We start from the raw sequence: 113,933 nt of genomic DNA on the forward strand, positions 1-113,933 counted from the left end.
AGTGCTGCCTCCACCGTGACGGCGCCCCGCTCAGCGCTGACGGCGACCTCCTCGCGCGGGGTGCGCGCGACAGGTCGTTCACGGGCCGCTGCCATCAGAAGCCCACGGAGAGGGCGCGTTGGACCAACGAGGCGAGTGCGGAGGCCACGGAGTCACCGGTGACCAGCGTGTACAGCACCGCCGCGAGCGCGGCGGCAGCCACTGTCCCGATCGCGTACTCGGCGGTGCTCATCCCCTCCTCGCCGGTCGTGGCGGACGCGGGGAGCACCTGGGCCGGTCCTCGTGAGGGGGACACCGAACGATGACGCCCGGGCGCCGCTCGTGTCCGGGACCGGGCCACCCACCTGGCGGCGTGCCACGACGGCCAGGACGGTCGCGGCTGGTCGGGTCGCCGAAGACGGCGGTAGAGACGGGCCAGGGGCGATGGCCCCTGGAACGACGGGCGGGACATCGGCTGCTCCTCAGGGAAGGGGGTGGGTGGAGGCGGTGTGGACGGTGGAGGGTGGTCGAGTCACCAGGTCGAGAGGACGTCGGCGGCCAGTCCGACGAGCACGGGCACGACTCCGAGCAGGAGGAATGCGGGAAGGAAGCACAGGGCGAGTGGCGCGGCCACCAGCACGCCCGCCCGTTGCGCGTCGGCCTCGGCGGTGTCGAGGGCGGCCGCTCGCGATTCGCGCGCCAGCCGTTCCGCTGTCTCCGCCAGCGCCGACCCAGCGCTCGCGCTGCGCCGCACGGCGGTGGCCAGCTCCCGCAGCTCCGGTTGGGCGCGGGCGGGTCTCCAGGCGGTCGCGGCGTCCTCCCCCCGCACGAGGAGGTCGGCGACCAACCGCAGGGGGCGGGCCACGACGCGGCAGTCCGAGTGGTCGAGCTCGTCGGACGCCAGCCGAACGGCGGCGGGTGGTGACATCCCCGAACGCAGGCAGGCCGCGAGCAGGTCCCAGGTGGCGGCGAGGGTCGCGGGGTCCGGCGGCCGGCTCCGCCGCCGGCCGGCGTGCCAACGGTCCACGAGGACGGTGAGCACCGCAGCGGCCACTCCGACCGGCAGGGCGGCTGGCCCCTCCGCGAGGAGGAACCCGACAACCGCCGCCGCCCCCGCTCGGACCGCCGGCCCGTTGGTCAGGATCTTCACCCGGCGCTCGTGGACTGGGCTGGTGGTCCGAAGGCGACGCCGTGCCACCCGCCAACCGAGTGGCGCGACCACGACCGCCACCGCCCAGACCATGATGGTGACGGCCGTCATCGGATCGTCCTGGTCGTCAGGTGGTGGATCCACCAGGAACCGGTGGTGACGAGCAACGACCCGGCGACGAGCAGGGCTCCGCCGGCGCTCGTACCCAGCAGGACCGCGACCGGCCCCGCCCCGACCGCCTCCCCCAGCCCGAGCGCGAGGAGGGGGAGTCCGGCCAGCAGTGTTCCCGTGGCCCGGGGGCCGGCCATCCTCGCCCGCACGTTGTCGGCGAACCGAAGCCGGTGCGCCACGTCGGAGCGCACGGCGTCCAGGACGAGTGCCAGCGGCAGCCCGTGGGTGGTCGCCAACGACCAGGCGCGACCGAGCCGGGCGGGGACGTCGGAGGAGAGCCCGGTGGCGACTGGCCGCGCCAGTTGGCGTTCGACGTCGCCTCCCAGGTGAACCGTGGCCGCCACCCGATCCAGCAGAGCCGACACCTCCGACCCGCTGTCGGCGGCGGCACGCCGCACCGCCGCTTCCGGGTGGGCGCCGGATCTGAGGTCGGCGACCAGCCGGCCCAGGCTGGCGCACCAATCCCTGGTCACGTCGAGCGTTCGGGCGATGCGACGAGACGCGCCTCGGCGCGCCCACCACCCCAGCAGCACCACGAAGCTGGAGACCCCGAGCGCCCAGCCGCCGACCAGACCCGCGATGGCGGGACCGAGGAGGACGATGGCTCCGGTCGCGTGGCGCGTTGCCCGTCCTCCCAGCCCGCGCTCGGGCCCCGCGGCGCCGCGCCTCAGCCGACGAACAGCGCCGCCCCCGGGCAGCGGAAGCAGGGCCGTGCCGATGGCCAGCGTGATCAGGCCGAACACGAAGCCCACCCCCCTCGGTGGCGCACCAGCTCCGCCAGGTCCTCCCACGCCGGCCCCCGCCCAGCTCCCCGCCGCCATGCTGGCGTGACCACGACCCGGTCGGTCTCCTTCGCCAGGACGCTGATCGAGTCGAGGACCCGGTCGCCGCCGGGTAGGCGGACCATGTGCAGCACGAGCCGGACAGCCGCTCCCAGCTGGCTGTGCAGAGCGGCCCGCCCCAGCCCTCCCAGGGCGGCCAGCGCCTCCACCCGGGCTGGCACCTCGGCGGGCGAGTTGGCGTGCAGGGTCCCGGCTCCGCCCTCGTGGCCGGTGTTCAGGGCGGCCAACAACTCGCACACCTCCTCACCGCGCACCTCGCCGACGACCAACCGGTCAGGTCGCATGCGCAGCGCCTGGCGGACGAGGTCGCGGGTGCTGATGCGACCGGCTCCCTCGACGTTGGGGGGACGGACGACGAGTCGTACGAAGTGCGGGTGGTCCGGGCGCAGTTCGTGCGCGTCCTCGACGCAGACGACGCGTTCCCCTGGCGGGACCGCACCGAGCATCGCCGCGAGCAGGGTGGTCTTCCCCGAACCGGTCCCGCCCACCACGAGGAAGGAGAGGCGGGCGAGCACCACCTGGCGCAGCAGCACCGCGATGCTCTCGTCGAACGTGCCGCTGGCCCGGAGTCCGGCCAAGGTGTGCGCGGCGGGCCGGAGAACCCGGAGCGACAGGCTGGTGGACCGCACGATGGGTGGCAGCACCGCGTGCAGGCGGACCTCGCCGTGCGACGTGGTCTCGGGAAGCCAGGCGTCGACGAAGGGAGACGCCTCGTCGAGACGCCTCCCGACCGCCGCCGCGAGCCGTTGGGCGAGCCGGCGGACCGCGTCCTCGGTATCGAAGGAAACGTCGGCTCTCACGAGGCCGCCGCCCCGGTCGACCCACACCTCGTCCGGGCTGGTGACCAGCACATCGGTCACAGTGGTGTCCCGAACGAGTTCGGCCAGCGGGCCCAGGCCCGCGAACTCCTGGTGCAGGACGCGGAGGGCGTGCAGGACGTCGGCATGTCCCACCACACCGGCCTCGGCGCGAACCGCGCGAGCGATGGCGGTGGGGGTCGTGGGCGACGCCGATTCGGCCAGTCTGCGGCGAGTGCGGGCGACGAGCGCTCCGGAGCGCACCCGCTCACCGGCGGTCGTGCTCGTCGAGGGATTCACGCCGCGCTCCCCTGCGCCGCCGACGGACCCGCCGCGCCGAGCACCCGTTCCGCCGCCGTGGCGAGAGGGCCGCGTGGACGGCCTCGGAAGGCTCCCCGGTCCAGGCGCCCCGCCAGACCTGGCTCCGGTCTCATCGTCGTCAGCACCGGGACTCCGACGGCTGTCGAGACGTCCCGTGCGGTGAGTCCTCCCGGAGCCGGGCCACGGACGACCAGTCGGGGTTCGCAACCGTGGTGGGTGAGCCGACGGACGAGCGCACCGGCCGCGGCGCAGGCCCGGACCTCCGCGGGAACGACGAGCACGCAGAGCGTGAGCCGCCACAGGCACGCCACGACGGCGGGAGGCAGCTCCCGGGGCAGGTCGAGGACCACGGGTTCTCCGGCTCGGTGCCCGGCGTCGAGGACGGCGAGCAGTGCTTCCGGGCTGGGCGGCTCGGTCGGCGCTCCTCCGGCGCTCGGACGGTCGCAGGACAGCACCGTGAGCCGTCCCGCCCCCTCGTCCACCGCGGGGAGAGCCGAGCGCAACGTGCTCGCGGTAAGCCGCCCGGTGGCGGTCGAGCAGCCCGACCACCGCAGGCCCGACACCTTCTCCATGCCCAGCGCCAGGTCGAAGCCCCCTCCGAGGGGATCGCAGTCGACCAGCAGCGGATGGCCGCCCCGCCTGGCCGAGGCCCAGGCCACCGAGGCGGCGAACGTGGATGCTCCCGCCCCGCCCCGGCCACCGAGGACACCGACGACGGGGGCGGCGCGGGTGGCGGGGGGCTCGGTGGCGTCGGCCAGCGCGGTGACCAGGAGTTCGTCGTCTCCGGGGAGTGTGACGACCCGGTCCACGCCCAGCAGCACCGCCGCGCGCCAGTTCCCTTCGGGCAGCGGACTGGTCGAAACCGCGAGAACTCCCCGTCTCCGCCCGAGGCCGGCCTCGGGCAACCGGGGCAGGGTGTCCGCGCCGACCAGCACCAGGGGTGCGGCCGCCCACCGCCGTCGCGCCTCGGCGATGTCCCACACCCGATCGACTTCGCACCCGGCCGCGGCCGCGACCCGCAGCACCTCGTCAGCGAGCTCGTCGTCCTCGACGAGCACCAGCGTTCGCGTCTCCACCGCGCACCTCCTGTCCGGACGGCTGCCGGGACGACGTCCCGAACTCGCGTCTCCACAGTGGCCCGGTCTCCGGATTCCGACGAGGGGCTGGACACCGCCCTGTGGACAACCGTCGGTTGTGGACAACTCGGCCGCCGAGCCGCGTCCCGGGCCGACCGAGGAGTACGTCTCCCCACCGGCCACTGCCAGGTGTCACGCCGGTGTCACGCTGCCGACCGCACGGCTCCGAGCCGGCTGGTGTCCGCGCCCCCCGGGGGGCGAGGGACCCCTTCCGCGCAGGGGTGGGGTGACGGGGAGTCCCCGGGCCAGCGGGGTCCCTCCCGCCGCGCGAACGGCGATGCGACGAGCCCCCGCGTCGGACGGAGCGGGGGTCGCCGCTTCCGGTGGGCGGCGCGGGGCACGTCCGCGCGGCGACCTCGGCGCTCCAGGCCCCGCTCGCGTCGGGCGGGGTCCCTCGGCTCGGCTCCGGGCGCGCCCCGAAGCCGCTCGCCGCACCGGGAAGCGGGAACACCGCGAGCTTGCCGGCGTCCAGGTCGCTGATCGGCACCGTTCCCCGAGGCGGGCGTCCGGACGGCCCACCGAGGAGGCGGGAGGAACGGGATGGCCTCGGCCGGCGCGGGTCAGGAGCGCGGAACCCACGGCGCGCGTGGAGGGGCCTGGGCGGGTCGCGTGCTGGCGGGTGACCGACCCCGGAGATGGGACGACCCCCGCCAGGGGGGAGGGACGGGGGTCGTCAGGGGTTCAGCCCCGGGGGGTCGAGCTGAACCCGTCCGGCGCTGCCGGACGTCTCTACTGTATCCCGCTCGGAGGCTCCGATGCGCCGAGTCCGCGCGAGCGCTCACCCACTATGACCTACCGGCACCTATGCTGTCGACGTGACGGCCACGAAGAGCGCCGAGCAGACGACGCGGCCCCCCAGGGTGGCCGCGTTCTTCGACCTCGACAAGACAGTCATCGCGAAGTCGAGCACCCTCGCGTTCAGCAGGCCCTTCTTCCAGGAAGGGCTCATCAACCGCCGCGCGGTGCTCAAGAGCGCGTACGCGCAGTTCGTCTTCATGCTCGCCGGGGCCGACGCGGACCAGACCGACCGGATGCGCGCGCACATCACCTCGCTCTGCGCCGGGTGGGATGTGGAACAGGTCCGGTCCATCGTGGAGGAGACCCTGCACGACATCGTCGATCCCCTGGTCTACAAGGAGGCGACCCAGCTCATCGCCGACCACCGCGAGCAGGGGCACGACGTGGTCGTGGTGTCGGCGTCCGGGGAGGAGGTGGTGGCCCCGATCGCGCGGATGATCGGCGCCGACCACAGCATCGGCACGCGAATGGTGGTCACGGAGGGCCGCTACACCGGGGAGATCGACTTCTACTGCTACGGGGAGAACAAGGCCGTCGCCGTGGCGGAGCTCGCGGAGACGCGCGGGTACGACCTCGGCTCGAGCCACGCCTACTCGGACTCGGTGACCGATCTCCCCCTGTTGGGCGCGGTCGGCCATCCCACCGTGGTCAACCCCGACCGCGCGCTGCGCAAGGAAGCCGCGCAGCGGGGGTGGCCGTCGTTGACCTTCGACCACCCGGTCTCGCTCCGCAACAAGATCCCCACCCCGTCCGGGACGGCCGTGGCGGCGGCGGCCGTGGGCCTCGGGGCGGTCGCGGCGGCCGGTGTCGCCTGGTTCGGGGTTCGCCGTCGTCGGAACCGCGGCTGAGACGAGGCCACCCCTAGCCGGCCTTTCCACTCGAACGGGCACCTTGCCGGGGGCGGTGAGTCGAGCTACAAAGGAGTTGAGGAGCCCGTACGGCCAGGGATGACGCGGAGGAGAAGCGTCATCCACCCCGGAAGGGCGCCTGGCTCGAACGGCGGGCACCCACGCTCAGCACGCCGCGGGAGGCTTTCGTCGGCAAGGGACTGCGTACGGGACGCCGGACGCCGAGTCCTGAAAGTACGACACAGTTGAACGCCTGGGGCCGCGCTCAGTTCCTGTCGGATGGCGCGCTCCCCTCCACCCGAGGGGAGCGCGCCATCGTCCGTCTCCACCGCCGCGCCCCCACCGCCGCCGTGGAACGGTCGCACGGGACCCTCGCCCACCCGTGCCTCCCTCTCGTCGAGCGCGCGGCGGGCTCGGACCGGCTCCCGCTCGGCCCTCCTCCTGCCCCCGCGCCGGGTGCGGCCACCACCTGAACGGGTCAGCTCGCCACCGCTCGTAGGGTCGCTCTCCTGGCCTTCCCGAGCGCCGCCGGCGGGGCCCCTGCCTGACGGCGGCACCCCCGCCCCCTCCTCGCTCCGGCACCACTCCATCGAGTAATAACCTGGCTCAAGATCCATCCGTTCGGGCCCGGGAGCACCAAAGCGCCACGCCCTGGCAACACGCTGCGTGGTGTGACGTTGACCCTCCATCACCAGGTGGGTAGCTTCCAGAGCGGGACCCCAGTCGGTCAGGCGTTGACGTGACGACTGGGCCGCCACCACCGTGAGCTCCGGCCCACCGCTGCTTCCAGGAGGTTTGATGGGCACGACACGCAGGTCCCGGCAGCTCCTCGCACTGGGGGTGGGAGCGGCCCTGCTGGCCGGGTGCGCCGGAGGCGGCACATCTGACGGTTCCGAGTCGGCGGCGCCGGGCGGCGGGGAGGCCGCCGACGCGATGACCGAGTGGATCGACGAGACCATCGCCGGCATGAGCCTGGAGGAGAAGGTCGGCCAGCTCTTCGTCACCTACGTCTACGGCACCAGCGCCGACACGGCCCACGACAGCAACCTGGAGGAGTTCGGCCTGGCCACCCCCGCGGAGATCATCCAGCGGTACCACCTGGGCGGCATCATCCACTTCTCCTGGACCGACTCGCTGGAGAGCCCTCGGCAGGTGGCCGAGCTGTCGAACGGAGTGCAGGACGCCGCGCTCTCCTCGGGAGCCGGTGTCCCGCTCACCATCTCCATCGACCAGGAGCAGGGCGCCGTCCTCCGGTTCGGCGCCCCGGCCACGGAGTTCCCCGGCAGCATGGCGTTGGGAGCGGGCCGCAGCGTGGAGGACGCCCGTGCGGCGGCCGCCATCACCGGACAGGAGCTGCGGGCGGTCGGCATCACCCAGAACTTCGCGCCCGTCGCGGACGTGAACGTCAATCCGGCGAACCCCGTGATCGGGGTGCGTTCCTTCTCCTCCGACCCGGAGCTCGCGGCCGACTTCGTCACCGCCCAGGTCGAGGGTTACCAGGACTCCGATGCGCCGGAACGAACCGTGTCGAGCTCGATCAAGCACTTCCCCGGGCACGGCGACACCAACGTGGACAGCCACCACGACCTCCCGGTCATCGAACACACCCGGGAGGAGTGGGAGGAGTTGGACGCTCCTCCGTTCCGAGCCGCGATCGAGGCGGGCGCGGACTCGGTGATGAGCGGCCACCTCATGGTGCCCGGTCTCGACGACTCGGGGATGCCGGCGACGCTCTCACCGACGATCCTCACCGGCATGCTCCGGGAGGAGCTGGGCTTCGACGGCCTGATCTACACCGACTCGCTGCAGATGGAGGGGGTCCGCTCGCAGTACCCGGATGACCGCATCCCGGTGCTCGCGTTGCTCGCGGGCGCCGACCAGCTGCTGATGCCGCAGCACCTGGACGTGGCGGTCCAGGGCGTGCTGGACGCCGTCGGGTCCGGCGAACTCACCGAGGAACGGATCGAGGAGAGCGTGCGGCGGGTGCTGCGCGCCAAGTGGGACCGGGGCATCGTCGCCGAGCCGCACGTGGACCCGGACCACGCCGAGGCGTTCGTGGGTTCCGAGGAACACCTCGCCACGGCGCGGGAGATCACCGACCGCACCGTGACGGTGCTCCGGAACGACGCCGACCTGCTGCCGCTCGACTCGGCACCGGGCAGCGTGCTGGTGGCCGGGTGGGACGAGGCGACGACCGCCGCGTTGGCGGAGGGCTTCGGCGAGCGCGGCGCGACCACGACGACGCTGCCCAACGACTTCCAACCCAGCCGGGAGCAGATCGGCCGGGCGACGGCGGCCGCCGGGGAGCACGACCTCACCGTGGTGCTCACCAACGGCGCGTGGCAGGACGCGCGCTCGGGGCAGCGGGACCTGGTGCGCGAGCTCGTTGCCACGGGGCAACCGGTGGTGGCGGTGGCCGTGCGGGACCCCTACGACGCCGCGTACGTGGAGGAGGCCGGGACCTGGGTGGCGACCCACTCCTTCAACCGGGTGACCATGGGATCGCTGGCCCGGGTGCTGCTGGGGGAGACGAGTCCTCGGGGTTCCCTGCCCGTCTCGGTGCCCGAGCCGGCCGGTTCCGGCGACCGGTTCCCCTTCGGCCACGGTTTGAGCTGGTGACCGGCGATGGCGGGACGAACGGGCGAGAGCGGGACGGCTGGCCGGTCCTCCCGGGGGCTGAGCAGGCGCGGCTTCCTGACGGCCACGGCCGTGACACCGGTCCTGGCGGCGGGTGCGGGTACCGCGCTTGGCTCGACGGTTGAGGAGGGCTCCGGCGCCGCCCTCGCACGCCAGGGCGGACCGGTGCGCACCGGAGCCGACCAGCTGGCGGCGCGGGCCTGGGCACCGCTGGCGGGACGTCGGTTGGGGGTGTTGAGCAACCCCACGGCGGTGCTCGCCGACCTGGAGCATGTCGTGGACTCGATGCACGCGGCCGAGGGAGTGGACGTTGTCGCCGCGTTCGGCCCGGAGCACGGGTTCCGGGGCACCTCGCAGGCGGGCGGTTCGGAGGGCGACTACGTCGACCCGAGGACCGGCATCCCCGTGTACGACGCCTACGGGGTCGACGCGGGGGCTCTGGCGGCGATGTACCGGAAGGCCGGGGTGGACACGGTGGTGTTCGACATCGCCGACGTGGGTGCCCGCTTCTACACCTACATCTGGTCGATGTACACCGCGATGCACGCCGCCGCGCTGGCCGGGGTCTCGTTCGTGGTACTCGACCGTCCGAACCCGATCGGTGGCCGGGCGGACGGACCCCAGCTCGACCCGGCGTTCGCCTCGGGGGTCGGCCGGAAGCCAGTGGTGTTGCGGCACGGCATGACGGCCGGGGAGCTGGCCGGCCTGTTCGACGCCGAGTTCCTTCCCGAGGACGCGGGCTCCGGAGTGCCCTCCCTTGAGGTGGTGCGCCTGGAGGGCTGGGACAGGGGGCAGGTGTTCGTCGACACCGGACTTCCGTGGGTCCCACCGAGCCCGAACATGCCCACTCCCGACACCGCGACCCTGTACCCGGGCACCTGCCTGTTCGAGGGGACGGTGCTCTCGGAGGGCCGGGGCACGACACGTCCGTTCGAGACGGTGGGCGCGCCGGGCCTGGACTGGCGGTGGGCGGGGTGGCTCAACGATCGGGGCTTGCCGGGCGTCCGGTTCCGGGAGACCTACTTCGTGCCCACCTTCGGCAAGCACGAGGGGGTCCAGTGCGGCGGCGTGACCGCGCACGTGACGGATCCGGCGGCCGTGGACCCGATCGAGGTCGGGGTGAGCATGCTGGTGTCGGCGCGCCAGCTCTACCCGGACGAGTGGGGCTGGCGTCCCGACCACTTCATCGACAAGCTGGCCGGGTCGGCCACGCTGCGCACGATGGTGGACGCGGGTGCCCCGGTCGAGGAGATCACCGGGTCCTGGGCCGCCGAGCTGGCCGAGTTCGAGGAGCGGCGGGCTCCCCACCTCACTTACCCGGGGAGGTGACCGTGCGCGCCACCCTGTCCACCCTGTGCGTGACGGCGGTGTTCCTGGCGAGTGGTCTTGGCTGGGGGGTCGGGGAGACGTCGGCGAGTTCCTCGTGGTCGGCGGAGTCGTGTCCGACGTTGCGCGAGGGGTCCCCGGAGGAGCTCGGCCTGGACTCCACGCCGCTCGTCGAGACGGCGGACCGGCTGCGGCGCTGGGCGGAACCCGCCACGGGCCGTCCCCTCTTCGCCGGGGCCGCGGTGTTGTACGCCCACCAGAACGTGGTGCTGCGGCGGGACTCCGCGGGGTACGCGCTCCGGTACGCGGACGGCGAGGGCCGTGAGCTGCCAGGCGAGGAGCAGCGCCCTGCCGGGACGGGCACGGTGTTCGACATCGCCTCGCTGTCGAAGCTCTTCACGTCGGTGCTCGTCATGCGGCAGGTGGAGGAGGGCGCCCTGCTGTTGGACGCCCCGGTGTCCCGGTACGTCCCCGAGTTCGGTGACAACGGCAAGGAGCGGGTGACCCTTCGCCAGCTGTTGACGCACACCTCCGGGCTCGAGCCGTTCCTGCCGCTGTGGCGGGACTGGCCGGATCGGGAGTCCCGGCTCCGGGCCGTCCTCGCGGTACGCCCGCAGGTGCCCCCGGGAAGCGCCTACGTCTACTCCGATCTGAACATGATCGCGTTGATGGTCGTGCTGGAGCGGGTGACGGGCCTGCCACTGGACGAACTGTTGCGGCGGGACGTCACCGAACCGCTCGGGCTGGCTGGCACCGGGTTCCGGAACGCGGACGACCCGGTGGGTGACGTCGCGGCCACCGAGTACCAGGTCGTGCCGGCCAGGGGGATGGTGCACGGCGAGGTGCACGACGAGAACGCCTGGTCGCTCGGCGGGGTCTCCGGCCACGCCGGGATGTTCTCCACCATCGACGACCTCGCGGTGTTCGGTCAGACGATGCTCAACGGCGGGTGCTACGGCGGGGCCAGGATCCTCCGGCCGAGCACGGTTCGCCAGATGCTCACCAACCACAACGACGCCTTCCCGAGCAACCCCCGGGGGCTGGGCTTCGAGTTGGACCAGCCCTTCTACATGGGAGGGCTGAGTGGTCCCCTCACCGCCGGGCACACCGGCTACACGGGTACCTCGTTGGTTCTCGACCCGCTCTCGAACTCGGTCGTCGTGTTGCTCACGAACCGGGTGCACCCCTCTCGGGACTGGGGCTCGATCAACCCAGCACGGGCGGCGGTGTCCGATGCGCTGGCCTCCGTGGTCGGCCGCGGCGACGGGAACTCTCCGTAGCCCTGTCGCCCCCGCCGGACCTCGGCCCGTGATCACGCTTCGTGGTCACGGGCCGATCGCGTTCGGCCGCCCCCGACGCGGCCCGTCCCATCCCGGCCCTTTTCCCACCACCATCCGTTGCGGTGAGCGCGCAACCACTAACGGGTGGCTTTGACACGTTTCGTAAACAAGCGGGCAACGGTGATAACGCGGGTGGCCCGTTCGGCGATAGGCCGTTCCGCAACGGCGTTTCTCGGGTTTTCGCGACGTTCCTGGTGGTGGAACGGCCTTCGAGGCGATCGAGATAACCGAGTGATGACGAGATGGATACGAGGATTGACCAATCAAAATGATTGTTAGTAAGTTTCCGACGTGACGAAGCGTATCGGGCAGAGCGCGGCGCAGACCGAGGGCAGCCCTCTTGTTCGGATCCGCTCACTGCTACCTGGCCTGGCCCGAGCGGAGCAGCGAGTAGCCAACGTCGTACTGGAGGACCCGGCGGCGGTCACGCACCGCAGCATCACCGAGGTGGCGGAGGCCGCCGGGACGAGCGAGACGACGGTGACCCGGTTCTGCAAGGCGATCGGCATCCGCGGCTACCCGGAACTGCGGCTCGCCCTCGCCGCGGACACCGCCCGGAACGCCGTCCGCGACGAGCAGAAGCTCGGCGGCGAGATCGGCCCCGGCGACGACCTGCACGACGTGATCGGCAAGGTCGCCTACGCCGACGCCCGGGCGGTCGAGGAAACCGCCGAACAGCTCGACCCCATCGCCCTCCGCAAGGTCGTGGACCGCGTCTCCGCCGCTCGCCGGGTGGACGTGTACGGCGTGGGGGCCAGCGCCTTCGTCGCGATGGACCTCCAGCAGAAACTGCACCGGATCGGGCGAGTCTCGTTCGCCTGGAACGACAAGCACATCGCGCTGACCTCGGCCGCGGTGCTCTCCGAGGACGATGTCGCGGTGGGCATCTCGCACACCGGCTCGACGGCCGACGTCATCGAGGCGCTGCGGGTGGCCAGGGCGAGGGGAGCCACCACGGTGGCCATCACCAACTTCCCCCGCGCGCCCATCACCGAGGTGGCGGACCATGTGCTCACCACCGCCGCCCGGGAGACCACCTTCCGCAGCGGCGCGATGGCGAGCCGAATCGCACAGCTCACGTTGATCGACTGCCTGTTCATCGGGGTCGCCCAGCAGCACTACGAAACGGCTCAGGAGGCGCTGGAGGTCACCTACGCCGCGGTCGTGGGACAGCGCCTGGGAAGTCGCCCGGATGGCAGGCGCAAGGCGAGGGACGGCATCTGATGAACATGCGGACGGGCCAGACGGTGGTACGCGTCAACTCCCCCACGGAGACGCGCAACCCGAGAACGACGGACATCGACCTGCTCCCCAGCGCCGACATCCTCAGGATGATCAACTCCGAGGACCGGCTGGTGCCCGACGCCGTCCGCGAGGTGCTCCCGCAGCTCGCGATCGCGGTGGACCTGGCGGTCCACGCGCTGCGTTCCGGCGGCCGGGTGCACTACGTGGGAGCGGGCACCTCCGGCCGGCTCGCGGTCCTCGACGCGGCCGAACTGATGCCCACCTACAACGTTCCACCGGACCTGTTCGTGGTCCACCAGGCCGGTGGTGAGGCCGCCTTCGCCCACGCCCTGGAGGGCGCGGAGGACGACGCCGACGCCGGTGCCTCCGCGATCGAACGGGCGGCGGGTGCCCGCGACTTCGTGCTCGGGCTCACCGCGTCCGGGCGGACCCCCTACGTGATCGGGGCGCTGACCGCCGCCCGGCGGTTGGGAGCCACGACGGCGCTGGTGAGCGCGAACCCCTCCAACCTGGAGACCTGCCGGCAGCAGGCCGACGTGGCACTGGCCGTGGACACCGGCCCCGAGGTCATCGCCGGTTCGACCAGGATGAAGGCGGGAAGCGCCCAGAAGCTGGTGCTGAACGCCTTTTCCACCGCGGTGATGGTCCGGCTCGGCCGCACCTACTCCAACCTGATGGTCAGCATGCAGGCGAGCAACGCGAAGCTGCGCGGACGGACGGTGACGATCCTTCGCGAGGCCACGGGTGCCGACGACGTCACCTGCGAACGGGCGTTGACCGAAGCCGAGGGCGAGGTCAAGACCGCGCTGGTGACCCTGCTCGCCGGCGTCGACGCCGACCGGGCGCGACAGGCACTCGACGAGGCGGACGGGCACGTCCGGGCCGCCCTGACCGAGCTGACGCACGCCTGAGGCGCCACGGGCCCGGCGGTGCCCGGCAGTCGGAGGAGACCGCCGGGCACCGGTCCGAACGACGCGGGCGTCAGTCGTCGGCGGGTTTGCCCAGACCCGAGGAGATCAACTCCATGACCGAGGAGTCCTGCAACGTCGTGACGTCACCGAGTTCGCGCTTCTCGGCGACGTCCCGCAGCAGGCGGCGCATGATCTTGCCCGACCTGGTCTTGGGAAGCTCGGGGACGACCATGATCTGCCGGGGTTTGGCGATGGGACCGATGACCGTCGCCACGTGCTGGCGCAGCTCGGCCACGAGCTCGTCGCCGCCCGCGTGTTCGGTGGCGTCCCCGCGGAGGATCACGAACGCGACGATCCCCTGGCCGGTCGCCGGGTCGCTGGCGCCGACGACCGCCGCCTCGGCCACGGCGGCGTGGGAGACCAGCGCCGACTCGACCTCGGTGGTGGAGATGCGGTGGCCGGAGACGTTCATGACGTCGTCCACCCTGCCGAGCAGCCACAACGCGCCGTCCTCGTCGTACTTCGCCCCGTCGCCCGCGAAGTAGTAGCCGCGATCGGCGAACCGCGACCAGTAGGTGTCCCGGAAGCGCTCGTCGTCACCCCAGATGCCGCGGAGCATCGCCGGCCACGGCTCGGTCAACACCAGGTACCCACCCCCGCCGGGGCCGACCGGCTCACCCGTCTCGTCGACGATCTCCGCCGAGATCCCGGGCAACGTCCGCATGGCGGAACCGGGCTTCGTCGCCGTCACCCCGGGCAGCGGGGAGATCATGATGGCGCCCGTCTCGGTCTGCCACCAGGTGTCCACGACCGGGGTCGCCCCGCCGCCGATGTGTTGGCGGTACCAGATCCACGCCTCCGGGTTGATCGGCTCACCGACGCTGCCCAGCAGGCGCAACGAGGACAGGTCGTAGTTGGCCGGGATGTCGCTGCCCCACTTCATGAACATCCGGATCGTCGTGGGAGCGGTGTACAGGATCGACACCCGGTAGCGCTGCACGATCTCCCACCAGCGGCCCTCGTGCGGGGTGTTGGGCGTGCCCTCGTACATGACGGAGGTGGCGCCGTTGGCGAGCGGACCGTAGACGATGTACGAGTGCCCGGTGACCCAGCCGATGTCGGCGGCGCACCAGTACACGTCGGTCTCGGGTTTGAGGTCGAAGACGGCGTGGTGGGTGTAGGCGGCCTGGGTCAGGTAGCCACCCGAGGTGTGCAGGATCCCCTTCGGCTTCCCCGTCGTGCCGGAGGTGTAGAGGATGAAGAGCGGGTGTTCCGAGTCGAAGTCCTCCGGGGTGTGCTCGGGGGACTGCCGGTCGACGGTCTCGTGCCACCAGAGGTCCCGGTCCGCCGTCCACTCCACGTCGGCGCCGGTCCGGTTGACCACGAGGACGTGGCGGACGCTGGGCGCGTCCCGCAGCGCCAGGTCGACGTTGGACTTCAGGGGTAGCGCCTTGCCGCGCCGGTACTGCCCGTCGCTGGTGATGACCAGCTTCGCCTCGGCGTCCTGGATGCGGGCGCGCAACGCCTCCGCCGAGAACCCGCCGAACACGACGCTGTGGGTGAGCCCGAGTCGCGCACAGGCCAGGAGGGCGACCACCGCCTCCGGGATCATCGGCAGGTACACGGCGACGCGGTCACCGGACCGCAGACCCAGTTCCGTCAGCGCGTTCGCCGCGCGCGACACCTCGGCGCGGAGGTCCGCGTAGGTGATGGTCCTCGTGTCACCGGGTTCGCCCTCCCAGTGGATGGCCACGCGGTCGCCGTGGCCGGCCTCCACGTGCCGGTCCACGCAGTTCACCGCGACGTTCAGCCGGCCCCCGACGAACCAGCGGGCGAAGGGCGCGTCCGACCAGTCCAACACCTCGTCCCACCGGGTCTCCCAGCGCAGGCGGTCGGCCTGGTCGGCCCAGAACGCCAGGCGGTCCCGGTCGGCCACCCGGTAGAGGTCCGGCGTGGCGTTGGCCTGGGACGCGAACCGCTCGCTCGGTGGGAACTCCCTGCTCTCGCGAAGCAGGTTGTCCAGGGTGACGGCGTCGTGCTCGGCCTCGGAGTGACCGGTGTCGTTGGTCATCGCGAAGGACCTCCCCTGCGTGGTCTACATCATCATGTGAGGGTGACCGTAGACGTCGGGCGGCCTTCTGGGTAGCAGCCCGAGGTCCGAGCCGGGGAGTCCGCGCGAGCTCCGCGGCGGCGCCAGGACGCCCCCACCTCCCCCGTCCGGGTGGCGACCCGGATGTCCGCCCGGACGGTGGTGGTCGCCAACCGGGGGCGGCGCCGGCTGGTGTCGCGGTGCCCACCGGTTGGGTACTGTCCGCCTCATGACCGACCCCCTCGCCCCGCTGCTCGGCCTTCCCGGCGTGGAGGAGGCCGTGCGGCGTGCTCGCGCCGACGTCGACGCGGTGCACCGCCACCCCGCGAACCGGCGCGGCTGGGCCACCACGGGCGCGGAGGCCTCCGTGCGGGCTGCCCGCGCCTCGGCGGGGATCGAGGGAGCCGCCGTCACGCTTCCCGACTCCGGTGCGGTCAGCGATCCGGTGCTGGCGGGCTCCCTCCGGCTGGCCGAGGCGCTGGGAGGCCTCCTCCCCACGTGGCAGCGGGCGCCAGGCCAGGTGCTGGCGCGGATGCACGTGCTCGCGGCCGCCGACCTCGTCGACGACGCTGGCCGCGCGGGACTTGGCCGGCCGCGCGCCGACGCTGGTGCCACGGACCGGCTGACGCTGCTCGCCGAGCTGGTGGCCGGTGGCACGCGGGCGCCAGCTCCGGTCCTGGTCGCGGTCGTGCACGGCGAGCTGCTGGCGCTGCGACCGTTCGGTTCGGCGGACGGCCTGGTGGCCAGGGCGGCGGCTCGGCTCACCGCCATCGCGACCGGCCTGGACCCGAAGGGCCTGGTCGTGCCCGAGGTGGCGTTCCTCCGCCGGCGCGACGACTACCGTTCGGCGGCCGAGGGGTTCGCCAGCGGCGACCCGGAGGCGGTCGGCCGGTGGATCCAGCACTGCTGTGCGGCGCTCACCACCGGGGCCACCGAGGCGAACGCGATCGCGGACGCGCTCGCGGGCTGACCCGGGTCAGCGGTCCGAGCGCGGGGGGCGCCGCCGCAGGAGCGCCCGCAGGTCCCCCCAGACGGTCTTGAGGGCCACGAAGACCAACAGCGCGGCGAAGAGCCGGTCGGACAGCCGTTGGTCCATCACCACCGACCACTGGCTGGCGGCGACGGTGGCCAACACCCCGGAGCAGCCGATCCACAACGACGCGCGCAGCGATCCGTTCCCCTTGCGCAGGGCGCGCGCCCCGCCCAGGATCGAGGTCGGGGTGATCACGAGCAGCGAGGTCCCCTTGGCCATCGCCGCGGGCGCGGCGAACCCCAGCTGCATCACCGGAACCATGATGGCCCCGCCCCCGATACCGGTCAGTGCCGAGAGCACGCCGATGGCCAGCCCGATCGGCAGCAGCCACAGCAGCGGCCACCCGGGCCCGACGTCCGAGGACACCTGGGGCGCCGGCCCGACCAACAGGTAGACGGCGGTGCAGATGGACACGACCGCGTAGGCCCACCTCAGCAGGGCGAGCGGCGCCCGGTTCAACAGCGAGGCGCCCAACCAGGCGCCGGTCATGCACCCGACCGCCAGCGGCACGGCCATCCACAGGTTGACCTGGCCGTGCCACGCGTAGGACGCGGCCCCGGCGACCGACAGCGGGGCCAGCGCGAGCAACGAGGTGGCCACGGCCTGCCGCTGGTCGAATCCGACCAGGGTGACCAGCAGCGGAACGATCGCCACGCCACCGCCGAGTCCGAACAGCCCCGACAGCGCGCCCGCGACCAGTCCGATGATCACCAGCTTCGCCCAGGGCACCCCGTCCAGCGTTCTCTCGTCAGCGGCGTTCTCAGACACCCGAGCAACATACGCCGGCCGCCCCGCTCTCCGGGGGCAACGATTACCTAGCTCACCTCGGCGGTTCCGCTTCGGCCGTCCGGCGGAGCGCCACCGGGCCCAGGTGGAGATCACCCGTGTCGCGCGTGCGGGTGTCCGGCGACATGGCACCATGACGCGGTGAGCAGCGCCGGACACCACAGCAACGGACGCTGGGACGGAGAGGGGACACCACCCATCCCCTCGATCCCGCTGTCCGAGGACGACCGCACCGACGGAGCCGCCGGGGAGAAGTCGATCGGCAACCTGGTCCGCCAGGCCACCGTTCACATGTCCACCCTGATCAGGGCCGAAGTCGAGCTGGCGAAACAGGAGATCACGGCCGAGGTCAAGAAGGGCCTGCGGGGCAGCGTCTACTTCGTGCTGGCCCTCACCGTCCTCGCCTTCAGCTCCTTCTTCCTGTTCTTCACGTTCGCCGAGCTGCTGGCGGTGTGGCTGCCCCGGTGGGCGGGTTTCGGAATCGTCTTCCTGCTGATGCTGTTGGTCGCCGGCTTCCTCGCCTACAAGGGATACCGCCGGGTCCGCAGCATCCGCAAGCCCGAACGAACCATCAGCACGGTGCGGGAGACAGCCGCTGGTTTCAGCGGCCACCGGGACCGCCTCGACGGCGGCGACCCGGACCGGACCGGCTGAGCAACCGCCACGGTGAGCCTGCCACCCGACCCGTCCACCGCCCGGCTCGCCGGCCCGTGGGCGCACCACGACGTCTCGGCCAACGGGATCCGCCTGCACGTCGCCGAGCTCGGTGAGGGGCCCCTGGTCCTCCTGCTGCACGGTTTCCCCGAGTTCTGGTGGGCCTGGCGAGGGCAACTCACCGCGCTCGCCGAGGCCGGTTACCGGGCGGTCGCCGTCGACCTGCGCGGCTACGGCGACTCCGACAAGCCCCCCAGGGGGTATGACGGCTGGACGCTGGCCGGTGACGTCGCCGGGTTGGTCAAGGCGCTGGGTGAGCAGCGAGCGCACCTGGTGGGGCACGCCTGGGGCGGCATGTTGGCGTGGACGCTCTCGGCCCTGCACCCGAGGCTGGTCAACTCGATCACGGTCCTCGGTGGCGCGCATCCCCTGGCGTTGCGGCGGGCGATCTGGCTCGGGCTGACCCGACCGTTGCGGCGAACCGCCCGCGCCCAGGCCCGGAGTGCGCGGCACCTCTTCGCCGCGCAACTGCCCCGCCTCCCCGAGACGCGGCTGACCAGGAACGCCGCGAGCCAGGTCGAGGCACTGCTGCGGGGGTGGTCGGGGCCGGACTGGCGGCAGACGTCGGACTTCGCGGAGGTGGCGCGCACGCACCGGACCGCGATGCTCATCCCCGGGGTGGCGCACTCGGCGATGGAGTACTACCGCTGGAGCGTGCGTTCCCAGTTCCGATCCGACGGGCGGCACTTCGCCGAGGCCGTCGACCGGCGGGCCACGGTTCCGGTCCTCCAGGTGCACGGGCGGCTCGACCCGTGTTTCCTCCCCGCGACGGCCGCCAGGTCCAGCCCCTGGACGGGGCCGAGATCGCAGCGCGTGGAACTGCCCGGCGTCGGCCACTTCCCCCACCACGAGTCCCCGGACCGGGTCAACGACCTGCTCGTCCGCTTCCTCACGCGGGTGACGGCCTGATCCGTCACGGGCGGGTTCGGTCCTGACCTCGCCGAGGGTGGCCGGGGCGGATCACCTAGGCGGAGCACTCACCTGTCGGGACCTCGTCGGTCAGACCGGTGGCCGTCCGGACGTCCTCGTCGATCTCGGCGTTGGTGAGCACGTACCCGGTCTCGCTCTGGTCGGCCGCGGCTCCGAACACGACGCCCAGGACCCGTCCGTCCGGGTCGACGAGCGGTCCTCCCGAGTTCCCGCTGCGCACGGCTGACCTGACCGTGTAGATCTCCCGTTCGACCGTGTTCTGGTCGTAGATGTCCGGGCCGGTCAGGGTCATCCGCTGCCGGATCCGGGCTGCGCTCGCCGTGTAGGGGCCGCCCAACGGGTAGCCGAGCACGATCCCCCCGTCGCCGGTCGCCGCGGGGTCCGGGGCGAAGTCGAGTGGTTCGGCGTACAGGTCGGGGACATCGAGCACCGCCACGTCCCGGCTCGGGTCGTACAGGACGACGGTGGCCCGCAGGCTCGCCCGCTCCACCTCCACCGTCACCTGGTCCGCGCCGGCGACCACGTGCGCGTTGGTCATCACGCGGTGCGGTGCGACCACGAACCCGCTGCCGTTGAGCAGGCGCTGGCAGCTCCTCGCCTGGCCGTGCACGCGAACCACGCTCTCCCTGACCCGTCGCACCGTGGCGCTCGCCTGGAGTTCCGGGTCGGGTGGGTCGACCTCCGCCGCCGGGGTTCGGGAGAACGGGTCGAGGACGTGCGGGAACCCGGAGAAGGCGAAGAGCCGTCCGAGTTCGTTGGGGAGCCCCTTCGCCTCGGGTGGCATCACGTCGTCGACGGTCCCGAGCACCCGGGACTCCTTGACCGCGGCCGCCAGCCAGGGCACGGACGCCGCCGAGGTGATCGGGAGGGCGACGAGCCAGGCCACCAGGACGACCATCAGGCCCTGGACGACGCCACCGAGGAAGTTGTCGACGCGGCTCAGCCGGGAGTGCCCCAACCTCCGCTTGATGCTCCTGCCCACGTACACGCCGGCGAGCTGCCCGATGACGACCAGGCTGAACAGGATGCTCAGGGCCACCGCGAGCTGGACGGACGGCCCCTCCAACTGGTCGGCGACCCAGGGCGCCAGCATGAGGCCCCCGACGGCGCCTCCGGCGACACCGAGGCCAGCGCAGATCGCCACCGCCATGCCGTGCCGGACCCCCGAGATGGCGCCGAGCACGACGGCGACCAGGACGGCCGCGTCGACCCAGTTCACTCGCCGACCGTCCCGCCAGCCCCGGCCGGGGCCTCCACCGCCTGCCAGGCATCCGCCAGATCCCGGATGTCAGTGGCGTCCCACGGCTCCGCCCACTCACCGACGGAGAGCAGGCTGGAGATCAGCCCAGCGGTGAACCCCCAGACCAACATCCCCGGCACGGCGAAGGCGGGGCCCACGTACCCCGAGGGGTGCCGGACCTGGAAGCGGTTGCCCGGGTCGGCCAGGTAGCGGACGGGGACCCGGGCGACGGCGGAGGTCTCCGCGAGGTCGACCGGCCGCACCGGCGAGGGCTGCCGCCAGTGCGCGATCACCGGTGTCACCCTGAACTTCGACCGTTGGATGTAGAGCTCCGGCAACAACGCCACCGGACGCACCCCGGCGCGGTGGAGACCGACCTCCTCCTCCGCCTCCCGAATGGCCACCGCCACGGGTCCGTCGTCGCCGTCCTCGGCGACTCCACCGGGGAAACCGACCTGGCCGGGGTGATGGGTCAGTCCGTCAGCCCTGCGCAACAACAGCAGGTCCGGACCCGGGCCCAGCGGGCTGCCGTCCTCCCCGAACAGCACCAGCACCGCGGCGGGTCGGACGCTCTCCGCGACGCCACCACCCGCCGTCGGCGACGGTGACTCCATGTGGTCGCTGGCCGCGACCAGTGGGCCGAGCCAGGGTGGCGTGCTGCGCGGATCGACCAACGCTCCGCCCCGCCCCAGATCGCCGTGAGCGCTCGCTCGCTCGGTCATCGGCCTCCCCCCAGATAGCTCCGCACCGCCTGCTCCACCTCGTCGACGCTGGCGAACGCGCGGGGTGGCTCGACCCGGTGGATGTCGCCGGCAGCATCCACCACGAAGCTGGTCGGCATGACGGGGGCCCGGACCAGGCGTCGGAGCTGGTCCCCGTCCTCGTGCACCGTCGGGAAGCCCACCCCGAGTTCGTCGAGCATCCGCCTACCCGCGTCCCGGTCGCTCTGCACCTGCACCCCGAACACGGGGACGGCGTCCTGGCCCGCCGCGTACTCGTCGAGGACCGGTAGCTCGTCCACGCAGGGCCCGCACCAGGTGGCCCAGAGGTTGACCAGCGCGGGTCCCTCCCCCACCACGGCGGCGAGGTCACCCCGCTCACCCCCGTCGTGCGGGGTCACCGGAACCACGTCGAGCGCGTTGAGCGTGGTCGCCACGGCGGGGTCGGTGGCGTCGTCGGAGGCCGTCGGGGGGAGGGTGTCCCCCTCCCTCGGCCAGAGCGCGACGATGCCCGCGACCGCGAGGACCACCACGACGACGGTCCACCTGACGCTGGACCTCACGTCCGTCCCCCCTGGGCCGGCGGCGTGGGTCCAGCGGCACCGGGACCCGACTCGCCGCTGGTTCCCTCCGGCTCGTCGGGAGTGCCCTCGTGTCCCGGGACGCCGGCCAGCCGGAGCAGTCGGGGGGCTTCGGGGCCCCGGACCAGCCGCTCAGCCAGCAGGGGGTCCGTCGGTCCGGCCCCGAACGAGGGGCAGTCCCTGGCCAGGAGGCAGGCTCCGCAGGCGGGCGTCCTGGAGTGGCACACGCGGCGACCGTGGAAGATCACCCGGTGGGACAGCATGGTCCAGTCCCGCCTGGGGATGAGCTCTCCGACCTCGTGTTCGACCTTGACCGGGTCGTTCTGGTTCGTCCAGCCCCACCGGCGGGTGAGCCGGCCGAAGTGGGTGTCGACCGTGATCCCCGGGATCCCGAAGGCGTCCCCGAGGATGACGTTGGCGGTCTTCCGGCCGATGCCGGGCAGTGCGACGAGGTCCGGCAGGGTGCGCGGCACCTCGCCCCCGTGCCGCTCGACCACGGAGGCGCCCAGCCCCATCAACGCCGACGCCTTGTTCCGGAAGAAGCCGGTCGGACGGATCAACTCCTCCAGCTCGGTCCGGTCCGCCGCCGCGTAGTCAGCAGCCGACCGGTAGCGGCGGAAGAGCGCCGGCGTCACCTCGTTGACCCGCCGGTCGGTGCACTGGGCCGACAGGATCGTGGCGACCGCGAGTTCGAGCGGGGTGGTGAAGTCCAGTTCGCAGTGCGCGTCCGGATAGGCCGTCCGCAGGGTGCGGTCCATGCGCCTCGCCCGGCGGACCAGGGCGAGCCGGGTCTCACCGGCACGGCCGGGGGGCGCGGAGGACTTCGCGGGGGACGGCACTCCCACAGGGTACGGGCGGCGGCCGCCGGGGACGGCGGTTCCCCGCAGAGAGGCGGGTCGGTGGTCGGTCGCGTCGGTACCAGCGGCGGCGGCCCGCTCCGCTGATCGGTTCGCCTGCCCACCTCCTCACCCCTAGCCTGGACGGGGAGAGGTCCAGGGTATTCCGAAAGGGCTACCGGGGTCACCCATGACCCCGGGCGCCGCCACCCACCGTGATGCGCCACCATCGGACACATCATGACTGCCTGGTTCGTCATCGCCGTCCCCGTTGTGATCATGCTCTTCGCGCTCTTCATGGAGCGCGTCGAGAAGGGAATCCGCCACGGGGTCGTTCAGGAGAACGACGTCGAGGAGTTGCTGGAGAACGCTCGCCCGGACGAGGTGCGGGCGCTGTTCAAGCAGGGCATCGGGCGGGCGCTCGAACTCTTCCGGCTGCGCCGCTCGGGGCGCGCGGGAAGGCTGCGTCCACGCAGATCACGCCGCCCGTCTTAGACTGCAAGGAGCGATCGGCGGCACCCATCAGGTATTCGTAACGAGGGGTACCCAGTCACGGGCTGCCGCCGCCTCTCAACAGGAGGGATGAGGTGGACGAGACCCTGGCACGCGCTGGGATCTTCCAGGGTGTCGAGCCGGCGGCCATCGAGGCGCTGACTCAGACACTGGAGCCCGTGGACTTCCCACGCGGCCATGTGATCTTCACAGAAGGTGAGCCCGGCGACCGGCTCTACATAATCCAGTCCGGCAAGGTCAAGGTCGGGCGCAAGTCCCCGGACGGCAGGGAGAACCTGCTGGCCATCATGGGGCCGTCCGACATGTTCGGTGAGTTGTCGATCTTCGACCCGGGGCCGAGGACGTCGACGGCGACCACGGTCACCGAGGTCAGAGCGCTCAGCATGGACCGCCCCGCGCTCCGGGAGTGGATCAGCAAGCGTCCGGAGATCGCCGAGCAGCTCCTGCGGGTGCTGGCGAGGCGACTGCGGCGCACGAACAACATGCTGGCCGACCTGATCTTCACCGACGTACCCGGCCGGGTCGCCAAGGCGCTGCTCCAGCTGGCGCAGCGCTTCGGCAGCCAGGAGGCGGGCCTGCTCCGGGTGACGCACGACCTCACCCAGGAGGAGATCGCCCAACTGGTCGGAGCTTCCCGCGAGACGGTGAACAAGGCCCTGGCCGACTTCGCCCACCGCGGCTGGCTGCGGTTGGAGGGCAAGAGCGTGCTGATCCTGGACCCGGAGCGGCTGGCTCGACGGGCCCGCTGACCCAGGACGCGACCGTCACCCGTGGGACGTGTGGCTCCGCACGTTCCAGGCCCGGGACTCCCAGTGGTGGCGTGCCCCGGCACGCCCATCGGAGGCTCGGCGCCGCCGGTCTGACGCCGGCACCAGATCCGGTTCCTTCGAAACACGCATCGAAGGGTTTCGCCATGACCGTGGGTGCCCAGTACGTGAGAGACGACGGAAGGGTCGGGCGCCGCCCCCGACGCGGCGCTCCGACCCTTCCGTCGTTGGCGTAGCACGTCCCCCGACGGGCCACACCTTCCCACCCTCCGGCCACGGCCCCGATCCGCATCTCCGGAGGAGTCAGTTCACGTGACGGGGGGATTTCGCCTCACTCGGCACGGTCACGGCCCCGACCGCTTCCGTCAACATCCCACCGTCACCAACACTGTACTCAGTGTCGCTGCCCTCCACGGATGGCGTCCGTGGAGAACGGAACATCTACGAGGTAGACGGATACGGGGTTCCCCGCGTTGCCTACCCCTCCACGATTCGCTCGGCAGTGTTACCAAGCTGAAACCTAACTCACACTCCCGTAGCCAAGAGTAACGCTGAACTCGCCCGCGCCGATTACCGGCCACGAAGAGAGCAAGCACTTCGATACCAAGAGTGATGATCCGCCTGGTGAACCGGGACCACCCGCGTCCGACGAGTGGGCGGTGACGGCTCGACCACACTCAGTCTAGGCCGTCCTGGTGACACAACACACCCGAAAAACGGATTGGTACTCCCGTACCAAAGAGCGCAGACTGGGCCCGTGTCGCACTCGGCCTCCCTCGCGGACTACCGCGCGGCCCTCAGCACCCCCGCGGCCAGATGGCCGGTCATCACCTCGCTCGTCGGACGGCTGCCGATCGCCATGATCGGCATGTCCATCCTGTTCTACGTCCGCGACCGGACCGGTTCCTTCGCCATCGCCGGGCTCGTGTCCGCGGCCACCCTGTTCGGCGTCGCGTTCGGCTCGGTGGTCCAGGGCCGGGTCGTCGACCGGTTGGGGCCGACCCGGCCCCTGTTGACGATCAGCTCGGTGTTCGTCGTCCTCGTCTGCGGGCAGATCGCCCTGGTCGAGTCCTCGGCGCCGGTGCCGGCCCTGGTGGCGCTGGCCCTGTGCATCGGACTGTCCGAACCCCAGCTCGGAACGGCGTCCCGCGCCCTCTGGCGCAGGCTCCTGCCGCCGGGCCCCGCCCGCACGGCGGCGCTCTCCTACGAGGCCATCAGCGTGGAGGTGTTCTTCATCCTCGGCCCGGGCCTGGCGGGGCTGCTCGCGGCATCACCCTGGCCGGGGACCGGTCTCGTCGTGGGAACGGTGGCGATGGTCGGGGGCAGCACCGGGTTCGCCCTCACCACCACCGTCCGCTCCTGGCGCCCGGAGCCCCGGGCGAAGCGCACCTCGGCCCGGACTGACGGCGGGTCCCGGCTCGCCCACCTGCTGGGAGCCTTCGCCGTCCCGGGCATGCGGACGGTGGCGCTCGCCGTCCTCGGCTTCGGTGTGGTCATCGGGTTCGTCGAGGTCGCCGTCCCCGCCGCCGCCACCGAGGCCGGTCACCCCGCCATCGGCGGGCTCCTGTTGAGCCTCTGGTCCGTCAGCTCCGTGGTGTTCGGCCTCCTGTACGGGCTCCGCCCGTGGCCACGCCCCCTCCACTTCCGCCTGCCGGTGCTCCTCGGCGGGTTCGCCGTGCTGACGACCATGCTGGCCGTTCCGGTGACGTTGGCGGGGCTGGCCGCCGTGATGTTCGTCGTCGGTGCGCTGGTCACTCCGCAGTCGATGGCCCACTCGCTCGCGGTCGAGGCGGTCGCGCCGTCGGACAAGGCCGCCGAGGCGTTCGGATGGGTGATCACCTCGGTGACCGTCGGCATCGGGCTCGGGCAGTCGATCAGCGGCCAGCTGGTCGAGAACGTGGGCGTGCCCCAGGCCTTCCTCGCGGCGGCCGGTTGCGGAGTCGTGATCGCGGGCCTGGTGTTCCTGTTCCGCGGCACCGTCGCCGCCGAGGAGAGGGAGCCGGACGACGACGGGAGGACGCCCCGCCCCACCGCCGACTCCCACGCGGCCAGCTCGGCCACCTGAACCCACACGGCTACGTGCGCCGGAACTGTCGGAGGAGACCACTAGGTTGCCGGCATGACCGCCCACCTGGGTCTCGACGCCACAGTGCCAACCACACCGCTGGCGACTCGCCTGGCCGAGCTGGTCCGGCTCCTGCCCGGGCGCCTGACCGATCCCGTGCTCGGTGGCGTGGTGGTCGTGGCCTCCGCGACCGGGGTACGGGTCGCCTCCTCCGACCACGAGCGCGGGTTCCAGGCGGACCTGGACGGCCTGGTGGGTTCCGAGGGTTCGGTCCTGGTACCCGCCCGTCCCCTGGCCGAGACGTTGCGGTCCCTGGCCGAACCGGAGGTCCGCCTGGTCGTCGAGGGGTCCCGCCTCGCGGTCCGCGCTGGTCGGGCGCGGTTCGCCCTTCCCATGATGGATCTCGCGGCGCACCCGGGGCTGGCGCCCTCACCTCCGCACCGGCTGTCCGTGCCCTCGGCCGCGCTGCGCGGGCCGCTGGCGGTCGTCGCGGCGGCGGCGTCGCGTGACGACGCGCTGCCCGTCTTCACCGGCGTGCGGCTCTCGGTCGAGGACGGCGTCCTCGCGCTGCTCGCCAGCGACCGGTTCCGACTCGCGAAGGCGGAGATCCCCCTCCCCGGCCCGGCGGAGGACGCTGCCGACCTGGACGTCCTGGTCCCCGCCGCCCTCCTGGCGGAGTTGTCCAGGCAGCTCCCCCGGTCGGGCGAGGTCGATCTGCGAGCCGACACCGACCGCTTCGCGCTGTCGTGGGAGGGCACCCTCGTCACCACGGCGCTGCTCGCCACACCGTTCCCCAACTCGGACCGGCTGTTCCCGTCCGATGTCGACTGCGTGCTGCGGGCGGACGCGGACGAGTTGACCGCGGCGGTGCGGCGCGCGGCCACCTTCGGTGGAGGGCGCGGGCTCCTCACCCTCGTCGCCGAGGACGGCGGTGTCCGAGTCCTGGGCAGCGATCCGACCATCGGCGAGTCGGAGGAGACCGTGAAGGCCGACGTGGCCGGCAACCGGATCTCCCGCACCTACCAGGCCCGGCACCTGGTGGACGCGCTGCGCGGCTTCACGGGCCGCGTCGTCGAACTGCGCGTCCCCGCCCACGAACGGCGGGGATCCGTGCTCACGGCGGCCCCTGGCGATGACGGTGTGGCGGTGACCCACCTCGTCGCCCCCACCCGACCACCATCCCCCCGGGGCTGAGGACGGCGACCGCGCCGGGGTGGTCAGCCCTCCTCGTCCAGGTACGCGAGCTGCGCCCGGACGGACTGCTCCGCGGCGAACGACAGCGCCGGGTCGAGGTCGGGGTAGACGGCGGCCACCACCTCCACGGGGGTGGCCGTCGCGCCCAGCCGAGCGCGGGCGGCGCGCACCTGGTCCAGCCGACGTTCGCGGTGCGCGAGGTAGTCGCGGGCCGTCGCGGCCGCATCGGGCAACTCCGCACCGTGCCCTGGCAGCAGACGGGTTCCGGCGGGGACCCGGGCCAGCCCTCGGAGGGTGGTGAGGTAGTCACGGAGGCTCCCCGTCAGCACCGTCGTCCCCCGCCCCAGCACCGTGTCCCCGGTGAGCACCACCGGACCCGCTCCGCCTTGGACGAGGAAGCACGCCGAGTCGTCGGTGTGGCCCGGGGTGTGGAGCACCTCCAGCCGCAGGCCGGCCACGTCGAGCACCGCGCCGTCGACGAGTGGTTCTCCGGACGACCAGCGCGGGTCGATCGCGGCCGAGGGCGCGCCGACCAGGTCGGCGAACCGGGCCAGCCCCGCGCTGTGGTCGTGGTGCCCGTGGGTGAGCAGGACGAGTTCGACGGGGCCTTCCTCACCGACCCGGCGGAGGTGCTCCTCGTCGTCCGGTCCCGGGTCGACGACGACCCGACCCGTCGCGCCAGGGGCCCGGAGGACCCAGGTGTTGGTGCCCTCCAGGGTCATGGCCGAGGGGTTGTTCGCGAGCCACACCGAGGCCACGTCCGCCACGTCCCGCCGTCTCCCGTACGCCGGGTGCGCGACGCTCGGGAGGTCACCACCACGCGGTTCGGTCACGACGGCCCCCCATCCGCTCGCTCGTCCCGGACCGTGGGGGCCCGCCCCGCCTCGTGACGGCCCGGCCCCCCTTCGGACGGTTCCGGCACCACCACTCGCAGCCGGCCGCCCTCACGGATGATGCGGGGAACGGTGCGGCCGATCACGCGGGGGGTCCGACGTGCCGAGGACACGCTGTCCTGGTCGGCGAGTTCGGACAGGGTCACCCAGGTAGGGGGGAGCAGGGCGCGGTCGCCCTGACGCCACTCCTCCAACGCGGCCGCCGGGGTCAGCCACCTCGCCTGGACGGCCTCCGAGGTCCTGCCGTCAGCTCGTTGTCCGGGTGGTAGTTCGGCGAGGAAGAACCGGGTGTCGTGGCGACGCGCCTCCACCTCGGGCGTCACCCAGTTCGCCCAGGGAGTGAGGAGGTCGGCGCGCAGCACGAGCTCGTTGGCCGCGAGGAACTCCCCGAGGGAGAGGGCGCCGCTCTCGAGGAGCGGCCTCGCCGACGAGTACCGGCCCGCGTCCCTGACGACATCGCGGTCGTCGGCTCCCGCGAGCAGCACACCGGTTTCCTCGAAGGTCTCGCGGACCGCCGCGCTGACCAGTGCGGCGGCGAGGTCGGGCGCGCAGCCGAAGCGCTCGGCCCACCACTCCGGCGCGGGGCCCGCCCAATGTGCCCGGACCGCGCCCCCGACCCGGTCCCTGCCGTCGACGGATCCGCCGGGGAAGACGGTCATGCCCGGGGCGAAGGCCATGGTGGCTGCCCTGCGCATCAGGAACACCTCGACACCGCCCGCTGGGTGGTCGCGCACGAGCACGACGCTCGCCGAGTCCCTCGGCGTGGCGGGTGGGCGCCCCGGGACGGCGGAGAGCGAGTCGACCAGCTCCGGCGGCAGGTCGAACGGTTCTGGCAGCGGGGGCACGGTGCCACCCTAGGCGCCAGGCCCTCGTGGGGGAACCACGCGAGAATGAGCTGGTGCGTCACGAGGAGGAACGGGTGGAGCCAGCTGTGGACGGACGGCGGGTCCGGGGGTGCCTGGTGCCGCTGTTGACCCTGGTGCTCGGGGTCATCGCCGGGACGGTCGGCACCGGGGTGCTCCTCCTGCTGCTGGCGGTACCCCACGGCGGGCGCACACCCGCCTCCGACACCGCCCCGCCCGAGGTCGCCGCGGCCACCGGGCGGTCATCACTCGTGGTCGAGCTGCGGGAGCGACCGGCGACCCTGTTCTCGTCCGAGGAAGCGGAGGTGGTGCTCGTGGACCGGCACGACGGGGAGGACACCGTCCTGCGCGCCGTGCCGGTGCCCTCGAGCTCGGTGGCGGCGGGTCCGTGGCGGGTGGCGTGGAACGAGGGCTCGGTGCTCGTCGGCCTCGCCGACGGTGTGGAGATCCGGGTTCCCCTGATCTTGGAGTGATGATCCTTCCGACTGAACCGGGCCTCGGATCAGTCGGATCATGGTTGGCGTCCGGGGTGGAGCGGGAAAGATGGTGTCGTGCCTACTTCTCCAGCCCACGACGACGGACCACTGGACGCCGAGGCCCCGGCACCAGTGGTGGAGGATCAACTGCGGGTCGGTCTGGTCGGGGCCGGCCGGTGGGCCAGGACGACGCACGCCCCGGGGATCGACGACCACCCGGGGACCCGTCTCGTCGCGGTGTGGTCCCGACGGCCCGACGCCGCCGCCGAGCTGGCCGCGCCGTACTCCGCCGAGGTGATGTCCAGCCCAGAGGAACTCGTGGCCAGCGTCGACGTGGTCGCCTTCGCGGTACCCCCGTCCGTCCAGGCCGGGCTCGCGACCAGTGCCGCGTCGGCCGGCAGGCACGTCATCCTGGAGAAACCGCTCGCCGCCGATCTGGCGTCCGCCTCGCGTCTCGCGGAGGAGGTCCGCCGTCGCGAGGTGTGCTCCCTGGTGATGCTGACCCGCCGGTTCGCCCCGGAGACCCGCGAGTGGCTCGCCGGCCTCCAGGACGGTGGCGGGTGGGCCGGTGGCTCGGTCACCTGGCTGTCCGGCGCGCTCCTGGACGACGGCAACACGGGATCCTCGTGGCGTCACGAGGACGGCGGGCTGCTCGATGTGGGGCCGCACGCCGTGGACCTCGTGGACGCGGCGCTCGGCCCGGTGGTGGAGGTCCTCGCCGCCCACCGCTCCCCCGACGACCTCTGGCAGCTCGTGCTCGGCCACGAGGGCGGCGTGACGAGCACGCTGTCGCTGTCGCTGCGCTTCCCCGCGAGGCCGACCGTCACCGACGTGTCGGTCTTCGGCGGTGGTGGCCTCCGGGCGCTGGGAGCGCCGGAGACCTCCCGGGCGGACTGCTACGCCTCGATGCTCGACGACTTCGTGGCCATGGTGCACAGCGGAGCCCGGGAGCACCCCTGCGACGTGGCCCGAGGACTGCACCTGCAACGCGTGCTCGCCGCCGCCACCTCGCTGGCCGGCTCACCGTCCGGGGTACGGCTCGGCACCCCGGCCTGACGGCCGCTCCGCCGGCTGCTCAGGCGGTCGGCGGGAACGGCGGATGCCCGTTGGTGTAGGGCCGTTGTGGCCCAGAGGTGGGGTGGCCACCAGCACTGGCGGAAAGGCGGCTGATGGGCCCGGTCTGTTCGACGTTGCTCGGCGCGGACACCGCGCGCCTGGGCGCGGGGGTTCGCGCGGCCTCCGAACTCGGCTGGCCCGTCGCCGTGCCCTCGTGGTCCCGTTCGGCCAGTTCCTCGTGCAGCTGCCGGAGGAGGTCCCGTTCCCTGCCGTTCAGCTTGCCCTCGTCCCCCGGAGGCCGTTCCGGGCCCGGCACCGCCCGGTCGGCGGTCGGCGCACCGGCGGCGGCGCGGGGCTGGCCGCTGGACACGGGAGTCGCGGCCTGCGCCTGCCCGTGGTCGGGGGCTGGGTCGGTATCGGGGCGGACCGGGCCGACGTCCTCCGGCCGGGGCGCGGGCCGGCTCGCCCGCTCGGGGCGGCGAGCGGGCTGCTCCGGGGCCGGCGTCCTCTCGTTCGCGGCCGTGGAGCCCTCCTGGTCGGTGGCCTCGTCCCCGGGGCGACCTCCCCGGCCCCTGGACGGCGTTCGCCCGGAGCCGTCCCTGGCCGGTCGGAGCACCCGGACGTTCTCGGCGAGCCTCGGGGCGGCCCGTTCCGGGGTGTCCGCCTCTCCCGGAACGTCCTCGTCGGACAGTTCCGGTGTCGCCTCGGGGGCCGTGGTGGCCGGGTAGCGACGCCCTCGGGGTGGGCGGGGCGGGCGACGGTCCTCCGCGACCACCTCGCCCACGGGCTCGGTGACCTGCTGGTCCGCGCCGGACGGCGCGGTGTCCGGGCCGCGTCGCGGAGACCGGGGCGCGGAAGGGGCCGCCTCCGGTTGTGGTGGCTCACCCGCGACGCCCTGGTCGTCCTTCCGGCCAGCAGGGGCCGCCTCCTCGGAGTCCGGTCGCCGTCGACGACCGGCGTGCGCCTCGGCGGGGGCCGGCTCCTCGTCGGTGGTGGTGCGGGTGCCGCCGGCCTCGCGCTCCGCCGGGGGCCGCTCGCGGTCGGGGCCCGGCGGAGCGCCCCGCTCGGGTTCGCGCCCACCGTCGGGGCCGGGACGCGCGTGACCGTTCAGGTCGACGAGGACCCCGGCGTCCGAGGCGGCCCGCTGGTACTCGGGGACCGGCCTTCCTGGTAACAGGACCTCGACGGTCGCGGGCAGGTCCGCCGCGTCGAGTGCCCGCGCGACCTGGAACGCGGTGGCGGGGGCGACCGCCGCGTCGGTGGACTCGACGACCACGACCCGTTGCGGAGTACCCATCGGCGCGGCCCCGGCCGGTGTGACCCGCCAGGCGCATCGCAGGGAACTCACCGCCGACAACCGACGGCCGAGGCCGGCGACGGCCTGCCCGACCCCGCGTTCCGGGGCGTTGTCCTGGACGAACCGGTGGGCACCGACCCCTTCGTCGCCCAGCTCCCGCACCCTGTCGGCCAGCGCGGCGTCCGACCGCACCTCGACCAGCAGGTCCGCCAGCTCGGCCCTGGTCGCGGCTGGCAGTGCGACGTCACCGGCGACCAGGGCGCCGACGACCAGTTCCGCGGCCTGGTCCGGTTCGGCGAGCGCCAGGAACTCCCTGGCGTCCGTCAGCGACTCGTCGTCGATCCTCCCCGCGAGCCCCAGCAGCAGGTCGTGCAGTCGAGTCGGGACGCGACGGTCCTGGTCGTCGCCGTTCCGCGTGGCCTCCGCCATGCCGTTCTCTCCTTCCGACCCGCCGCCGGCGGACGGGCGTCAAGCAAGCTCAGACGTGGGCTAACTGCCCGTGGTTCAGGCCGGTGACCACCGGTTCTGACCCGACCCAGGCGGCCCGGTGGTAGGCGGTCAGGGTCATCGACGGAGGGACGACCTCGACACGCGGTTCGCGTTCGCCGAGTGCCCGCAACACGCGCTGCAACTCGGCGGTCAGGCCGATCCGTCCGGTCTCGGCGCTCACGAGGAGCACTCGCCGGGGTGGGCCGCCCGTGACGGGTGCCCGCCAGGCGAACCGGACCTCGCGGACGCCGGGGCGGCCGCGGAGCATGGCTCCGAGAACCACCGGCGTCGAGTCCGCTCCGTGGGGGACCTCCACCGGCACGTCGCTGACGGCCGCCGGGGAGACCCCGAAGACGTGCGCGGGTTCTGGCTCCTCGGCGAGGGCCGGGATGGCGGCCACGAGCACGGGGTCGGCACCGGCGGGCAGGAAACCCTCGGCGAGGAGCTCGTGCTCGTGGTCGGTCAGTCCCAGCCTGCCGTGCGCCAGCGCGCGGGGCAGCGTCCTGGCGAGTACCGCGTCGGCGTCACCGGCCAGCCAGTCGCGGAACCGCCAGAGCTGTCGGTCGGGCAGTCGCCCGGCCAACCTGAGCAGCAGTTCGTGGCGGAGATCCCGCATGTCGCGCCCCATCGTGCAACCCCGTTCAGTCGACCTCGACGATGATCTCGACCTCGACCGGGGCGCCCAGCGGCAGCTCGGACACCCCGACGGCCGACCTGGCGTGCTGGCCGGCCTCGCCGAAGATCTCGCCGAACAGCTCGGAGGCACCGTTGATCACGGCGGGCTGGCCGGTGAACCCGTCAGCGGAGGCGACGAAGCCGACGACCTTGACGATCCGGACCACCGAGTCCAGCCCGACGAGGGCGTCGACCGCCGCGAGGGCGTTGAGGGCGCAGGTTCTGGCGTGCTGCTTGGCTTCCTCCGGGCTGACGTCGCCCCCGACCTTCCCGGTGGCGGCGAGCGCCCCGTCGACGATCGGTACCTGACCGGAGGTGTAGACGAGGGAGCCGGTGCGGATCGCTGGCACGTAGGCGGCCACCGGCGCGGCGACCGCGGGCAGCGACACCCCGATCTCTTGGATTCGCTGGGTCCAGGAAGGCCTCATGTCCTCACTCATCTCTCCGCGCTCAGCCCTTGGGACGCTTGAGGTAGGCGACCAGCTGCTCACCGGTCGGCCCCGGCAGCACCGTGACCAACTCCCAACCGTCCTCGCCCCACTGGTCGAGGATCTGCTTGGTGGCATGGATCAACAACGGCACCGTGGCGTACTCCCACTTGGTCATGTGTCGGAGGGTAGTCGTAACGGAAGGGCCACCGTCCGCGTCCCACGGATGGGGACTCCCCGACCACCGTTCGGCGGGACCGAGTGATGGGATCGAGTCGGTAATGTGGCTGGGTGGAGATCTGGCGGATGGCGGCCACCGCCCTGCTGGTGCTGTTCGGCGGCATCCTGGTGCTCGTGGTGATGGCGCAGGCCAGGGACCGCAAGGGACGGTCGCGCGGGGACGTGGTCCGCAACGGCGCCATCGCCTCGGCGGTGCTGGTGGTGGCGATCCTCTGCGTGGCGTTGTGGCTTCCCTCGACCGTGGCCTGGGGGCTGGTGGCGGCCGCGGGCATCGCCGTGGCCGTGCTGACGATGGTGGACTGACCCGTGTCCCGGCTCGCCCGGTACCCGGGTGGGAGGAGTGGTGGCACTGCACGGGAGCCGGACCGTGTCGTGGCGTTTAGGCTGACCGTGTGAGGGCCTCAAGCTCCGGATGGACCGAGCAGCTCGCGCGGGTCCGGCTGCACGTGGTCACGGGTAAGGGTGGCACCGGGAAGTCGACGGTCGCCGCCGCGGTGGCGCTCGCGCTGGCCAACGGGGGCCGTCGGGTACTGCTCGTGGAGGTCGAGGGGCGGCAGGGGATCGCCCAGCTCTTCGACACCGCGCCGCTCCCCTACTCCGAGGAGCGGCTCGCGCTCGCACCGGGCGGTGGTGAGGTCCGCGCGTTGGCCGTGGACGCCGAGGCCGCGCTGCTGGAGTACCTCGACATGTTCTACAACCTCGGCTTCGCCGGGCGGACGCTGCGCCGGATGGGAGCGATCGAGTTCGCCACCACCCTCGCTCCCGGTCTGCGGGACGTGCTGCTGACAGGCAAGATCAAGGAGTGCGTCGGCCGCACCGACCAGCGGGGACGGCACGTCTACGACGCGGTCGTGGTGGACGCGCCACCCACCGGCCGCATCGTGCGGTTCCTCGACGTCACGCGGGCGATGGTCGACCTCGCGAAGGTCGGTCCGATCCGGGCCCAGAGCGAGGGGGTGGTGCGGCTCCTGCACTCGGGCGACACCGCGGTGCACCTGGTGACCACCTTGGAGGAGCTGCCGGCGCAGGAGGCGGTCGAGGCCGTGGAGGAACTGGATGCCGCCGACCTGCGCCCCGGCGCCGTCGTGGTGAACCGGATCAGCCCGAACCGGCTGCCGGCCCGGTCGGTGGCCGCGGCGGCGGACGGCCGTCTCGACGAGGCCCGCGTTCGGGCCGGGCTGGAGTCGGCCGGTCTCGCCCTCACCGACGACCAGTTGGACGGGCTCGTCGGTGAGACGGTGGAGCACGCCCTGCGGGTGCGGTCCGAACAGGAGGCGTGGCGGCACCTCCGCCAGCTCGACCTGCCGTTGCTGGAACTGCCGGAGCTGACCGAGGGCGTCGACCTCGCCTCGCTGTACGAGCTCGCCGAGACCATGCGCGACCAGGGCCTGCGATGACGGCACCGGGACCAGCGGCCGGGAGCCGTCGTCGGCCGGCCGCGCTCGACGTCGACGGGTTGTTGGCCAGCCCGAGGACCGAGATCGTGGTGTGCTGCGGTTCGGGTGGCGTCGGCAAGACGACGACCGCGGCCGCGCTCGGGTTGCGTGCCGCGCGCCTCGGCAGGAGGACGGTCGTGCTGACGATCGACCCGGCCCGACGCCTGGCACAGGCGCTGGGGCTCCGGGAGCTGGGCAACCAGCCTCGTCGGGTCGAGTTCGCCGAGGAGGAACCGGCCGGCGAGCTGCACGCGATGATGCTCGACATGCGCCGGACCTTCGACGACATGGTGTTGGCCCACGCGGGGGACGAACGCGCCGAGCAGATCCTGGCCAACCCCTTCTACCAGACCATCTCCTCGTCCTTCTCCGGCACGCAGGAGTACATGGCGATGGAGAAGCTCGGGCAGCTGGCCGCGGAGGGGGACTGGGACCTGATCGTGGTGGACACTCCGCCGAGCAGGTCCGCACTGGACTTCCTCGATGCGCCGCAGCGGTTGTCGACGGTCCTCGACGGCACGTTGATCCGGTTGCTGGCCGGCCCGGCCAGGGCTGGCGGGCGGGGCATCCGGCGGGTCGTCGGCGCGGGGTTCGGCCTGTTCAGCAAGGCGGTCTCGACGATCGTCGGTGGCCAGTTGCTCGCGGACGCCTCCGCGTTCGTGCAGGCCTTCGACAGCATGTTCGGGGGTTTCCGCGAGCGGGCGGAGCACACCTACCGGATGCTGCGCTCCCCGGGCACGGCGTTCCTGGTGGTGGCCGCCCCGGAACCGGATGCCCTGCGGGAGGCCTCCTACTTCGTCGACCGGCTCGCCACCGAGCGGATGCCGTTGGCGGGTCTCGTCGCCAACCGCACCCACCCGGTGCTCACCGACCTGCCGGCCGCCAGCGCCCTCGCGGCGGCGGACCAGCTCGGTGGAGGTGCCCCGCTCGCCGCCGCCGTGCTCCGCCTGCACGCCGACCGGGTGTCGGTCGCGGACCGCGAACTCCGGTTGCTGTCACGCTTCACCAGGGCTCATCCGGGAGTGCCGATCATCGGTGTCCCAGCACTCGCGAAAGATGTTCACGATATGCGGGGTCTCCGTGAGATCGGCGAACGACTCGCGAGTAGGCCCGACGCCGGTTAGCCCCACGCGCTCCCGCGCTAATGGCGAAAGCGATCGGGAATCGCCTGGAATTTGGCCGGACGGCCGGCCAATGGGCGGACAACTGGTTGATCACGCAATTCGGCGGGGCCGCCGGGCCGACGCCCTCGTCGCGCCGGCCCGGCGTCACCGTGTCCCGTCAGGACACCTGGTACTCGATGTCGGTGTGGCGGCGGCGCGCGGCCTCCAACAGCTCGCGCCAGGACTCGACGTCCGGCCTGCGACGGAGCAGCGCGCGCCGCTCCCGCTCGGTCATCCCGCCCCAGACACCGAACTCGATGCGGTTGTCCAGCGCCTCGGCCAGACACTCGGTACGAACCGGACAGCCAATGCAGACCACCTTGGCCTTGCGCTGTTCCGCTCCTCGGACGAACAACTGCTCAGGGTCCTCGTCACGGCAGGCCGCTCGAACCCGCCAATCCCCCTGGATGAACATCATGTCCCCCAGCTCCTTGTGTCTTCCGACTCACCAGGTGCCCCCCCGGCACCCGCGGTCAGTGACATTCCGTTCCGATGGAACGCCCTGTCTTACCTTGTCGTGAGACCTTGACGGACTGTAGAGCAGATTGGTTCCATCAATTTCACCGGGTATGACAAACATTACGGTCTGTCACCCGTTTCGCAACCCTTAGTCATCATTTCGAGTGGTGCTACCTCACTTCGTCGTTATACGGGCGCCACCCCGGACGTACGCTGAGCGGGTGCGGTTTCGGGCTGGCGTACTCAAGCTCTTCGGACTCTGCGTGCTCGCGGGGGTACTGGCCGCCGGGGTGTTGTTCCCCGCCGTCGGCGGTCTCGGCGTGGCGTCCAACCAGGCGAGTGACACTGTGGACAGCCTCTCGGCCGACCTCGTGACCACGGACCCTCCCCTGGTCAGCACGATCACCGACTCCGAGGGCGACCCCATCGCCTACCTGTTCGACCAGTACCGGGTGCTGGTGGAGCCGCACGAGATCGCCGACAGCATGAAGGCGGCCATCATCGCGGTGGAGGACCAGCGCTTCTACCAGCACGAGGGCGTCGACTGGCGGGGCACGTTCCGCGCGGCGGTGACGAACCAGATGTCCGGCAGCATCGCGCAGGGCGGTTCCACCCTCACCCAGCAGTACGTCAAGAACTACCTGGTGCACGTGGTCGCCGCCGACAGCCCCGCGGAACAGGCCAAGGCGATCGAGCAGACCCCCGCCAGGAAGCTGCGCGAGATCCGGATCGCCCTCCAACTGGAGCAGAACCTCGACAAGGAGGAGATCCTCGCCGGCTACCTGAACATCGTGCCCTTCGGCAACCAGACCTACGGCGTCGGCGCCGCCGCGCGCACCTACTTCAACACGACGGCGGACCAGTTGACCGTTCCGCAGGCCGCCCTGCTCGCGGGGATCGTCAACAGCCCCGGCTCGTTGAACCCCGAACGCAACCCGGAGGAGGCGAAGCGGCGGCGCAACATCGTCATCGGGTTGATGGCGGAGCAGGGGCACATCTCCGAGGAGGCCGCCGAGGAGGCGAAACGGGAACCCCTCGGGCTCGCGCAGCCGTTGGGGCGCCCCCCGAACGACTGCGTGGGCGCCGGGCCGAGCGACGGCTTCTTCTGCGAGTACGTCATCGACTACCTCGCGAGCGCCGGCTTCTCCAAGGACCAGCTCAAGCGCGGCGGCTACACGATCCGGACCACGCTGGACCACTCGATCACCGAGATGGCGAAGCGCGCGGCCGAGGACCAGGTGCCCAAGACGACCGAGGGCATCGCGAACGCGATGGCGGTCGTGGAGCCTGGGCACGACGGCCACAAGGTCCGTGCGCTGGTGGCCAACCGGGACTACGGGCTGGACCCCGAGGCCGGTCAGACGATGTACCCGCTGCCCAGCGGCATGACGATGTTCGGTGCGGGGTCGATCTACAAGACCTTCACGGCGGCGGCCGCCCTCGAGGCGGGCATGGGCATCCAGAACGAGGTCGACGTGCCCACCACCCACGTGTCCTCGGTGTACTTCAACAACGGGGCGCCCTACCAGGTCAGCAACGACAACGACGGGTACCCGGCCCGGATGACCCTCCAGGACGCCCTGGCGAAGTCCCCCAACACCTCCTTCGTGGCGTTGCAGGAGCGGGTTGGGCTCGACGCGGTGGTGGACATGGCGGAGCGCCTCGGCCTCCGGCAGGGCATGACCGGCATCAACCACCAGGGCGGCCAGATCGACCCCACCGCCGAGCGCGAGGAGCAGCGACTCCCGCAGGCGGAGTTCCTCAAGGAACGGGGCATCGGCGCCTTCACCCTCGGCTTCACCCCGACGAGCGTGCTGGAGCTGTCCAACGTCGCCGCGACGATCGCCAGCAACGGGGTGTGGTGCCCGCCCTCCCCGATCGAGGAGGTCCTCGACCGGCACGGCAACCCGGTGGCGATCACCGAGGCCGACTGCGAGCAGGCGGTCGAGAAGGAGGTCGCGGACGCGCTCTTCGTGGGGATGAGCAAGGACGACACGGAGGGCACCGCGCGGGCCGCAGCCCAGCAGGTGAGCTGGGACAGGCCGATGCTCGGCAAGACCGGCACCACCCAGAACCACATGTCCGCCGGGTTCATCGGCGCGACCCCGCAGATGGCCGGCGCGGTGCTCACCTTCAGCGACGGGACCTCGGTGCAGGGGATCTGCGACGGCGACCCGCCGATGCTGTGCGGGGACAACGGCAACATCTACGGAGGGCGCATCCCCGCCCGAACGTGGTTCGCGACGATGACCGGGGTGCACGAGGGCCTGCCGGTGGCTCCGCTGCCCGCGCTGGACCCCAAGTTCGAGTTCGGCGGTGAGGACCACCAGGTTCCCAACGTGGTCGGGATGGGCGCCGCCCAGGCCCGCACGGTCCTCCAGGAGGCCGGTTACCAGGTGTCCGAGGCGCAGACCAACAGCAGCGAGCCGCGCGGCACCGTGGTGACCCAGTCCCCCCGGGGCTTCGCCCTCCCCGGGGACACGATCACGATCTCGGTCAGCACCGGGTACGTGCCGCCGGCGGAGACCGAGCAACCCGGTCCGACGGATCAGCCGCCCGGCGAGGGCGGCACCCCGGCTCCCCCGCCCGAGGAGGGTGGGCCCAGCGTGCCGCCGGTCCCTCCGCCCGCACCCGAGCCAACCCAGCCCGAGCTACCGGAACCCCCGGACGACGGCGGTGACCAACCGCCCACCGATCCACCGGTGGGCGAGGGCAACTGACTCCGTTACCCGCGGGCCGGCCTCCTGCTCAAGCCTGGAGGCCGGCCCGCACGAGTTCCACCACCCGGCTCCCGTCGGCGCGGCCGGCCACCCTGGCGGTGGCCGCCTTCATCACCTGTCCCAGGTCGGCCGGGCCCGGTCGCCGGCCCAACCGCGCTCCGACCTCCTCGATGGCGGCGCCGACGAGCTCGGTGAGCTCGTCCTCCCCCAACTGACGGGGGAGGTAGGCGCGGAGGATGTCCGCCTCGGCCCGCTCCGCCTCGGCCGTGTCCGCCCGACCGGCCGACCCGAAGGCCTCGGCCGCCTCGTCCCGCTTCCTGGCCTCCTTGGCTACGGTCTGGGTCACCTCCGCCTCGGTCAGCGGGCGGCCCGTCCGCCCTTCGGCGTTGCCGATGGCACCCAGCACCGTGCGGAGGGTTCCGACCACGCGGGTGTCCCTGCTCTTCATCGCCGCCACCAGATCGGCGCGCAGCCGTTCCTCGAGATCGCTCACGCTCGGAACGTACGCCGTGGCCGGCTGGCTCGGGTGATCGCGGTGGTCGGAGCGGCCCGGTCCGTCCCGCACCCATCGCCGGGCGGGCGGATCAGACCCGAGGCCGTAAGCTGAATCGGGTGAACACTCTCGGGCGCACCTTGATCGGAACCGCCGCCCTCGGGGTCGCGGCCGTCGGCTATGCCGCCGGGATCGAACGACGGCACTGGACGCTTCGGAACGTCACGCTGCCCGTGCTCGCGCCCGGAAGCCGGCCGATCCGTGTCCTCCACGTCTCCGACCTGCACATGACGCCGAACCAGCGCTCCAAGCAGGAATGGGTGGCCGCGTTGGACGCGCTCGAACCGGACCTGGTGGTGAACACCGGGGACAACCTCGCGCACCACCAGGCTGTTCCCGCCGCACTGCGGGCACTGGGCCCCCTGCTCGATCGACCCGGGGTCTTCGTCTTCGGCAGCAACGACTACTACGCGCCCAAACCCAAGAACCCGGCGCGGTACCTGCTGCCGGTCCGCCGGACCAAGCGTATCCACGGCGTGCCGCTGCCCTGGCGGGATCTGCGGGCGGCGTTGACCGAGCGAGGTTGGCTCGACCTGACCCACCAGCGGCGGAGCTTCCGGGTGGGGGGCCAGCTGGTCGTGGCCGCCGGCGTCGACGACCCCCACCTCCGCCGGGACCGCTACGACGACATCGAGGGCCGCCCGGACCCCCGGGCCAGGTTGTCCCTGGGTGTGACGCACTCCCCGGAACCGCGGGTCCTGGACCGCTTCGCCGACGACGGTTACGACCTGGTGCTCGCCGGCCACACCCACGGTGGCCAGTTGCGGGTCCCCTTCTACGGTGCCCTGGTGACCAACTGCGAACTGGACCGTTCGCGGGCACGCGGGACCTCGCGGTGGGGAGCGCACACCTGGCTCCACGTCTCCGCGGGCCTCGGGACGTCGCCCTACGCGCCGGTCCGCTTCGCCTGCCCGCCGGAGGCCAGCCTGTTGACCCTGGTGCCACGACCTCGCGAGGCTGGTTCCGGGCCGGTGCCGGCGAAACCGACGGCCGGTTTCCGGGCGGGTGGGGGCATGGGCTAGACTCTGTTCCGTCAGGCGGTGAGGCCCCTGCGGGGCTGGTCGCAAGACGATCGGGGTGTGGCGCAGCTTGGGAGCGCGCTTCGTTCGGGTCGAAGAGGTCGTGGGTTCAAATCCCGCCACCCCGACAGACCGGAGGCCCAGGTCAGGGAAACGTCGTGTGTTCCCCGACCTGGGCCTTCGTCATGTGTGGAGGCGGCCCGGCCCAGCCGAGCGCGGCCGGCGGGACCTCCTCGATCGGGTGATCATGGTGCGGTCGCCGTTCACCTGTCCGATCCATGCTGCGAGAGTGGGGTCGCCAGCTCGTCTCCGGGAAGGTGCCTCCAGCCTCATGGACTCCCGTCCTGCCCTCGGTGCCGTCGTGTTCGCGCTCGCCCTCATGGGCGGTGCGCCGCCGTGGCCTCCGACCGACTCCCAGCCCAACCTGCTCCCCTCGGTACCGGTACGCGGCTGCGTCGAGGCTGGGGGAACGCTGACGTTCCACCCCCACGGCCCCGAGTGCGCGGGCGGCGGGTACGACCGCCACCCCATCGCCCTCCCCTGACCTGCCTCCGGCGGGACACCTGCCCGGCCGGTTGGGCTACCCACGGGGGTCGCGGCGCGCCCGTGGAGCCAGCCGAGGCAGGACGCGGCACTCCCCCGCCGGCACCCTGCCGGGTCGGACCGTCCGTGGTGGTCGCGTGCGAACGTTTCGCCCGCTGCGGGTATCGGGCAGGATCGAGGGGGTGAGCAAGCATCCCAGCGCCGAAATCCCGGAGACCCTGTTCGACGACCCGGCCGAGGAGGAGCGGTGGCGCGCCCGGTTCAGCGCGCCTCGGAACTCACTCCCCGACTGGGCGCTGGACGCCCCCGACCGCAACCTGTACGTGTCCAACTCCAGCGGTGTCTGGGAGGTCTACGCCTGGGACCGGGCGACCGAGACGCACCGTCAGGTCACGGACCGGCCGAACGGGACCACCTACGCCACCATCAGCCCCGACGGCGAGACGATCTGGTGGTTCTCGGACACGGACGGCAACGAGTTCGGGCGTTGGGTGACCGAGCCGTTCGCCGGCCTGCCGGTGGACGCCAGCGTCGCGGCGGCACCACCCGGGGTGCACGAGGGGTACCCGGCTGGTCTCGCCCTGGGCGCGGAGGTCGTCGTCTGCGGGGCCTCCACCGACGAGGGCACCACGATCTGGGCGAGCAGGGCCGCCGAGGACGGCGGCTACCACCCCGCTCGGGTGATCTACCAGCACGAACAGGACGCGGATGTCGCGGCCCTTTCCCACGACGAGTCGCTGCTGGTGCTGGCCCACTCCGAACACGGTGACTCCCGCCACCCGGCGCTCCGCGTGCTGCGGGTGCGCGGTGACGAGGTCGACGACGCGCCGGTAGCGGAGAAGTGGGACGGGACGGGCAAGTCGCTGTCCGCGCTCGGGTTCCCGCTCATCGCGGGTGACCCGAGGCTGTTGGTCAGCCACGAACGCCGAGGCCGGTCCGAGCTGCTGATCTGGGACGTGGAGAACGACACGGAGACCGAACTCCTGATCGACCTGCCCGGGGAGTTGTCGGCGAGCTGGTACCCGAACGGCACGGCCCTGCTGGTCACCCACGAGCACGAGGCCCGCTGCGTCCTGTACCACTACGATCTCGCCTCCGGCGCCCTGACCAGGTTGCCCACCGCGACCGGGACGGTCACGGGAGCGGACGTCCGGCCGGACGGCACGGTGGAGTACTCGTTGTCCTCCGCCGAGCGCCCCGCCGCCGTCCGGGCCCTCTACACCGACGGATCCGACGCGGTGATCCTCCAGCCGGGCGGCACGCCAGCGCCGCCGTCCCAACCGCTGCGGGACGCGTTCGTGGAGGGCCCCGGCGGGCGGGTGCACGCGCTGTACGCCCGTCCGGAGCACGCACCGGACGGACCGCTGCCCACCGTGTTCAGCCTCCACGGCGGACCGCACGCGGCCGACGAGGACCGGTTCTCCGCCTACCGCGCGTTGTGGCTCGACGCCGGGTTCGCCGTGGTGCACGTGAACTACCGGGGCTCCACCGGGTACGGCTCGCGGTGGCGGGACGCCATCGAGGGGCGGCCGGGGCTCACCGAGTTGGAGGATGTCGCCGCCGTTCACGACTGGGCGGTGGCCAGCGGCCTCACCGACCCGGACCGCAGCGTCGTGGAGGGGGCGTCCTGGGGCGGTTACCTGACGCTCATGGCGCTGGGCACCCAGCCGGACAGGTGGGCGGCCGGCATCGCGGGTGTCCCGGTCGCGGACTACCTGGCCGCCTACGAGGACGAGATGGAACCGCTCCGGGCCTTCGACCGCGCGTTGTTCGGTGGGTCACCGGACGAGGTCCCCGAGCGGTACCGGGACTGTTCCCCGCTGACCTACGTGGACAAGGTGCGGGCGCCGGTCCTGGTGCTGGCGGGGGAGAACGACCCGCGTTGCCCGATCCGGCAGATCGACAACTACCTCGACCGGTTGGCGGCGCTGGGCGCGACCTACGAGGTGTACCGCTACGACGCGGGGCACGGGTCGCTGGTGGTCGCCGAGTCGCTGCGCCAGCGGGCCGCCGAGGTGCACTTCGCCCGGCGCGCTCTCGCGGCCGGCTGAGGCTCGCCGCGCCCGCCGCGTCCGACGGTCCGTGCCGCTGACCGCGCTCCGGGGCTCCCACCGCGGTGGGAGCCCCGGAGGGCGACCGTCACCGACCGGCCAGCTGGGCCTGCCACATCCAGCGGGCCTCCTCCAGCTTGTCGGTCAACGCGATCAGCAGGTCCTGCGTCACCTGGTCGGTCTTGTCCGTCTCGTCGATCCTCGCGCGCACACGGTGCACCAGGTCGTCCAGGATGCCGACCACGTCCCGCACGACGTCGCCGTCCTGGCGCCAACCGTCCGGGTAGTTCGGCAGGCCCGAGCCCTCGGCCACGGACTTGGCCCTGCCGTCCGGCGAGACACCGAGTGCTGCGGCCCGCTCCGCGACCTTGTCGGAGTACTTCCGCGCCATCGACACGAGGTCGTCGAGCTGCAGGTGCACGCTGCGGAAGAACGGGCCCACGACGTTCCAGTGCGCCTGCTTGCCGATCAGGGACAGGTCCACCAGCTCCAGAAGCGTGGCTCGCAGCGCCCGCCCGGTGACGTCCCGTTCGGAGTCGCCGAGGGTGCTGGTGATGGGGCTGTTGCTGCTCATGGCTGTCACACCTCTTCCGTGGATGACGAGTCCGGTCGGTGGGCCGCGCCCACCCTCGGTGGGCGGCTGGCGCTCAGACGGTCGCGCTGACCCTCACGGGGACGTTCCCCCGGGTCGCCTTGGAGTAGGGGCACATATGGTGCGCCGCCTCCACGAGCTCGTCGGCCTGCGGTTGGTTCAGGCCGGGCAGGTGGGCGCGGAGGCTGACGGCGAGGCGGTAGCCGGTGTCGGCCTCGTCGACCTCGATGGCGACCTGGGTCGCGACCTGGCTGTCGGCGACCTTGATGCCGGAGAGCCTCGCGGCCTGGAGCACCGCGCTGTGGAAGCACGCCGAGTAACCCGCCGCGAACAGCTGTTCGGGGTTGGTGGCGGGGCCGCCCCGGCCGCCGAGTTCGGCGGGGACGGCGAGTTTCTCGTCGATCACCCCGTCGTCGCTGCGGACCTCTCCGTCCCGTCCGTCGCCGACGGACACCGCCGCCGCCGTGTACCGCGCGCTCATACCCTCCGCCTCCCGTGTGGTGCTGGTCCGGCCCCGGCCGGGGCCGGCCGGCCGACCGACGTGGCGGCTGTCCGCCACTCTTGCCGGGTACCCGGGAGTGCGGTGATTATGCTCGGTGGCCTTGGAGCTCAGGCGGCCCGCGCTCGTCCTCGGGACCGGTGCCCCGGCCCGGCTCGGACCGGGCACCGCCGGTTCGAACGGAGTTGGCCGGGCCTGGGCGGAGGTCGTCGACGCGCGTCAGCGCCGGTACTGCTCGGCGAAGTCCACGACCTGCTCCCCGATCGTGCGCAGGGTGTCGGCGACACCGTCGTCGGAACAGCCACCGATGTCGTCGAACCGGACCTGTCCTGAGTGCAACGAGGCTCCGAGCGGGGTCGGCCAGCCCCGGAGGGCGTGCACGATGGACCGGAGGGCGTTCAGGGTGCTGACCCCGGCCTGCCACCCGCTGGCGGTCGCGACACAGCCGACGGCCCGGCCGTGCAGGTAGGGCCGGTCGTCCGTGCGCAGGTCCTCGACGTAGTCGAGCGCGTTCTTCACCAGACCGGAGACCGTGCCGTGGTAGCCCGGGGACACCAGCACCACTCCGTCGGCGTCCCGCAGCTCGGCCACCAGGCGCTCCGCGCGGGCGGTGCGCTCGCTGATCGCCGGGTCGTAGAAGGGGAGGAGGAGATCCGAGCCGGTCAGGATGGAGGTCTTCGCGCCGCGTTCGGCCACGCCGGCCAGCACCGTCCTCAGCACCCGCTCGGACTGGGAATCGTCGCGTATCGAACCGCCCAGGCCCACCACCGTGATCGTCATGATTCCCCATCCTGCCATTCGCATCGGCTCCTGTGACCCGCCGAAACGGCTGTTCCCACACCGTGCGACCCGGCGGGTGGCCGAGCCTAGGACCTCAAGCCAACTCGAGGTCAAGTCACCGCGCCCGCCTGGGTGGGGTGAGCCAGGAGGAGGCGATCTGGCGCTGGTCAGCTGGTCATCCGAGCGGAAACCCGGCGGACGATCCGTTCGGCCTCGGACGCGCGGTCCGGCCCGAGGACGGCGAGGACGTCCTCCCGGAGCAGGTCGAGGAAGGACCGCCGCGGGCTCGCCGTGATCCCGGGCCCCGGGGCGCCCGCGTGGGCCGGGGGTGGCGGGGGCTCGTCGACGTGGCTGGACTGGCGGAACAGCGCGTACAGGCTCGCCGTCATCATGTTCACCGGCAGGACGGCGGGCGCCTCCTCGGCCGTGGTGGCCCCGACCGGGACCGCGGCCGTGTTGGCGGCCGCGAGACCCGCGTACTTGCTCGCCTCGGAGAGCATCTGCCAGGCCGGTGCGCCGCGACCGGTGCCGTGGAAGTTGATGAAGGCGTTCCACACCGCGCTGGCGATCTCCTCGGCGGTGGGTGGGGGTACGGCGGTCATCGGTCACGCTCCCAGGTGGCCGGCCACGGTGTCCCGGAAGGCACGCATGTCGCCTGGCCAGTGCGCGGGGTCGTTCTTCCGCCCCGGGGCCCACTCCTTGTGCGCGATGGTGCGTTCCACCCCGAGGCCGACGTGGGTGAGCAGGGCCGCCACACCGCGCGGGTAGGAGTCCAGCTGGGCCTCGGTCCAGTCACGCCTGGTGCCCACCGACTCGGCCTCGACTCCGAGCAGGTGCTCGTTCCCGGTGTCGACGGGGACATCGCGCCAGGGCCCTCCCCGCCCCGCGTGGTAGGCGAGCCCGGCGGCGATCACGATCCACGTGCCGTCGCGCGCCAGGCCGAGCTGGGCCAACGGTCCGGTGAGAGCCGAGGTGCCGTCCCGGACCACGGCGAGCGAGGGGTAGTTGCCTTCCGCCGGCCCGGCCGTGTGGTGCAGCATCACGCCGCGGATCTCGCCGAGGCCGCCGTGCCCGCGTTCCTTCCAACCGGCCTCCTCGTGGACCCGCAGCCCTCGTTCCCGCAGGACGTCGGCCAGCCAGGTCGCGTGCGCCATCGTTGCTCGCCCCCTTCATGTCACCGAACAACCCACCAATTCCCTTGGTGGTGAATTTCACACCAGAAGATCGTCCCGCCAATTGGCCCACACGGGTACCGCCAAGAAGGGGGACGAAGTGACGCGAGCGAGTGATCGGGCGGGGCAGGTTGGTCACGGAGGAGGAGACTTCGGCGCCCGGGACACGGCGCGGCCCGGCCAGCTCCACGTGCTGGCCGGGCAGCGCGAACGCCACGGGGAGGGTGGAGGGTGGGCCCGCCCCCGTGGACGCGTCAGCTCTCGAAGGACTCGGCCACCTTGTCGCCCAGTCCCTTGTCGACGTTGCGCCAGTACTGGAGCGCGCGCTCCAGGATTGGCTTCGACACCCCGTTGCTCAGGTGCCCCACGATGTTGCCGACCAGCCGAGCGCGCTGGTCGTCGTTGAGGACCTCCCGAACGAGGGTGCCGGGCTGGCCGAAGTCGTCGTCCTCGGAGTGCAGCTGGTAGGCGGACCGAACGATCTCGTCCCGCACCCCGAAACCTGCCGCCGTCTCACCCGCCACCGCGGCGCTGGCGTGCGCGCCACCGAAGGAGTTGGGCGCGTACACCGGGTCACCCGGGTTCGAGTAGCGCATGGCCCCGTCCTTGGAGTAGCTGTTGACGGGGGCCTTCGGCTGGTTCACCGGCAGCTGCGCGTAGTTCGCGCCGATCCGGTACCGGTGGGCGTCCGGGTAGGAGAACATGCGGCCGAGCAGCATCTTGTCCGGGGACGGCCCGATGCCGGGCACCAGGTTCGTCGGCTCGAAGGCCGACTGCTCGATCTGCGCGAAGTAGTTGTCCGGGTTCCGGTCGAGGACCATCCGGCCGACCTTGATCAGGGGGTAGTCGCCGTGCGGCCACACCTTGGTCAGGTCGAACGGGTTGAACCGGTAGTCCGCCGCGTCCTCGTAGGGCATGACCTGCACGTACAGCGTCCAGGACGGGTGCTCGCCCGCCTTGATGCTGTTGAACAGATCGCGGATGTGGTAGTCCGCGTCCTGCCCCGCGAGCTGGTCGGCCTCGCTCTGCGTCAGGTACTCGATGCCCTGGTCGGTCTTGAAGTGGTACTTGACCCAGAACTTCTCGCCGCCAGCGTTCTCCCACAGGAAGGTGTGCGAGCCGTAGCCGTTCTGGTGCCGCCACGTCCGGGGCAGACCCCGGTCGCCCATCAGCCAGGTGACCTGGTGGGCCGACTCGGGCTGGAGGGTCCAGAAGTCCCACTGCATGTCGTGGTCGCGCAGGTGGTTGTCCGCACGGCGCTTCTGCGAGCGGATGAAGTCGGGGAACTTGATGGGGTCCCTGATGAAGAAGATGGGCGTGTTGTTCCCGACGATGTCGTAGTTGCCCTCGGACGTGTAGAACTTGATCGCGAACCCGCGCGGGTCGCGCCAGGTGTCCGGCGAGCCGAGCTCACCGGCGACCGTGGAGAACCGGACCAGGCTCTCGGTCCGAGTCCCCGGCTGGAAGACGGCGGCCTTCGTGTACTGGCTGACGTCCTCGGTGACCTCGAAGAACCCGAAGGCGCCCCCGCCCTTGGCGTGCACCACGCGCTCGGGCACCCGCTCGCGGTTGAACTGAGCGTTCTTCTCGATCAGGTAGTGATCCTGCAACAGGATCGGCCCGTTCGGGCCCGCGGTCAGCGAGTGGTCGTCACTCGCGACCGGGATCCCGACGTTGTTCGTGGTGTAGCGCGCCTCGGCCACGCGTCCTCCTCGTCGTTCCATCCGTGGTGGGAACTGCCCGTTCTCAACCCGCGCACTCGGCGCACAGGCCCCAGAACACGACCTCCGCCTCGTCCACCGTGAAACCGGCGACGTCCGACGGGTGCAGGCAGGGCGCCGCGCCGCGAACGCAGTCGACATCGGTGGTACGTCCGCACCGCCGACAGACCAGATGGTGGTGGTTGTCCCCGGTCCGTGTCTCGAACCGCGCCGGATGCCCGGCCGGCTCGATCCGGCGAAGCAACCCGGCGGAGGTGCAGGCGTGCAGCACGTCGTAGACGGCCTGCGTGGAGACCGTCCCCAAGCGCGCGCGCACCGCGACCGCCACCTGGTCCGCCGTCTGGTGCGGGTTCTCGGCGAGCCATTCGAGCGCCGCCAGACGTGGGGCGGTCACTCGCAGCCCAGCGGCCCGCAGGGCGGCCCGGGTGTCCGGGACGGCCGGCGGGGCCGGTGACAGGGCGTTGGCGTCGTTCATGGTGTCCCCAGTTCAGCACTTAATCTGGAATCAGTCAAGTAACCGATGTGGTCAACATTGACCGCCCGTCGAGGAGACGGAACGCCCACTGTCCCCCGACCAGCACCGCCCCGGTAGCGCTCGGTGCCCGACGCCACGGCTACTCGTCCCGCCGGCGCGCCCCAACCCGGTCCAGAGCCGGGTCCGGTGACCGAGGAGGCGCGCGTGGGCCCGCGAGCGGTGCTCTCCCCCGCTCGCTGGTCCGGACGGCGAGCGGGGGGAGGGTGGGAGCCGCACCGCCCGACCACGTTCGCGCTCCTCGGAGGGGACGGCGGCCTCAGCGCGATGCGGTGTCCACCGCCACCTGCTCGCCGACGTGCTCCTGCCGTTGCACGACGACGCGGGAGGCGAGCAGGTTTGCGGTGTTCGCCACTCCCCACTCCAGGAGCACCTCCTCGGTGTGCTCACCGCGCAGCGCGGGACGCCCGGGCATGGCGGCGGGGGTCCCCGCGAAGCGGGGCGCCGGGGCGGGCTGCTGCACCCCGTCCACCGTGACGAAGGTGCGCCGCGCGGCCAGCTGCTGGTGAGCGGCCGCTTCCCGCAACGACAGCACCGGGGCCACGCAGGCATCGCTGTCCGCGAAGACGGTCGCCCACGCGTCCCTCGTCCTGGTCCTGAAGGCGGCCGCCAACGTCTCCCGCAGCTCGGGCCACCGGTCCGGCTCACGCGCACCCACCTCGGGGGGCACCCCCAGCAGCCGGAGGAACTCCGCGTAGAACTTCGGCTCCAACGCACCCACCGCCAGGTAGCCGCCGTCCGACGCCTCGTAGACCTCGTAGTAGGGCGCGCCGGAGTCGAGCAGGTTGGCACCCCGCTCGTCGCGCCACCGCCCGGCCGCGAGCATCGCGTGGACGAAGGTGGCGAGATGCGTGGTCCCGTCGACGATGGCGGCGTCGACCACCTGCCCCGCGCCCCCTCGGGCGACCCGCAGCAACGCGGCGAGCACGCCGACGGCCAGGTACATCCCGCCGCCCCCGAAGTCGCCGAGCAGGTTCAGCGGGATGCTCGGTGGGGACCCCGCCCGGCCGATGGAGTGCAACACCCCGGTGACGGCGATGTAGCCGATGTCGTGCCCCGCGGTGTGCGCGAGTGGCCCGTCCTGGCCCCAGCCGGTCATCCGCCCGTACACCAGGGCCGGGTTCCTGGCCGCGCAGTCGGCGGGGCCGACACCCAGCCGCTCGGCGACCCCGGGCCGGAACCCCTCGATCAGCACGTCGGCGGTGGCCGCGAGGTCACGGACCGCCGCGGCGCCCCTGGGGTCCTTCAGGTCGATCGCCACCGAACGCTTGCCGCGCCCCAACAGGTCGTGCCGGCCGTCGTCGATGAGGTGCGCGCCATCGGGCCGGTCCACCCGGACGACCTCCGCGCCCAGGTCGGCGAGCAGCATCCCGCAGAACGGCGCGGGCCCGATCCCCGCCAGCTCCACGACCCGGACGCCCGCCAGCGGGCCGGTGCCCGTCGGGTTCCCGCCGCCACCCGGGACCGCCGCTCCGCCGTCCCCGCGTCCTTCCCGTCCGAAGTTGGTCTCCCCGACCACAGTGCTCTCCCGTCTCTCGCCCCGCGCGATGTGCTAACCACAACGGCGCTTCGTCAACCCAACTTTTCGGCGATTCTCCGCGCGACCGGGTGATATGCGTCGAGTGAACGGTGACAAGCGACGAGCGGCCCGCCGGTGTCGACGAGCCGCTCGTTCGATCGGGTGAGGCGCGGGATCAGGACGTGGCGACCTTCTCCGCGATCTCGTAGGTGTTCAGGGCCGCTCCCTTGCGCAGGTTGTCCCCGCACACGAAGAAGTCCAGCGTGTTCGGGAAGTCCAACGCCTGGCGGATGCGGCCCACGTAGGTCGGGTCACCACCCACGACCTCGGCCGGCGTCGGGAAGACGCCCCGCTCCGGGTCGTCCCGGAGTACGACGGACTCCTGGCGGGCGAAGACCTCACGAGCGGCCGCCACCGTCACCTGCCGGCCGAACGTGGCGTGCACGGCGAGCGAGTGCGTGGTGACGACCGGGACGCGCACGCAGGTCGCGGACACCTTCAGCCCCGGGATCCCGAGGATCTTGCGGGACTCGTTGCGCACCTTCAACTCCTCGGAGGCCCACCCGTCCTCCTTGAGGGAGCCGGCCCACGGCACGACGTTCAGCGCCAGCGGGGCTGGGAACGGGGACTCGGCGGGCAACCCGGCCGCCGCGAGCGCCTCGGCGACGTCACCAGCCCGACTGCCGACGTCCTTGCCCGCGACCGCAGCCACCTCGGCGTGGAGCCGGTCGACGCCGGCCTGGCCGGCGCCGGACGCCGCCTGGTAGGACGCCACGACGAGCTCGGTCAGGCCGAACTCGTGGTGCAACGCCCCGAGGGCCGCCATCATCGACAGCGTCGTGCAGTTGGGGTTGGCGATGATCCCCTTGGGCCGGCGGTGCACCTGCTCCGCGTTGACCTCCGGCACCACCAGGGGGACCTCCGGGTCGAGCCGGAAGGCACCGGAGTTGTCCACCACGACGGCGCCCCTGGCGGCCGCGACCGGGGCCCACTCGGCGGAGACCTCGTCGGGGACGTCGAAGCAGGCCACGTCGACGCCGTCGAACGCCTCCGGGGTCAGTTCGACCACCGTCAGCTCGGTGCCGCGCACGGTCATCCGCTTCCCGGCCGACCGGGCGGAGGCGATCAGGCGGATCTCACCCCAGGGCACGGTCTCCCTGGAGTTGAGGATGTCGATCATCACGGTGCCCACGGCCCCGGTGGCACCGACGACGGCGATCGTCGGGCGGGTCCGGCCGGTGGTGTCGTTCATGTTCTGGTTCTTCCTCTCGACTACTGGTCGGCCGCCGTCAGCGCCCGGTCCCCGCGTACACCACGGCTTCCTCGTCGCCGCCGAGCCCGAAGGCGTCGTGGATCGCGCGGACCGCCACGTCGAGGTCGTCGTCCCGGATCAGCACCGAGATCCGGATCTCGGAGGTGTTGATGATCTCGATGTTCACCCCGGCCGTGGCCAACGCCTCGCAGAAGGAGGCCGTGACACCGGGGTGTGAGCGCATCCCCGCTCCCACCAGCGAGACCTTGCCGACGTGGTCGTCGTAGAGGACCTGGTCGAAGCCCACCTCGTCCTTGATCCGCTCCAGTTCCGCCACCGCGGTCGGGCCGTTGGTCTTGGACAGGGTGAAGGTGATGTCGGTACGGCCGGACACCGTGCCGGACACGTTCTGCAGCACCATGTCGATGTCGATCTCGGCGTCGGCGACGACCCGGAAGATCCGCCCGGCGACGCCGGGGTTGTCCGGCACGCCGGTCACCGTCACCTTCGCCTCGGAACGGTCGTGCGCGACTCCGGTGATCATGGCTTGTTCCACGGAAAGGTCCTCCACTGACCCGGTGACGATGGTTCCCGGCTTCTTGCTGTACGACGAGCGGACGTGGACCGGCACCCCGTACCGGCGGGCGTACTCGACGCACCGCAGCATGAGCACCTTCGCCCCGGACGCGGCCAGCTCGAGCATCTCCTCGTACGGGACCATGCTCAGGTGACGGGCGTCGGGGACGATCCGGGGATCCGCGCTGTACACGCCGTCCACGTCGGTGTAGATCTCGCAGACGTCGGCCTTCAGCGCCGCGGCGAGGGCCACCGCGGTGGTGTCCGAACCGCCACGGCCGAGGGTCGTGATGTCCCTGGTGTCCTGGGCCACCCCCTGGAAACCGGCGACCAGGACGATGTAGCCCTCGTCGAGCGCCTGGCGCACCCGGCCGGGGGTGACGTCGATGATCCGCGCCTTCTGGTGGGCGCCGGTGGTGATCACGCCGGCCTGGGATCCGGAGAACGAGAGCGCCTCGGCGCCCAGCGAGTGGATCGCCATCGCGACCAGGGCGTTGGACATCCGCTCGCCGGCGGTCAACAGCATGTCGAGTTCGCGTTCGGGCGGCGAGGGCGAGACCTGCTTGGCGAGCTCGAGCAGCTCGTCGGTCGTGTCACCCATCGCGGAGCAGACGACGACCACGTCGTTCCCCGCTTTGCGGGTCTCGACGATGCGCTCGGCGACCCGTTTGATGCGGTCCGCGCTCTGCACGGAGGAACCGCCGTACTTCTGGACGACGAGCGCCACGTGTCCAAACCTCCTCAGGTCAGTCCGTCTGGCAGTGCGGGACGGCCCGACCCGAAGCAGCTCGGCAGCAGTTGGACAGCCCCGCCGCCAAGTCAGCGTACAGAGAACTAACGCCGGACCCGAGTACCAATGGCCCGAAGTAGCCTGGGCGACCGAGTTGACGAGTGGTGCGGAGGAGCGCGTTGCGCGTAGATGCGGAGGCCCAGTCGGCCCACGCGAACACACCCCGGAAAGACGACCCTGACCTGGGTGGGGATGCCGGTTCGACGGACCGTCGGTGGCGGCTCCCGGCGGGCTGGACCCGACACCCCGCCGTCCACCTGTTGGCTCCCGGTGTGGTCTACCTCGCACTCGTGCGAATCGGGCTCCTCGTGCTGGGGTGGATGGCCGATGCCAACGACGTGTCGACCACGGACGCGCGCACGGTGTGGGACGGCCAGTGGTTCCTCGGCATCGCCGAGTACGGCTACGCGGGGGTACCGCCGACCCTGGTCGACGCCTTCGGGAACCGCTCCGCCGAGACCCCGCTGGCCTTCTTCCCCGGCTACCCGTTGCTCGTGCGGTGGGTGTCGGAGCTGCCGGGGGCGGGCCTGGTCGGTGCCGCCTTCGCGGTGAGCACCGTTTCCGGGGTCGCGTGCGCCTACGCCCTGGCGCGGCTGGGGGAGCACGTCGGGGGTTCCCGCCGGGCGGGACTGCTGACGGTGGCGCTGTTCGCCGCCTCGCCGATGGCGGTGGTGCTGTCCATGGCCTACTCCGAGGCCCTGTTCTGCGCGTTGGCCGCCTGGGCGCTGGTCGGCGTCGTCGAACGGCGGTGGCTGGTCGCCGGCCTGTGCGCCGCCGCGGCCGGTCTGGTGCGCCCCACCGCCGGGGCTCTGGTGATGGCCGTCGGGCTGGCGGCGCTGGTCGCGGTCCTCTCCCGCCGCGACGGGTGGCGGCCCTGGGTGGCTGGTCTGCTCGCCCCGCTGGGGCTGCTCGCCTACCTGGGTTGGGTCGCCACGAGCACGGGTTCCTTGACGGGCTGGTTCGACCTCCAGGAGCGGGGGTGGGACTCCCGCTTCGACGGCGGGGCGGCGACGCTCCGCTTCACCCTCGACGTGCTGGCCTCGGCTCCCTCGGTGCTGGAGGTCGCCACCGTGGCGATCCTGGTGGGAGCGGTGGTGTTGCTGCTCGTGGGGATCCGCATGGGCGTCTCCTGGCCGCTCATGGTGTACGCGGCCGGTGTGCTGATGATGGACGTCGGGTCCAACGGGCTGATGAACTCCAAGGCACGTCTGCTGTTGCCCGCGTTCACCCTCCTGCTGCCCGCCGCCGTCGCGCTGTCCCGCCGTCGTCCCGGCACGGTGGCCGCCGTGCTGGGCGGTGTCGTCGTCACGGGATCGTGGTTCGGGGCGTACGCGCTGACCGCCTGGCCCTACGCGATCTGATCCGGAGCGGGGGCGGAAGTACCCGGCACGGGGACTGCCCCGGTACCCGCCCCCTCGGTAGGGTGGCGCCGAAGCCGGAGGGCCGGGAGGTGCCGTGTGACGGAGACCGAAGCACCGGACGAGCGGCGGGGCGGGTGGGCCGAGACCAGTGCTCCCGTGCACCCGCTGATCGCGGGCCGCTGGAGCCCGCGGTCGCTGGACCCGACGGCGACCGTGAGCGAGGAGGCGCTTCGCGCCCTCTTCGAGGCCGCCAGGTGGGCGCCGTCGTGGGGGAACACCCAACCAGCTCGCTACCTGCTCGGCCGGCGGGGGGACGACACGTTCGACCGGATCCTCCAGACCCTGAACCGGGGGAACCGGGGATGGGCCCAGTCGGCCGGAGCGCTCGTCGTCGGCGTCGCGACCGTGTTGGACGGCACCGGTCAACCCCTGCCCTACGCCGAGTACGGCCTCGGGTTGGCTACCCAGAACCTGGTCCTCCAGGCGGTCGCCGAGGGCTTGGTCGCCCACCAGATGGCGGGTTTCGACAGCGACGCCGTCGCCGAGCTGTTCGACGTCCCCGACAGTCACGAGGCCCGGGTGGTCATCGCCGTGGGCCACCTGGCGGCCCCGGGAACCGGTGACCCGGTGACGAGGGAGCGGGACGCGCGTCCCCGGGTCCGCCGCGACCTGTCCGAACTCGTCTTCCACGGCGACTGGGCGCACCCGGCGTACCCGGGCGCCGACTGATCGCCAGTCCCGCGACCGCCTCGGGACCGGGTGGCTCAGCCGAAGATCTTCGCGGCGACGCCCATCACCAGCACCCAGAACGCGGCGGCGAGCCCGTAGTCGGCCAGCAGTTGGAGAGTGGGGTTCCCCGCGTCGAGGAGGCCGGGGAAGAACAACGAGAGGAAGTCGGCCGCGTCGGCGACCGTCGAGACCAACTCCTGGTTCTCCCCCCAGCCGAACAGGGTGAAGACGATGTGCCCTACCAGGATGGCGGCCAGCGCGAAGCCGACGAGGTTGATCAGTGTCGCCACGGTCGAGGGACCGCGCTGTCTCCGTGCCGCCATGCCCACGAGTGTGCCGGGTGACGGGCTGCGAGGGAAGATCCGCCTCCCGCCGGCAGCGCCCTGTCCGGTGCCGGACGAGCGAGGGGGCCGTCCCCCGGCGAGCGGGCCGACGGGTCCGACCCGTCGGGGTGGCCGGGACGGACCGAGGAGGGGCTGGCCGGGTGGCGCCAGGGCCGAGGACGTCACCGGGTGGCGATGGGCTCGCCGGACCGACCCGCCACCCACTTCGAGGGGAGGCGCGAGCTCCCGTGTCGGACGCCGAGGACGGGAGGTCCCGCACCGCACCGGTGGGGACATCGGCTGGTGTGCTCTCCGCCACCCTCCCGCCCGGGCGAGGGGTTCCGCCGGCACCCTGAAGGCTGGTGGACGACGTGGCGGACAGCCTGGACGACCGTCCCCCCCAGGTCAACGAGGTGAACGCCCAGATCGTGGACAGCCGGCTTCCGATCGGGTCCCGGTCGGGGTTAGGCTCGGGCCGTGGCTCGTGGCCTGCTGCTTCTCCGCCGCGACGGGGTCTGACCAGACCGGCTCCCCGGCGCGGAGGTTTGCCGACGCCGGTCGTCGCACACAGCACAGGCAGACAGAGGAGACCACGTGAGCATCCCCAGTTCCGACGCGTTGACGGCCGCCGCCAGCAGGCTCCGGACCCCGTCCCGCCCGGCCCCCGTCGGACAGCCGCACTGGAACCGCCAGCTCGGAAGCGCCATGCCCTTCCACCGGTACCGGCCCTTCGCCGAGCAGGTCGAGCCGATCTCGCTGCCCGACAGGACCTGGCCGGACCGGACGATCACCGAGGCACCGCTGTGGTGCGCCGTCGACCTGAGGGACGGCAACCAGGCGCTGGTCGACCCGATGTCCCCCGCCAGGAAGCGGCGGATGTTCGACCTCCTGGTGCGCATGGGGTTCAAGGAGATCGAGGTCGGGTTCCCGGCCGCCAGCCAGACGGACTTCGACTTCGTCCGGGAGATCATCGAGGACGAGGCCGTTCCCGAGGACGTCAGCATCCAGGTGCTGACCCAGGCCCGTCCCGAGCTCATCGAACGCACCTTCGAGGCCGTGGCCGGTGCGCCGAGGGCGATCGTGCACCTCTACAACTCGACGTCCATCCTGCAACGCGAGGTGGTGTTCCGGAAGGACCGCGCCGGGATCAAGAAGATCGCGACGGACGGGGCGGAGACCGTGCTGGCCGTCTCCAGGAAGTACCCGGACACCCGGTTCCGCTTCCAGTACTCACCGGAGTCCTACACCGGCACGGAGCTCTCCTACGCCGTGGAGGTCTGCGACGCGGTCACCGAGATCTGGAACGCCACCCCGGAGAACCCGGTGATCATCAACCTGCCGGCCACGGTGGAGATGGCCACCCCGAACGTCTACGCGGACTCGATCGAGTGGATGCACCGGAACCTGGCCCGCCGGGACTCCATCGTGCTCTCGCTGCACCCGCACAACGACCGGGGAACCGGGGTCGCGGCCGCCGAACTGGGTTACCAGGCGGGCGCGGACCGGATCGAGGGTTGCCTGTTCGGCAACGGTGAGCGCACCGGGAACGTCTGCCTGGTCACGCTGGCCATGAACCTGTTCAGCCAGGGTGTCGACCCCCAGCTCGACCTCTCGGACATCGACGAGGTCCGGCGGACGGTGGAGTACTGCAACCAGCTCGCGGTGCCCGAGCGCCACCCCTACGGCGGTGACCTGGTGTACACGGCGTTCTCCGGCAGCCACCAGGACGCCATCAACAAGGGCTTCGACGCACTGCGCGCGGAGGCCGCCGCGGCCGGTTCCGAGGTGGACCAGTACCGGTGGGCGGTCCCCTACCTGCCCATCGACCCCAAGGACGTCGGCAGGAGCTACGAGGCGGTCATCCGGGTCAACTCCCAGTCCGGCAAGGGCGGGGTCGCCTACGTGATGAAGACCGAGCACCAGCTCGACCTGCCCCGGCGGTTGCAGATGGAGTTCTCCAAGCTCGTCCAGCGGGTCACCGACTCCGAGGGCGGCGAGGTCGACCCGAAGGCCATGTGGGACGTCTTCGCGACCGAGTACCTGGACGCGGTGACGCCGCTCCGGCTCGGGGGGTACCAGGTCCAGGGCGGCGGGACGAGCAAGATCGTCGCGGACGTGGTGGTCGAGGGCGAGGAACAGCAGATCACCGGTGCCGGCAACGGGCCGATCTCCGCCTTCGTGGACGCGCTGGCCACGGTCGGGTACGACGTCAGGGTCCTGGAGTACGTCGAACACTCGTTGTCCGCCGGCGACGACGCGAAGGCCGCCTCCTACGTGGAGTGCGCGGTGAACGACCGGGTCCTCTGGGGCGTCGGGGTGGACACCTCCACCGTGGCGTCGGCGCTGCGAGCGGTCGTCTCCGCCGTCAACAGGGCCAACCGCTGACGACGCGGGGTGGTCGGCCGCGAACCGGCCGACCACCCCCGCGCCTACGGCCTGCGGATCACTTCCACCAACGGACCGGCTCGGCGGAGTAGTCGGTGCCGGGCACCTCGTCCGACCGGTCGTTGCGCCAGATCTCGAAGCCCGCGACCTCGGTGGCCTCCGGGGCCAGCGAGATGTCACAGGCCTGGTAGCTGGCGCCGACCTCGGTGAAGTCGCCACCCGCGGACCCGCTGTCGCACTGGTCGAGACCGCCGAAGATGATGGTCAGGTCCTGGGCGCGGGAACCGTCGGGCAGGATTCCCCTGGTCCCGCCGACCGAGGCGTAGGCGAGGTCGTCGCCGCTCTCGTTGGTGACGGTGTACTTGAGGTAGTAGGGCACCAGGCCGGCGACCTGGTCACCCATGTCGAGGGGGTCGAGGTCGGAGGGCGAGCCCTGCTCGATCGCGTCCAGCGTGATGCTGATGACGCCGGTCGAGTCGGCGTACTTGAAGGGGATGTAGGCGGGCTCACCCAGCGCGAGCTCGGTGCCCTGCGGGGTGAACTCCCCGGAGAACTCACCGGCCGGCTCGACCGGGACGTCCGAGGCGTCGACCTCCTCGTCCTCCGCCACCTCGCTCTCGGGGGCGATCTCGGAGGTGGCCTCAGTCGGGGTCGAGGAACCCGCCTCGGCGTTGCCCTCCTCCGTGGAGGAACAACCGGCCAGCACCACCGCGGAGGCGGCGACCGCGACGAGGGGGGACCATGAACGGATTCGCAAGGGTGTCTCCTGTGTGAACCGCGCGCACCGCACCGGGGAGTCGCGAGGACTCCCCGGTCGGTACGACGATGCGAAAGTGGACCCCAGGGCACGAGTGAGTATGCCGTTCACACCCCTCACACACCCCCCGAATGGATGAATTTGTTGGCAAGAGAACCCGCGTCGCCCAGCGGGTGAAGGAGGGAACGCGGTGCGTGACCGGTTCCCGCCGTTCTTCCGAGCCGGGGTGGTGCGCTCCGGCGACTCGTGGTGATCGGACCGCTACCGCTCCTGGCGTACCATCGCCACCCAGCCGAACGAGCCTTCGGTCGCCGCCCACCCTCCCCGGACGTACGGTTGGCGCACCCGGCCCGCCGCTCCAACGAGGAGACGATGATGGACACCGGATCGGACGACGAGCTGCGCTGGTGGGTCAACTGCGTGGACTTCTCCGGACGCACGCGTCGGATCAGCGTCCTCGTCATGGGAGACCGGGTGGCCGTCGTCACCCCTCCCGGGGAGACGGCGGTGTTGAGCGCATCCGACGCGGCCCAGCTGGCGTTGGCCCTCGACAAGGCGGCGAGCGGTGAGCGGAACGCGACCGGGTCGCTGCCCACCCCTCGCCCGGGGCCGACCGAGGGCGGCTGACCCGGGGCCGGCCACCGCGCCGCCTCCGCGACCCACCTCGCGCGCCCAGGCTCAGCCCGCGACGCTTGCGTAGCTGGACAGCTACGTAGCTGTCGTGCTACTAATCGGTCATGACGCACGCCGTGTTCGAGGCTCTCGCCGATCCCACCCGCCGTCGGCTGCTGGAGCTGCTGGCCGACGGTGACCGCACCGCGGGGGAACTCGCGGGCGAGTTCAGCACGGCACGGCCCACCGTCTCCCGCCACCTGCGGGTACTGCGGGAGGCGGGCCTGGTGGGCTGGCGGTCCGAGGCCCAACAACGCGTGTACCACCTCGTCCCGGCCTCGTTGGCCGAGGCCGGGGACTGGGTCGACCGGGTGCGCGACCGGTGGTCGCGCCGACTGGACCAGTTGGAACACCATCTCGACCGGCTCGCGGCCGAGTCGACCCACGGCAGCACGCCGACAGCGGACTGAGGAGTAGGACGTGGAGCACCAACGACGGACGACGGACCCCCGGGACCTCGCGCCTCCCCCGGAAGCGGGAACGCTCGGCCTGGGGGATGACGGGGCCTGGCAGATCCTGTTCCGGCGGCACCTCGCCCACCCGATCGACCGGGTGTGGGCCGCCCTGAGCCAACCCGAGCACCAGCGGGAGTGGCTTCCCGGCGTGCGGATCGAGGTCCGGCCGGGCGGGTCCGTGCTCTTCGACTTCGGTGACGAGGGCAGCGCGGAGGGCACCGTCGCAGTGGTCGAGGCTCCAACGCTGCTCGAACACAGCTGGTGCTGGTCCGACGAACCGCCCTCGACGGTGCGATGGGAACTCGCGACCGCCGCCGACGGGGGAACGGAGCTCGTACTCCGCCACCGGGCGGTGGACCAGGGGCCGGCCGCCGACTTCGCCGTCGGCTGGCACGGCATCCTCGACGGCCTCCGCGCGCACCTCGACGGGGGAACCGCCAGCACCGACCACGCCGCGCTCGACGTCTGGTACCGGGCGGCCGCCGCGCGGTCCTGAGGCGACCTGCCCGGCGAGGACATCCTCTCACTCGGTCAGGTGATAGTCCTCGACTCGGTGCTCGACCACGGGTATCACGGCCGTGTGCACTGTGGACCTGCCACCCACCGACGACCCTGGTCACCACCGTCCCGACGGCGTCGGGACCGGGACCGATGACCGCGCGCGTGGTGCTGGTCTCCGGCGCCTTGACCCGCCCTGATCGGACCTACGCCACCCTGGCCGCCGAGTTGGCCGAGCGCCACCTGGAACCCACGGCCATCCCGTGGGGCCCGGCGTGGCGCTCGGCCGACACCCTCGCGGCGTACGGGGTGGCGGACGAGGCCCGTCTCGTGGAGGACCACCTGGACCACTTTGACGGGCCCGTGTCGGTCGTGGGCCACTCCTGCGGCTGCCTCGCGGCGATCCTCTTCGCCCTCGCCCGCCCACATCGGGTGACCAGTCTGACGTTGGTGGACATCGCGTGGCTGGGCAACCGTCCCCGGTGGCCGGGTCAGGCGGAGTTCACCGCCGAGATGGACCGGATCGCCGCTCTCCCCCCGGCCCGGGTGGGCCCGGCCTTCGCGGCCGCGTTCTCCCCACCCGGCCCCCGGCCCGCATCCGCGCCGGCGGCCCCGCCCCCCGAGCTCGGACGTCTGGTGACGGAGGCGCGGGTCGGCTGGACCTCATGGCGCCGGGACCCGCTGGAACCGGAGCTCGACCGGCTGACGATGCCGGTGCACCTGCCCTTCTCCACCTCGAGCCCGACCTGGATGCGCGCCGTCGCCGTCGCGCTCGCGGCCCGCCTCCCGAACGCGACCAGCTCGCGACTACCGGGAACGCACCTGAACGTCGTGAGCCGGAACGCCGGGCGGATCGCGTCGTGGATCCACCGGCACGTCGCCACGTCCGCCGGAGCCCCGGCGACGGGTGTCGGCCGGGGCGGACCCGAGGGCCGCGCGCCCGGCCCTCGGTCCCCGATCAGGGTCCCAACACCTCCGTGACGGAGGCCGGTCCCGCCGCGGAGGACGACGTCACCCCCGGCAGGCCGGTCGTGGCGTCCACCGCCTCCGCGGCCACCGCGTGCCGGGCGATTCGCCCGTCCCGGATGTCCTCGGCGAAATGGCAGGCCACCCGGTGCCCTGGTGCGACCTCGCGCAGCGCGGGGCGCTCGGTGTCGCACCGGTCGGCCTGCCGCCAGGGGCATCGGGTGTGGAACCGGCAGCCGGGCGGCGGCGCGGCGGGCGACGGGAGATCACCGGACAGGAGGATGTGCTCGCGGCGGTCCTCCAGCTCCGGGTCCGGCACCGGGACCGCCGACAGCAGTGCTCGGGTGTAGGGGTGGAGCGGTTCCTGGTACAGGGCGTCGGAGGATGCCTCCTCCACCAGCCCACCCAGGTACATCACACCGATCCGGTCCGAGATGTGCCGCACCACGGCGAGGTCGTGCGCGATGACCAGGTAGGTCAGGCCGAACTCCTCCTGGAGGTCCCCGAGGAGGTTGATGACCTGCGCCTGGACGGACACGTCCAGTGCCGACACCGGCTCGTCCGCCACGACCAGGTCGGGGTTGACCGTCAGCGCCCTGGCGATCCCGATCCGCTGCCGTTGACCACCGGAGAACTCGTGCGGGTACTTGCGCAACGCCGTCTCGGGGAGGCCGACCGCTGTCAGGAGCTCCCGCAGCCGCCGGTCGGTGGCGACCCGGTCGGTGTCCAGGCCGTGGGCCCGCAGCCCCTCCACGAGGATCGACGCCACCGACTGGCGCGGGTCCAGCGAGGACATCGGGTCCTGGAACACCATCTGCATCCGACGGCGCATCCGCCGCAGCGGCTCCCCCTTGAGGGTGGAGAGGTCCACTCCGTCGAAGACGACACGCCCCCCGGTCTGGTCGACCAGGCGCAGCAACGCCCTGCCCAGGGTCGACTTCCCACACCCCGACTCGCCGACGAGCCCGTAGGTCTCGCCCCGCCGGATGCGGAGGTCGACGCCGTCCACCGCGTAGACGTGGCCGACGGTGCGGTCGAGGAAGACGCCGCGCTTGATCGGGAAGTGGACCTTGAGGTCCTCGACCTCCACCAGCACCCGGTCCTCCTCCGAGGCCACCGTGCTGGCGTTCGCCGACTCGTCGTGTGCCGCGCTCACCGGGCCGGCACCTCCTCACTGGGTGCCGGTCGCCCGACCGGGTTGTGGCATCGCAACAGCCGTTCGCCCTCCCGGGTCATCTCCGGACCGCGCTCGACGCAGGCGTGGACCGCGTTCGGGCACCGGGGGGCGAACGCGCACCCACCCGCCCACGGGATGTTGTCCGCGACCGAACCCCGGATCGGGGTCAGCCGCTCCCCCCTGGGCGCGTCGAGCCGGGGGATCGAGGCCAGCAGACCCGCCGTGTAGGGGTGGCGGGGCTCGGCGAACAGCTCGTGTCGCCCGGCCCGTTCGACGATCCGCCCGCCGTAGAGCACGTTGACCTCGTCGCACATGCCGGCCACGACACCGAGGTCGTGGGTGATCATGATGAGGGCCGTTCCCGTGTCCCGGACCAGCTCGGAGAGCAGGCTGAGGATCTGCGCCTGGATGGTCACGTCGAGAGCGGTCGTGGGTTCGTCGGCGATCAGCAACCGGGGTTTGCAGGCCAGCGCCATCGCGATCAGCGCCCGTTGGCGCATCCCACCGGACAGCTGGTGCGGGTACTCCTTCAACCTGCGGCCGGGGTCGGGGATGCCGACGCGTTCCAGCAACTCGGCCGAGCGGAGCGCGGCCTCCCGGCGCCGCAGGCCCTCGTGCCGCTCCAGCACCTCGCTGACCTGGACCCCGATCGGGATGACGGGGTTCACCGAGGACAGCGGGTCCTGGAAGACCATGCCCAGATCGCGACCGCGGCGGTCGGCGAGCTCGCGGTCGGAGAGCCGGAGCAGGTCCTTCCCCTCGAACTCGACCGTGCCGCCGACGCGCACCCCGCGCTGGGGGAGCAAGCCCATGATCGCCAACGAGGTCACGGACTTCCCACAGCCGGACTCGCCGACCAACCCCACCATCTGCCCAGGGCTCACGTCGAAGCTGATGCCGTCCACCGCGGCGAAGGGATCCTCACCCTTGCGCTGGAACACGACCGAGAGATCGCGCACTTCGAGCAGCGCCATGTCTACCGCCGCCTCTTCGGGTCGAGAGCGTCCCGCAGCGACTCGCCGACCAGCGTGAAGCCGAGGGCCACCACGATGATGCAGGCCGCTGGCCAGAAAGCCAGGTGCGGATGGGAATCGATCACGTTCTGGGCGTTGCCGAGCATCTGCCCCCACTCGGGGACCGAGTCGTCGGCCGCCCCGAGCCCCAGGAAGGACAGCGCCGCCGCGTCGATGATGGCCACCGCCAGCACCAACGTCGACTGCACGATCACCGGGCCCAGGGCGTTGGGCAACATGTGGCGGAACACGATCGACCGCTGCCTGACGCCCAGCGACCGGGCCGCGAGCACGTGGTCGCTCTCCCGCTGCGCGAGCATCGTGCCCCGCAACAGCCGGGCGAAGACCGGGATCTGCACGATCGCGACCGCCAGGATCACGGTGAACTGGGTCTGCGCGGAGAACAACGCCCCGATGGACACCGCCAGCAGCAGCGACGGGACCGAGAGCATCACGTCCACGATCCGCATGACGAGGGAGTCCACCCACCCGCCGAAGGCCCCGGCGAGGGTACCCAGGGTCAGGCCCCCGCCCAGGCCGATCACGGTCGCCAGCACCGCCACCAGCAGGGTCTGCTGGGAACCCAGCAGGACTCGGGAGAAGAGGTCCCTGCCGTGCTGGTCACCGCCGAAGGGATGCCCCTCCTGCGCCGGCGGGATGCTGTTCGTGGCGCGCGACACCTGGTCGGCGAGCATCCGCACACCCGGGTCGTGCGGGGCGATCAGCGGGGCGATCAGGGCGAGCAGCACGAACAGCCCGATGATGGACGCGCCCACCAGGAAGACGGGGTTGCGGCGCAGCCGACGCCAGGCGGAGGCCGCGAGGCTCACCCCGGTCTCGGTGGCGCTGGACTCCGCGAGCGAGTCGATCCGCTCCTTGCGACTGGTACCGATGGCCATCAGCGTGTCCTGATCCGTGGGTCGATAGCGGCGTAGGACAGGTCCACGAGCAGGTTCACCAGCACGTACGTCATCGCGGACGCCAGGATCACCACTTGGAGCACCGGGAAGTCCTTGCGTTCGAAGCCCAGTGCCAGCGCTTGGCCGAGCCCGGGGATGTTGAAGACCCGTTCGGTGAGCACCGCACCGGAGAGCAACGCCCCGGTCTGGAGGCCGATCGTCGTGACCACCGGCAGCATGGCGTTGCGCAGCACGTGCCGGCGTCGGATCACCGCCCCGGCGAGCCCCTTCGACCTGGCGGTGCGCACGTAGTCCTCGTCGAGGACGTCCAGCACGGCGGCCCTGGTGATCCGGAAGATCACCGCGAACGGGATGGTGGAGAGGGCGATCGCCGGCAACAGGAGGTGGACGAACGCGTCGAGGGCCGCGTCCCACTCCTGCGTCAGGATGCCGTCGAGGACGTAGAAGCCGGTGACCCTGGTGGCGTCGATACCCCCGGTCTGGCGCCCGGACGCCGGGAGCCAACCGAGCTGGACGGCGAAGATCCACTTCAGCAGGAAGGCGAGGAAGAAGACCGGCACCGCGATCCCGACCAGGGACCAGGTGATGCTCAGGTTGTCCAGGATCCGGCCGCGTCGCCGGGCGGCCAGGTAGCCGAGCGGGATCCCCACCGCGATGGCGATCAGGATGGCCAACACCGCGAGTTCCAGCGTGGCCGGGAAACGTTGCAGGAAGACGTCCAGCGCGGGTGTCCCCCGCTGGACGCCGGTCGAGGTGCCGAAGTCGCCGCTCAGCGCCCGGGCCACGAACCTCCAGTACTGGAGGACGATGGGCTGGTCGAGCCCGAGGTCGGCGCGCAGCGCCGCCTCGGACTCCGGCGTGGCCCGGTCTCCCAGGAGGGCCGAGACCGGCCCTCCCGGGAGCGCCCTGAGCCAGGCGAACAGCAGCACCGACAGGGCGAGAACGACCAGCATCAGCTGTCCGAGCCGCCGTACGGTGTAGCGCAGCACGAGGGTTCCTTGTGGTGGGAGCGATCAGATCCGGTGTCGGTGGCTCACTCCACGGTGATCGTGTTGAACTCCTCCGCGGTCAGCGGACTCGTCACCAGGCCCTCGACGTGCTCGGCCACCACGATCGCCGGCGGGGAGTGGGAGATCGGGATCGCGGGCAGCCACTCGCTCATCAGGTTCTCGTTGATCTCCTCGTACAGCCCGGTGCGGATCTCCTCGTCCGGCTCGGAGTCGGCCGCCGCGAGGTCGTCCGCCAGCTGCTGCCCCCAGTCGGACTCCCCGGTGTAGAACTGCCCCTCGGTCGAGCTGAAGAAGGAGCCGAGGAAGTTGTCGGCGGTGTTGTAGTCACCGGTCCAGCCGAGCAGGAACAGCGGGGCGTTGCCCTGGTTGGACTCCTCGATGTACCCGCCGGCCCACGGTCGGCTGACGGCGTTCACCGTGATGCCGACGGCCTCCAGGTCCTGGGAGATGGCGTTGAAGATGCCCTGGGGGTCCGGCAGGTAGGGGCGGGTGACCTCGGTGGGCCACCAGAAGTCGACCGTCAGGTCCTCGTGACCGGCCTCGGCCAGCAGCTCCTCGGCGAGCTCCGGGTCGTAGTCGTAGGTCCGCACGTCGGCGGACCAGCCCTCGACGCTGTCCGGGTAGAGCTGGGTCGCCACCTCGGCGCCGTCGGGAAGGGTCGAGCTGACCAGGCCCTCCCGGTTGATGGCGTGGGCGAGGGCCTGCCGGACCCGCAGGTCGCGCAGCGCCGGGTTGTCCTTCTGCGAGATGCCCAGGTACAGGATGTTGAACGGGTCCCGGACCTCGACCTGGAAGCCCTCGTCCCGCAGCTGCTGGTAGTCAGCGGGGTTGGGCAGGTCGTACCCGTCGATGCCGCCGGACTGGAGCTCCTGCTTGCGGGCGGTCTCGTCCGGGATGATCCGGAAGATCAGCCGTTCGATGTTCGCCTTGCCGTCCTCGTCCCAGTACTCCTCGTTCCGGGTCAGCTCGATCGTGCCGTTGCCCTCGTCGTAGGAGGAGAAGACGAAGGGGCCGGTCCCGGTCGGGTGCTCCCTGGCGTACTCGGAGAACACGAAGCTGTCACCCTCGGCCCGCACGTCGTTGGCCGAGTGCTCCTCCAACGCCGTGGGCGACTGCATGGAGAAGGCGGGCAGCCCGAGCAGCGACGGGAACTTGCCCGTGGCCCTGGTCAGGGTGACTGTCGCCGTGTGCTCGTCGTCGACCTCGCACGACTCGTACAGCGAGGGCGTGGCGCCGTCGGAGAAGCCGCCGAAGTTCTGCTTCCAGTAGTAGGACAGGGCCTCGCTCTGGCCGGCGCCCTCCTGGGTGTACCAGCGCTCGAAGTTGTAGCAGACCGCGTCCGCGTCGAAGGGGGTTCCGTCGTGGAAGGACACCCCCTCCTGGAGGGTGAAGGTCCACTCCAGGCCGTCGTCACTGGACTCCCAACCCGTGGCCAGCTCGGGAACGACGTCGACATCGCCCGGCGCGAAGGTGACCAGGCCCTGGAAGATCTGGCGCGCGACGCGGAACGTCTCACCGTCCGAGGCGTAGAAAGGGTCGAACAGCGCCGGGGCGCCGGCCGCACCGAAGGTGAAGGTGCCACCCCCGGAGCCCGAACCTCCGTCGTCGCCGCCACCGTCGCCCCGCTGGGACTCGGCGCAGGCGGACAGGGACAAGGCCACAGCGCCCGCGACACCCACGGTCGTGAGTCGCCGGAGCCTGGGGTTCAGGGCCCTTTTGGATACGGCCATCGTGCACCTCAGTCGTTGACGGTTACTGACGGATTGATGGCAGACCCTAACGGGTTATGGACAAGAATCGGACGTGTCACGGATCACGATCGCGCAACCAGCACGGGGGGTCACGAAATCGCAAAACGACGTCACGGGTTCGTCATCTGGACGTGAGCCCGTTCACGGGTCGAATCCCGGCGGAACCACTCGGTTTCCACCCGCTGCCATTCCACCAGGTGAGGGCGTGTTCCCGCACCGTCCCGGGCGACCGCCCGCTCCAACCGAACGGCGGGGTCGGGATGCTCCACCCAGACCAGGAGGCTCGCCCGATCCGCCACCTCGACCCGAGCCGAGGAGACACCCTCCAGCACCAGCACGTCCGGTGGCGGCACCTCCAGCCACGCCCCGGGAACGGGCTCACCGCCGCGCCACTCCACCCGCTGGTAGCGGGCGACCTCGCCCCGCTCCAGCGGGGCGAGCACCGCCCGCTCCAGCCGAGGCCACCAGCCCACCGGTTCCGACCAGGTGGCGAAGTGGTCCGTGGGCACGACGTCGATCCGCACCCCCCGCTCCCGGCCGAGCCGGACCAGGTCCTCGGCCAGCGTCGTCTTGCCGCTCCCCGAGGGACCGTCCACGGACACCAACCTGGTGCGGCCGAGTCGTGGAGGACGGGACAGCACCCTGTCCAGCACCGCACGAGCGTTCGCCGACCCCGTCACCGCGCCCCCCGCCCCCGGTGAACGACGCGCGGAACCGACGTGGCCGCGACCCGTCGACCGGGCACTCCGGAGGGGATCGGCAGGACTTCGCTCCAGGCAGGGCGGCAGGAGCCGCCAGCCGGCGGACGGGAGCGCCGGCGCACCGAGGCACCGTCCGGTGCGGCTCGCACCCGGTCCTCCGCGCCGCCGACGGCCAGGATCACACCGACCGGCGCCCGGACAGCGCGCGGCCGAGAGTCAGTTCGTCGGCGAACTCCAGGTCCCCACCCATCGGCAGCCCGGAGGCCAGCCGGGTGACCGTCAGCCCGGGGAAGTCCCGCAACATCCGCACCAGGTAGGTGGCGGTCGCCTCCCCCTCGGTGTTCGGGTCCGTGGCGATGATGACCTCGGTCACCTCCGCACCGCCGTACTGCCCACCGATCCGGCCCAGCAGCTCCCGGATGCGCAGCTGGTCGGGCCCCACCCCGGACAACGGGTCCAACGCCCCACCCAGGACGTGGTAGCGCCCCCGGTACTCCCGGGTGCGCTCCACCGCGAGCACGTCCTTGGGCTCCTCGACCACGCACACCAGCGCCGCGTCCCGGCGGGCGTCCCGGCAGATCCGGCACGTCGCCTGCTCCGACACGTTGCCGCAGATGTCGCAGAAGGTGACGCCCTCCTTCACCCTTTGGAGGACCTCCTGGAGCCGGGTGACGTCGGCGGGCTCGGCGCCGAGCAGGTGGAAGGCGATGCGCTGCGCGCTCTTGGGACCGATTCCGGGCAACCGCCCGAGTTCGTCGATCAGGTCCTGGACTGGGCCCTCGTACACTCCACCGTTCCTTGCCTCGCCGCTCCGGCCGTCGTCACAGCCCGGGGAAACCGGGCAGCGCGGGACCGCCGGGGCCGCCCAGCCCGAGCCCTCCCATGTCCCCGAGGCCGCCGGCCACCGGGCCCAGCTTGCGCTGCGCCAGCTCCTGCGCCTCCCGGTTGGCGTCGCGGACGGCCGCGACCACCAGGTCGGCGAGGGTCTCGGTGTCCTCCGGATCGACGGCCTTGGGGTCGATGACCAGGTTCTGGAGCTCTCCGGAACCGTTCACCGTGGCCCGCACCAGGCCACCACCGGCGGTGCCGGTCACCTCGGCTTCGGCCAGCTCCTGCTGGGCCTCCATCACCTGCTGCTGAAGTTTCTGCGCCTGCTGGATGATCTGTTGCATGTTCGGCTGGCCACCGGGCTGCACCATGGCTCCTCTCGACGGAGGTCGTCGGTCTCGCGTCGCCGCAAGCCTAGCCGTCCCGCCGGGTGCTCGGACGAGCCGCGCCGCCCCGGGGGCTCGCCGAGGAACTCAGGTCACCAGGCGCCCGCCCAGCTGTTCGGACAGCAGCTGGATCGCCGTCTCCTGCGGGTCCCGAGGCGGTCGCACGTCCCGGGGGTCGTCCGGTCCCTCCGGGCCCTCCGCGCCGGGGCCGCCCGGGACGGCCGTGCCCCCCGGGGGCACCGCGACGTCGGTGGCTGGCGTGTGGCCGTTGGACCTCGGCGCAGCCCCTCGAGCTGGGCTCGCCGCCCCGGCGGGCGGGTCCGGGTCCGGCGGTTCCGGTTCGTCGGGTTCCGGTGGCAGGGGGATGTCGTCCTCGGCGGTCACCGCCCGGGGCGCCGGACGCGCGGTCTCGGTCCGCCTCGGTGGAGTCGGCTCGGGAGCCCGACGCGGCGGTTCGGGGCGCCGGGCGGGCGCCGGGGCCGGCTGGTGACCGGTGGCGGGCGAAGCTCCACCACCCTGGCCGAGCCGGGCCGCCTCCTCCGCCGACACGCAGCGGACCCGCCAGTCCCCCCCGAGCACCTCTCGCAGGGCGGTGGCGATGATCTCGCTGTTCCTGGTGTCGGAGAGTCGGCGGACCAGCGCCGACGCCGGGTGGGTGAACACCACCTCGCCGTCGGCGACCGAGTGCGCCACCGCGTCGGTCAGCATGGCGCCGAGGCTGCGGCTGTGGTCCCGGACCTTGGAGAGCAGGGTGGGCCACATCTTCCGGACCGTGGCGACGTCGACGGTGTCCCGTGCCGGGGCCGGAGCCACCGGGGCGGGCGGCGGGGCGGCGGGGCGGGTCTCCTCCGGTGGGGCCGGGGCGGCCGCCTCCGGGGTGCGCGGGGGCTCCGGCCGCTGGGCCTCCTCGTGGCGCTCCGCCGTCGACGGCGGCTGCGCGGGCGCCTGGCTGGGCCGTTGGAACGCTCTCCGGGGCGGCGCCCCCTCCTCGTGGGCGGCGGGGAGGGACGGGGTCGGCGCGCTCCCGGGAACCGGGGCCGCCACGGCTCCGCCGCCCGCCGCCAGGCGTTGCTCGACGGCCTCGACCCGCTGGAGCAGTGCCCGCCCCGAGGACTCCGCCGCCGGCAGCAGCATCCGGGCGCACAGGAGTTCCAGGAGGAGCCGGGGCGAGGTGGACCCGCGCATCTCCCCCAGCCCCGAGTGCACGATCTCGGCGAACCGCGTCAGGGCGGCCGGTCCCAACCGTTCGGCCTGCCCGGTCATGGTGGCCAGCCCGTCCTCGGGCGCGGACACCAGGCCCCGGTCGGTGGCGTCGGGGACGGCCCGGAGCAACAGGAGGTCCCGGAACCTCTCGAGCAGGTCGGTGGCGAACCGCCGGGGATCGTGCCCCGCCTCGATGACCTGGTCGACGGCGGCGTAGACACCGGGGGCGTCCTCGGCGGCCAGCGCCTCCACCATCGAGTCGATCAGCGCGACGTCGGTGACGCCCAGCAGGGCGATCGCCCGCTCGTAGGTCACACCCTCCGCCCCCGCGCCGGCCAGCAACTGGTCCATCACGCTGAGCGTGTCCCGACCCGAACCACCGCCGGCCCGGACGACCAGCGGGAACACCGGCGGTTCGACCGCCACGCCCTCGGCCGAGCAGATCGACTCCAGCAGGTCGCGGACCACCGCCGGCGGCATCAGCCGGAACGGGTAGTGGTGGGTCCGGGAGCGGATGGTCGGCAGGACCTTGTCCGGTTCGGTGGTCGCGAACACGAAGACCAGGTGGTCCGGAGGCTCCTCCACGATCTTCAACAGGGCGTTGAAGCCCTGGGTGGTGACCATGTGCGCCTCGTCGATGATGAAGACGCGGTAGCGGGACTCGGCCGGTGCGTAGAACGCACGGTCGCGCAGTTCCCTCGCGTCGTCCACACCACCGTGGCTGGCGGCGTCCAGCTCGACCACGTCCACGTTCCCCGGCCCCTCCGGAGCCAGGGCCACGCAGGAGGAGCAGGTTCCGCACGGGTCGGCGGTCGGTCCCCGAACGCAGTTCAGCGACCGCGCCAGGATGCGGGCGCTGGAGGTCTTGCCGCAGCCCCTCGGCCCCGAGAAGAGGTAGGCGTGGCTGATCCGCCCGGCGTTGAGCGCGGTGCGGAGCGGGTCGGTGACGTGTTCCTGGCCGACCACCTCGGCGAAGGTCGCCGGGCGGTACCTGCGGTAGAGAGCCAGTGCCACACCAAGAGGCTACGCAACCGCACTGACGGCCAGCTCAGGGGCCGGGTCGGGGCAGCCCCGGGCACAAGGGGACCCCGTGCACCCGCCAGAGCCCGCTTACCCTTGCTGCCTTCCGGCCCTGGGGGAGTTCACAGGATGGACGCCGCACGGGGTCCACGGTCAGTGTAGTGGACGGCCGGCCACGTCTCCGGCGGGGGGCCGTGAGGCGCGAACCGGGGCCCGCCCCGCCCCGCGACCGGGGGCGTCCTGCCAGGAGGGCTCGCCGTGGACCTCCAGGACCACCAGTCCGTCGGAGGTCGCGGTCTCCCCTCGCATCCGGGCCGCCTCCCCCTGCGGTACCTCGCAGCACCGCACCGGTCGCCCATCCCGGAGCAGCGGCATCCGGACAGGGGTCGCCGCCGTGTACGCCAGGACGGACAGCCCCTCCCCCTCGCCGTCCACGGTCACCAGGCCGGTGCGCAACCACACGAGCCGGTACCGCTCACCCCGGCCCTCGCAGCGGTCGAGCACGCGGATCTGCTCCCTGGTGGCGAGCCAGACGAAGTGCCGCTCACTGGTTCCGGGGGCCGCCGCGAGGGTGGCTGGTCGCTGTTCGTCGACCACCCGGAACCCGGAGGCCCACACCGCCGCCAGCCCGCTGCACCTCGCGCGCAGGGCCACCACCGGCCCGGCCAGGCCGAGGGAGGTCCGCAGCCAGCCGATCTTGCCGGGGCACGCGTTGGAGCCGTAGGTGAGCACCGGGAACCGGGCGGACGTTGGCTCCACGCCCCGGGAGGCCAGCCAGTCGTCGAGGTCGGTCCACGCCGGGCGCACCCGCCATCCCGCCGCGGCGCCCGGGTCGCTGGACAACGGGTAGCAGACCCCGTCGGCGGAGACGAAGGAGCAGGGGGGACGAGCACCCGGGTACGGGCGGGCCGGGAAGTCCGATTCGGCGAACGGTATGTCCACGGTCTCCTCCGAGGCGCCGGAACCGCGATTCGGATCCGGTGCCGACCGGCGGGCCGGGGTCCCGGCGGAGCGCGGAGCCGACATGACGCACCCGAGATGCGGATGGGAGGGGGCGAAGCCGGGGTGACCCCCGTAGGACGAGGTTACGCACGAACACGAAAGGGGGGCCAGGTCGTGAGCGACCCACCGCCACCGATGTCCTCCCTTCGGGGCACTCGTTCCGTGGCACCGGGTCCACCCCGCCCCGGCCCGGCGTGCGGGGCCGGTGGACCGGGACCACCGAGGTCACCGAGCGTCGGCGTCTCCTCGCACGGGGAGGGGCCGCCGGCAGGCGGAGCCGGACCCGCGCGGCGCCCGGCGGACGGGACGGTGTGCCCGCTCCCCGCCGCGCGCGAGCCGCTCCCCATCCCCGCCCGGGCTCCGCGCACCGCCCTGTCCCGAGGACGGGAACCCCTTCGTGTAAGCTCTGCGGCGGAGGATTCGCCTAGCGGCCTAGGGCGCACGATTGGAAATCGTGTTGGGGCTCAAACCCCTCACGGGTTCAAATCCCGTATCCTCCGCTCCAGGAAGAAACCCCCGGTCACCCGGGGGTTTCTTCGTGTTCGGGGGGCCTCGTGGCCCGCTTCGCGGTGCACCGCCTCCCACCGCAGCCCGCTCGCCCGGCCGGCTCGCCGTCACGGGGCCGGCTCGGGTGGCTCACCGCCCGGCCTCCGGGACGGTGGGGCCGCTCCCGTCACGTCCGCCCGCGCGGAGCCCCGCCGTTCGCCGGCGGGCGCATCCGTCGCCCCCACGCGTGCCCGGCGAACGGCGACGGGTCGCCCGGTCGCGTCCGCGTGGGTGCCCCGCGCGCACCCGGCCCTGGTCGTCGCACGATCCACACCGCTACCGGGACGAGGCGTCGGCGTCGCCCGTCCGGCCCGGAACCGGGCGATCCGCCGGTTCCGGGCCTGGTCGTGGTCAGCTCGTCGTCCCGGTCCCTTCGGAGTCCGGGGAGTTCGCCTCGCCGCGCTGGCGTCGGGCGAAGTACGCGGCGGCCCCGCCCACGGCGAGCAGGATGACCGCGCCGGTGATCAGGGGGAGCACCCCGCTGAGGCCCGTGCGCGCGAGGTCGTCGCCACCCGCGGCGGGGGGAGGCCCGTCCCGGTGGTCGCCGGCCCCGCCACCGGGTTGGTCGGGCCGCTCCGGCGACCTGGTGTCACCGCCCTCGCCCGGCGGCCGTCCGCCGCCGTAGTACCGCGCGTCCTCGGCCTCGTCCACCGCCGGGTCGCCGGACAGCGGTCGGAACGCCACGACCTGGGGATCGTGGTCGCTGGCCTGGTCGGCGAACTCGGCGTTGACCCGGACGGGCTGGTAGTCGGCACGGTGCGCCAACGCCCCGGCCACCAGGATGTGGTCCAGGGACTGCGAGTTCCCATCGAACACGTACCCGTAGCGTTCGGTGGGCGGGAGGTCCACCAGGGGGTTGTGCAGGCGCCCGCCCTGCGTGAGGGTGGTCAGGACGGGGGAGAACTGGAAGTCGTTGAGATCCCCCACCACCAACAGGTTCGCGGAGGGGTCCTTCGCGTGGAGCGCGTCGCCGAACTGGCGCACCAACGCCGCCTGTTCCAACCGCTGGATCTCGGAGGTCCGGTTCGGGGGCTGGTAACGGCCGTGCAGCGACTGGTCCCCGCCCTTGGAGTTGAAGTGGTTGGCGACCACGAACACGTCCCGGTCCTCGAAACGGAACTGACCGACCAGGGGCTTGCGGCTGCTGTCCCAGGCCGGGCTGTCCGGAGCGATCCGGCCCGGTGAGACGGAGAGCCGTGCGGCGCCGTCGGCGTCGGACTCTATTCGGACAGCCGTCGTGGCGTCCCCGCCGGGGGTGTCCACGAAGGACACGCGCTCCGGGTTGAACAGGAAGGCGTTGCGGATGTTCCCACCGGGTTGGCCGCCGTCCTCCTTGTCCTCGGGGTTGATCTGCCGCCACTCGTATCCCGGGCCGCCGGCGGCGCGGATGGCCTCGACGAACTGGTCGAGGGTCCGGTCGGCGTCCACCACGCCGTCGTCCGTCGGTCCGGTGTTGTCCTGGATCTCCTCCAAGGCGACGATGTCAGGCCCGTCCAGGTACTCGGCGACTCCCGTGGCGAGTCGGTCGAACTTCGTCTGGTCGTCCGAGGGGGACAGGTTCTCCACGTTGTAGGTCGCGACCGTGAGCTCCCAGTCCCGAGCCGGGCGCACCGCGTCCCGGGTGAGCCCGTTGTCGACGTGCTCGCCCAGGGTGGTGGCCCTGATCAGGTAGCCGCCGTACTGGGAGTACCAGAGCGGCCCCTGGGTCGTCCCACGCAGTTCGTCCCCGACGTTGGCGATGGGGAACGGCCGTTCCGAGAAGGGGATGAGCGACTCGATCTTGAGCCGACCGGTGTTGGAGTCGCCGTACCCCTGGTACACGGTCCCGCCCCTGGCACTGCGGTTCTGGGCCGGCTTGGTCGTCACCCACAGCGCGTTGTAGGCGTCGGTTGGGCCGACCACCGGCGCGTCGTCGACGCGCAGCAGCATGCCCTCACGGGAGGCGTAGTAGTCGAGGGCGTAGCGCTCGGGGTCCAGCTCCAGGTCCTCGATGCTGCCCCCGGAGGCGTCGGGGGCGAGCGTGGTCGGCACGGTGCTCGGCGTGACCAGCTCGGCCTCCGGCAGACCGTTGCCGCTGGAGACGACCTCCCAGGAGGCACGTTCCAGTTGGGTGAGCGACTGGTTGGCGCTGGACGCGCCGCCCTGCCGGTACTGCACGACGGTTCCGCTCACCAGGACCTCGTCCCCGACCGCCAGATCCGGGGTGCGGTCGGAGGTGAAGACGAAGAGCGCCTCGCTCGTCCTGGGGTCGCCGTCGGGCTCGGGGTCCTGGAACCAGAACCCCCGGGCGGAGCCGAAGGCGTTCACCGCCGTGACGATGCCGGGAACACCGCTGACCTGACTGCCGGTGTGCGGGGAGACCCGCGTGGTGCCCTGGATGTCGTGGATGCGGAGCTCACCGGGCTCACCGGGCTCACCCGGCGGGTTCCCCGGTTCCCCTGGCGGCCCGGGGGTCTCCCCTGAGGCGTTGACCGGGTTCGGCTCGCCGGCGGTGAAGTCGGCCGCGTTGTCCCGGGTGTCGGTGAGGTCACCGTCCCTGGCCACCGACCTCGTGTTGCTCGCCCCGCGCGCCGGCTCGCCGTTGCGGACGACCGCGTCGCCGTAACCGACGAGATCCACGATGCGGGCGTCGGCCGCGCAGTCCGCCGGGGTGAGGCAGTCCAGTCTCTCCGTGCCGTTCACGAGGGCGATGGTGCCGGCGGTGGCGGACATCGCGATGTCGCCGCGCGCGTCGGGGGTGGGCAGCTCGACGGAGCCGGAGTTGCCCCTGGCCTGGCTCACGAGGAAGTGGCCGCCGGCGGGGATCTCCCCGACGAGCGGGGTGTGCTGCCACTGGCTGGTGGGACGCGGAGTGCCGGGGAGGTACTGGACGGACCAGCCGTCCACCGTGACCGGGTGGTCCCCCGGGTTGCCGAGTTCGACGAAGTCGGTGGTGAGTGTCGCGCCGGAGTTGCCGCCACCGCCGTACACCTCGGAGATCAGCGCGCCGGTGGGGGCCGGTTCCTCGGCCGCGCGCGCGAGGGGTTCGGTCGGCAACGTGGCCAGCCCCGCCCCGGCGACGAGCGCCGTGAGCGCGGCGACCGCGCGTCTCGGCGCCGGTAAGGATGGGAAAGTCACTCGTCCTCCAACATCGGATGCGTTCGTGCATCCTCACCCGGACGAGTTAACTGCGGGAAGACGGCATGGAAAGGTCGTTGGCGGGTCGAGGCCCTCGGGTCCGGGGGACGACCGTCCTGGACGGAGCCGACGGCCGTTCCGGGCGCTCCTGAGGGGACGGACGGCGCGGGTAGCGGGCGCGCTCCCCCGCCCGTTCCGCGAAGCCGCGGTGGCCGGCGGGGCCGAGCGGCGGGCGGCCGGGGTCGGCGCGGGTCAGGGCGTCAGAAGCGGGCCACGACCTGGTTGTCCTCGACGAGGACCTCGTAGTCGACCGGGTCGGTTCCCGGCCCCGCCGGCAGGGCGATCGTGAGCTCCACCGTCCCGTGGGACGCGTCGTTGACCACGACACCCCGCACCCACGGCAACTCGTACCCCCTCGGGCCGAGGGTGCCGGTCACCGGAGCGGCGACGTAGACGTGCAGGAACTGGGTCCGCCCGTCGGCCGCCATGCCCGGGACCGGCTCCGCTGAGCCGCCCCAGAGCGGCGGTTCCGCGTCGAGCTGGTGTCCGATGACCTCGGGCACCGCCGTCCGGAACGCGAGCACCACCTGGTCGCAGCCGTTCTCGCTGACGACCTGGAACTCGTGGGTGCGCGGTACCTCCACCCGGGGCACCGGGTGGGTGTCGCAGCCGGCGGTGGGTGCTCCGGCACCGGGTGGCACGGGGTCCACCGAGCCGTTCCCCGTCGGGGCGGATGTCCCCGGCGGCTCGGTCGTCATGGTGGGGTGCGGGGTGGGTTCGACCTCGTCCGGCGTCGTCGTTCCCGCCGTGGGCGCCGGGCCCTCGGACGGGACGACGTCCTCCTCCGTCCCACAGGAGACGATCAGCAGGGCGGACAGGACGAGCACGGACAGACCGCGGGTGACGGACATCAACGCCCACCTCACTTCGGTGCGGACACCGCCGGCGCGCACGCGGTGTTGGGTGTCCGGTGTGGACCGGCCGGGGTTCGCCGCCGGCACCGGTACCGGTCCGCGTCCACGCGGCCGTTCGCCTTCGGAACTCCCAGGTGACCCGTGGAGGAACGGCCTCCCTGGTGCCGGGCCGCCGCCGTGTCCTTCCGTGCGGGGCCCGTGTCGATCGCTCTCCCGTGCAGACTCCCACGTCGCCGCGGCGGGGGCATACCGCCCAACAGGTGGCCGCCGGCCCTCCACCAGGTGATCCTCCGGTCGTCCTGCCGGGCGCCGGCTCGGGACGCGGGTTCGGAGGGCGTGGCCGGACCGTTCAGCCCCCTCCCACCTCGCAGGGACCTCGCGGTCGTGGCGCCATCAGGCCGTTGGCTGGGCCGGGGCCGAGGACGGGGAACGGAGGGGCAGCACCTCCGGACACGCGAAACGCCGGTCCACTTCGAACGTGGTGGACCGGCGTTCTCGCTGGTTGCTGGCGGTAGCGGTGGGATTCGAACCCACGGTGGGCTTGCACCCACACACGCTTTCGAGGCGTGCTCCTTAGGCCGCTCGGACACGCTACCGTGACGAAGGATATCCGATTGCCGTTCCCACCCGAACGCCCCCCTCCCCTGGCGGCGGTGGGGCGGTCCCACCACGCCTCGCGAGTGGTCCACGGGACCACTCGGGCCGGGAGGGATCAGCGCCAGGCTCGCATCACGACGGCCAGGCGCGTCCTGGCCCGGGCGAGGCGTCCCCGGACGGCCTGCTCGGACGCGCCGACCACGGCGGCGATCTCGGCGTGCGACACCCCGCCCACCTCGGCCATCAGCCAGACCGCCCGTTGCGGCGAGGGCAGCGTCTCCACCGCCCGGTAGAGGGCGTCGACCCCCGCCGAAGCGGTCGCGGCCCGCTCCGGGTGGAACCGACCATCCACCTGGGCGGTGGCGATGGCCGTGGTCCCGGACTCCGGGATCGTGGCCAGCGGGTCGGTGCGCCGGTCACGCCGCTTGCGCAGGATCGCCAGGCACTGCCGGTGAGCGATGCGGAACAGCCACGTGCGCACCGCACCCGGGTCGGCCAGCTCACCGACCCGGCACCAGACCGTCGCGAAGACGTCCTGCGTGACGTCCTCCGCCTCGCCGCGATCACCCAACATCCGGAGGGCCATCCTCGACACGCGGCCCGAGTAGCGTCGCACCAGGATCTCGAAGGCGTCGGCGTCCCGACCCGCGATGCGGAGCGCCAGGGCGGCGTCCTCGACCTCGTCGGCACAGTCGTTCCACGCCTCGGTCATCCACACCCCCGCAGACGATGGCGCCCAGCCGGGCCCTGCTCGTTCGCCGCCCACCCCGCCGGGCCCACACACGAGCGATGGGCCCGCCCCTGGGGGACGGGCCCATCGTGGCAGCGTTCGCACTGGTTCGCCGTTCGAGCGGGGCGGGCGGGCGGCTCCGTCTGCCATCGGCCGGGGCCGCACGACAAACGGTCGGTCGTCGACCCGTTCCCGTTCATCCGTCGAGGCGAACCTCAGTCGTTCCCGCCGAACTTCTTCTTGGCGTCGTCCACCGCACCAGCGGCGCGGTCCTTGGCGTCCTCCCCGGTCTTCTTCACCTGACCGGACAGTTTGTCCTTCTTGCCGGAGTTTTCCACTTCCTCGTTGTCGGTCGCCCGACCGAGGGCCTCCTTCGCCTTGCCCGCCAGCTCCTGGGCTCCGTGCTTGGCCTTGTCGAAGACGCTCATGGAACTCTCCCTCCTGGAGTCGCGGCCCCTCCCGCACGTCGTCGCGTCGAAGTGAGGCGGCTCCCCCTTACCACGGGGCACACCGTTGGCTTCCCCGTTCGTGGCGTCGCTCTCTGACCTGAGGATGCCCACCGCCCCACCCGCCACACCTAGCTGTGGCCCAGGTCACACATCATCGCCACGGTGCTCGCGGAAGAAGTCGTCCAACAACCGCGCGCACTCCGCCGCCAGCACCCCGCCGACGACCTCCGTCCGGTGCGGCACCCGCGGGTCCCGCACCACGTCCCACAGCGACCCCACCGCGCCGGTCTTCGGTTCCCACGCCCCGAACACCACCCGCGAGACCCTGGCCAGCACCGCGGCCCCGGCGCACATCGCGCACGGTTCGACGGTGACCCCGAGCGTGCACCCCGTCAGCCGCCACCCGTCGCCGTGCACGGCCGCCGCCCGCCGCAACGCGAGGACCTCGGCGTGCGCGGTGGGATCGCCGAGTTCCTCCCTCGCGTTGTGCGCGGTGGCCAGCACCCGCCCAGTGGGATCGAGGACGACGGCGCCGATGGGCACGTCGCCGGCGGCCTCCGCGCGGAGGGCCTCGGCCATCGCCGCCCTGACCAGCTCCTCGTCGGCAGGGCGGGTGAAGGGTCTAGGGAACACGGTCGAGGTCGGCCATCACCGCGTCGTACTGGTCGGCGAAACCGCACCGTTGGGCGATGATCCGCAACTGCTCCTCGGGGTAGCGGTCCTCCTCGACCACCACCACCATCTCACCGGAGGGCATCCCGAGATCGGCGAGGAGGCCGAGGTCGCCCTCGGGCCACATCTCGTCGTCGTCCTCGTCGGGCGGGTCGATGCGCAACAGGTCCAGCACGTCCGCCGCGACGTCGTAGTAGAGAGCGGCGGCCGAGTCGGAGAGCAGGAGGTCCACTCCGCCCGGGCCGGGTCGAACGATCAGGAAGAATTCGTCGTCGACGTTGAGCAGCCCGAAGACCGCCCCCGTCGACCGCGTGGCACGCAGCTCGGTGATGGCCCTGTCCAGATCCGACAGCGCCCCGTCGGACATCCGCCGACACCGCCACTGGCCGTCCTCCCTGAGCACGGCCAACGCCACACCCGAGAGCGGCTCCTCGACCTCCATGTCCCCACGGTATTCCCTTCGGCCCGTCGCCGTCGCACCGTTCACCTGAACACGACGCCGGGCAGGTGACCGACAATGATCGGGTGACTCCGATCTGCGTACTCGGCCTGGGACTGATCGGCGGCTCGGTGCTGCGCGCCGCCACCGCCGCCGGACGAAGCTGCTGGGCGGCCACCGCGTCCCCGGTGGACGCCGAGGCGGCGACCGCCGAGGGAGTCGACGTCCTCCCACCCGCGACCGCGCTGCGCCGGGCAGCCGAGGAGGACGCCCTCGTGGTCGTCGCCGTCCCGCTCACCTCGGTCCCCGAGGTCCTCCGGCTCGTCGACCAGCACGCTGGCGGCTGCCGACTCACCGACGTGGTCAGCGTCAAGGAGCCGGTGCTGCGGGCTGTCGAGTCGCACGCGCCGGGGGTGAGGTACGTCGGCGGGCACCCGATGGCGGGCACCGCCTCCTCGGGCTGGCATGCGGGGGACGCCGGCCTGTTCACCCAGGCGGCCTGGGTGGTCACCACCGACGAGGCGGACCCGGCCGTCTGGGCGGAGGTGGCGAGCCTGGCGCTCGACTGCGGCGCCGAGGTCGTTCCCGCGCCGGCCCGGGAACACGACGCGGCGGTGGCTCGGGTCTCCCACCTGCCCCACCTGCTGGCCGAGGTGCTCTCGGCAGTGGCTGAGGACGGTGGTCCGCTGGCGGCGACGCTGGCCGCCAGTTCCTTCGCCGACGGCACCCGGGTGGCCGGGACCAGGCCCGGCCTGGTCCGCGCGATGTGCGAGGGGAACCGGGACGCGTTGCTGACGGCGCTGGACGACGCGCTCGGCCGGCTCGGTGTCGCGCGGGGCGCGCTGGCGACCACGGGTTCCCTCCGGGCGGCGGTCGAGGACGGCCACCGAGCCCACGTCCGACGGCAGCGGGCCGGGGAAACCCCGACCATCGCGTTCGAGCTCCCCCTGCATCGGCCCGGTGCGCTCGACGAACTCGCGGAGCTCGGCAGGGGTGGAGCACGCGTCACCGGCCTGGCCGGCGGCCTCGTCAGCGGCCGGCGCCCGGACCCGGCTGGTTGAGGCCGTGCGCCGGACCCCGCGCGTTCGGGGGTACCGAGCGCCTGCGATCGGTCCGCATCCCCACCGCCGGTCGTACGGCACGATAGGCGCATGCGCCGCGCACTCATCCTGGACGCCGCCCGCACTCCCTTCGGCCGCTACCGGGGCGGACTGTCCCAGGTCAGGGTGGACGACCTCGCAGCCCTGCCCATCCTGGAGCTCCTGCGCAGGCACGGACCGGACGGGTCGGCGGCCCTGGACCCCGCGACGATCGACGACGTCGTCTACGGCAACACCAACGGGGCCGGGGAGGAGAACCGGGACGTGGCCAGGATGGCCGCCCTCCTGGCCGGCCTGCCGGTGACGGTTCCGGGTGTCACGGTCAACCGGCTCTGCGCCTCGGGCGGTGAGGCCGTGGTCCAGGCCGCCCGCTCCGTCCGCGCGGGTGACGCGGACCTCGTCATCGCCGGCGGGGTCGAGGGGATGAGCCGCGCGCCGTTCGTGATGGCCCGGCCCGACCGCGAACTACCCGACCGCATGGAGGTCGTCTCGACCGCGTTGGGATGGCGGCTGGTGAACCCGAGGATGCCGGAGCAGTGGACGTTGGCGCTGGGCGCGGCCGCCGAGCGGGTGGCGTGGGAACTCGGCATCGACCGGACGCGGTTGGACGAGTTCGCCCTCCGGTCCCACCGCAGGGCGGCGGCGGCCTGGGACGCGGGAGTTCACGAGGGTTTCGCCTTCGCCGTGCGGACGCCGGGTGGGCAGACTGTCCGACGGGACGAGTCGGTGCGCCCGGAGACCAGCGCGGAGAAGCTCGCCGCCCTGCCACCCGCCTTCTCCCCGGACGGGACCGTCACGGCCGGCAACTCCTCTCCCCTGAACGACGGGGCGGTGGCGATGCTGATCGGCACCGAGGTGGCGGCCGGCGAGCTGGGTGTCACTCCGCTGGGTGAGGTGGTGGGCAGTGAGGTCGCCGCGGTCGACCCGGCTCGGTTCCCGCTCGGCCCCGTACCCGCGATCCAGCGCCTCCTGAACCGGTTGGACGTCCGCGCGTCCGACGTGTCGTTGTGGGAGATCAACGAGGCCTTCTCCGCCGTCGTGCTGTCCGTGCTCCACGAACTGCCGACCATCGACACCCAGCGGGTCAACGTGCACGGGGGCGCGCTCGCCTACGGGCACCCGCTCGGTGCGTCGATGGCACGCGTGGTCACCGACCTGTGCCGGCACCTCGGCGCACGTGGTGGGGGCATCGGCGTCGCCGCCGCCTGTGTGGGCGTCGGCCAGGGCCTGGCGCTCGCCGTGCGGGTCTGACACCGGGCCGGACCAGAACTCCCGGACCCGCGACCGGCGGGTCGGCGGGTCGGCGGGGTCGACCGCGGCCGGTCAGCCGTCCCGGTCGGACCGCTCGGGACCGGGTGGCTCGGGCGATCGGAACGGCCTGGTCACGACCGCGTCCTCCGGAGCCGACAGCGCCGAGTACCGCCGCCAGCCGCCCTCGTCGTACCGGGCGGCGACGGCGTCGGGATTCACGGGAACCACCGGCTCCCTCCCCTGCGGGACACCACGGCCCGGGGGCCGGTGGCCGCCCCTGGCCGCCAGCACGACGGCGACCACGATGACGGCGGTGGCCCCGAGGAACAGCCAGCTCGGCCACCCGGTGAGGTCCACCAGCGCCCTCTCGGCGGCGTGGCCGTCAGCGGGCCGGCCCGTGCCGGCACCCGGGGTGGCACCGCCGTCCCGCTGACCACCGTCACCGGCCGTCTCCCCCTCCTCGGACCCGGGAACGGGCCAGCCGACCTCGTCCACCGGCCCGGCCACCGCGGTCAGGCGCACCCGGTACCCGAGATCGGAGATGGACGCCGTCGCGCCGCACAGGCCGGTGGCGAGTTCGATCCGCAACAGGTGGAGCCCGGCCAACCCGACCTGTCGGCCGGCCGCACCCGGCGCACCCTCGGCGACGGAGATGGACGCGCCGACCACGCTGGTCCCGGTGAAGGAGTCGACGTCGCGGCCGAGGACGGTGTTCCCCGGGGAGTGCAGGGCAAGGCTGACCCGCGCCGGGCACTCCGGGGACGTGGCCTGCGGGTCACCGCTGAACAGCGCGGTGGCACCGATCCTGCTCCCCGGCTCCACGGGAACGGCGAACCACCGGCTCTCCCCGGGGTGGAGCGTGGCGACCGTGGCCGTGCCGTCGGCGGGCAACGTCGTGGCACCCGACGGTGTCGGTGCCCCTGGCACGCCGATCTCGGGGTAGGGCGGTAACGGCGCGTCCTGCTCGGCGTCGACGCCGAGGCCCAGGGGGAAGGAGACGGCCGGGTACCGGTTCCAGCAGTCGTCGGCCTCGAGGTTCACGACGGCGTACCAGTAGCCGGACCCGTTGGCCGCTTCTCCGAACGGGTCGCCAGCCTCGACAGGCGACGCGCTGGTCACCTCGACCCTCGCCTCCGAGGAGTTGCCGAAGGCGGCGTTCCGGGGCTCGGGTCCGTAGTCGGGCTCGGTGCCGGTCGGGGTCAGCAGCGCGACCCGGAGCCGGGACGAGCAGGCGCCCGGCGGCGGACCGGCGCCGTCCGCCGTCGGACGCAACGCGACGGTGACGGCTGGCCAGGAGCCCGGCGCGGCGGGCAGCGCGTAGAAGCGGGACTCGCCGGGGCGGATGGTGTCCGCGTGTTCGCCGTCGCCCGGCCCCAGCAACGGGGCGTCGACGGGGTTGGCGGCACCGACGGCGATCGGCCCGGTCTCCGGTTCCTCCACCTCCGCCGGACCGAGCGCGGGGAACGGGGACACCGCCACCAGGCCGCCCACCAGCGCGGCCACCACCGAACCCGTCAACACGGCCACCCCCTGGTCTCCGGTGCTCACGTGAAGTGTGGCCCGTCCCTCCCGTGGTGGCGGCCGGCTGGTGGACCGTCGCGTGCGTGACCCCTTGGTCGACGAGCGGGTCGCCACTCACCTCTTCCGACGCCGTGCCCCGGGAAAAGGTTCCGGGGAGGGTCCGACGCACCAGGGCCGGGAACGCCGACGGGGCCACCTCCCGGCTGGGAGGTGGCCCCGTGGTGTGGGAGCGGGAAGAGGCGGCCCCTGTCGGGGACCGGCGGCCCGCCCTGCTCAGGACGCGGTCAGGATCAGACCTCGGCCTGCTTCTTGCGCCGCATCAGGAACAGTGCGGTGGCACCGCCACCGAGGAGCACCGCGCCAAGGCCGAGCGGCAGCCAGATGGACGCACCGGTGTTGGCCAGGTCGTCCTCGTTGTCCGGGCGCTCGGGAGCCGGCGGGGCCGGAGTGGTGGTCTCCGGGGCCTCGGGCACGCTCGGGGTGGTGCTCGGGGCCGGCTCGCTCGGCTGCGGGGTCTCCGGCACGCTCGGCTCCGGGGTCTCGGAGGTGGGCGGAGCGACCGGCCCGCCTACCCAGTCGACGCGGACCGAGGTGTCCAGGTTGGTGGGCTTGCCCTCCGCGACGATCAGCGACTGGGTGCGCTTGCTGTCCCGGGCGTTGCGGCTGGCCCCGCTCCAGTCACCCGACGGGTCACCCACGAAGAGGCGGCCGGTGTTGACGGTGGCGGAGGCGTTCGCGGTGATGGTGGCCTCGCCGGCCTCGGCGCCCTCGGGGACGCTCACGTACAGCTCGGAGATGCTGTCGGTCGGCACGTCACCGGAGATCGGGTTGACCTCCTCGCCGTTCTTGTTGACCAGGGTGACGCCCTCCGGCCCCTGGAGGGCCAGGCCGACGGTCCCGGCGCTCGACTCGACCGTGAACGGGCCGATCAGCTCACCGGCGGCACCGGAGTGGCTCTCCGGGCTCAGCGCCAGCGTGGGGGTCGGCTGCTGGTCGACACCGACGTTGGCCTCACCGGTCAGGTGCCGGTACAGGGCCTGGATGTCGCGGCCGTTGTTGCCCGCCAGCTTCGAGCCGTTGCTGAAGTGCCAGATGGCGGCCTGCGTGCCGGCGACGGCGCGCTCCACGTTCAGGTTCGTGCCGAGCTGCGCGTTCAGCTCGTCAACCGACACCTGGGGGTAGGAGTTCTGCAGGATCCACAGCACCTTGCCGGGCGCGGTGGGGAACGAGGCGTTCTGGTCCGTGGGGTACTGGTCCCACGGCACCTCGTGGTAAGGAGCCTTGTTGGCGGCGGTGACCGTCAGCTCGACGCAGTAGGTGAGCAGCTCGGTGCCGTCCTCGAGGACGAGGGGCAGCAGCACCGTCGGGACCGAGGAGCGGTCCGTCAGGTGGATCCTCTCGCCCTTGACCTCGTTCGTGTTGTCGTAGTGGCCCTTGGTGGACGCGGCGGCCGGCAGTGCGGTGCCGACGAGCAGGGCAGCCGCGCCGAGCAGTGCCGCGCCGGCTCGCGCCAGGCGCAACCCGAGTCTCATGTCTCTCCTCTCTTCCGGACCAGAGGTCCGGGAAACCGCCGACCGGCGGACTGGATCAGGGGTAGACCACGATTTCCCGCCGCCGCGACCCCGGTGCCCCCATCGGCGTGAGTGTTGGGGCGCTCCGGTTCCGGCGGCCCGTTGACGGGCCGACCCGTTTTTCCGGTTCGGCGGACGGCACGACTTTAGCCGACGCGTCAATTCCCGTGCGGCAAGACCCCGCCCGGTTTCCGGAACCGCCCGGTTATTCGTCCCCCTGGGTGAGGCATTGCGGGAAGCGCCGGCTTCGACCCCGCCGAGCTTCCTCCCCGCTGAGCTCGGCCTGCCACGGGACACGCCGGGATGTCGGGAACTCGCTCGCCCAACCTGCCCGTTCTCTGAGCGGGTTGCCTCGTCAGCGGACACACTGGACGTCACCCGTGTCGTACCGGCTCGGAGCGCGTCGCCGCCCTAGGATGCGCGAGCCGACCGAAGGTTGCGTGCCGATACCGAACTGGAAGCATCCGGACCATGAAATGTGGTTTTCCCAGCAGCGCGGCAACGGAAAGTGAAGAACCTGCCGACACATACCCCGCGCACCTGGGACTGAAGTCACCTTTCGGGGTGAGCGAAATTACCCGGCGCTTCCTCGACACCGGATAACTCGCCCAATAGCTGCTAGTCCGGTCGGAGGGCGAATGCGGACCAGCAAGCGGACAGAATTGGCCGAACCGGCGAGCGTTACGCACAAGCCGTAACCGTTACGCAGACTGTTGATCACTTTTTGGTGAACAACAGCGGTCGGGCACGAAGAGCCGCCATTCCGGAAGACCGGTCACGCCCCCGCCAGCCCCTGGGCCAGGAGCGCCACCGTGGGCCACGCGGCCCACCGCCAGAAGAGCCGCGACCGGACGGCCGGGGAGCGCCGGCCCCACCCGCGGCCCTCACCCCCGCGCCGACCCGAGGAACCCGCCACAGCCCGTCGCCCGGGAGCCGCGGGGGCACACCCGGGCTGGCCGGACGTGGGGATCATCACACCGGCCACCGCGACCGGGGAGCGCGGCCAGCGGACAGGGGCCGGCCGACAGACGAAACGACCCCCCTGTCGCCAGGGGGGTCGTCCGATGCGCGCCCGAAGGGATTCGAACCCCTAACCTTCTGATCCGTAGTCAGATGCTCTATCCGTTGAGCTACGGGCGCTTGTTCAGTTGTGACCAGCCGTTTCCGGCCGGTGCTGCGGAGGCTCCGGGATTTGAACCCGGGAGGGGGCTTAAACCCCCAACCGCATTAGCAGTGCGGCGCCATAGACCAGACTAGGCGAAGCCTCCCGGGACCTCGTTCGGTCGCTCGCGGCATACATTACACAACCGGGTGGACCGGGGGCAAAACCGGGTCCCCCTAAACCTGTTTCCCCAGCTCAGGACCCTCGTCGACGAAGAAAGCACGCACCACGCCGTCGAGGGCGCCCGGGTTCGCCAGCGCCTCCCGGCTGACCGCCTCGCCCACCGGCACCCCGGCCAGGACGCGCTTGACGGGAACCTCGCACTTCTTGCCGTTCAACGTCCTCGGCACCTCCCCCACCCGGAGGAACCTGTCCGGGACGTGGCGGGGCGACAGCGTCGACCGGAGCAGTGCCCGCGCACGGGCCACCACGGCCTCCTCCTCCGCCCCCGCCGCCAGCACCAGGAAGCACACCAGCTCCCCGTCCGGCCTCGCCGGACCGGCGTTGTCGATGACCAGTGAGTCCAGCACCTCGGGAAGGCTCTCCACGACGCGGTAGAACTCCGAGGTCCCCATCCGGACCCCGCCCCGGTTGAGCGTCGAGTCGCTGCGGCCGTGGATCACGGCGGACCCCCGTGGGCTGAGGCGGACCCAGTCGCCGTGCCGCCACACACCGGGGAAGGCCTCGTAGTAGGCCTCCCGCATCCGAGCGCCGTCGGAGTCACCCCAGAAGAAGACCGGCATCGAGGGCATGGGCCGCGTGACCACCAACTCGCCCACCTCGCCGACCACCGGGCGGCCGCTCTCGTCGTAGGCCTCCACCGCGGCTCCCAGCGCCCGGCAGGACAACTCCCCCACCCAGACCGGGACGGTGGGAGCGCTCGTCAGGAAGGCGGTGCAGACGTCGGTGCCACCGGACACGCTTGCGATCTGGACGTCGGCCCCGAGCTGCTCCGCCAGCCAACGGAAACCCTCCTCGCTGAGCGGAGCACCGGTCGAACCGACCGCCCGCACCCGCGACAGGTCGAGCCCGGAGAGGGTGACTCCCCCCTTCTGGCAGGAGTGGACGAACGGCGCGGAGATCCCCAGGTAGGTGACGCGGGTCGAGGCGGCCAACCGCCACAACGCGTCGGGCTCCGGATGTGCCGGGCTACCGTCGTAGAGCACCACCGTGGCCCCCACCAGCAGGCCGGACACCAGGTAGTTCCACATCATCCAGCCGGTGGTGGTGAACCACAGGAACCGGTCACCCGGCCCGAGGTCGGCGTGCAGCGCCAACACCTTCAGGTGCTCCACGACGATGCCGCCGTGCCCGTGCACGATCCCCTTGGGCAGCCCGGTCGTCCCCGAGGAGTACAGGACCCACAGCGGGTGGTCGAAGGGGACCGGCTCGAAGGCCAGCCGCGCGTTCGGGTGCGCTCGGAGCGCCTGGTCCCAGGGCACCGCCCGCACGCCGCCGATCGTGTCGGCCGAACCGATGCCCCCGGGGCTGGCGGTGGCCTCACCGAGGTAGTCGACCAGGACGACGGTCCGCAGGGTGGGGAGCTGGCTCGCGAGCTCCTCGACCTTCCCCCGGATGTCGAACGAACGACCGCCGTACCGGTAGCCGTCGACCGCGAGGAGGACGACCGGCTCGATCTGCCGGAACCGGTCCACCGCCGCCGTCGTGCCGAAGTCCGGGGAGCAGGAGGACCACACGGCGCCGATGCTCGCGGTGGCCAGCAGGGCCACGAGGGCGTGCGGCGCGTTCGGCAGCAGGGCGACCACCCGGTCACCCCGGCCGACCCCCGCCGCCACGAGGAACGCCCGCAGGGCCGCCACCCGGGCGCGGAGCTCGTCGAAGGACCACTCCTCCCCGGCCCCGTCCTCCCGTCGGAACACGACGGCGAGGTCCGAGCCCGGCCGCCCCGCCAGCGCCTGCTCGGCGTAGTTCAGCGTCGCCCCGGGAAACCACCTCGGTTCCGACATGCCCCCACCGGCGAAGGCGGACGCGGGACGCCGGTGGAACCGGACTCCGAGGAAGTCGACCACCGCCGACCAGAAACCGTCGAGGTCCGCCACCGACCACCGCCAGAGCGCCTCGTAGCCGGACGGCCCACTGGGCGGAGCGGAGCCGCCCAACGCCTCGGGACGGCGTTCGCGCACCCAGGTCTCGAACCGCTCCAGCGCGCTGCTCCCCGCCAGAGCGGGTGTCCACAGCACCTCGGGAGTGGCCGCCTCGTTGCCTGCCATACCTCGCTTCCTAGCCCAATCCGAGGCGTTCGCCAAGGGGCCGCTCGGGGGTAGGGGCACCGGGGAGTGACGGGATGGGTACCGCGCCGGGGCTTGGAGGGGGAGGTCAGCGCAGGTGCGCGTCGAACCAGGTCAAGGTGCGCTGCCACGCCTCGGACGCCGCGACCCCGTCCTGGTCGAACCGGTGTTCGGACTCCGGGTAGGTGACCACGTTCGCCACGGCGGAGGCGCTGTCCACCGCGTCGCGGAGCCGCACCAGGCCCTGGTCCGACTCGTCGTCACTCCCGTAGAGCGCGAGCCAGGGGCAGCTCAGCTCTGAGACGAGCTCGACGAGGGAGCGGCCGTCGTCCTCGTCGGGAAGGGTGACGGCGTCCGGCGCGACGCTCACGACCGCTCCCAGGCTCCGCTGCGTCGCCACCCGCAGTGCGGCCGTACCCCCGGCGCCGAAACCCAGCAACCCGAGTTGGTCGTCGCGCACCCCCCGGTCGACCAGCCAGACGCAGGCGGCGTCGGTGTCGGCGAGCAGCCGGTCACCCGTGCCGCCGTCGTGACCGCTCCGGTCTTCCCCCAGGTGCGGAGCCGCCACCAGCCACCCCTCCGCGGCCAGACCGACGGCGAGCTCGCGGAGCTGGTCGACGACCCCGCGTCTGCCGTGCAGGAGCACCAGGCCCCCGCGCACGGTGTTCTCGGGTTCCGCGACGGTCACCGTCAACTCCCTGCCGTCCGTGAGCGGAACTGTCTCGGTGCGGGTCTGCGTCATGGCTTCCAGCCAACCACGGCGGAGTGAACCCTCGTCAACACCAGGGTGCGGAGAGCGACAGAACAGGTTTACGCGGCTGGTGCAGTGACAACCGTCTCGTCTCCTGGGCATGATCCAGGGACGACATCGACGGGTACGGGAACCGGGCACTGGCCAGGGCACCCGTTCGAGTAATAGCGTGACACGGTTGGGCTAGCTGCGGAGGATTCGCGGATGACCGTACGGACGAGGGCTGACCTGGCCGACCTCCCGAACTACGTTCCGGGGCGCTCGGTGCCGGGGGCCGTCAAGTTGGCGAGCAACGAGGTCCCCGGCGGGCCCCTCCCCAGCGTGATCGAGGCGATCGCCTCCGCGTCGACACAGGTCAACAGGTACCCGGACAGCGGAGCTTCGCTGCTGGTCGACACGTTGTCCCGCCACCTGGACGTCGAGGCGGACCACCTCGCGATCGGCTGCGGGTCCGTGTCGCTGTGCCAGCAGCTGGTCCAGGCGACCTGCCAGGACGGCGACGAGGTCGTCTTCCCCTGGCGGTCCTTCGAGGCCTACCCGATCATCGTCCAGGTCGTGGGCGCGAGACAGGTACGAGTGCCACTTACGGAGAGTCACCGACTCGATCTCGCCGCCCTCGCCCAGGCGATCACGCCAGCCACCCGGTTGGTGTTCCTCTGCAACCCCAACAACCCGACCGGCACCGCCCTCGGCCGTGAGGAGATCGAGGACTTCCTGGACCGGGTCCCCGAACACGTCCTCGTCGTGCTCGACGAGGCCTACCGGGAGTTCGTCACCGATCCCGGAATACCGGACGGCATCGAGGTGGCGAGGCGACGCTTCGAGGCCGGGCGCGACAACGTGGCCGTGCTCCGGACCTTCTCCAAGGCCTACGGGCTCGCAGGTCTCCGGGTCGGCTACTGCTACGCGACCCCGTCGGTGGCGCAGGCCTTACGGAAGGTCTACCTCCCGTTCAGCGTGAACGCCGTCGCCCAGGCCGCCGCGGTCGCCTCCCTGGAGGCACGGGACGAGCTGCTCGTGCGGTGCGCCGAGATCTCCAGGGAGCGCGAACGGGTCCGCGACGGGCTGCTGGACCTGGGCTACGAGATCCCGCCCAGCCAGGCCAACTTCGTCTGGCTCCCGCTCGGCGAGGACACCGCGGCCTTCACCGAGCACTGCCTGGACCACAAGATCATCGTTCGGGGGTTCCCGGGCGAGGGAGTCAGGGTGACCATCGGCGACCGGGAGGAGAACGACCTCTTCCTGGTCGCGGCGACGAGCTACCTGGAGCACTGACCGCCGGGGCGGACCGGCCGCCGGCACCGCACCAACGGGGTACCGGCGAGTCCGTCGTGGCCCCGCGGCGGCTGGCCCACCCGACGTCCTCAGTCCGCGAGCAGGCAGAACTCGTTGCCCTCCGGGTCCGCGAACACCAGGAGGTCGTCGGCCTCCCGGACGAGGACCGCGCCGAGTCCCAGCAGGCGGTCGCGTTCGGAAGCGAGGTCCTCCGCCCAGAGGTCGAGGTGGACGCGGTTCTTGACGGCCTTGGGTTCGGGTACTCGTTGGCAGAAGACGCGGGGGGCGCCCGGTTCCGCCGGTTCCACGAGGACCAGCGGGTCGTCCTCCGGGTCCTCGATCCCCTCCGCCCGCAACCGGGTCAGCTCGGCCTCGTCGTAGGGAGCGACCTCGTACCCGGTCAGCGCCGCGGCCCAGAACCGGGCGAGGGAGGCGGGGTGGCGGCAGTCGAACACGATGTCGCGGAGAAGGGCCACGGGAGGACCTTAGGCGCACGCCCCGGCTGGGCGGGAATGGTTTTCCCGGGCCCACTGGGGAGGGAGCGGTGGCTCACGCGGCGACGTGGGAGGCGGCCAGGGGCCGACTCATCCGGGTGGTGGTCCTCCCGGCTCGGGGAAGACCACCCCACCACCGCGGCGGAAGCGGAGGGATTTGAACCCCCGGACCCTGTGACAGGTCTCCCGCTTTCAAGGCGGGTGCATTCGGCCGCTCTGCCACGCTTCCTCGTGCCCCAGCCTAGACGGCGCCTCGCGCCAGATCAGAGCTCCCCACCGAAATGGTCGGTGATCCGGGTGAACACCTTGCCCAGGACGGCCTGCTCCTCCTCGTCGAGGAGGTCGATCAGGTGGGCCCGCACGCCCGCGACGTGTGTCGGCGCGGCACTGCGCAGCAGGTCCATGCCCTGGTCGGTGAGCACCGCGAAGACGCCCCGACCGTCGCTTGGGCACTCCATGCGGCGGACGAGCCCGGCGTTCTCCATCCGGTTGATCTGGTGCGACACCCGACTCTTCGATGAGGCGACCTCCCCGGCGAGCTGACTCATCCGCATGCGGCGGTCCGGGCTCTGCGAGAGCCTGACCAGGATCTCGTAGTCGGGAAGCGTGATGTCCCGCGCTTCCTGGAGTTCCCGGTTCAGCTGGTAGGCCAACAGGGAGCTGCCGACGAAGTAGGCCCGCCACGCCCGTTCCTGCTCGCTGCTCAACCACCTGGGCTCGACCCGCGTTCCTGCGTCCACCCACCTAGGTTATTGGCTTCGACAGGGCGAACCGCCGGTTCCGTTCAGGCTCGCGCCGAATACACCCGGTGGTCGTAACAGTGTTGTGTCAGTGTCACCCCACCGGATGGTGAGCCGTCTCCTCCTCCGGAGGGGGAGGTCACCGCGACGCCAGCCGTCCCGTCCTCGGCAGCATCGGAGCGCCGTCCGCCAGCTGACCCGGCTCGGCGGCCTGACGCCGCGAGCCGGGCTCCCCGTTCACCTCCCGGGTGCTGAGCCCGTAGGCGGTGGCGACGTGGGCCGCCGTGCGGGCGTTGACCAGCAGGGCTCGGCGGTCGACGTTGTCGAGGTCGTCCTCGGGCTGGTGGTAGTGGGGGTCGTAGGCGTCCCCCGCCGTTCCGCCCCACTTCGCGGCCTGCTCCTCCGTCATCTCACCCTCGGCCCCGGTGAACAGCCCACCGGCCGGGATGCCCACCGCCACGAACTCCCGGTAGTCGGACCGGCCGTCGAACGCGGTGCCCTCGGCCTCGATCCCCTGTGCGGCGAGGTGGTCGACGAGTGCCCGCTCGATCTGGGCTGATCCGTGGGGTCCTGGCTCGGAGGAGCCGTCGGAACCGTCCCCGTCGTACACGAAGTAGCCGGGGTTGGGTGAGCCGATCATGTCGAGGTTCAGGTAGAGGGCGATGTCGAGCTGCTGCTCGGCGTCCAGCGACCGGACGTACTGGGTGGAACCGTGCAGCCCCAGCTCCTCCGCTCCCCACCAGGCGAACCGGATCGCGTTGTTCACTTCGGGGGCGGCGCCCAGCCGCAGCGCCGTCTCCAGCAGCGCCGCGCTTCCGGTGCCGTTGTCGCTGATGCCGGCGTACACGGCGTCGAGGTGGGCACCGACGACGACCACGTTGTCGGTGCGCCCGGTGCTGGTCTGGGCGAGGACGTTCCGGCTGGTGTCGACGGTCGCCTCCCCGACGAGTTCCAGCGTGGCCGGCGTCCCGGCGGCGTCGAACAGGGCGTCCCCGTCGGCAGGGTCGAGGCCGGCCACCGGGATGACGCCTGCGTCGGCGTCTCCCAGGGTGCCGTGCACCGGGCCCTCGGTGTTGTTGACCACGAGCAACGCGGCCGCGCCGGCATCGGCGGCCAGCCGTCCCTTCTCGGCGAAGGCGCACTCGCCGCGTCGGGCCACGGCGATCGCTCCGGTGACGTCCACCCCGACGAAGTCGGCCGGATCGCATCCGAGTTCACCCTCGGGTGGTAGCGGTACGAGGGGGCCGTCGAGCCCGCCCGCCGGCGTCGACGGCGAGTAGGTGAACATCTGGACGTCCAGCTCGGCCCCGGAGACGAGCAGGCGTTCGGCGTCGATCGTGAACCGTTCGTACTCGAACTCCGGAGTGGTGACGTCGAACCCAGCCTCCTCCAACCGGGCGACGACGTAGTCGACGCTCGCGTCGTAGCCGGGCTCACCGGCGGCGCGGGTCCCGCCGTGCCGGTCGGAGATGCGCTGGAAGGCGACGAGGTGCCGGTTGAGCCCGGTGAGCTCGATCGCCGAGGCGACCCGCTCGGGGAGATCAGCCCTCGGTGCGCCGGTCGCCCCGCCGGTGACCGGCTCGGTGTCGGCCACCGCGGGCAGGCCCACGACGGCCAGGCTCGCGGCCGCGGCGAGCCCGACGCCAGTCGTGGTGATCCGCCGCCGGGACGAGGACGTGGTCATGGTGCCTCCCAGGGAACGGGCACGGGCGGCTCCGGTCGGCCGGCCCCGCCGAGGGCTGGTGGCGGGTGTGCCGCCGCCCGGCCGCTGGCCACATGTGCGGGGAACCCGTGCCGACGAAGGTACCTCCCCTCGCGCACCCAGGGGATTCGAATCGTCACCCTGAGTGCTCCCAGCCGGTGAAGAAGTCGCGGCAGCGGTCCAGGCCGGCGACCTGGACGCGCCACTCGGGGCGGTGCGCGTCGAAGCCCTCCGCGCTCACGACGAACCGGCGGATCGTGGCGAGCTCACCCCGTCGCTCGACCTCCTGGGTCCCGTCCTCCCGGTACCCGAGGCGACGGCTGACCGCCGCCGAGACGGGGTTGTCCTCGAAGGCCCCGGTCCTGGCCAACCGGGCGCCGAGGTGGTCGAAGGCGAAGGACAGCACGGCGGCCCGTGCCTCGGTGCCCAGTCCACGGCCCTGGTGGCGGATCCCCAGCCAGGACCCGCTGACCACGGTCCGCACCACGGGGAAGTTCGCCGCCGCCAGCTGCTGCACTCCGACCACCGTTCCGTTCAGGCGGACGAGGAAGTTGATGGCCCAGGTGGTGGGGGTGACCTCGGCGCGTTGCCGCCAGTGGAACCGGACCGTGTTGACGCCCAGTTCGTGCGCGGGCACATCGGTCCAGGGCGTGGTGAAGGGCATTCGCTCGGGTGGGTGGATGCCCTGCCGCGCGAGTTCCACCAGTTCCCGCAGTCCCTCGTCGTCGTCCGGCCGGAGTTCGAGCCGGGGAGAGGTGAGGGCGAGGTCGCCCAAGGGCCAGGGGTTCTCTGTCGACATCGCACCATCCTTCCCGAGCCCGCGACCGCCCGGAACTCCTTCGCCGCTCAGCTCGTGATGCTGGACGACGCGCCGCCGTCAGCGCTGACGCGGACCCTCGGTGGCCGTACGGTTCTGTCATGCGAGCGATCACAGTGCGCGAGCCCGGCGGCCCGGAGGTGCTGCGGTGGGCACCGCTGCCCGATCCCAGGCCGGCGGAGGGCGAAGTCGTCGTCAACGTGACGGCGAGCGCGGTGAACCGGGCGGACCTCCTGCAACGGCAGGGGAGGTACCGCCCGCCCCGAGGCGCGTCCAACATCCTGGGTCTGGAGTGCTCGGGCACCGTCGCGGCGCTTGGCAGGGGCGTGACCGGCTGGCGGGTCGGGGACGAGGTGTGCGCGCTGCTGGCAGGTGGCGGTTACGCCGAGAAGGTGGCGGTGCCGGCCGAGCAGCTGATGCCGGTGCCGGGGGGAGTCGACCTGGTGACGGCGGCGGGGCTGCCGGAGGTGGCGTGCACCGTGTGGTCCAACCTCGTGGACGTGGCCCGGCTCGCCAAGGGCGAGGTGCTGCTGGTGCACGGCGGGGCGGGCGGGGTCGGGACCTTCGCGATCCAGCTCGGCCGGGCGCTCGGCGCGACGGTCGCGACGACGGCGGGCTCGGAGGAACGGTTGGCCCGCTGCCGTGAGCTCGGGGCCGAGATCCTGGTCAACCACCGCGAACAGGACTTCGTCGAGGAGGTGGCCCGGGCGACGGGCGGCCGGGGCGCGGATGTCGTGCTGGACAACATCGGGGCCAAGTACCTGGGGCGCAACATCGAGGTCCTGGCGGTGGGCGGCCGCCTGGTGGTGATCGGCATGCAGGGCGGGCGCCGAGCCGAGGTGGACCTGTCCGCGCTGCTGGCGAAGCGTGCGAGCGTGTCGGCGACGGCGTTGCGGGGGCGCCCGGTGACCGGCCCGGGAGGCAAGGCCGGCATCGTCGCCGACGTCGTCGCCAGGGTCTGGCCGCTCCTGGCGGATGGCACGATCCGCCCCGTGGTGCACGACCGGATCCCGATGGCCGAGGCCGGACGCGCCCACGAACTGCTCGACGGCGGGACCGTGGTCGGGAAGGTCCTGCTGACGGTCTGAACCGGCGCCGCGCCCGGTTCAGACCGTCAGGGCCCGCCGCCGCGGCTCACACGGTGAGTGTCGCGGCGGCGAGCCCGCTCATCCCGTCGCGGGTGAACCGCAACCCGAACTCGGTCGTCCAGTGCCGGATCACCGCCTGTTCCCCGGCGCGGTCGGCGTCGTCCAGGAGCACCACCGCTCCCGGGGCCAGCGCGTTTCGCACGACGGGCAGCACCGGGTACCGGATCAGCCCGGAGTCCGGTCCCCCGCCGTGGGGACCGTCGACCAGCACCAGGTCGATCAGGCCGTTGCGGTCCACGTACCGCGTCACCATCTCGAAGACCTGCCCCGGTTCGTACCAGGGCAGATCGTCGACCGAGCCGGGATGCGCGGCCAGCGGGGCGTGCACCACCCTCGCCACCTCGGTGAGCCCCTCGCGCCGCAGCTGGGTGGTGACGAAGGCGGCGCGTTCGCCGTCGTCCTCCAGGGAGAGCAACCGTCCGAAGCCCCTCCGGGCGAGGAAGCGGGCGATCACCACCGACGCCCACCCGCAGCCGCACTCCAGGAGGACGCTGCGGTCGCCCAGCACCACCTCGTCCAGCACCCGGACGAGCGCGGCGGCACGCAACGAACCGGCGGGGAAGGGCAGGTACTCGGTCAGCAGCGGCGTGAGCCGCAGCCAGGCGCCGAGCTCGGCGTGGGACCGTTCGCTCTCCTCCACCTCGCCCGGCCCTCCCGCGCGCTGGTGGGGTCGCCACCGCCGTCGCACCCGCCCGCGACCCCATCACCATCCGTGAGCACAGGGTAGCGAAGTGGTTCCGGCGGGGCCCCGGTCTCATCACCCGGCTGACCGGTCGGAGGCGGAGGACGACACGCAGTCAGCGGAACACGGGCCCCTGACCCATCCGGTGGGCGGCGGCGAGGTTGTCCTGGGCTCCGCGACGTCCCACACGAGCTGTTGGAACCTCGAGCACCCTCGCGAGGACCGGGTCGTTCCGGCTCTGACCAGGTCCGCGACGGGGCGGGCCACCGGAGCGCGGGGCGGGGACGGCGGAGGTATCCGCGCGGGAACTCATCCGCCCGCTGGGGCGTCACGAGTACCAGCCAGCGCGAGCGGGAGACGGTTCGCGGAGCCGAGCGACGTCGGAGGCCGCGCCAACGCCGTACGTACGGTGGAGGGCCCGGGGTCCCGGGGTCGTCGTCCGGTCCCGGTCCGGGTACCCGACCCGGAGGATGGCGGGTGGGCCCGGCTCGTCCCGGGCCAGTCGACAGCGCGAGGATGGATCCATGAGTCACGAGACCGACGAGAACTCCGGCGAGTACCAGGACGAGTCCCGCGACCAGCGGGCGGCCCCTGGTCGGCAGGTGGTGATCTTCGGCGAGGACGGTGTCCCCATCGGCACCGCGCAGGTGCCGGAGGGAGCCGAGGACGCCGGGGGCGGCGAGGACGTCAACGACCTGGTCGAACAGCCCGCCAAGGTGATGCGCATCGGCACGATGATCAAGCAGCTGTTGGAGGAGGTCCGGGCCGCTCCGCTCGACGAGGCCAGCCGGAACAGGCTTCGGGAGATCCACACCTCCTCGATCAAGGAGTTGGAGCAGGGCCTCGCGCCGGAACTGGTGGAGGAGCTGGAGCGGCTGTCCCTGCCCTTCACCGAGGGGAGGACACCGACGGACGCGGAGCTGCGGATCGCGCAGGCCCAGTTGGTCGGATGGTTGGAAGGGCTCTTCCACGGCATCCAGACGGCGTTGTTCGCCCAGCACATGGCCGTGCAGGCACAGCTCCAGCAGATGCGTCGCGGCGCGTTGCCCCCGGGGACCAAGGTCACCGATCCGGGTGAACAGAGTCCGCTGCGGGGGACCGGCCAGTACCTCTGAGCGTCGTGTCCGCCTCGCGGTGCCGCACCGGGCGGCACCGCGAGGAACACCACGTCGTGGGGGCGGTCACGCCACGTGACACCCTCCCCCACCTGGGGCGGAAGGCTTCACCGCTTACGGTGAGGGCCAGACCGCGAACCAGCGAGTAAGCCGTTCAGGTGCCGCCGGTACGCTGCACTTCGTGCAGGTAAGCAGCACCCTCGATGAGGCGAATCCCACAACCGCGAACTCCTCCCGTACGTGGAGCCGCGCGTTCCAGGACATCGCCCAGGCAGCCAGGCAGCGCAACCTGTGGGGTTACCTGGGTTGGCAGGACATCAAGCAGGGCTATCGCCGTTCGGTGATCGGCCCGCTGTGGATCACGATCAGCACGGGCGTGATGACGCTCGCGCTGGGCATCCTGTTCGGTGGTCTGTTCGGCAACCCGCTCCACGAGTTCCTGCCCTACGTGGCCGTCGGACTGATCTGCTGGACCTTCATCTCGAACTGCATCAACGAGGGCGCGCAGGTCTTCATCGCGAACGAGGGCCTCATCAAGCACCTCCCCGCGCCGGTGACGACGCACGTGTTCCGGCTGGTGTGGCGGCAGACCCTGTTCTTCGCCCACAACCTGCTGATCTACGTCATCATCTTCGCGATCTTCCCGCAGCCGGTGGACCTGTCGCTGCTGCTGGTGGTCCCGGCGCTGGCGCTGCTCGTCGTCAACGCGGGGTGGGCCTCACTGCTGGTGGGCATCATCAGCACGCGGTTCCGGGACATCCCACCGATCACGGGCAACATCGTCCAGCTGCTCTTCTACCTGACGCCGATCGTCTGGAGCTACGAGACGCTCATCAACAGCGAGAGCGCCGTGGTCCGCGAGCGCGCGGTGCTGGCCCAGCTCAACCCGTTCATGCACTTCATCGAGATGGTCCGGCGCCCGATGCTCGGTCTGGAGACGAACCTGACCAACTGGCTCGTGGTGGGCGCCATCACGGTCGTGGGCTGGGCCGTCGCGCTGCTCATGCTCCGCAACTACCGAGCCAGGGTGTCCTACTGGGTCTAGGCGCACACTGGAGCCAGCTCCCCGTGCCCCGGACACCGCCAACGATTCCACCCCCGCCCCGAGTGAGGCCTTGACACGTGGTCAGCATTGACGTTTGGAACGCATCGGTCGACTTCCCGATCTTCGACGCGAAGTCCCGATCGCTGAAGAAGGCCGTGCTCAACAAGGCGGGCGGCAAGATCGGCACCGACAGCAAGGTGCCGGTCATCGAGGCGTTGCGGGACATCAACATCTCGGTCGCGCACGGCGACCGGGTCGGGTTGGTCGGCCACAACGGCGCCGGCAAGTCGACGCTGCTGCGGTTGCTCTCCGGGATCTACGAGCCGACCAGGGGCCACTCCAGGATCGTCGGCAAGGTGGCCCCGGTCTTCGACCTCGGTGTCGGTCTCGACCCGGAGATGAACGGCATCGAGAACATCATGATCCGGGGTCTGTTCCTGGGGATGACCAGGAAGCAGATGGAGTCACGGGTCGACGAGATCGCCGAGTTCACCGAACTGGGCGACTACCTGTCGATGCCGTTGCGGACCTACTCGACGGGTATGCGGGTTCGGCTGGCGTTGGGTGTGGTCACCTCGATCGACCCGGAGATCCTGCTCCTGGACGAGGGCATCGGCGCCGTCGACGCGTCCTTCCTGGCGAAGGCGAGAGACCGGCTCAACGACCTGGTCAAACGCTCCGGCCTGCTGGTGTTCGCCTCGCACGCGGACGAGATGCTGATGGAGCTGTGCACGAAGGCGATCTGGATGGACAAGGGCCAGGTCCGGATGCAGGGCCCGATCAGGGATGTCCTCACCGCGTACAAGGGGCGGGACCCGTACGAGCACATGAGCCAGGAAGCCATGGAGAGGCTCGGCCACGGCTCGCCCGCCTCCGCTCCCGCGGGTGAGGGCGCGTGAGCACCGCATCCGGACGCCGGGGAGGCGAGGACGTGACCCTGCCCGAGGGCGCCGTGGTGGCCGTGATCGTCACCCGACACCGCCGGGAACTCCTGACCGACTCGCTGAAGGTCATCGCCGCGCAGACGAGGCAGGTCGACCACCTCATCGTGGTGGACAACGGGCCGGACCAGTCGGCGGCCGACGTGGTCGCGGGTTGTCCGATCCCCACGACGTACCTGCTGTCCCAGCGCAATCTCGGCGGGGCCGGCGGTTTCGCCCTGGGCATGTTGCACGCGTTGTCCCTCGGGGCGGAGTGGATCTGGCTGGGTGACGACGACGGCCGCCCGGCCGACGAGAACGCCCTGGAGATCCTCCTCGACGAGGCGGAGCGGCGACGTCTGGCCGTGGTCTCGCCGGTGGTGGTGAACATCGACCGCCCCGAGCTGCTCGCCTTCCCGATGCGGCGGGGGCTGACCTGGAAGCGGGAGCGCGACGAACTGGGTGAGGACTTCCTCCCGGGGATCGCCTCGTTCTTCAACGGCGCCTTGTTCCGCGCCAGCACCCTGGACGTCGTCGGGGTACCGGACTACCGGATGTTCTTCCGGGGCGACGAGGTGGAGATCCACCGCCGGGTGGCACGGTCGGGGCTGCGTTTCGGAACGTCGCTCCGCACCACCTTCGTCCACCCGGACGGATCGGCCGAGTTCAAGCCGATGTTGGGTGGGCGGCTGCACGCCCAGGATCCCGAGGACCCGATCAAGCGATACTACACCTACCGGAACCGCGGTTACCTGCTCTCCAAGCCGGGGATGCGCAAACTCGGCCTCCTGGAGGTGTTCCGGTTCGGCCTGTACTTCCTCGGTGTCCGGCGGGACCCGAAGGCCTTCGTGAAGTGGCTGAGGCTGGTGCGCCAGGGTCAGCAGGAGCGCTTCTTCCGCGCCTGAGGGCCGCGCGGACGACCGTGTCGGGTGGGTCCGCCCCGGGTTCCCCGAGGACGGGCTCAACCTCACCGTGGGCTGGGCGCGCCGGGGCCGGGTAGGGCCCCGGTTCGGCGGTGGGTGAACACCGGTACGCCGTCGGTGAACCGTCTCGCGAGCGGTGTGGCGACGGGCTTGGATGGTGCCCATGAGCACCGAACAACACGCCCTCACCCTGCACCTGGTCGCGGGTGGCAGCCCGATCGTCCTCGCCGTCGACCACTCGACCTCGGAGAGCCTGTCCGGTGACCTGGAGAGCCTGGTCCGGGACGGTGACACCACGAGCATCGACCTCGCCGACGGCGGGAGGATGGTCGTCGACTTCTCGACGGTGGCCACCGCGCACCTGAGCGAACTGCGCCACAGCGTGGCCGCCTACGGGCAACGAGCCAGGCGCTGAGCGGACCTCCGCCCGCGTTCCGGCGCAGGACTACCGGTGCGCGCCGCGGTGGTCCGGCCGGCGGGAGACCCGGTGCGGGAGCCCGGCGGTCATCCTGGAGGTGAGCACACGACGAACGCCCCCGCCGGATCGCGTTGGTCCGGCGGGGGCGTTCGGTCACCGTTGGCGGGGATCCTCCGGGGGGATTCAGCCGCCGTAGAAGACCTTCTTCCAGGCGTCCTTGCTGGTCAGGGTCGGCATCGCCTTCCGGTACTGCTTGCGGAGCTTCGGGAACTGCCGCAGCAGGGTGATGTTGTTCCGCACCGAGGTCCGCAGCGTCCGCCAGAAGTACTCGCGGTCCCGGCGGCGGAACGTCACGCCTCGGCCGTCCGCGGTCGCCACCGTCGCGCTGTCCAGCCTCGCGAGCAGGAACCACTGGGCGTCCCGACCGGCCAGGTTGAGTTCCGGGCGGTCCCGGTGCTGCGGCTTGACCGGCAACAGGTTCCGCAACAGCACCTCGACCAGCGCCTTGCCGATGCTCAGCGGGTTGGTCGGGGGCCGCATGAAGCGTTCCGCGCGGACCTGGGACATCGACGGCAGCGGCAGGGTCCGCGCGGTGGGCAGCACCCGGCCGTCGTCGAACTGCGCCCGACGCTCCCGCACCTTGCCCAGCGCGGTGGGCAGGGTGTCGAACAGCTCGTCGGGTCCGCGCAGGAAGTCCTCGATGGCCATCTGCTGGAGGGCGACGGCCGAGTACTCCATCCGCAGCAGGTAGCGCAGGGAGCGCTTCTGCATGTCCTTGATCATGGTCGTCGCCCGCCGTTCCGGGTGGTACAGGGCGGCGGTGATCAGGCGGTTGCGGGTGTGGAAGTAGGCCTGCCAGTCGGTGAGGTCGTCCTTCTCGCCCCAGGACATGTGCCAGACGGCGATCCCGGGCACCGTCGCCGTCGGGTACCCGGCGTGGCTGGCGCGCAGCCCGTACTCGGTGTCGTCCCACTTGATGAAGATGGGCAGGGGCAGGCCGATCTCCTCCGCGACCGAACGGGGGATCATGCACATCCACCACGCGTTGTAGTCGACGTCGGTCCGGCGGTGGAAGACCGGGCTCTCCCGGAGGGACTCCTCGGCGAAGTCGTGGTCCTCGACGGAGCCCGGCGCGGGCCGCCACATGAACTTGGCGCGGTCCATGACCTCGCCCATCGAGTGCAGCCGGGACCGCGCCTGGAGGTTGAGCATCTGCCCGCCGACCAGCGTCGGGTGCTCGGTGAAGCGGGAGAACGCGATCGCCCGGAGCACCGAGTCGGTCTCCAGCACGATGTCGTCGTCCATGAACAGGATCTGCTCGCAGTCGGTGGCGGTCAGGGCCTCGTACATGCCCCGCGCGAAACCGCCGCTACCGCCGAGGTTGCCCTGCTCGTACAGGCGCAGCTTGTCGCCGAGCGCGCGCTCCGCCTCGGGGAAGGCCTCCGCCTCGCGGACCTTGTCCTTGCCCTGGTCGGCGACGACGATGGCGGTCACCGCGTCCATCAGCAGCGGGTCCTCGGCGATCGTGCGCAGCGTGGCGACGCAGTCGTCGCGGCGCATCGTGGTGATCCCGATCGACACCGAGGCGCGGCTGGGTGCCGGCGTGGGCGAGAACCAGCCGCCCTGGCTCAGCACGACCTCGTTCTGGTCGGTGGTGATGTCGAACCAGTACCAGCCGCCGTCCTCGAACGGGCCGAGGTCGAAGGACTGGTTGACCTCGCCGCCGTCCCGGACGACGTCACCCCACACGTGGATGCGGGTGCCGTTGGCGCGGGAGCGGTAGACGTCGATGCGGCAACCGCCTTCGACGCGCAGCCGGAGCTCGACGGTCTCCAGCGTGGTCCACCGCCGCCAGTAGCTGGCCGGGAAGGCGTTGAAGTACGTGGCGAAGGAGACCTCGGACTGGGCCGGGATGGTGCCCGACGTCCTGGACAGCGACCGGGTGCGGTGCTGGTTCGTCTCGTCCTCGTCCATGTAGAGGGTCCGCACGTCCAGCGGATCACCGAGGCGCGGGAACAGGATGCGCTGGAGCAGGGCGCCGCTCTGGGGCGCTGGCTGCTCCAGGGTGCCCACCGCCGCCTGTTGGGTGGGTTCCACGGCTTTCTTGGCTGCTGTCTTGGGGGGCATTGGAGAGTCGGTCCTCCGTCGAGTGGCCGTTGGTCGTGTCTTCAGGTTCGCGTCCGGCGGTGGGGAGGGACTGCCGTGACCACCCGGGCCGTGGCCCGCCTCCGGCTGATCGACCGGCGGCGGTGTTCGTCGTCACACTCCGGTCGCGCTGCCCGGTCGGCAACGCGCCCACCCGAACGCTCCGACGGGCTGCCACCCCCGCCGGTCACTCCGGGCGACGGACTCCTCACCCGACACAGTCCCTCGGCCCGACTGACACCTGGCGCTTGACAGAAATCTCACCCGAAACCGGGTTTCCACTGTCCGGCACCGTCAATTCATGGCTCTCAATATAGCTACCGCCGGGTACCGCGCTCGCTGTGGGCACACCCGACTGGGTGGCAGCGTGTCGCGACGGTACCCGGCGGCGACTCGGGTCGCACCCATTCCAGGGCGGCCCGGACGTTTCCCGTCAGTCCTCCATCGAGCCGTCCAGAGAACGACCGTCGGCGAAGAACGGGGCGATCTTGTTGTCGTACATGCTCAGCGCGGAACCGATCGCCATGTGCATGTCGAGGTATTTGTAGGTGCCGAGCCGGCCGCCGAACAGCACCTTGCGCTCCTTGGCCTCCCGCTTGGCCAATTCCCGGTACTTCTCCAGCTTGGCGCGGTCCTCGGCGGTGTTAATCGGGTAGTACGGCTCGTCGTCGTCCTCGGCGAATCGGGAGTACTCCTTCACCACGACCGTTTTGTCGGTTGGGTAGTCCCGCTCCGGGTGGAAGTGCCGGAATTCGTGGATCCTGGTGTAGGGCACCTCCTCCTCGGCGTAGTTCATCACCGAGGTGCCCTGGAAGTCACCGACCGGGAGTACTTCCTGGGTGAAGTCGAGGGTCCGCCAGCTGAGGTGCCCCTCCGCGTAACCGAAGTACCGGTCCAGGGCTCCCGTGTAGACGACCGGAACGCCTTCCGGAAGCTGGTCGCGAACGTCGAAGAAGTCGACGTTCAGCCTGACGTCGATGTTCTCGTGCTCCGCCATCTTCTCCAACCACGCGGTGTAGCCGTCGACCGGCAGCCCCTCGTAGGTGTCGTTGAAGTAGCGGTTGTTGAAGTTGTAACGGACGGGCAGCCGGGTGACGGTTGCCCCCGGGAGCTCCTTGGGGTCGGTCTGCCACTGTTTCGCTGTGTAACCGCGGAAGAACGCTTCGTACAGGGGCCGGCCGACGAGGGAGATCGCCTTCTCCTCGAAGTTCCGGGCGGCCGCGGAGTCGATCTCACCGGCCTGCTCGGCCACCAGCGCCCTGGCCTCGTCCGGCGTCATGTACTTGCCGAAGTACTCACAGATCGTCGCCAGGTTGACCGGCATCGGGTAAACGCGGTCCTGGTAGATCGTGAAGACCCGGTGCTGGTAGTCGGTGAAGTCGGTGAACTGGTTGACGTACTCCCAGACCCGCTTGTTGGAGGTGTGGAACAGATGCGCTCCGTAGCGGTGCACCTCGATACCGGTTTCCGGTTCGGCCTCCGAATAGGCGTTTCCGCCGATATGCGGGCGCCGGTCCAGCACCAGCACTCGGCGGCCCAGCTGGCTGGCGGTCCGCTCGGCCACCGTGAGCCCGAAGAAACCGGAGCCAACAACGATCAGGTCATAACCCTCGAAGTCCACGGAAAACGAGGGTACCTGTCACGAGGCGCAACAATGCGGCGGGTGGAGGTTCGCGGTCAATTCAACACGGAGCTCACACGGTCGGCGACGCGGGTGGCGATCTCGAGGGCGCTCGTGGCCGCCGGCGAGGGGGCGTTCAGCACGTGCACCTGCCGGGGCACGAGCTCGATGAGGAAGTCGTCGACCAGCCGTCCGTCCGCCAGCACGGCCTGGGCCCGCACCCCGGCCGGAGCGCGGACGATGTCCGCCGGGCCGATGTCGGGGACCAGGCGGGCCAGGTCCGCCGCGAACCGCGCCCGGGAGAGCGACCGCAGGGTCTCGGTGATCCCGGTCCGGACGTGCCGGCGGGCCAGGCCCCAGGTCCCCGGGAACCGGATCACCTCGACCAGGTCGCGGGCGGAGGCGTCACGCCACCGGTAACCCTCCCTGCGCAGGGCCAGCACCGCGTTCGGGCCGGCGTGGACGGAACCGTCCAGCATCCGGGTCAGGTGCACACCGAGGAAGGGCAGCTCCGGGTTCGGGACCGGGTACACCAGCCCCGTGACGAGGTGGCGCCGGTCGGGCCGCAACTCGTAGTACTCCCCCCGGAAGGGCAGGATGCGGGCCCTGGGCCGCACCCCGGCGAGATCGGCGATCCGGTCGCTGTGCAGGCCGGCGCAGTTCACGAGCGCGTCGGCCCGCACCACGCCGGTCCCGGTGGCCACCTCCACCCGTCCCGGCGCGCGGCGCACGGCCAACGCCTCCGTCCCCAGCCGCAGGTCGGCCTCGTGCCGGGTGAGTTCCTCGACCATCGCCGCGCAGACGCCCGTGAAGTCGACGACGCCGGTCGACTCCACCCGGAGGGCGGCGACGCACCGCACGGCCGGCTCGTGCTCCCTCGCCTCGTCCGGTCCGATCGCCCGCGCCGGCACCCCGTTGGCCTCGGCCCGGGCCGCCAGGTCCCGCAATCGGCCGGTCTCCGCCTCGTCGGTGGCGACGACGAGCTTCCCGCACACCGACACCGGGACGCCGTGCTCCCGGGCGTAGGCGGCCATCGAGGCGTTACCGGCCACGCACATCCTGGCCTTCTCGCTGCCCGGTCGGTAGTAGAGGCCGGCGTGCAGCACCCCGCTGTTGTGGCCGGTCTGGTGGCGGGCCCAGCCGTTCTCCTTCTCCAGGACGGTCACGTGGTGGCCCCGGACTACCCGGAGTTCCCTGGCCACCGCGAGGCCGACCACCCCGCCGCCGATCACGGTCACGTGGGCCATCGCTCATCCCCTCCACCCGGCTGCGCACCCCGGCCGGCCACGGGTCCCCGTCACGTCACCCCGCGACAACCGTGCTGGTCACGGGCTTCCGCTCCCCGGGCCGACCGGCCGCACCCGACTTATACTCGCTTCGGTCGAGGAAAGCGGGGTGCCATGCCCGACAACATCGACGACATCGCCCTCGGTCAGCCGACCGTGGGCGAACCGGAGCTCGCGGCCATCGCCGAGGTCTTCCGGTCCGGCTGGTTGGCCGGGGCGGGACCGGCGTGCGCGCGTTTCGAGGAACGCTTCGCGGCGGTGGCCGGGACCACGCACGCACTGGCCACCTCGAACTGCGGTGCCGCCCTCAACCTGGCGATGCTGGTGCTCGACGTGCGGCCCGGCGACGAGGTGGTGGTGGCGGACTACACGTTCCCGGCCACCGCGCACGCGGTCGCCCAGGCCGGGGCCACCCCGGTGTTCGCCGATGTCCGGCCCGACACCCTCACCCTCGACGCGGCCGCCGCCCTGGCCGCCGTCGGCCCGAGGACGGTAGGCATCGTCGCGGTGGACGTCGCCGGGCAGCCCGCCGACTACGACGCGCTCCGGGCGGTCGCGGACCGGCACGGTCTCTTCCTCGTCGAGGACGCGGCGTGCGCGGCCGGCGCCCGCTACCGGGGTCGGCCGGCCGGCTCACTGGCTGATCTGGCCACCTTCAGCTTCCACGGCCGCAAGGGCATCACCTCGGGCGAGGGGGGCGCGCTGACCAGTGATCGAGGCGACCTCGTCGACCGGGCGAGGACGCTGCACACCTACGGGGTGGCGCCGGCCCTGACCCGGGAGGGGGCTGTGGACCTGCCCATCCCCTCCTTCACCGAACTGGGGCACAACTACCGGCTGTCCGACGTCCAGGCGGCGATCATGGGGGTCCAGCTGGACCGGCTCCCCGCCCTGCTGGACGCGCGCCGGCGCGTCGCCGAGCGCTACCAGGAGCTGCTCAAGGACCTCGACGAGATCACGTTGCCGGTGACCGGTGCCGACCGGGAACACCCGTGGCAGGCGTACCTGGTCACCGTGGATCCGTCGGTCTCCCGCGACCGGCTGGCGTTCGCCCTGCGGTCGGCGGGCGTCCAGACGACGATCGGCACCTACGCCTGCCATCTCCAGCCCGTCTACGGGTCTGACCGGGAGTGCCCGGTGTCCGCGGACCTCTTCCGGCGCCAGCTCGCGCTCCCGATGCACGCGAACCTGACCGACGAGCAGGTGGACCGGGTCGCCTCGGCGGTGCGGGAGGGGATCGCCGGGCTCGGGTGAGAGGTGGCGGGTCAACGGCGGGGCCGCGGGTCGACCAGGCCCGTGGGAGGACAGGGAGGCGAGGATGACGGCTGGCACGGTGTTCTTCACGGGTGGCGCGGGCTTCATCGGCATGCACGTGCTGCCCCTCCTGCTCGACCGGGGCTACCGGGTTCGGCTCTTCGACAACATGAGCCGAGGGGACCGCGCCCGGGTGGAGGAGCTGACCGCCACCGGACAGGTGGAACTGGTCGAGAAGGACGTCCGGTACGGCGGGGCGGTTCGCGAGGCCGTCCGGGGGTGTTCGCACGTCATCCACTTCGCGACGGTGTCGATCAACAAGTCGACGGCCGACCCGCACGAGAGCATCGACATCAACATGGTCGGCAACAACAACGTCTTCGCGGCGGCCGCCGACGAGGGGGTGCGCCGGCTCGTGTTCGCCTCCACCGCCTCGGTGTACGGGGACCCGAGCCGCCTCCCGATGCACGAGGACGACCCCCTGGACCCGCTGACGCCCTACTGCATCAGCAAACGCGCCGGGGAGGACCTGCTCCGCTTCTACGAACGCCGGCAGGGCCTGTCCTGGAACGCGCTGCGCTTCTTCAACGTGTACGGCCCTGGCCAGCGCATCGAGGCCTACTACACCTCGGTGATCAACCACTTCCTGGACCGGCTGACGAACGGGCTGCCGCCCGTCATCGACGGGCGGGGCGAGCAGTCGATGGACTTCGTCCACGTCACGGACCTGGCCCGCGCGGTGGTCGCCGCGCTGGAGAGCGAACGCGCCGGCCTGCCGATCAACATCGGGACGGGCATCGACACCACGATCGCGCAGCTGGCGAAGATCCTGATCGACGCGGTCGGCGCTGAGGTCGAGCCGAGGTTCAACCCCCGGGACGTCCTGGTGTCGCGCCGGGCGGCCGACATCCGGCGGGCCAGGGAGGTCCTGGGCTGGGAGCCGGCCGTCTCCGTGCGGGAGGGGATGACCGCGCTGGTCGACGCCAGGTTGGGCCGCTGATGTTCCTCGACGACGAGCGCAGCAGGCGCCTGCGGCCCGGGATCCTCACGGACCTCGTGGGCCAGTACATGAACGACAGCGAACGGGCCCGGCTGCTCGGACTCCCCCCCAGCACGCGGATCAGGGAGCGGGCCAAGGTCGTCAGCCCCGAGCGGCTCGTCCTGGGCGACCACTGCTGGATCGGTGAGGGTGCCGTCCTGGACGCGAGCGGTGGGCTGGAGATCGGCGAGCACACCAGCATCGGGCTGAACACGTTGATCTTCACCCACTCCAGCTGGTTGGCGAACATGATGCTGGAGAACCACAGCGGTTCCGACCTCATCGAACGCAAGCCGGTGCGGATCGGCCGGGGTTGCTTCATCGGGGGGCTCTGCTTCGTGATGCCCGGCGTGGTGATCGGGGACTTCGTGACGGTGCAGCCGCTGTCCGTGGTGGCCAGGGACCTGCCGGACCGGAGTCTCGCCGCCGGGAACCCCGCCAGGGTGTTCCAGCGCTACGACGAGGAGCACGTCCGGGCCGAGGCCGAACGGGTCCGAGGTGGGGGCGGGGCGGACCGGCGGGAGCCGTGAGGACGGCGCTGGCCGACGCGCGCGGGTCGAGGCCGGCTCACTAGCAGCCGATGCCAGCGGCTCACGGGACGACTCCCAGGTAGAGGTCGTGGAAGACCCCGGGGGTCGCGGCGATGACGCCGAAGCGGAGTACCCGGCCCAGCACTGCGGGCGGGAGGAGCACCCGCAACGGGAGCCGGATGGCGCCGGCCGCCGGGACCAGCAAGGTGAAGGGCGGCAGGCCGACCGTGGAACTGCCGAGGACGACGGCGGCGCAGGTCCACGGCCGCTGGGCGGAGAGGATCTCCAGCCTCCGGACCAGGCCGGTGAGCCTGGTACCCAGGGCGGAGCGGGGATCGCGGAGCCAGGGCAGCGCGACGGCGCCGCGCGCCGCCGCGTAGTGCACCAGCTTGCCGGCGAGCTGTCCGGACGCGATCGAGAGGGCCAGCCCCCACCAGGGGAGCTCGGGGCGGGTGACCGCCATCCCGACCAGGTAGAGCTCCACGCTGAAGATCGGAGCCAGCGAGCCGAGGAAGGCCACTCCGGCCACCAAGACGAACCAGGGAAGCTCCACCGAGCCACCCTAGTGGGGGCACCGGTCCGGAGTCCTCGTCATGGGCGGCTCCGGACCGGGCGGCCTTGTCACCGGTTCGGTGGCTGGCTCAGCCGTTGAAGGTCGCCGGGTCGAGGCCCAGGACCCTGGTCCCCGAGTCCAGCGGCGCGAGGGACTCGACGTCCTCCGGGTCGAGGTGGAAGTCGAACAGGTCGAAGTTCTCCTCGATCCGGGACGGGGTGACCGACTTGGGGATGACGACGTTGCCGATGTCGAGGTGCCAGCGCAGGATGACCTGCGCCGGGGTCCGCCCGTGCTTCTCGGCGAGTCGGGTGACCACCGGGTCGGCGAGGACCTCGCCCTGGGCCAGCGGGCTCCAGGCCTCGGTGAGGATGCCGTGTTCCGCGTGGAAAGCCCGCAGTTCCGGTTGTTGCAGCTTGGGGTGCAGCTCGACCTGGTTGATCGAGGGGACGAGTTCCGTCTCGTCGAACAGGCGCTTCAGGTGGTCGATGGTGAAGTTGGAGACGCCGATCGCGCGGACGCGGCCCTCCCCGTAGAGGCGTTCGAACGCCTTCCAGGTCTCGACGTACAGGTCCCGGCCGGGCAACGGCCAGTGGATGAGGTACAGGTCCAGGTAGTCGAGGCCGAGCTCGGTCATGCTGGCGTCGAAGGCGCGCAGGGTCGAGTCGTAGCCCTGTTCGGCGTTGAGGAGCTTCGTGGTGACGAAGACGTCCTCCCTGGGCAGCCCGGACTCGGCGACCGCCTGCCCGACTCCGCTCTCGTTGCTGTAGGCCTTGGCGGTGTCGATGCTCCGGTACCCGGTGCGGAGCGCCGTCGCGACCGTCTGCCTGGCCTCCTCCGGCGGAACCTGGAACACCCCGAAGCCGAGCTGGGGGATCTCCACGCCGTTGTTCAGGGTGAGGTTGGGAACCTTGCTCATGGGCTGTTCGGCCTCCGGTCTTCGTGTGGTGCCGTCGGGGCTATGGGTACCCGACCGCGAGGGTGACCGGGAGGCAACGTGCCTCACCTCACCGGCCGGGCGCAAGACCGTCCTCACCGGATCGGGTGAGTTCTCCGAGCCCACACCTGCGGGTATCGCCGGGGCGGGCCCGGGCGGGTGGCCGTGAGGTGGCCGGAGTTGGCCTCGCCTGCTATCCAGCCGAGATATGTCGAGAGACCGAGAACCGGCGGAACCGCCGGGGGACCCGTACTCGGTGACGGCCGAGTTCTACGACCTGCTCCACCTCGACGGCTACCGGGAGTGGGCGCGGACGTGGCTCGCCACGTCCGCGCGGCGCGCGCGGCTCGGCGTGCTGGAGGTGGGCTCGGGGACCGGGGCGATGACCTGGGTGCTGGCCGAGGAGTCGGAGGTCCCCGTGCACGCGGTGGAGCCGTCACGGGCGATGAGGGCCGTGCTGATGGGGCGCCTCGCCACCGCCTCGGACCGGGTGCGGAGCCGCGTTCGGGTGCACCCCCACCCGCTGGGGGCGGCCGGCCTGGCCGGCGTCGCCGACCTGGCGGTGTGCGTGAACCTGGCCGCGGGGCTGCCGCCCGCGGAGCGGGAGGACGCGCTCTGGCCGGCGGTGGCACGGGCCCTCGTCCCGGGCGGGCTGCTGGTGGTGGACAGCCCTCGGCGTGGTTCTCCAGCCGCCGAGGAGTGGCCCCTGCCCTCGACACGGCTGGGTCCGGACGTCTACACGGGAACCGTGCGGTGCGCGCCGGGCGACCGGGCGGGGCCGGACCGCTGGACGTTCCGGTACCAGGTGCTCGGGGAGCGCGGGACGCTCCGGGAGGAGACGGAGACGTTCCCGACCTGGCCGTTGGACCCGGAGGTGCTGGACCAGGAACTCCGGGTCGCGGGCTTCCTCCCGGCTGGGACGGCGGGTGGGTGGGACCCGGAGGTGCCGGCGATGACCTCGGAGGTCGACGCCGCCTCCGCGTGGCGTCCCGAGCTGTGGCGTCGCCGATGACCCGGCCGTCCCCGGCGGCGCCGGCCGAACGCGGGCCGCGCGGCCGGGCTCCGGGTCAGCGCACGGAGGCTCCCCGCAGCACCTCGGCGACCACGCGGTGCGCCGGCAGGATGGCGGCGCGTTCGTCGGCGGCGTCCACCCGCCCCGCCATGAGGTCGAGGAACCGGTCGAGCTGCGCGGCGAGGGGTTCGCGCCCGCTGACCAGCTCGGGCACCTCGATCACGCTCTGCTGCCGGTAACCGCGCCCGTCGGGGGTCGCGGCGTCCAGCGACACGTGCCGGTAGATGGTGACGTCCCGCCGGAGCAGGTCGGCCTCGATCAACCGGTTCAGCTCGCGGATCACCAGCGTGCGCACCTTGCGCTGGCCGATCCTGCTGGCGGAGACGGCGGACAGCGCGCCGTCGGCGAACCCGAGCAACGCCTCGACGACGTCCTCCGCTCCCGGTTCGGAGCTGTCGTGGAAGCGTCCCGCACGGCCGAGCACCGTGTGGGGGGCCGTGCCGCCGAAGGCTCGGATGACCAGGTCCACGTCGTGGACCAGGAGGTCCCAGCCGACCCCGGTCCTGATCCTCGGCGCGTAGGGCGAGTGCCGGGTGGCGCTGACGTGGACCGGGTCGTCGACCAGCGAGAGCGCGGTCATGGCTGTCGGGTTGTACCGCTCCAGCAGCCCGCACATCAGGGGGACGTCGCGTTGGGCGGCGAGTGCGACGACCTCCTCGCTGCCTGCGAGGTTGTCGCACACGGGCTTCTCGACCAGCAGCGGGACATCCTGTTCCAGGACCTGCCTGGCGAGCTTGTGGTGGGTCTCGGTCGCGGAGGCGATGACGACCCCGTCGACGTCGCCCAGCTCACCGAGCTCGGGCAGCCACCTGGCGCCGCACTGTTCCGCGAGGGGAGTGCCGACCGCCTCCCTCGGGTCGACGACCACCACCAGGTCACAGCGTTCGGACTGGCTGAGCACGCGGGCGTGCAGGGTTCCCATCGCACCGGCGCCGACCAGGGCGATCCGTGCTCTCGGCTCCGGCGTCATCCTCCGAGCACCCCCCGGACCGCCGCGACGATCTCGTCGAGGTCGTCGGCGGTGAGTTTGGGGTGGACCGGGAGGGACAGCGCCCGCCTCGCCACCGAGCGGGCGACGGGGAAGTCCTCGGGGCTGACCCGAGGCACCCCGGGGTGGTCGCGGTAGCAGTCGTAGTCGAACACCAGCCGGGGGTAGTAGATGCCGGTGCCGACGCCGGCCTCCCCGAGCCTGGCGGCGAGTTCGTCGCGGTCGACCGCGGCGTCGTCGTCGAGCAGGACGGTGTACTGGTGCCAGACGTGGGTGCGACCGTCCACGACGGCGGGCAGGCGCAGCCCGGGAATCCCGGTGAGGCCCTTGGAGAGGGTCTCCGCGTTGCGTTGCCGGCTGTCGATGAGCTGGGCGAGCCGGCCGAGCTGGGGCAGGCCCACGGCCGCGTGCACGTCGGTCATCCGGTAGTTGTGCCCGGCGACCTCGTACTGGTAGCGCTGCCGCATCCCCTGGTTGCGCAACACCCGGAGCCGTTCGGCGAGCTGGTCGTCCTCGGTGGTGATGACACCGCCCTCGGCGGTCGTCACGTTCTTCGTCGCGTACAGCGAGAAGCAGCCGAGCCCGAAGGAACCCACCGGTCGGCCGTCGACCGTGGCCCCGAGGGCCTGTGCCGCGTCCTCGACCAGGGCCAGCCCCCTCGACGTGGCGAGCGCGCCGAGCCGGTGGACGTCAGCCGGTTGGCCGTAGAGGTGCACGGGCATCAGCGCGGTGGTGCGGGGGCCGACGGCGGCGGCCGCCGCCTCGGGGCAGAGGCAGTAGTCGGCGTCGCCGATGTCGGCGAACCGGGCGGTCGCGCCCGCCTCCAGGATCGCGTTGAGGGTCGCGACGAAGGTGAAGGGGGAGGTGACGACCTCGTCGCCGGGCCGCAGACCGAGCACCTCCAGCGAGGCGACCAACGCGGTCGTCCCGCTGTTGACCGCGATCGCGTGCGGCACGCCGGCGGCGTGGGCGAAGGACTCCTCGAAACGCTCGACCATCGGCCCCTGCGCGATCAGCCCGGAGCGGAGAACGGAGCTGACCAGAGGCTCGGCGTCCTGGACGTCGATGGCGGTAATGGGGATCATGCGGCCGCCTTTCGGTTCCACAGATCATTTCCCGCATTGCGGTAGGGTGATCTTCCGACCAATTCCCGGTGCGCAGGATCACCGTACTCGCCACCGTGTCCCGGTCGCCCGCCAAACAGCGGGACGACTACCCGGTAACACCGCGACGGAAAGGGTGTTCGTGGCAAACAGGATTCATCCGAGCTCCGCCGTGTCCCCCGAGGTCGAGCTCGGCGAGGACAACGTCATAGGCCCCTTTTGCGTGATAACCGGACCCACTCGTATAGGCGATGGGAACTGGATCGGACCACACTCCGTCATCGGAACTCCCGCCGAATACCGGTCCGGGCCACACCCGATCGGCTGGGAAGGCGAGATGGCTGGTGGCGGGCTGGTGATCGGCGACCGGAACGTCGTGCGGGAGTTCACCACGATCAACCAGGGCACCGCCACACCAACCCGGGTGGGCGACGAGTGCTATCTCATGAGCGGCGTCCACCTCGGGCACGACAGCACCGTCGGGAACCGGGTGACCCTCGCCTCCACGGTCCAGGTCGCCGGGCACTGCGTGGTCTGGGACGAGGCCAACCTGGGCATGGGCGCGCTGCTGCACCAGCGGTCCGAGGTCGGGCCGGGGGCGATGGTGGGGATGGGCGCCGTCGTGCGGCGGACGGTCGGGGCCTTCACCATCGCAGTGGGCGATCCGGCCAGGACGACCGGGATCAACGAGATCGGACTGCGCAGGCAGGGCTGCGGCGACACCGCCGTCGAGGCACTGGCCCCCCTCCTCAGGGGAACCGGACCACTCCCTGCCGACGGACTGCCCACCCGGCTCGCCGACCTGCTCAGGAGCTGGGTGGACCGGGAGTAGCGCGACGCGGCAACCGACGAGGGGGCGCAGGACATGACGCTTGTCGAACGGCTTCGCGGGGTGTTCGTCCAGGCACTGGACCTGGGCCAGGACGTCGAGGTCGAGAAGTTGGAGTACCGGGGGGTCGACGCGTGGGACTCCGTGGGTCACATGACGCTCGTCGCGGCGGTCGAGGACGAGTTCGACGTCCAACTGGACACCGACCAGGTGATCGACATGAGCAGTTTCAAGGTCGCCGCCGACATGCTCAAGAACCTGGGCGTCCCCGAAGGCTGATCGCGCACCGACGAATCACCGAACAGCGAA

108 protein-coding genes, 6 tRNA genes and 1 other RNA gene (1 of these 115 cut by a window edge) are annotated in these 113,933 nt (G+C 72.0%); 46 read left to right on the forward strand and 69 right to left on the reverse strand.

From position 1 onward, the window contains the following. The 6 genes from C1701_RS27290 to ssd all read right to left on the reverse strand — a co-directional run. On the reverse strand, positions 1–95 hold the beginning of the coding sequence (locus C1701_RS27290; RefSeq protein WP_337662210.1) for a TadE family type IV pilus minor pilin. Its footprint begins 751 nt before the window's first position; 95 of the gene's 846 nt are visible here — the first part of the coding sequence; it begins with the start codon at positions 93–95; its stop codon lies beyond the left edge, outside the window. After that, complete coding sequence (locus C1701_RS09615; RefSeq protein ID WP_269808388.1) at positions 95–268, reverse strand: DUF4244 domain-containing protein; 174 nt, start codon at positions 266–268, stop codon at positions 95–97. The genes C1701_RS27290 and C1701_RS09615 overlap by 1 nt, the downstream gene beginning before the upstream one ends. 243 nt (positions 269–511) lie before the next feature. Further along, entirely contained in the window at positions 512–1,240 is a 729-nt protein-coding gene (locus C1701_RS09620) for a type II secretion system F family protein (protein ID WP_030226171.1), read from the reverse strand. Next, positions 1,237–2,043 (reverse strand): type II secretion system F family protein, encoded by an 807-nt coding sequence (locus C1701_RS09625; RefSeq protein ID WP_162182719.1) that lies wholly within the window; start codon positions 2,041–2,043, stop codon positions 1,237–1,239. Before C1701_RS09625 ends, C1701_RS09620 begins: the two co-directional genes overlap by 4 nt. Next, positions 2,031–3,239: a TadA family conjugal transfer-associated ATPase gene (locus C1701_RS09630; protein ID WP_026417640.1), complete on the reverse strand. Its 1,209-nt coding sequence runs from the start codon at positions 3,237–3,239 to the stop codon at positions 2,031–2,033. The genes C1701_RS09625 and C1701_RS09630 overlap by 13 nt, the downstream gene beginning before the upstream one ends. After that, a complete protein-coding gene (ssd, locus tag C1701_RS09635; RefSeq protein ID WP_103055832.1) occupies positions 3,236–4,336 on the reverse strand; it encodes a septum site-determining protein Ssd in 1,101 nt (366 codons plus the stop codon). The genes C1701_RS09630 and ssd overlap by 4 nt, the downstream gene beginning before the upstream one ends. A gap of 875 nt (positions 4,337–5,211) precedes the next feature. Here ssd and C1701_RS09640 point away from each other — a divergent pair. From C1701_RS09640 to murQ, 6 genes are all read left to right on the forward strand, one after another. After that, on the forward strand, positions 5,212–6,042 hold the full coding sequence (locus tag C1701_RS09640) for an HAD-IB family hydrolase (protein WP_030104632.1): 831 nt from the start codon (positions 5,212–5,214) through the stop codon (positions 6,040–6,042). Positions 6,043–6,840: 798 nt separating this feature from the next. After that, complete coding sequence (locus C1701_RS09645) at positions 6,841–8,661, forward strand: glycoside hydrolase family 3 protein (RefSeq protein ID WP_337662211.1); 1,821 nt, start codon at positions 6,841–6,843, stop codon at positions 8,659–8,661. A gap of 6 nt (positions 8,662–8,667) precedes the next feature. Further along, entirely contained in the window at positions 8,668–10,008 is a 1,341-nt protein-coding gene (locus tag C1701_RS09650) for an exo-beta-N-acetylmuramidase NamZ family protein (protein WP_051313491.1), read from the forward strand. A 2-nt stretch (positions 10,009–10,010) separates the two neighbouring features. Then, on the forward strand, positions 10,011–11,285 hold the full coding sequence (locus C1701_RS09655; RefSeq protein WP_337662212.1) for a serine hydrolase domain-containing protein: 1,275 nt from the start codon (positions 10,011–10,013) through the stop codon (positions 11,283–11,285). A 351-nt stretch (positions 11,286–11,636) separates the two neighbouring features. Beyond that, positions 11,637–12,569 carry a MurR/RpiR family transcriptional regulator gene (locus C1701_RS09660; protein WP_245588698.1) on the forward strand — a complete coding sequence of 311 codons (933 nt, stop codon included), beginning with the start codon at positions 11,637–11,639 and terminating at the stop codon, positions 12,567–12,569. A 5-nt stretch (positions 12,570–12,574) separates the two neighbouring features. Then, complete coding sequence (murQ, locus tag C1701_RS09665; RefSeq protein WP_026417647.1) at positions 12,575–13,501, forward strand: N-acetylmuramic acid 6-phosphate etherase; 927 nt, start codon at positions 12,575–12,577, stop codon at positions 13,499–13,501. A gap of 70 nt (positions 13,502–13,571) precedes the next feature. Here murQ and acs read toward each other — a convergent pair whose 3' ends face one another. Beyond that, the gene (gene acs / locus C1701_RS09670) at positions 13,572–15,572 is read right to left on the reverse strand and encodes an acetate--CoA ligase (RefSeq protein WP_103055834.1); all 2,001 of its coding nucleotides are present in this window, start codon (positions 15,570–15,572) and stop codon (positions 13,572–13,574) included. A 247-nt stretch (positions 15,573–15,819) separates the two neighbouring features. Between acs and C1701_RS09675 the strand changes: the two genes are divergently transcribed. Continuing rightward, positions 15,820–16,560 (forward strand): hypothetical protein, encoded by a 741-nt coding sequence (locus tag C1701_RS09675; protein ID WP_026417649.1) that lies wholly within the window; start codon positions 15,820–15,822, stop codon positions 16,558–16,560. Positions 16,561–16,566: 6 nt separating this feature from the next. Here the strand turns inward: C1701_RS09675 and C1701_RS09680 are convergent, their stop codons facing one another. Beyond that, positions 16,567–17,391 (reverse strand): sulfite exporter TauE/SafE family protein, encoded by an 825-nt coding sequence (locus C1701_RS09680; RefSeq protein WP_162147272.1) that lies wholly within the window; start codon positions 17,389–17,391, stop codon positions 16,567–16,569. A 159-nt stretch (positions 17,392–17,550) separates the two neighbouring features. Here C1701_RS09680 and C1701_RS09685 point away from each other — a divergent pair, with 159 nt between their 5' ends. Next, on the forward strand, positions 17,551–18,063 hold the full coding sequence (locus C1701_RS09685) for a phage holin family protein (protein WP_030226157.1): 513 nt from the start codon (positions 17,551–17,553) through the stop codon (positions 18,061–18,063). A 12-nt stretch (positions 18,064–18,075) separates the two neighbouring features. Further along, positions 18,076–19,032: an alpha/beta fold hydrolase gene (locus C1701_RS09690; RefSeq protein ID WP_026417650.1), complete on the forward strand. Its 957-nt coding sequence runs from the start codon at positions 18,076–18,078 to the stop codon at positions 19,030–19,032. A 55-nt stretch (positions 19,033–19,087) separates the two neighbouring features. Here the strand turns inward: C1701_RS09690 and C1701_RS09695 are convergent, their stop codons facing one another. From C1701_RS09695 to nth, 4 genes are read right to left on the reverse strand one after another with little or no spacing between them, the layout of a single operon-like run. Then, positions 19,088–20,272, reverse strand: a complete 1,185-nt coding sequence (locus tag C1701_RS09695) for a MarP family serine protease (protein ID WP_026417651.1) — start codon at positions 20,270–20,272, stop codon at positions 19,088–19,090. After that, entirely contained in the window at positions 20,269–21,015 is a 747-nt protein-coding gene (locus C1701_RS09700) for an NUDIX hydrolase (RefSeq protein ID WP_026417652.1), read from the reverse strand. Before C1701_RS09700 ends, C1701_RS09695 begins: the two co-directional genes overlap by 4 nt. Then, complete coding sequence (locus C1701_RS09705) at positions 21,012–21,575, reverse strand: TlpA family protein disulfide reductase (RefSeq protein WP_026417653.1); 564 nt, start codon at positions 21,573–21,575, stop codon at positions 21,012–21,014. Before C1701_RS09705 ends, C1701_RS09700 begins: the two co-directional genes overlap by 4 nt. After that, positions 21,572–22,351 carry an endonuclease III gene (gene nth / locus C1701_RS09710; protein WP_337662288.1) on the reverse strand — a complete coding sequence of 260 codons (780 nt, stop codon included), beginning with the start codon at positions 22,349–22,351 and terminating at the stop codon, positions 21,572–21,574. The genes C1701_RS09705 and nth overlap by 4 nt, the downstream gene beginning before the upstream one ends. A gap of 318 nt (positions 22,352–22,669) precedes the next feature. On the opposite strand from nth, the gene C1701_RS09715 reads away from it, so the two are divergent. The 4 genes from C1701_RS09715 (at position 22,670) to dnaN (ending at position 26,968) form a co-directional block, all read left to right on the forward strand. Further along, complete coding sequence (locus C1701_RS09715; RefSeq protein WP_026417654.1) at positions 22,670–22,924, forward strand: hypothetical protein; 255 nt, start codon at positions 22,670–22,672, stop codon at positions 22,922–22,924. Between the two features lie 92 nt (positions 22,925–23,016). Then, a complete protein-coding gene (locus C1701_RS09720; protein ID WP_016700099.1) occupies positions 23,017–23,691 on the forward strand; it encodes a Crp/Fnr family transcriptional regulator in 675 nt (224 codons plus the stop codon). Between the two features lie 775 nt (positions 23,692–24,466). Further along, positions 24,467–25,774, forward strand: a complete 1,308-nt coding sequence (locus C1701_RS09725) for an MFS transporter (protein WP_103055836.1) — start codon at positions 24,467–24,469, stop codon at positions 25,772–25,774. A gap of 54 nt (positions 25,775–25,828) precedes the next feature. Then, positions 25,829–26,968 carry a DNA polymerase III subunit beta gene (gene dnaN / locus C1701_RS09730; protein WP_103055837.1) on the forward strand — a complete coding sequence of 380 codons (1,140 nt, stop codon included), beginning with the start codon at positions 25,829–25,831 and terminating at the stop codon, positions 26,966–26,968. A gap of 23 nt (positions 26,969–26,991) precedes the next feature. Here dnaN and C1701_RS09735 read toward each other — a convergent pair whose 3' ends face one another. After that, entirely contained in the window at positions 26,992–27,801 is an 810-nt protein-coding gene (locus C1701_RS09735) for an MBL fold metallo-hydrolase (protein WP_103055838.1), read from the reverse strand. Then, entirely contained in the window at positions 27,798–28,706 is a 909-nt protein-coding gene (locus tag C1701_RS09740) for an NUDIX hydrolase (RefSeq protein WP_026417657.1), read from the reverse strand. The genes C1701_RS09735 and C1701_RS09740 overlap by 4 nt, the downstream gene beginning before the upstream one ends. Before the next feature lie 53 nt (positions 28,707–28,759). Here C1701_RS09740 and C1701_RS09745 point away from each other — a divergent pair, with 53 nt between their 5' ends. Both C1701_RS09745 and C1701_RS09750 read left to right on the forward strand, forming a co-directional pair. After that, entirely contained in the window at positions 28,760–29,197 is a 438-nt protein-coding gene (locus tag C1701_RS09745) for a hypothetical protein (protein WP_337662213.1), read from the forward strand. Between the two features lie 135 nt (positions 29,198–29,332). Then, complete coding sequence (locus C1701_RS09750; protein WP_026417659.1) at positions 29,333–30,256, forward strand: Gfo/Idh/MocA family protein; 924 nt, start codon at positions 29,333–29,335, stop codon at positions 30,254–30,256. Between the two features lie 19 nt (positions 30,257–30,275). Here the strand turns inward: C1701_RS09750 and C1701_RS09755 are convergent, their stop codons facing one another. Genes C1701_RS09755 through C1701_RS09770 form a run of 4 tightly spaced genes read right to left on the reverse strand, consistent with a single transcriptional unit; the run spans position 30,276 to position 33,323 of the window. Continuing rightward, on the reverse strand, positions 30,276–31,982 hold the full coding sequence (locus tag C1701_RS09755) for a hypothetical protein (RefSeq protein ID WP_103055840.1): 1,707 nt from the start codon (positions 31,980–31,982) through the stop codon (positions 30,276–30,278). 49 nt (positions 31,983–32,031) lie between these two features. Further along, complete coding sequence (locus C1701_RS09760) at positions 32,032–32,670, reverse strand: hypothetical protein (protein ID WP_026417660.1); 639 nt, start codon at positions 32,668–32,670, stop codon at positions 32,032–32,034. Positions 32,671–32,683: 13 nt separating this feature from the next. Then, positions 32,684–33,157 (reverse strand): RidA family protein, encoded by a 474-nt coding sequence (locus C1701_RS09765; RefSeq protein ID WP_245588699.1) that lies wholly within the window; start codon positions 33,155–33,157, stop codon positions 32,684–32,686. 10 nt (positions 33,158–33,167) lie between these two features. After that, positions 33,168–33,323, reverse strand: a complete 156-nt coding sequence (locus tag C1701_RS09770) for a DUF4177 domain-containing protein (protein ID WP_016696652.1) — start codon at positions 33,321–33,323, stop codon at positions 33,168–33,170. A gap of 113 nt (positions 33,324–33,436) precedes the next feature. On the opposite strand from C1701_RS09770, the gene C1701_RS09775 reads away from it, so the two are divergent. The 3 genes from C1701_RS09775 (at position 33,437) to C1701_RS09785 (ending at position 35,945) form a co-directional block, all read left to right on the forward strand. Further along, complete coding sequence (locus C1701_RS09775; RefSeq protein ID WP_026417662.1) at positions 33,437–33,688, forward strand: hypothetical protein; 252 nt, start codon at positions 33,437–33,439, stop codon at positions 33,686–33,688. A gap of 89 nt (positions 33,689–33,777) precedes the next feature. Beyond that, entirely contained in the window at positions 33,778–34,782 is a 1,005-nt protein-coding gene (locus C1701_RS09780; protein WP_030104649.1) for an ArsA-related P-loop ATPase, read from the forward strand. Further along, positions 34,779–35,945, forward strand: a complete 1,167-nt coding sequence (locus C1701_RS09785; RefSeq protein WP_051313498.1) for an ArsA family ATPase — start codon at positions 34,779–34,781, stop codon at positions 35,943–35,945. The genes C1701_RS09780 and C1701_RS09785 overlap by 4 nt, the downstream gene beginning before the upstream one ends. 157 nt (positions 35,946–36,102) lie before the next feature. Here the strand turns inward: C1701_RS09785 and C1701_RS09790 are convergent, their stop codons facing one another. Continuing rightward, on the reverse strand, positions 36,103–36,402 hold the full coding sequence (locus tag C1701_RS09790) for a WhiB family transcriptional regulator (protein WP_016701412.1): 300 nt from the start codon (positions 36,400–36,402) through the stop codon (positions 36,103–36,105). Positions 36,403–36,664: 262 nt separating this feature from the next. Here C1701_RS09790 and C1701_RS09795 point away from each other — a divergent pair, with 262 nt between their 5' ends. Next, positions 36,665–39,163 carry a penicillin-binding protein gene (locus C1701_RS09795; RefSeq protein WP_030226142.1) on the forward strand — a complete coding sequence of 833 codons (2,499 nt, stop codon included), beginning with the start codon at positions 36,665–36,667 and terminating at the stop codon, positions 39,161–39,163. 28 nt (positions 39,164–39,191) lie between these two features. Here C1701_RS09795 and C1701_RS09800 read toward each other — a convergent pair whose 3' ends face one another. Continuing rightward, complete coding sequence (locus C1701_RS09800) at positions 39,192–39,656, reverse strand: GatB/YqeY domain-containing protein (RefSeq protein ID WP_026417665.1); 465 nt, start codon at positions 39,654–39,656, stop codon at positions 39,192–39,194. Between the two features lie 119 nt (positions 39,657–39,775). On the opposite strand from C1701_RS09800, the gene C1701_RS09805 reads away from it, so the two are divergent. The 4 genes from C1701_RS09805 to C1701_RS09820 all read left to right on the forward strand — a co-directional run bounded on the left by C1701_RS09805 (position 39,776) and on the right by C1701_RS09820 (position 43,329). Beyond that, on the forward strand, positions 39,776–40,738 hold the full coding sequence (locus C1701_RS09805; protein ID WP_103055841.1) for a metallophosphoesterase: 963 nt from the start codon (positions 39,776–39,778) through the stop codon (positions 40,736–40,738). 51 nt (positions 40,739–40,789) lie between these two features. Then, positions 40,790–40,863: transfer RNA gene (locus C1701_RS09810), tRNA-Pro, on the forward strand. A gap of 203 nt (positions 40,864–41,066) precedes the next feature. Continuing rightward, a complete protein-coding gene (locus C1701_RS09815) occupies positions 41,067–41,279 on the forward strand; it encodes a hypothetical protein (protein WP_026417666.1) in 213 nt (70 codons plus the stop codon). Positions 41,280–41,460: 181 nt separating this feature from the next. After that, positions 41,461–43,329, forward strand: a complete 1,869-nt coding sequence (locus tag C1701_RS09820) for a S9 family peptidase (RefSeq protein ID WP_026417667.1) — start codon at positions 41,461–41,463, stop codon at positions 43,327–43,329. A gap of 88 nt (positions 43,330–43,417) precedes the next feature. Here C1701_RS09820 and C1701_RS09825 read toward each other — a convergent pair whose 3' ends face one another. The 10 genes from C1701_RS09825 to C1701_RS09870 all read right to left on the reverse strand — a co-directional run bounded on the left by C1701_RS09825 (position 43,418) and on the right by C1701_RS09870 (position 52,699). Continuing rightward, a complete protein-coding gene (locus tag C1701_RS09825) occupies positions 43,418–43,903 on the reverse strand; it encodes a ferritin-like domain-containing protein (protein ID WP_026417668.1) in 486 nt (161 codons plus the stop codon). Positions 43,904–43,976: 73 nt separating this feature from the next. After that, a complete protein-coding gene (locus C1701_RS09830) occupies positions 43,977–44,402 on the reverse strand; it encodes an organic hydroperoxide resistance protein (RefSeq protein WP_026417669.1) in 426 nt (141 codons plus the stop codon). A 237-nt stretch (positions 44,403–44,639) separates the two neighbouring features. Then, positions 44,640–45,200, reverse strand: coding sequence for an NADPH-dependent FMN reductase (locus C1701_RS09835; RefSeq protein WP_026417670.1), 561 nt, complete (start codon positions 45,198–45,200; stop codon positions 44,640–44,642). Between the two features lie 167 nt (positions 45,201–45,367). Beyond that, entirely contained in the window at positions 45,368–45,802 is a 435-nt protein-coding gene (locus C1701_RS09840; RefSeq protein WP_026417671.1) for a hypothetical protein, read from the reverse strand. Positions 45,803–45,805: 3 nt separating this feature from the next. Further along, positions 45,806–46,354 (reverse strand): peptidoglycan recognition protein family protein, encoded by a 549-nt coding sequence (locus tag C1701_RS09845; protein ID WP_030104654.1) that lies wholly within the window; start codon positions 46,352–46,354, stop codon positions 45,806–45,808. Positions 46,355–46,626: 272 nt separating this feature from the next. Further along, complete coding sequence (locus tag C1701_RS09850) at positions 46,627–48,096, reverse strand: catalase (protein ID WP_035291463.1); 1,470 nt, start codon at positions 48,094–48,096, stop codon at positions 46,627–46,629. 22 nt (positions 48,097–48,118) lie between these two features. Continuing rightward, entirely contained in the window at positions 48,119–48,568 is a 450-nt protein-coding gene (locus C1701_RS09855) for a Fur family transcriptional regulator (RefSeq protein WP_030104656.1), read from the reverse strand. Positions 48,569–48,884: 316 nt separating this feature from the next. Then, positions 48,885–50,144 (reverse strand): CaiB/BaiF CoA transferase family protein, encoded by a 1,260-nt coding sequence (locus tag C1701_RS09860; RefSeq protein WP_103055843.1) that lies wholly within the window; start codon positions 50,142–50,144, stop codon positions 48,885–48,887. A 175-nt stretch (positions 50,145–50,319) separates the two neighbouring features. Next, positions 50,320–51,396, reverse strand: coding sequence for an aspartate-semialdehyde dehydrogenase (locus C1701_RS09865; RefSeq protein ID WP_026417675.1), 1,077 nt, complete (start codon positions 51,394–51,396; stop codon positions 50,320–50,322). Between the two features lie 37 nt (positions 51,397–51,433). Next, positions 51,434–52,699, reverse strand: coding sequence for an aspartate kinase (locus C1701_RS09870; RefSeq protein WP_026417676.1), 1,266 nt, complete (start codon positions 52,697–52,699; stop codon positions 51,434–51,436). A gap of 182 nt (positions 52,700–52,881) precedes the next feature. Between C1701_RS09870 and C1701_RS09875 the strand changes: the two genes are divergently transcribed. After that, the gene (locus tag C1701_RS09875; protein WP_337662214.1) at positions 52,882–54,123 is read left to right on the forward strand and encodes a hypothetical protein; all 1,242 of its coding nucleotides are present in this window, start codon (positions 52,882–52,884) and stop codon (positions 54,121–54,123) included. Between the two features lie 96 nt (positions 54,124–54,219). Beyond that, a complete protein-coding gene (locus C1701_RS09880; protein ID WP_103055844.1) occupies positions 54,220–54,852 on the forward strand; it encodes a nitroreductase family protein in 633 nt (210 codons plus the stop codon). 35 nt (positions 54,853–54,887) lie between these two features. Here C1701_RS09880 and C1701_RS09885 read toward each other — a convergent pair whose 3' ends face one another. Next, positions 54,888–55,175, reverse strand: a complete 288-nt coding sequence (locus tag C1701_RS09885; RefSeq protein WP_026417679.1) for a hypothetical protein — start codon at positions 55,173–55,175, stop codon at positions 54,888–54,890. 594 nt (positions 55,176–55,769) lie between these two features. Here C1701_RS09885 and leuA point away from each other — a divergent pair. Beyond that, positions 55,770–57,560: a 2-isopropylmalate synthase gene (leuA, locus tag C1701_RS09890; RefSeq protein ID WP_211237463.1), complete on the forward strand. Its 1,791-nt coding sequence runs from the start codon at positions 55,770–55,772 to the stop codon at positions 57,558–57,560. Positions 57,561–57,618: 58 nt separating this feature from the next. On the opposite strand, the gene C1701_RS09895 is transcribed toward leuA, so the two are convergent. Beyond that, the gene (locus C1701_RS09895; RefSeq protein WP_051313500.1) at positions 57,619–58,317 is read right to left on the reverse strand and encodes a hypothetical protein; all 699 of its coding nucleotides are present in this window, start codon (positions 58,315–58,317) and stop codon (positions 57,619–57,621) included. Between the two features lie 336 nt (positions 58,318–58,653). Here C1701_RS09895 and C1701_RS09900 point away from each other — a divergent pair, with 336 nt between their 5' ends. The 4 genes from C1701_RS09900 (at position 58,654) to C1701_RS09915 (ending at position 60,923) form a co-directional block, all read left to right on the forward strand. After that, entirely contained in the window at positions 58,654–58,944 is a 291-nt protein-coding gene (locus C1701_RS09900; protein WP_337662215.1) for a hypothetical protein, read from the forward strand. 110 nt (positions 58,945–59,054) lie between these two features. Then, on the forward strand, positions 59,055–59,399 hold the full coding sequence (locus C1701_RS09905; protein ID WP_026417682.1) for a metalloregulator ArsR/SmtB family transcription factor: 345 nt from the start codon (positions 59,055–59,057) through the stop codon (positions 59,397–59,399). A gap of 10 nt (positions 59,400–59,409) precedes the next feature. Then, complete coding sequence (locus tag C1701_RS09910) at positions 59,410–59,940, forward strand: SRPBCC family protein (RefSeq protein ID WP_103055846.1); 531 nt, start codon at positions 59,410–59,412, stop codon at positions 59,938–59,940. Between the two features lie 155 nt (positions 59,941–60,095). Continuing rightward, positions 60,096–60,923 carry an alpha/beta fold hydrolase gene (locus tag C1701_RS09915; RefSeq protein ID WP_030104662.1) on the forward strand — a complete coding sequence of 276 codons (828 nt, stop codon included), beginning with the start codon at positions 60,096–60,098 and terminating at the stop codon, positions 60,921–60,923. Here the strand turns inward: C1701_RS09915 and C1701_RS09920 are convergent. From C1701_RS09920 to C1701_RS09970, 11 genes are all read right to left on the reverse strand, one after another. After that, on the reverse strand, positions 60,901–62,025 hold the full coding sequence (locus C1701_RS09920) for an ABC transporter ATP-binding protein (protein WP_030104663.1): 1,125 nt from the start codon (positions 62,023–62,025) through the stop codon (positions 60,901–60,903). The genes C1701_RS09915 and C1701_RS09920 overlap by 23 nt on opposite strands. 35 nt (positions 62,026–62,060) lie before the next feature. Beyond that, positions 62,061–63,059 (reverse strand): ABC transporter ATP-binding protein, encoded by a 999-nt coding sequence (locus tag C1701_RS09925; protein ID WP_103055847.1) that lies wholly within the window; start codon positions 63,057–63,059, stop codon positions 62,061–62,063. Between the two features lie 2 nt (positions 63,060–63,061). Continuing rightward, positions 63,062–63,997 carry an ABC transporter permease gene (locus C1701_RS09930; RefSeq protein WP_026417686.1) on the reverse strand — a complete coding sequence of 312 codons (936 nt, stop codon included), beginning with the start codon at positions 63,995–63,997 and terminating at the stop codon, positions 63,062–63,064. Beyond that, positions 63,997–65,007, reverse strand: a complete 1,011-nt coding sequence (locus C1701_RS09935; protein WP_026417687.1) for an ABC transporter permease — start codon at positions 65,005–65,007, stop codon at positions 63,997–63,999. Before C1701_RS09935 ends, C1701_RS09930 begins: the two co-directional genes overlap by 1 nt. Positions 65,008–65,051: 44 nt before the next feature. After that, positions 65,052–66,758: an ABC transporter substrate-binding protein gene (locus tag C1701_RS09940; RefSeq protein WP_026417688.1), complete on the reverse strand. Its 1,707-nt coding sequence runs from the start codon at positions 66,756–66,758 to the stop codon at positions 65,052–65,054. Between the two features lie 131 nt (positions 66,759–66,889). Beyond that, positions 66,890–67,432 (reverse strand): uridine kinase family protein, encoded by a 543-nt coding sequence (locus C1701_RS09945; RefSeq protein WP_026417689.1) that lies wholly within the window; start codon positions 67,430–67,432, stop codon positions 66,890–66,892. A 226-nt stretch (positions 67,433–67,658) separates the two neighbouring features. After that, positions 67,659–68,267 carry a recombination mediator RecR gene (recR, locus tag C1701_RS09950; protein WP_016697683.1) on the reverse strand — a complete coding sequence of 203 codons (609 nt, stop codon included), beginning with the start codon at positions 68,265–68,267 and terminating at the stop codon, positions 67,659–67,661. 34 nt (positions 68,268–68,301) lie between these two features. Then, positions 68,302–68,679, reverse strand: coding sequence for a YbaB/EbfC family nucleoid-associated protein (locus C1701_RS09955; RefSeq protein WP_016697684.1), 378 nt, complete (start codon positions 68,677–68,679; stop codon positions 68,302–68,304). 102 nt (positions 68,680–68,781) lie between these two features. Further along, positions 68,782–70,911, reverse strand: a complete 2,130-nt coding sequence (locus C1701_RS09960) for a DNA polymerase III subunit gamma and tau (RefSeq protein ID WP_026417690.1) — start codon at positions 70,909–70,911, stop codon at positions 68,782–68,784. A 63-nt stretch (positions 70,912–70,974) separates the two neighbouring features. Next, positions 70,975–71,069: signal recognition particle sRNA small type (gene ffs / locus C1701_RS09965), an RNA gene on the reverse strand. 1 nt (position 71,070) lies between these two features. Continuing rightward, positions 71,071–71,859, reverse strand: coding sequence for a hypothetical protein (locus tag C1701_RS09970; protein WP_103055848.1), 789 nt, complete (start codon positions 71,857–71,859; stop codon positions 71,071–71,073). 473 nt (positions 71,860–72,332) lie between these two features. Between C1701_RS09970 and C1701_RS09975 the strand changes: the two genes are divergently transcribed. Further along, positions 72,333–72,419, forward strand: a tRNA-Ser gene (locus tag C1701_RS09975). Positions 72,420–72,816: 397 nt separating this feature from the next. Here the strand turns inward: C1701_RS09975 and C1701_RS09980 are convergent. The 7 genes from C1701_RS09980 to C1701_RS10010 all read right to left on the reverse strand — a co-directional run bounded on the left by C1701_RS09980 (position 72,817) and on the right by C1701_RS10010 (position 79,386). Continuing rightward, positions 72,817–75,582: an endonuclease/exonuclease/phosphatase family protein gene (locus C1701_RS09980; RefSeq protein ID WP_103055849.1), complete on the reverse strand. Its 2,766-nt coding sequence runs from the start codon at positions 75,580–75,582 to the stop codon at positions 72,817–72,819. A gap of 260 nt (positions 75,583–75,842) precedes the next feature. Then, on the reverse strand, positions 75,843–76,493 hold the full coding sequence (locus C1701_RS09985) for a hypothetical protein (RefSeq protein ID WP_051712871.1): 651 nt from the start codon (positions 76,491–76,493) through the stop codon (positions 75,843–75,845). A gap of 509 nt (positions 76,494–77,002) precedes the next feature. Continuing rightward, positions 77,003–77,092: transfer RNA gene (locus C1701_RS09990), tRNA-Ser, on the reverse strand. Between the two features lie 116 nt (positions 77,093–77,208). After that, positions 77,209–77,805, reverse strand: coding sequence for an RNA polymerase sigma factor (locus tag C1701_RS09995; RefSeq protein WP_026417693.1), 597 nt, complete (start codon positions 77,803–77,805; stop codon positions 77,209–77,211). A 233-nt stretch (positions 77,806–78,038) separates the two neighbouring features. Further along, positions 78,039–78,251, reverse strand: a complete 213-nt coding sequence (locus C1701_RS10000) for a CsbD family protein (protein WP_026417694.1) — start codon at positions 78,249–78,251, stop codon at positions 78,039–78,041. A gap of 165 nt (positions 78,252–78,416) precedes the next feature. After that, positions 78,417–78,851 (reverse strand): nucleoside deaminase, encoded by a 435-nt coding sequence (locus C1701_RS10005; RefSeq protein ID WP_026417695.1) that lies wholly within the window; start codon positions 78,849–78,851, stop codon positions 78,417–78,419. Between the two features lie 43 nt (positions 78,852–78,894). Beyond that, positions 78,895–79,386 (reverse strand): tRNA adenosine deaminase-associated protein, encoded by a 492-nt coding sequence (locus tag C1701_RS10010; RefSeq protein WP_026417696.1) that lies wholly within the window; start codon positions 79,384–79,386, stop codon positions 78,895–78,897. Between the two features lie 65 nt (positions 79,387–79,451). Here C1701_RS10010 and C1701_RS10015 point away from each other — a divergent pair, with 65 nt between their 5' ends. Together C1701_RS10015 and C1701_RS10020 are read left to right on the forward strand one after the other, a co-directional pair. Beyond that, positions 79,452–80,444: a prephenate dehydrogenase gene (locus tag C1701_RS10015; RefSeq protein ID WP_081715255.1), complete on the forward strand. Its 993-nt coding sequence runs from the start codon at positions 79,452–79,454 to the stop codon at positions 80,442–80,444. Between the two features lie 90 nt (positions 80,445–80,534). Beyond that, positions 80,535–81,734, forward strand: coding sequence for a thiolase family protein (locus C1701_RS10020; protein WP_026417697.1), 1,200 nt, complete (start codon positions 80,535–80,537; stop codon positions 81,732–81,734). Between the two features lie 72 nt (positions 81,735–81,806). Here the strand turns inward: C1701_RS10020 and C1701_RS10025 are convergent, their stop codons facing one another. The 6 genes from C1701_RS10025 to C1701_RS10050 form a co-directional block, all read right to left on the reverse strand. Then, positions 81,807–83,282 carry a hypothetical protein gene (locus C1701_RS10025; RefSeq protein WP_035291469.1) on the reverse strand — a complete coding sequence of 492 codons (1,476 nt, stop codon included), beginning with the start codon at positions 83,280–83,282 and terminating at the stop codon, positions 81,807–81,809. A gap of 263 nt (positions 83,283–83,545) precedes the next feature. Beyond that, positions 83,546–84,787, reverse strand: coding sequence for a Cys-Gln thioester bond-forming surface protein (locus C1701_RS10030; RefSeq protein ID WP_026417699.1), 1,242 nt, complete (start codon positions 84,785–84,787; stop codon positions 83,546–83,548). 1,106 nt (positions 84,788–85,893) lie between these two features. Next, positions 85,894–85,966 (reverse strand) — tRNA-Arg (locus C1701_RS10035). Positions 85,967–86,003: 37 nt separating this feature from the next. Next, positions 86,004–86,094, reverse strand: a tRNA-Ser gene (locus C1701_RS10040). 70 nt (positions 86,095–86,164) lie between these two features. After that, the gene (locus C1701_RS10045) at positions 86,165–88,219 is read right to left on the reverse strand and encodes an acetoacetate--CoA ligase (protein ID WP_026417700.1); all 2,055 of its coding nucleotides are present in this window, start codon (positions 88,217–88,219) and stop codon (positions 86,165–86,167) included. Positions 88,220–88,325: 106 nt separating this feature from the next. Next, entirely contained in the window at positions 88,326–88,979 is a 654-nt protein-coding gene (locus C1701_RS10050) for a dienelactone hydrolase family protein (RefSeq protein ID WP_030104674.1), read from the reverse strand. A 213-nt stretch (positions 88,980–89,192) separates the two neighbouring features. Between C1701_RS10050 and hisC the strand changes: the two genes are divergently transcribed. Further along, positions 89,193–90,263 (forward strand): histidinol-phosphate transaminase, encoded by a 1,071-nt coding sequence (gene hisC, locus C1701_RS10055; protein WP_030104675.1) that lies wholly within the window; start codon positions 89,193–89,195, stop codon positions 90,261–90,263. Positions 90,264–90,352: 89 nt separating this feature from the next. Here the strand turns inward: hisC and C1701_RS10060 are convergent, their stop codons facing one another. The 5 genes from C1701_RS10060 to C1701_RS10080 all read right to left on the reverse strand — a co-directional run bounded on the left by C1701_RS10060 (position 90,353) and on the right by C1701_RS10080 (position 93,998). After that, positions 90,353–90,739, reverse strand: a complete 387-nt coding sequence (locus tag C1701_RS10060; protein WP_103055850.1) for a VOC family protein — start codon at positions 90,737–90,739, stop codon at positions 90,353–90,355. 160 nt (positions 90,740–90,899) lie between these two features. Beyond that, positions 90,900–90,986, reverse strand: a tRNA-Ser gene (locus C1701_RS10065). Between the two features lie 34 nt (positions 90,987–91,020). After that, on the reverse strand, positions 91,021–91,497 hold the full coding sequence (locus C1701_RS10070) for a MarR family winged helix-turn-helix transcriptional regulator (RefSeq protein ID WP_051313509.1): 477 nt from the start codon (positions 91,495–91,497) through the stop codon (positions 91,021–91,023). A 139-nt stretch (positions 91,498–91,636) separates the two neighbouring features. Further along, the gene (locus C1701_RS10075; RefSeq protein ID WP_103055851.1) at positions 91,637–93,181 is read right to left on the reverse strand and encodes a M28 family peptidase; all 1,545 of its coding nucleotides are present in this window, start codon (positions 93,179–93,181) and stop codon (positions 91,637–91,639) included. A 154-nt stretch (positions 93,182–93,335) separates the two neighbouring features. Next, on the reverse strand, positions 93,336–93,998 hold the full coding sequence (locus C1701_RS10080) for a GNAT family N-acetyltransferase (RefSeq protein WP_026417706.1): 663 nt from the start codon (positions 93,996–93,998) through the stop codon (positions 93,336–93,338). A 119-nt stretch (positions 93,999–94,117) separates the two neighbouring features. On the opposite strand from C1701_RS10080, the gene C1701_RS10085 reads away from it, so the two are divergent. After that, positions 94,118–95,104 carry an NAD(P)H-quinone oxidoreductase gene (locus tag C1701_RS10085; RefSeq protein WP_026417707.1) on the forward strand — a complete coding sequence of 329 codons (987 nt, stop codon included), beginning with the start codon at positions 94,118–94,120 and terminating at the stop codon, positions 95,102–95,104. Between the two features lie 46 nt (positions 95,105–95,150). Here the strand turns inward: C1701_RS10085 and C1701_RS10090 are convergent, their stop codons facing one another. Continuing rightward, positions 95,151–95,804, reverse strand: a complete 654-nt coding sequence (locus C1701_RS10090) for a class I SAM-dependent methyltransferase (protein WP_026417708.1) — start codon at positions 95,802–95,804, stop codon at positions 95,151–95,153. Between the two features lie 566 nt (positions 95,805–96,370). Between C1701_RS10090 and C1701_RS10095 the strand changes: the two genes are divergently transcribed. From C1701_RS10095 to C1701_RS10115, 5 genes are all read left to right on the forward strand, one after another. Continuing rightward, entirely contained in the window at positions 96,371–96,961 is a 591-nt protein-coding gene (locus tag C1701_RS10095) for a bacterial proteasome activator family protein (protein WP_026417709.1), read from the forward strand. A gap of 181 nt (positions 96,962–97,142) precedes the next feature. Next, positions 97,143–98,006, forward strand: a complete 864-nt coding sequence (gene wzm / locus C1701_RS10100; protein ID WP_155886037.1) for a galactan export ABC transporter permease subunit Wzm/RfbD — start codon at positions 97,143–97,145, stop codon at positions 98,004–98,006. 77 nt (positions 98,007–98,083) lie between these two features. Then, positions 98,084–98,905, forward strand: coding sequence for a galactan export ABC transporter ATP-binding subunit Wzt/RfbE (gene wzt, locus C1701_RS10105; protein WP_026417711.1), 822 nt, complete (start codon positions 98,084–98,086; stop codon positions 98,903–98,905). Continuing rightward, positions 98,902–99,831, forward strand: a complete 930-nt coding sequence (gene glfT1, locus C1701_RS10110) for a galactofuranosyltransferase GlfT1 (protein ID WP_051313511.1) — start codon at positions 98,902–98,904, stop codon at positions 99,829–99,831. Before wzt ends, glfT1 begins: the two co-directional genes overlap by 4 nt. 181 nt (positions 99,832–100,012) lie before the next feature. Continuing rightward, a complete protein-coding gene (locus tag C1701_RS10115) occupies positions 100,013–100,264 on the forward strand; it encodes a hypothetical protein (RefSeq protein WP_026417713.1) in 252 nt (83 codons plus the stop codon). A 186-nt stretch (positions 100,265–100,450) separates the two neighbouring features. Here the strand turns inward: C1701_RS10115 and C1701_RS10120 are convergent, their stop codons facing one another. The 3 genes from C1701_RS10120 to lhgO all read right to left on the reverse strand — a co-directional run bounded on the left by C1701_RS10120 (position 100,451) and on the right by lhgO (position 105,280). Further along, a complete protein-coding gene (locus C1701_RS10120) occupies positions 100,451–102,394 on the reverse strand; it encodes a glycosyltransferase (RefSeq protein ID WP_245588700.1) in 1,944 nt (647 codons plus the stop codon). 451 nt (positions 102,395–102,845) lie between these two features. Further along, entirely contained in the window at positions 102,846–104,033 is a 1,188-nt protein-coding gene (glf, locus tag C1701_RS10125; protein WP_026417715.1) for a UDP-galactopyranose mutase, read from the reverse strand. A 56-nt stretch (positions 104,034–104,089) separates the two neighbouring features. Next, positions 104,090–105,280 (reverse strand): L-2-hydroxyglutarate oxidase, encoded by a 1,191-nt coding sequence (gene lhgO / locus C1701_RS10130; RefSeq protein ID WP_026417716.1) that lies wholly within the window; start codon positions 105,278–105,280, stop codon positions 104,090–104,092. 153 nt (positions 105,281–105,433) lie between these two features. On the opposite strand from lhgO, the gene C1701_RS10135 reads away from it, so the two are divergent. From C1701_RS10135 to C1701_RS10145, 3 genes are all read left to right on the forward strand, one after another. Beyond that, the gene (locus tag C1701_RS10135; protein ID WP_051313513.1) at positions 105,434–106,573 is read left to right on the forward strand and encodes a DegT/DnrJ/EryC1/StrS family aminotransferase; all 1,140 of its coding nucleotides are present in this window, start codon (positions 105,434–105,436) and stop codon (positions 106,571–106,573) included. Positions 106,574–106,637: 64 nt separating this feature from the next. Next, positions 106,638–107,573: an NAD-dependent epimerase/dehydratase family protein gene (locus C1701_RS10140; RefSeq protein WP_026417718.1), complete on the forward strand. Its 936-nt coding sequence runs from the start codon at positions 106,638–106,640 to the stop codon at positions 107,571–107,573. Then, complete coding sequence (locus tag C1701_RS10145; protein ID WP_026417719.1) at positions 107,573–108,142, forward strand: acyltransferase; 570 nt, start codon at positions 107,573–107,575, stop codon at positions 108,140–108,142. The genes C1701_RS10140 and C1701_RS10145 overlap by 1 nt, the downstream gene beginning before the upstream one ends. A gap of 61 nt (positions 108,143–108,203) precedes the next feature. On the opposite strand, the gene C1701_RS10150 is transcribed toward C1701_RS10145, so the two are convergent. Continuing rightward, positions 108,204–108,695: a hypothetical protein gene (locus C1701_RS10150; protein ID WP_026417720.1), complete on the reverse strand. Its 492-nt coding sequence runs from the start codon at positions 108,693–108,695 to the stop codon at positions 108,204–108,206. Between the two features lie 88 nt (positions 108,696–108,783). Next, the gene (locus C1701_RS10155) at positions 108,784–109,614 is read right to left on the reverse strand and encodes an aldo/keto reductase (protein ID WP_026417721.1); all 831 of its coding nucleotides are present in this window, start codon (positions 109,612–109,614) and stop codon (positions 108,784–108,786) included. 226 nt (positions 109,615–109,840) lie between these two features. Here C1701_RS10155 and C1701_RS10160 point away from each other — a divergent pair, with 226 nt between their 5' ends. Further along, a complete protein-coding gene (locus C1701_RS10160; RefSeq protein ID WP_051313515.1) occupies positions 109,841–110,644 on the forward strand; it encodes an SAM-dependent methyltransferase in 804 nt (267 codons plus the stop codon). 55 nt (positions 110,645–110,699) lie between these two features. Here C1701_RS10160 and C1701_RS10165 read toward each other — a convergent pair whose 3' ends face one another. Next, entirely contained in the window at positions 110,700–111,674 is a 975-nt protein-coding gene (locus C1701_RS10165; RefSeq protein WP_103055852.1) for a Gfo/Idh/MocA family protein, read from the reverse strand. After that, the gene (locus tag C1701_RS10170; RefSeq protein ID WP_026417723.1) at positions 111,671–112,777 is read right to left on the reverse strand and encodes a DegT/DnrJ/EryC1/StrS family aminotransferase; all 1,107 of its coding nucleotides are present in this window, start codon (positions 112,775–112,777) and stop codon (positions 111,671–111,673) included. Before C1701_RS10170 ends, C1701_RS10165 begins: the two co-directional genes overlap by 4 nt. A gap of 355 nt (positions 112,778–113,132) precedes the next feature. Here C1701_RS10170 and C1701_RS10175 point away from each other — a divergent pair, with 355 nt between their 5' ends. Both C1701_RS10175 and C1701_RS10180 read left to right on the forward strand, forming a co-directional pair. Beyond that, a complete protein-coding gene (locus C1701_RS10175) occupies positions 113,133–113,627 on the forward strand; it encodes a UDP-N-acetylglucosamine acyltransferase (RefSeq protein WP_308208858.1) in 495 nt (164 codons plus the stop codon). A 33-nt stretch (positions 113,628–113,660) separates the two neighbouring features. Then, positions 113,661–113,903, forward strand: a complete 243-nt coding sequence (locus tag C1701_RS10180; protein WP_026417725.1) for an acyl carrier protein — start codon at positions 113,661–113,663, stop codon at positions 113,901–113,903. Positions 113,904–113,933 lie beyond the last annotated feature (30 nt).

Origin of the sequence: Actinoalloteichus sp. AHMU CJ021, from assembly GCF_002895405.1 — a bacterium.
GTDB lineage: Bacteria > Actinomycetota > Actinomycetes > Mycobacteriales > Pseudonocardiaceae > Actinoalloteichus_B > Actinoalloteichus_B caeruleus.

Excerpts from the sequence above, each read along its gene's own strand:
- C1701_RS09715 (WP_026417654.1), top strand. The coding sequence starts at position 22,670 with ATGACTGCCTGGTTCGTCATCGCCGTCCCCGTTGTGATCATGCTCTTC.
- C1701_RS10145 (WP_026417719.1), top strand. The coding sequence starts at position 107,573 with ATGTTCCTCGACGACGAGCGCAGCAGGCGCCTGCGGCCCGGGATCCTC.
- C1701_RS09760 (WP_026417660.1), bottom strand. The coding sequence starts at position 32,670 with ATGGGGCGCGACATGCGGGATCTCCGCCACGAACTGCTGCTCAGGTTG.
- C1701_RS09940 (WP_026417688.1), bottom strand. The coding sequence starts at position 66,758 with ATGGCCGTATCCAAAAGGGCCCTGAACCCCAGGCTCCGGCGACTCACG.
- C1701_RS09865 (WP_026417675.1), bottom strand. The coding sequence starts at position 51,396 with ATGAACGACACCACCGGCCGGACCCGCCCGACGATCGCCGTCGTCGGT.
- C1701_RS10140 (WP_026417718.1), top strand. The coding sequence starts at position 106,638 with ATGACGGCTGGCACGGTGTTCTTCACGGGTGGCGCGGGCTTCATCGGC.
- C1701_RS10135 (WP_051313513.1), top strand. The coding sequence starts at position 105,434 with ATGCCCGACAACATCGACGACATCGCCCTCGGTCAGCCGACCGTGGGC.
- C1701_RS09675 (WP_026417649.1), top strand. The coding sequence starts at position 15,820 with ATGACCGACCCCCTCGCCCCGCTGCTCGGCCTTCCCGGCGTGGAGGAG.
- C1701_RS10080 (WP_026417706.1), bottom strand. The coding sequence starts at position 93,998 with ATGTCGACAGAGAACCCCTGGCCCTTGGGCGACCTCGCCCTCACCTCT.
- C1701_RS09930 (WP_026417686.1), bottom strand. The coding sequence starts at position 63,997 with ATGGCCATCGGTACCAGTCGCAAGGAGCGGATCGACTCGCTCGCGGAG.
- C1701_RS09995 (WP_026417693.1), bottom strand. The coding sequence starts at position 77,805 with ATGACCGAGGCGTGGAACGACTGTGCCGACGAGGTCGAGGACGCCGCC.
- C1701_RS09885 (WP_026417679.1), bottom strand. The coding sequence starts at position 55,175 with ATGGCGGCACGGAGACAGCGCGGTCCCTCGACCGTGGCGACACTGATC.
- C1701_RS10115 (WP_026417713.1), top strand. The coding sequence starts at position 100,013 with ATGAGCACCGAACAACACGCCCTCACCCTGCACCTGGTCGCGGGTGGC.
- C1701_RS10020 (WP_026417697.1), top strand. The coding sequence starts at position 80,535 with ATGCGCCGCGCACTCATCCTGGACGCCGCCCGCACTCCCTTCGGCCGC.
- C1701_RS09790 (WP_016701412.1), bottom strand. The coding sequence starts at position 36,402 with ATGATGTTCATCCAGGGGGATTGGCGGGTTCGAGCGGCCTGCCGTGAC.
- C1701_RS10085 (WP_026417707.1), top strand. The coding sequence starts at position 94,118 with ATGCGAGCGATCACAGTGCGCGAGCCCGGCGGCCCGGAGGTGCTGCGG.
- murQ (WP_026417647.1), top strand. The coding sequence starts at position 12,575 with ATGCGGACGGGCCAGACGGTGGTACGCGTCAACTCCCCCACGGAGACG.
- C1701_RS09650 (WP_051313491.1), top strand. The coding sequence starts at position 8,668 with ATGGCGGGACGAACGGGCGAGAGCGGGACGGCTGGCCGGTCCTCCCGG.
- C1701_RS09915 (WP_030104662.1), top strand. The coding sequence starts at position 60,096 with ATGACCGCGCGCGTGGTGCTGGTCTCCGGCGCCTTGACCCGCCCTGAT.
- C1701_RS09845 (WP_030104654.1), bottom strand. The coding sequence starts at position 46,354 with ATGGCGCACGCGACCTGGCTGGCCGACGTCCTGCGGGAACGAGGGCTG.
- C1701_RS09840 (WP_026417671.1), bottom strand. The coding sequence starts at position 45,802 with ATGACCGCCGTACCCCCACCCACCGCCGAGGAGATCGCCAGCGCGGTG.
- C1701_RS09905 (WP_026417682.1), top strand. The coding sequence starts at position 59,055 with ATGACGCACGCCGTGTTCGAGGCTCTCGCCGATCCCACCCGCCGTCGG.
- C1701_RS10155 (WP_026417721.1), bottom strand. The coding sequence starts at position 109,614 with ATGAGCAAGGTTCCCAACCTCACCCTGAACAACGGCGTGGAGATCCCC.
- C1701_RS09755 (WP_103055840.1), bottom strand. The coding sequence starts at position 31,982 with ATGGCGGAGGCCACGCGGAACGGCGACGACCAGGACCGTCGCGTCCCG.
- dnaN (WP_103055837.1), top strand. The coding sequence starts at position 25,829 with ATGACCGCCCACCTGGGTCTCGACGCCACAGTGCCAACCACACCGCTG.
- C1701_RS09645 (WP_337662211.1), top strand. The coding sequence starts at position 6,841 with ATGGGCACGACACGCAGGTCCCGGCAGCTCCTCGCACTGGGGGTGGGA.
- C1701_RS10030 (WP_026417699.1), bottom strand. The coding sequence starts at position 84,787 with ATGAGACTCGGGTTGCGCCTGGCGCGAGCCGGCGCGGCACTGCTCGGC.
- C1701_RS09855 (WP_030104656.1), bottom strand. The coding sequence starts at position 48,568 with ATGAACGACGCCAACGCCCTGTCACCGGCCCCGCCGGCCGTCCCGGAC.
- C1701_RS09700 (WP_026417652.1), bottom strand. The coding sequence starts at position 21,015 with ATGACCGAGCGAGCGAGCGCTCACGGCGATCTGGGGCGGGGCGGAGCG.
- C1701_RS09835 (WP_026417670.1), bottom strand. The coding sequence starts at position 45,200 with ATGACGATCACGGTGGTGGGCCTGGGCGGTTCGATACGCGACGATTCC.
- C1701_RS10170 (WP_026417723.1), bottom strand. The coding sequence starts at position 112,777 with ATGATCCCCATTACCGCCATCGACGTCCAGGACGCCGAGCCTCTGGTC.
- C1701_RS09620 (WP_030226171.1), bottom strand. The coding sequence starts at position 1,240 with ATGACGGCCGTCACCATCATGGTCTGGGCGGTGGCGGTCGTGGTCGCG.
- C1701_RS10045 (WP_026417700.1), bottom strand. The coding sequence starts at position 88,219 with ATGGCAGGCAACGAGGCGGCCACTCCCGAGGTGCTGTGGACACCCGCT.
- nth (WP_337662288.1), bottom strand. The coding sequence starts at position 22,351 with ATGGACCGCACCCTGCGGACGGCCTATCCGGACGCGCACTGCGAACTG.
- C1701_RS09825 (WP_026417668.1), bottom strand. The coding sequence starts at position 43,903 with ATGAGCAGCAACAGCCCCATCACCAGCACCCTCGGCGACTCCGAACGG.
- C1701_RS09850 (WP_035291463.1), bottom strand. The coding sequence starts at position 48,096 with ATGGAACGACGAGGAGGACGCGTGGCCGAGGCGCGCTACACCACGAAC.
- C1701_RS10165 (WP_103055852.1), bottom strand. The coding sequence starts at position 111,674 with ATGACGCCGGAGCCGAGAGCACGGATCGCCCTGGTCGGCGCCGGTGCG.
- C1701_RS09770 (WP_016696652.1), bottom strand. The coding sequence starts at position 33,323 with ATGACCAAGTGGGAGTACGCCACGGTGCCGTTGTTGATCCATGCCACC.
- C1701_RS10005 (WP_026417695.1), bottom strand. The coding sequence starts at position 78,851 with ATGGCCGAGGCCCTCCGCGCGGAGGCCGCCGGCGACGTGCCCATCGGC.
- C1701_RS10075 (WP_103055851.1), bottom strand. The coding sequence starts at position 93,181 with ATGACCACGTCCTCGTCCCGGCGGCGGATCACCACGACTGGCGTCGGG.
- C1701_RS10010 (WP_026417696.1), bottom strand. The coding sequence starts at position 79,386 with ATGGAGGTCGAGGAGCCGCTCTCGGGTGTGGCGTTGGCCGTGCTCAGG.
- C1701_RS09925 (WP_103055847.1), bottom strand. The coding sequence starts at position 63,059 with ATGGCGCTGCTCGAAGTGCGCGATCTCTCGGTCGTGTTCCAGCGCAAG.
- hisC (WP_030104675.1), top strand. The coding sequence starts at position 89,193 with ATGACCGTACGGACGAGGGCTGACCTGGCCGACCTCCCGAACTACGTT.
- C1701_RS10050 (WP_030104674.1), bottom strand. The coding sequence starts at position 88,979 with ATGACGCAGACCCGCACCGAGACAGTTCCGCTCACGGACGGCAGGGAG.
- C1701_RS10160 (WP_051313515.1), top strand. The coding sequence starts at position 109,841 with ATGTCGAGAGACCGAGAACCGGCGGAACCGCCGGGGGACCCGTACTCG.
- C1701_RS10000 (WP_026417694.1), bottom strand. The coding sequence starts at position 78,251 with ATGAGCGTCTTCGACAAGGCCAAGCACGGAGCCCAGGAGCTGGCGGGC.
- C1701_RS10120 (WP_245588700.1), bottom strand. The coding sequence starts at position 102,394 with ATGCCCCCCAAGACAGCAGCCAAGAAAGCCGTGGAACCCACCCAACAG.
- C1701_RS10175 (WP_308208858.1), top strand. The coding sequence starts at position 113,133 with ATGGCTGGTGGCGGGCTGGTGATCGGCGACCGGAACGTCGTGCGGGAG.
- C1701_RS09785 (WP_051313498.1), top strand. The coding sequence starts at position 34,779 with ATGACGGCACCGGGACCAGCGGCCGGGAGCCGTCGTCGGCCGGCCGCG.
- lhgO (WP_026417716.1), bottom strand. The coding sequence starts at position 105,280 with ATGGCCCACGTGACCGTGATCGGCGGCGGGGTGGTCGGCCTCGCGGTG.
- C1701_RS09815 (WP_026417666.1), top strand. The coding sequence starts at position 41,067 with ATGGACTCCCGTCCTGCCCTCGGTGCCGTCGTGTTCGCGCTCGCCCTC.
- C1701_RS09765 (WP_245588699.1), bottom strand. The coding sequence starts at position 33,157 with ATGAGTGAGGACATGAGGCCTTCCTGGACCCAGCGAATCCAAGAGATC.
- C1701_RS09985 (WP_051712871.1), bottom strand. The coding sequence starts at position 76,493 with ATGTCCGTCACCCGCGGTCTGTCCGTGCTCGTCCTGTCCGCCCTGCTG.
- C1701_RS09955 (WP_016697684.1), bottom strand. The coding sequence starts at position 68,679 with ATGGTGCAGCCCGGTGGCCAGCCGAACATGCAACAGATCATCCAGCAG.
- C1701_RS09830 (WP_026417669.1), bottom strand. The coding sequence starts at position 44,402 with ATGAGCGCGCGGTACACGGCGGCGGCGGTGTCCGTCGGCGACGGACGG.
- C1701_RS10180 (WP_026417725.1), top strand. The coding sequence starts at position 113,661 with ATGACGCTTGTCGAACGGCTTCGCGGGGTGTTCGTCCAGGCACTGGAC.
- acs (WP_103055834.1), bottom strand. The coding sequence starts at position 15,572 with ATGACCAACGACACCGGTCACTCCGAGGCCGAGCACGACGCCGTCACC.
- C1701_RS10095 (WP_026417709.1), top strand. The coding sequence starts at position 96,371 with ATGAGTCACGAGACCGACGAGAACTCCGGCGAGTACCAGGACGAGTCC.